The sequence below is a fragment of the Streptomyces sp. NPDC002306 genome, assembly GCF_053593435.1.
Map to the genome: position 1 here is coordinate 1 of NZ_JBSFCK010000013.1, position 114,485 is coordinate 114,485.

Below are 114,485 nucleotides of genomic sequence, written 5' to 3' on the forward strand. Positions count from 1 at the left end.
GCCAGGGGCGCGCGCCCCTGGCCACCCGACCGCGTCCCTGCCTCCGCCGCACTTACGGAGACTTACCCGATGGACGCGCCGAGCGGTCCACGACGATGCCGCGAACAGACCCGAGAGAGTATCCCCGCCCCGCAGAAGTTGTCCCTCGCCGACGACCTGAGCATCACTCGGATGGGATACGGCGCGATGCAGCTGACCGGTCCCGGTGTCTTCGGACCGCCCAAGGACCGCACTCGCGCGATCGCCGTGCTGCGCGCAGCGGTCGAGCTCGGCGTCACCCACATCGACACCAGCGACTTCTACGGGCCGGCTGTCGTCAACAAACTGATCAAGGATGCCCTGCACCCCTACCCGGCCGGTCTGCACATCGTCACCAAGGTCGGCGTCCGCCGCAGCGCCGACGGCGGCTGGATCACCTCCCTGGACCCCGCCGACCTCAAGGCCCAGGTCCACGAGAATCTCCGGCACCTCGGCCTGGAGACCCTGGACGTGGTCAACCTGCGTACGGCCGCGTTCGACGGTGACGGGTCCTCCATCGCCGAGCCGTTCGGCACCTTGGCCGGCCTGCGAGAGCAGGGCCTGATCCGTCACCTCGGCCTCAGCGGGATCACCGACGCCCAGCTCACCCAAGCCCAGGCCATCGCCCCCGTGGTCACCGTGCAGAACCGGTACAACCTGGCCGACCGCGCCGACGACGACCTCGTCGATCGCTGCGCCGAGGAGAACATCGCCTACGCCGCGTTCTTCCCCCTTGGCGGTGGATTCGACCCACTGCGGTCACGGACCCTGCGCGACGTCGCCCGCCGCCTCGGCGCCTCCGAGCAGCAGGTGGCGCTCGCCTGGCTGCTGCGGCGCTCGTCGTCGACGGTGCTGATCCCCGGAACCTCCAGCGTCGCTCACCTGCGGGAGAACATCGCCGCGGCTGACCTCCAACTGCCCGACGAGGCGATCGCCGAACTCAACACCATCGGGCAGTGACCCTGTGGCCCCAAAGACCTCAACGCCAAGAGAGAGAAGGCGGCAACCAATGAAAATTCGAGACCTCCACAACGAATTCACCGCGGACCGCGCCGCCGCCGAGCGTGCCTACTATGGAAAATTCCTCACTCTTGAGGGAATCTCCATACGAACGGGCGAAAGCCAATATGGTACGCCGGTGGTGGATGTGTCAGACGCCCCCGGAGGCCCCCACCTCGCCATCTTCGTGCTGCCGTTTGACCACCGCATCAAGGAGTCATTCCGGCTCGTGCGAAGCGTCCCGCTGGGCGTCACCGTCACCGTCAAGGGAGAATGTCGGGTTTTCAGCGAGGACGGAACGGTGCTGGTCATCAAGGAGTGCGAACTCCTCACCCCTTGAGCTCCTGCGGGCCATTTTCCAGAGCGGCGAACGTCCGGCACACGTGAGGTCGATCCAAGCTCGATCTTCAGCCTGTGCGGCAGGCACTGTCTCGCCGGGCAGGGCTTCGACAGAGTCGGCTGACGTCCGGGCGGTCCTGGCCGGGGCAACCTGCCTGCCGGCGGTGGGCGAGTGGATCGCCGAGGTGCCCTGCACCACGCCCGCAACCCGCACCGGCCTCGCGCACTCCTCGGCTTCGGATGATCACGAACCGGACGCATCCCGACCGCGCCGAACCCTCGGGGCGTTGAGGGTGCGCGTGAAAATCCACCACCTGGACGGTCTCCGGTGGAACGAGTCCGTCAATATTGCGTGATAAATACCGCTCGGATCACTGACTGCCTTTACTTACAGAGGCACAGCCGCTCGTTCCGGAACGATCGCCCTTTCGAAGCGCTCGAGAAGAACGCATCACCGCGGACACGGCCGACCCGCTCGCCACTATTGACAGTGAGGACGCACGCGGGTTCGCGTCCTAAACGAGAAATGGAACAATCAGTGACCACCAATCGCACCCTCGTCATTGTCGCCCACCCGAACCTCGCGGAATCCCGTGGCAACGCCACCTGGCTCGCCGGGATCAAGGACTTGGACGACGTCACCGTCCACGACCTCTACGAGACCTACCCCGATTTCAAGATCGATGCCGCACGCGAGCAGGAGCTGCTGCGCGAGCACGACACCGTCATCCTCCAGTTCCCGGTCTACTGGTACAGCGTCACCCCGCTGCTCAAGGCCTGGTTCGACGCGGTGCTGGTGCACGGTTTCGCCTTCACCTTCGACGGTTCCGCCTCCGCGCTGCAGGGCAAGAAGGCTTGGCTGGCCGTCACGGTCGGCAGCACCCTGGAGACCTACGCCGCGGACGGCCTCGCCCGACGGACCCTCGAGGAGTACCTCGCCCCGGTCGCTCAAACGCTGGAGTTCTGCCAGCTCGACTATCAGGGTTTCCACTCCGTCTACGGCATGATCTTCGACCCGCTGGACGAGGACCTCCTCCTGAACGCCAAGGAATACCGCAGGCTCATCGCGGCCAATGAGACGCCGGTCGGCTGACCTCGATTATTCGTGAATTCTTCGAGTCTTCACGACTGATCACGATGATTACTCCGGGGCCCAGCCCCAGGCCGCCCGCTCCTGCACGTCACCGTCGCTTCCTTCGCCGAACTCGACCGGAGTTCGGCGAAGGAAGCTCGACTCGGGCTCGGTGAAGCGGCCTTGAAACCCCACGGGCGGCGGCCGAACCAACTGAGGATGCTCCGCACCAAGCACGGCGGCCCACCCCAGTGAGCGCGCCGAAGGGGCAGCAGATGGACCTGGGGGACCTCCGCATCGTCCACGGCGATCCCACTCCCGAGGAACTCGCCGCGCTGATCGCGGTTCTGGCGGCCCGCACCGCCGCGCAGTGCGTCGCCACTCCGCCGTTCGCCCATGGCAACCGCCGCCCGCAGGCCCGTTGGCGACGCCTCGAGCGCATGGCCGGCTACCGCAGCCCCGTCTCCTGGCGCTGATGCCGCCCGCCTGCCGTGGCGACGACCATCGCGGCCGTCGCCGGCGTCGCCACCGAGTTCAGCGCGAGCAGCGCCAGCAGCGCGAGCAACGTGGTCAGTGAGGCCGACAGCGCGGAAGGACAGGAACGCGCTGGTCAGGGCCCGCCCCCCTCAGCACTCGATGATGTTCACCGCGAGCCCGCCCCGGGCCGTCTCCTTGTACTTGACCGACATGTCGGCGCCGGTCTCCTTCATGGTCTTGATGACCTTGTCGAGGGAGACCTTGTGGGAGCCGTCGCCGCGCATGGCCATGCGGGCGGCCGTGACAGCCTTCACCGCCGCCATGCCGTTGCGTTCGATGCAGGGGATCTGTACGAGGCCGCCGACGGGGTCGCAGGTCAGGCCGAGGTTGTGCTCCATGCCGATCTCGGCGGCGTTCTCCACCTGCTCGGGGCTGCCGCCCAGCACCTCGGCGAGGGCGCCGGCGGCCATGGAGCAGGCGGAGCCGACCTCGCCCTGGCAGCCGACCTCGGCGCCGGAGATGGAGGCGTTCTCCTTGAAGAGCATGCCGATGGCTCCGGCCGCGAGGAGGAAGCGGACCACGCCGTCCTCGTCCGCGCCGGGGATGAAGTTGATGTAGTAGTGCAGGACCGCCGGGATGATGCCCGCGGCGCCGTTCGTGGGGGCGGTCACCACCCGGCCGCCGGCCGCGTTCTCCTCGTTCACCGCCATCGCGTAGAGCGTGATCCACTCCATGGAGTGGGCCAACGGGTCGCCGTCGGCGCGCAGTTGACGGGCCGTCACCGCGGCGCGGCGGCGCACCCGCAGGCCGCCCGGCAGGATGCCCTCACGGGACATGCCGCGCGCCACGCACGCCTGCATCACCCGCCAGATGTCCAGCAGGCCGGAGCGGATCTCCTCCTCCGTGCGCCAGGCGCGCTCGTTCTCCAGCATCAGCGCGGAGATCGACAGGCCCGTCTCCTTCGTCAGGCGCAGCAGTTCGTCGCCCGTGCGGAAGGGGTACTTCAGGACCGTGTCGTCCAGCTTGATGCGGTCCGCGCCCACCGCGTCCTCGTCGACGACGAAGCCGCCGCCGACGGAGTAGTACGTCTTCGACAGCAGTTCCTTCCCCGCGGCGTCGTACGCCCACAGCGTCATGCCGTTCGCGTGGTAGGGGAGCGTCTCGCGGCGGTGCAGTATCAGGTCGTCGTCGAAGGAGAACGGGATCTCGTGCTCGCCGAGCAGCCGGAGCCGGCCCTCCGCCTTGATCTCCTCCACCCGTTCGTCGGCCCGCTCCACGTTCACCTCGCGCGGCGAGTCGCCCTCCAGGCCGAGGAGCACCGCCTTGGGGGTGCCGTGGCCGTGGCCGGTGGCGCCGAGGGAGCCGTACAGCTCCGTGCGGACGGACGCGACGGCGTCCAGCAGGCTTTCGTTGCGCAGCCGGTGCGCGAACATGCGTGCCGCGCGCATCGGGCCGACCGTGTGGGAGCTGGACGGGCCGATACCGATCGAGAACAGGTCGAAGACCGAGATGGCCACGGTGACTCCTCAGAACGGGGGTGGAACAAGGGGTGGGGCACCGCGCTCACCTCTCAGTGTGCGCGCGGTGCCCCGTACGGCGGTACTACTTGCGGCCCAGCGTGGGGTACAGCGGGTGCTTGTCGGCCAGCGCCCGCACCCGGGACTTCAGCGACTCGACGTCGTACGACGGCTTGAGCGCCTGCGCGATCACGTCCGCGACCTCGGCGAAGTCCTCGGCCGTGAAGCCGCGGGTGGCCAGGGCGGGCGTGCCGATCCGCAGGCCCGACGTCACCATCGGGGGGCGCGGGTCGTTCGGGACGGCGTTGCGGTTGACCGTGATGCCGACCTCGTGGAGGCGGTCCTCGGCCTGCTGGCCGTCCAGCTCGGAGGCGCGCAGGTCGACCAGGATCAGGTGCACGTCCGTGCCGCCCGACAGCACGTTCACCCCGGCCTCGCGGGCGTCCGGCGCGGTCAGCCGCTCGGCGAGGATCCGCGCGCCGTCCACCGTACGGCGCTGGCGCTCCTTGAAGTCCTCACCGGCGGCGATCTTGAAGGAGACCGCCTTGGCTGCGATCACGTGCTCCAGGGGGCCGCCCTGGAAGCCCGGGAAGACCGAGGAGTTCAGCTTCTTCGCGAACTCCTTCTTCGCCAGGATGATGCCGCCGCGGGGACCGCCCAGCGTCTTGTGGGTCGTGGAGGTGACCACGTCCGCGTGCTCCACCGGGTTCGGGTGGAGGCCCGCCGCGACCAGACCCGCGAAGTGCGCCATGTCGACCCACAGGTACGCCTCGACCTCGTCGGCGATCCGGCGGAACTCCGCGAAGTCCAGCTGACGCGGGTACGCCGACCAGCCCGCGATGATCACCTTGGGGCGGTGCTCCTTGGCGAGCCGCTCCACCTCGGCCATGTCGACCAGGCCGGAGTCGTCCACGTGGTAGGCGACCACGTCGAACTGCTTGCCCGAGAAGTTCAGCCGCATCCCGTGGGTCAGGTGGCCGCCGTGCGCCAGGTCCAGGCCGAGGATCGTGTCGCCGGGCTGGGCCAGCGCGAACAGCGCGGCCTGGTTGGCGGAGGCGCCCGAGTGGGGCTGCACGTTGGCGTACTCGGCGCCGAACAGCTCCTTGACCCGGTCGATGGCGATCTGCTCGGCGACGTCGACGTGCTCGCAGCCGCCGTAGTAGCGGCGGCCCGGGTAGCCCTCGGCGTACTTGTTGGTCAGGACCGAGCCCTGCGCCTCCATGACCGCGACCGGCGCGAAGTTCTCGGAGGCGATCATCTCCAGGGTGGACTGCTGGCGGTGCAGCTCGGCGTCGACGGCGGCGGCGACGTCCGGGTCGAGCTCGTGCAGGGGGGTGTTCAGAAGCGACATGGGTGGGTGACTCCTCAGCCGGCGGAAAAGGCGGTGTACTCGTCGGCGGAGAGCAGGTCGGCCGGCTCGTCCGTCACGCGCACCTTGAACAGCCAGCCGCCCTCGAAGGGGGCCGAGTTCACCAGCGACGGGTCGTTCACCACGTCCTCGTTGACCTCGGTGATCTCGCCGTCGACGGGGGAGTACAGGTCGCTGACCGACTTGGTCGACTCCAGCTCGCCGCAGGTCTCGCCCGCGGTCACCGTGTCACCGACCTCCGGGAGCTGGACGAACACGACATCGCCGAGCGCGTTGGCCGCGTGCTCCGTGATGCCGACCGTCGAGACGCCGTCCTCGGCGCCCGACAGCCACTCGTGCTCCTTGCTGTAGCGCAGCTGCTGGGGGTTGCTCATGGCCTGAATTCTCCTGTACGCGGGGGAGTGCTGGTGGATGGGGGATGGTCGCGACCGCTGGTGAGCGGCGGAAAGGTGCGCGGCGTCACGCGAGGACCGCGCTCAGTGTCTACTTCTGGCGCTTGTAGAACGGGAGCGCCACGACCTCGTACGGCTCGTGGGTACCTCGGATGTCCACGCCGACGCCCGTGGTGCCCGGCGCCGCGTGCGCCGCGTCGACGTACGCCATGGCGATCGGCTTGCCCAGCGTGGGCGAGGGGGCACCGGAGGTGACCTCGCCGATCACCTCACCGCCGGCCACGACGGCGTACCCGGCGCGCGGGACCCGGCGGCCCTCGGCGACCAGGCCGACCAGGACGCGCGGGGGGTTCGCCTCCGCGCGGGAAGCGGCCTCGGTCAGCGCGTCCCGGCCCACGAAGTCACCCTCCTTCTCGAACTTCACGACCCGCCCGAGCCCGGCGTCGAAGGGCGTCAGGGAGGTGGTCAGCTCGTGCCCGTACAGCGGCATGCCCGCCTCCAGGCGCAGCGTGTCCCGGCAGGACAGACCGCACGCGATCAGTCCGACGGGCGCGCCGGCCTCGGTGAGCGCCTGCCACACCTGCTCCGCGTCGGCCGGGGCCACGAACAGCTCGAAGCCGTCCTCACCGGTGTAGCCGGTGCGCGCGATGAGGGCGGGGACGCCCGCGACGGTGCCGGGCAGGCCCGCGTAGTACTTCAGGCCGTCCAGGTCGGCGTCGGTGAGGGACTTCAGGATGCCGGGGGACTCGGGGCCCTGGACGGCGATCAGGGCGTAGGCGTCGCGGTCGTCGCGGACCTCGGCGTCGAAGCCGGCGGACCGCTCCACGAGCGCGTCGAGCACGGTCTGCGCGTTGGAGGCGTTGGCGACGACCATGTACTCCGTCTCGCCCAGCCGGTAGACGATCAGGTCGTCGAGGATGCCGCCGTCCGCCTGGCAGATCATGGTGTAGCGGGCGCGGCCGACGCCGACGGAGCCGATGTTGCCGACCAGGGCGTGGTTCAGCAGGGCCGCGGCCTGCGCTCCGGTGACCGTGATCTCGCCCATGTGGGACAGGTCGAAGAGACCGGCCCTGGTGCGCACCGCGTTGTGCTCGTCCCGCTCGGAGCCGTAGCGCAGGGGCATGTCCCAGCCGGCGAAGTCGGTCATCGTCGCTCCGAGCGAGCGGTGCACGGCATCCAGCGCGGTGTGACGGAGTGGGGTACTGCTCATCGGACGGTCGTCTCCCAGGGCGATGGGGTCCCCTGCGCGGCGGAACCGGGCACGGGGGAGGGCGAGGTCGTTCCTCCCCATCTGTCATCGGAACCTGAGAGGTTCGTCGTGACCACGCGTGGTCAGGACTTGCACCTTGGGTGGAGCCGCTGTCGCAGCGGCCCGCTTTTCAGATGTGCCTCGCCCGCGCGGTAACTGGGGCCTGAGAGATTCAAGGGAGGGACTTGCTCCTTCGGCGCCCCGGCGCAGCAGTGCTGCTGGGGACTCTCCCGCGCGGATTCAAGCGGCCGGTATGCAGTTGGCGCGGACATCATCGCACGCCGCGTCCGCCGAGGGGCAGGCCGCATCTGTAACCGGCTTGTGGCGCTACGCGCACGAAAACACCGGACATCACGCATTACCGTCTCTTTACGCTTGGCGGGGAAAGGACTTACCTGACCCCAGGGGGAGGACGATGACGGTGAACAGGATCACGGCGTACGCCACTACGGCCGCCGCACTGCCCAAGCAGCCCGCGGCCGCGGCCGCTGAGGTGCGCGCGCCACTGCCCGCGCCGGTCGTCCGCGACCTGCGCGAGCGCTCCGGGCACAGCCCGCACGGCCTGGTCTTCGGCCCGCGCGACCTGGTCGTGATCACCGGCCTGCCCGGCAGCGGCAAGTCCACGCTGATGCGGCGCGCGGCCCGGGGCATCCGCGTCGACTCCCAGGACACCCGCGACCGCTGGGACGCCCGCGCGCCCCGTTTCCTGCCGTACGCCGTCTACCGCCCGCTCGTCCGCCTGGCCCACTACGCCGGACTGCGCCGCGCCGTGCGCACCGGCCGGGGTGTCGTGGTGCACGACTGCGGCACCCAGGCCTGGGTGCGTGACTGGCTGGCCCGCGAGGCCCGCCGCCGGGGCGGCACCCTGCATCTGCTGCTGCTCGACGTCACCCCGGGCGCGGCGCTGGAGGGCCAGCGCGACCGGGGCCGCGGCGTCTCGCGGTACGCCTTCCTGCGCCACCGCCGCGCCGCCGCCCGTCTGCTGCGCGCCGTCGAGAAGGGTGAGCTGCCCCCGGGCTGCGGCTCGGCGGTCCTGCTGGACCGTGAGGCGGCGGACGTACTGGGCCGGATCGACTTCGCGTCCTGAGGGGGGCGATGGCGCGGACGGGCGGAGGGGTGCGTGCGCGGGCGGGCCGACGTTCGGACGGGCACTCGTTCAAGCCGCCCGACGTTTCGATGGTCGAATCCCCAACAGGGGCGATGAATTGACGGTGGAATAGACGGACGGGTCGATGAATGGGCAATCAGATGCCGGATGTATCGACGAATCGACGGGTCAGGGGTCGGTCCGGGCGAGCGCCAGGCGGCGTGGTCCGCGGGCATGGCGTGACGGAGCGGCCTCCGGGGACCGTCGCGTATCGGTCTGCGGGACGATTGCGCGGGGGCCCGCACCGGTTAGCCTTTTGAGCCACAGCAGCGGTTCCCAGCAGGCGGTAGAGAGATGGACTTCCCGGCGGATCTTCCCGCGGACTTTTCCGCGGGCTTCCCCGCACAGACGCACCCCCATCCGCACGGCGGATGGCCCGGCAACGAGCTGGAGGAGGTGCTTTCCGCGGCCCTCGGCGTGCCGTCGGCCGGCGGACGGATCGTCGAGGTGCTCGGCCGCAGCTTCGTCTGGGTGCCGCTGCCCAACGGCGGAGGCCCGCACAGCGGCCCGCTCGACCTGCCCACCCTGGAGATCGAAGGCCAGGTGTACGTGCCGGTCTTCAGCTCCGAGCAACAGTTCCGGCAGGTCGTCGGCCCGCACATGCCGTACACCGTCGCGCCGGCGGTGGAGTTCGCCCGCGGCCTGCCGCCGCAGGTCGGCATCGCGGTGAACCCGGACGGCGTGGTGGGCATCCCGCTGCCGCCGACCGCGGTGGCGGAGCTGTGCCGCGGCGGACGCACCCCGCTGGACGGCTTCGCCAGCGGCGGCCGGGTGCGGCTGTTCGAACCGGACTGGCAGGACGACCCGGTGGACTTCCTCGCCGCGGCCTCGGCCGAGTTCGCCGACACCGGCGTCGTGCTCACCGCCCGCCGCTGCCTGGCCGCCATCGAGACCGGGGACCCCGTCCTGTTCGTCGGCGTCGAACTGGCCCAGTGGGAGGGCGACCTGCGCGTCCTGCCGATGGACGCGCTCGGCCGGGCGCTCGCCGGGGTCGCCGTGCGATGGCCGGTGAACCTCGTCCTGCTGGACGTGGTGGAGGACCCGGTGACCGCCTGGATGCGGGAGCGGGTCCGCCCGTTCTACCAGCGGGGTCACTGACCGCCCGCCCGACCGCGGGCCGACCGTTTCCGCCGACGCGGAACAACCCCCGAACTCCTGGGCGGCTGTTGTCGGCTGAGACGCCTAAGGTGGTTTCATATCCAAGGCGACGTTTCTCGAAGGGGCGGTACAGGGTGAGCGCGAGCGGCACTGCCGCGACCGGGCAGGTCGAGCACATGCTGCGCCAGGTCACGCCCGGGCGCTACGACGCCTACGAGGCGCTCCTGCGTGCGCTCGCGACCCCGTCCTCCGGCCAGGTCTGGATGCTGCTGTGGCACGGCCAGGCCGGTTCCCCGGACGCCCAGTACGGGAACATGCAAGTCGACGAGTTCGGCTACGCCCCCTGCGTGACCTCCGCCCAGGAGCTCTCGGCCAGCGGCTGGAACCGTTCCTACGAGGTGGTGGACGGCCTCGACGTGGCCCGCACCCTCTACCCCGACCACTTCGGCCTCTGGCTGAATCCGCACGCCCCCGGCGGCGGGCTCGGCATCCCCTGGCTCGACCTGCGCCGGATCGCCACCGGCCTGGAGCGCCAGCCGGCCGGCCCGCTGCGGCTGTCCGAACCGGGGATCGAGATCCCCCAGTTCTACGCCCTGCTCGCGCAGAACGCCCATCGCACCCCGGCGATCCGCACGCTGCGCCGCGCCTGGGTGCACCCCGCGCTCGGGGCGCCGTACCTCGTCATCGGCCTCGACGTCTACGACACCTCACCGTCCGCCGTCGACTCCGTACGCGGGATGATGCAGCAGTCCATCGGCGCGGTGCCGGACGGGCTGCCCGTGTCCACGGTGGCGATGTCGGACGAGCACGACCCGGTCGTGATGTGGATGCGCGCCAACGGCCGCCCGTTCTACGACCGCGAGGCCCACGCGGCGGCCCCGCCGGCCCAGGCTCCCGCAGGCGGCTACGGCTACCCGGGCTCCCGCCCCTACTGACCGCCCCCACCACGGCGCCGAGCAACACCGTTGCTCCTGCTACCGCTTGCGCATTCCCCAGTTCCTTTTCTCCTTTTATGTTTTCTTCGGTCCGTTCGGGCAGTGGGTGGTCCATTCCATTGCTCGAACGGTGATTCCCTCAGGGATTGTGCGGCGACAGCCGGCCGGGCGTCGCGGCTCGGGCGTGCGGTCGTTCGTGCTCTTGGTCCGGCCATTCCGCCGAGCGCCGTACCGAGGTGATCGCCGTCAGGGTGCCCATGGTCTTCACGGCGCACTGCCGGCAGTCGCCGCTCCCTCGACCTGCCCGATCCCCCAGCTCAGGCCGCGGCCGGGGTCGAGGTGGCCGGGATGACGGCGAAGCCGCCGGCCGCGAGAACCGTGCTCGTCGCGACCGAACAGAGCGCCCGCTTCATTGCCTTGTTCATTTGTTCCCCGTTTCGCCGGTCGGCGCTTCCGATGGAGTTCCTGAGTCGGCGATGGAAAAGCCGGTCATGCCATTCGGGCCCGGCGAACACTTCTCGAGGAATGACGGTTCGCCCTCTCAGGGGATCCTTGAATTCACATGCGTGAAGAGTTGTGAAGATCGCCGCAAACTGGTCGATTACCCCGTTTGCTGGGGGCGTTGAAAGGGCGCGCGAGGGTGAATCGGGCATGGTCACGATCCGATGTGACGCCTGCCACACCTGATGCGCAGAGTTGCGACTGGGACAAGTCGCCCACCGTGGGTCGGTATTGGGGCACGGAGGCCCGACGCTGGGGAGATCGAGTGAGCATCTGGTGACGGGGGGTGTAAAACCAGTGATCCCCGGAGGGCGAAGTGTGGTGTCCGGATAACGGAACGCTCAGAAGGGCATCACGGTTGCGCATACATTCTCTGTCAGGCCTGGCGTGTGATCGCGACCGCGTTGAACACTCGCCTTCTCAGACGCGAGGCCGTCGTTCCCGTGAACGGGTACCCATCGGTGCCAATCCGGGATCGACCGGACAGCTGAGCCGTACTCTTCGGCGCAGGCCGCGCAGCAGGCAGCAGCAGGTAAGTGAACCAAGTCGCGCACAGCGGCGGATGAAAGCCGGTCACCACCGGCGAGAGGGGTCGGGTCACCGTGACCGCACCGATCGAGACCACTGGATCGGCAACCGAGGCGCAGCCGGAGGCTGTGCTCATCGGTGTCGAGAAGGGGCGGATCGAGGGCCGTTCCCTGGGACAGATCGCCTGGTCCCGCTTCAAGAAGGACAAGGTCGCCGTCGTCGGCGGGGTCATCGTGATCCTGCTGATCGTGATCGCGGTCCTCTCGCGGCCCATCCAGGCCCTCCTCGGCCTGGACCCGAACGCCTTCCACCAGGAACTGATCGACCCGAACACCTCGCTGCCCAAGGGTGACTGGGGTGGCATGAGCTGGGACCACCCGCTCGGCGTGGAGCCGAAGTTCGGCCGCGACATCGCCACCCGCATCCTCGAGGGCTCCTGGGTCTCGCTGGTCGTCGCCTTCGGCGCCACGATCCTCTCCAACACGATCGGCGCGGTCCTCGGCGTCGTGGCCGGCTACTACGGCGGCCGGGTCGACACGATCATCAGCCGGCTGATGGACACGTTCCTCGCCTTCCCGCTGCTGCTGTTCGCGATCGCCATCTCGGCCACGCTCCAGGGCGGCGCCTTCGGTCTGGAAGGCCTGCCGCTCCACATCAGCGTGCTGATCTTCGTCATCGGCTTCTTCAACTGGCCGTACCTGGGCCGCATCGTCCGGGGCCAGACGCTCGCCCTGCGCGAGCGCGAGTTCGTGGACGCCTCCCGGGGGATGGGGGCCAAGGGGCCGTACATCCTCTTCCGGGAGCTGCTGCCCAACCTGGTCGGACCGATCATCGTCTACTCGACGCTGCTGATCCCGACCAACATCCTCTTCGAGGCGAGCCTGAGCTTCCTCGGCGTCGGCATCCAGCCCCCGCAGGCTTCGTGGGGCGGAATGCTGAACCAGGCGGTGGACTACTACCAGGTCGATCCGGAGTACATGATCGTGCCCGGTCTCGCCATCTTCGTGACCGTCCTTGCGTTCAACCTGCTCGGTGACGGTCTCCGTGACGCCCTCGACCCGCGCAGCCGCTGACACGCAGCAGCAGCGGCGAGTGCCCGACAGATTTACGACTATGAAGGGGAAGCAGACCATCATGCGAAGGTCAGCGCTGGCCGCGGTTGCGGCCATCAGCGGAGCGAGCCTGCTGATTGCAGGCTGCAGCAAGGCCGATGACACGAAGGACGGCAACAACACGAAGGCCGCTGGGGCGAACGCAGCGACCAAGGATGTTGTCAACGCCTCCACGAAGAAGGGGGGCACGGTCACTTACGAGTACTCCGATGTCCCGGACTCCTTCGACCCCGGCAACACGTACTACGCGTTCATGTACAACCTCAGCCGCCTCTACGCGCGTCCGCTGATGACCTTCAAGCCCGCCGCGGGCGACAAGGGCAACGAGCTGGTCCCGGACCTCGCCGCGAGCGCGGGTGTGCCCAGCGACGGCGGTAAGACCTGGACGTACAAGCTGCGTACGGGTCTGAAGTACCAGGACGGCGCCGCCATCACGTCCAAGGACGTGAAGTACGCGGTCGAGCGTTCCAACTTCGCCCGTGACGTACTGTCCCTCGGCCCGAACTACTTCCAGCAGTTCCTCGCGGGCGGCGACAAGTACACGGGTCCGTACAAGGACAAGAAGGGTCTGTCGTCCATCGAGACGCCGGACGACAGCACGATCGTCTTCCACCTGAAGACGGCGTTCCAGGAGTTCGACTACCTCGTCGCCTCGCCCCAGACGGCCCCCGTGCCCGAGGCGAAGGACAAGGGCATCGACTACGTCAAGAGCATCGTGTCCTCGGGCTCGTACCAGTTCGAGAGCTACTCCGAGGGCAAGCAGGCCGTCCTCGTGCGTAACAAGAACTGGGACGCGAGCACCGACCCGCTGCGCAAGCAGTACCCGGACAAGATCGTGGTCAACCTGAAGGTCAGCGCGGAGACCATCGACCAGGACGTCCAGGCGGGCACCGCCATCGACCTCGGTGGCACCGGTGTCCAGGCCGCGACCCAGGCGCAGGTCGTCAGCAACGCGGACAAGAAGGCCAACACCGACAACACCTACGGTGGCCGTCTCGTCTACATGGCGATCAACACCAAGGTGAAGCCGTTCGACAACGTCGCGTGCCGCAAGGCCGTACAGTTCGCGCTCGACAAGGTCTCGGTGCAGACCGCCGAGGGCGGCCCGATCCGCGGTGACATCGCCTCCACGGTGCTGCCCCCGGACATCCCGGGCTACGCCAAGGCGAACGTCTACGCCACCGATGGTGACAAGGGCGACGCGGCCAAGGCCAAGGAGCAGCTGAAGGCCTGCGGCAAGGCGTCGATCGACACCAACATCACCGCGCGCAGCGACCGTCCGCAGGAGATCGACGCGGCCACCGCGATCATCGCCTCGCTCAAGAAGGCCGGCATCAACGCCACCCTCAAGCAGTACCCGTCGGGCAAGTACTTCACCGACTACGCGGGTGTCCCGAAGTTCACCGAGAAGGAGAACGTCGGCCTCATCATGATGCAGTGGGGTGCCGACTGGCCGTCCGGCTACGGCTTCCTCCAGCAGATTCTGAACGGCAAGGCGATCAGCCAGTCCGGTAACACGAACCTGTCGCAGTACGACAACAAGGACGTCAACGCGCTGCTGGAGAAGGCGATCGGCACGCAGGACAAGGCCGAGCGCGACAGCCTGTACACGGAGATCGACAAGAAGACCATGGACGACGCGGTGATCGTGCCGCTCACCTACTTCAAGGTCCTCCTGTACCGTCCCGCGACCTTCACCAACCTGGTCTCGACGGCGGCTTTCAGCGGTCAGTACGACTACCTCAACATCGGCTCGACCAAGTAGTAGCCCCGGAAGGCAGGTGAAGGCATTGGTGCCCGCGGGCCGAGAGGCCCGCGGGCACCAGCGCCGATCCCCGTGATCTCGTACATCCTCCGTCGGACGGTCGCAGCAGTGATCCTGCTGCTCGTCGTCTCCGCGGTCACCTTCGCCATTTTCTTCTTGCTGCCTCGGCTCGCCGGCCAGTCCGCCGACCAGCTGGCGCAGCAGTACATCGGCAAGAGCCCGTCGAAGGCAGACATCGCCGCGGTCAAGCAGAACCTCGGTCTGGACCAGCCCCTTTACGTCCAGTACTGGCACTTCATCAAGGGGATCGTGGGCGGTGCCACCTACAACCTGGGCCCCACCACGGCGCACTGCAACGCGCCGTGCTTCGGCTACTCCTTCAAGACGCACGTCGAGGTCTGGCCGCAGCTCACGTCCCGCCTTCCGGTGACGCTCTCGCTGGCCAGTGGTGCCGCGGTGCTGTGGCTGGTGTCCGGCGTGGCGGCCGGTGTCGTCTCGGCGCTGAAGCCGCGGTCGTTCTTCGACCGCACCTTCATGGGTATCGCGCTCGCCGGTGTCTCCCTGCCCATGTTCTTCACGGGCAACCTGGCGCTGCTGCTCTTCACCTACCAGTGGCCGATCTTCGGCCGCACCTACGTCCCGCTCACCGAGAACCCCGCGCAGTGGGCCAACACGCTCTTCCCGGCGTGGTGTTCTCTGGCGCTGTTGTACTCCGCCATCTACGCGCGGCTCACGCGCTCCGGGATGATGGAGACGATGAACGAGGACTTCATCCGCACGGCCCGCGCCAAGGGCCTGCGGGAGAGCAAGGTGGTCGCCCGGCACGGTCTGCGGGCCGCGCTGACCCCGATCATCACCGTCTTCGGTATGGACGTCGGACTGCTGCTGGGCGGCGCGCTGATCACCGAGTCGGTGTTCTCGCTGCACGGCATCGGTGAGTACGCGGTCAAGTCCATCCAGGACAACGACCTCCCGCCGATCCTCGGCGTCACCTTGCTCGCCGCCTTCTTCGTCGTGATCGCAAATCTTCTGGTGGACCTGCTGTACGCGGCCGCCGACCCGCGGGTGAGGCTCTCGTGACCGAACTGTCCAAGACCGGCGCCGCCGTGGGCGAGCCCGTCGACGCGTCCTCGGCCGCACCGACTTCCTTCCTCGAAGTGCGCGACCTCAAGGTGCACTTCCCGACCGACGACGGCCTGGTCAAGTCCGTCGACGGGCTCAGCTTCAAGGTGGAGAAGGGCAAGACCCTCAGCATCGTGGGCGAGTCGGGCTCCGGGAAGTCCGTCACCTCGCTGGCGATCATGGGCCTGCACCGGCTCGGAGCGCGTGGCAAGAACGTCCAGATGTCGGGCGAGATCTGGCTCGACGGCAAGGAACTGGTCGGCGCCGACCCGGACGAGGTGCGCAAGCTCCGCGGCCGCGAGATGGCGATGATCTTCCAGGACCCGCTGTCCGCGATGCACCCGTACTACACGATCGGCAACCAGATCGTGGAGGCCTACCGGGTCCACCACGACGTGAGCAAGAAGGTCGCCCGCAAGCGGGCGATCGAGATGCTCGACCGGGTCGGCATCCCCGAGCCGGCCAAGCGTGTGGACGGCTACCCGCACGAGTTCTCCGGCGGTATGCGCCAGCGCGCGATGATCGCGATGGCGCTGGTCAACAACCCCGAACTGCTCATCGCGGACGAGCCGACGACCGCCCTCGACGTGACGGTCCAGGCGCAGATCCTCGACCTCATCCGGGATCTCCAGAAGGAGTTCGGCTCCGCGGTCGTCCTCATCACCCACGACCTCGGTGTGGTCGCCGAGATCGCCGACGACGTCCTGGTGATGTACGGCGGCCGGTGTGTGGAGCGCGGTCCCGTGGACGAGATCTTCGAGCAGCCGCAGCACCCCTACACCTGGGGTCTGCTCGGTTCGATGCCCCGCATCGACCGTGAGACCTCCGACCGGCTCATCCCGGTCAAGGGCCAGCCGCCGAGCCTCATCAACGTCCCGTCGGGCTGCGCCTTCCACCCCCGTTGCCCGTACGCGGACGTCCCCAAGGGGGATGTCACCCGTACCGTGCGCCCGGAACTCCAGCAGGCGGGCGGCGGCCACTGGTCCGCCTGCCACCTCTCGCCGGAGGACCGTACGCGGATCTGGACCGAAGAGATTGCGCCGAAGCTGTGAGTGAGACGAAGAAGACGGACGCGGCCGCCTCGGTTCCGCACCAGGCGTCCGCTCCCGAGGAGCGCGAGGTGCTGCTCAAGGTCGAGGGCCTGCAGAAGCACTTCCCCATCCGCAAGGGCGTGCTCCAGCGCCAGGTCGGCGCGGTCAAGGCGGTCGACGGCATCGACTTCGAGGTGCGCAAGGGCGAGACCCTGGGCGTGGTCGGCGAGTCGGGCTGCGGCAAGTCGACCATGGGCCGGGTCATCACCCGGCTCCAGGACCCGACCGGTGGCAGCATCCACTTCGAGGGCAAGGACATCACCCGGCTGAACGCCGGCGGGATGCGTCCGCTGCGGCGGGACATCCAGATGATCTTCCAGGACCCCTACGGTTCGCTGAACCCGCGGCACACCATCGGCGGGATCGTCTCGGCGCCGTTCCGGCTCCAGGGCGTCGAGCCTGAGGGCGGGGTCAAGAAGGAGGTCCAGCGGCTCCTGGAGCTGGTGGGCCTGAGCCCCGAGCACTACAACCGCTACCCGCACGAGTTCTCCGGCGGTCAGCGTCAGCGCATCGGCATCGCCCGCGCGCTCGCCCTGAAGCCGAAGCTGGTCGTCGCCGACGAGCCGGTCTCCGCGCTCGACGTGTCGATCCAGGCGCAGGTCGTCAACCTGATGGACGACCTCCAGCAGGAGCTCGGCCTGACCTACGTGATCATCGCGCACGACCTCTCCGTCGTGCGGCACGTCTCGGACCGCATCGCGGTGATGTACCTCGGCAAGATCGTGGAACTCGCCGACCGCACCTCGCTGTACGAGGCGCCGATGCACCCGTACACCAAGGCGCTCATGTCGGCGGTGCCGGTCCCGGACCCCAAGCGCCGGGGCGCCAAGAGCGAGCGCATCCTGCTCAAGGGCGACGTGCCCTCGCCGATCTCGCCGCCGAGCGGCTGCCGGTTCCACACCCGGTGCTGGAAGGCGACGGAGATCTGCAAGACCACCGAGCCCCTGCTCGTCGAGTTGCGGCCCGGCCAGCAGGTCGCCTGCCACCACCCGGAGAACTTCGCGGACCAGGCCCCGCAGGACGTCGTGCTGCTGACCGCCGCCAAGGACGCCGCGGAACTGGTGCCGGACGAGGTCCTCGCCGAGTCGGCGGAGACGTCGGCGGCGGTGGCCGCGGAGCTCACGGCCGAGGCCGAGGCCGCACCCGCGGTGGAGCCCGAGTCCGCGTCCGAGGCGAAGTCCGAGCCGAAGTCCGACGTGAAGGCCGACGTGAAGTCCGAGTCCGCGACCGGTGGGTCCACCGCCGCGGAGACGGGCGATCAGGAGTCAACGGACAAGTAACGCATGACGAGTTGGCAAAGTCATGCTCATGCCTAAACGGGAGAGCGCAGAGTCGGTCATGTCCGTCTGATCGGAACATGACCCGAAGGGACGACTCATGGCACTCTCCCGTTCGGCACGTCTGGGGGCCCTCGCGACCGCGGCGGCCTCCTTTCTCGTCATCGCCGCCTCCGCCGCGCCCACCGCCGGCGCGGACGGCATCGGCGACTCCTACTTCCCGCAGCTCGGCAACGGCGGCTTCGACGCCCGTCATTACACCCTCGACGTGGCCTACGACCCGGACACCGACCGCCTGGACGGCCGTACCACCCTCACGGCCCGCGCCACCCAGAACCTCTCCTCCTTCGACCTGGACCTCCAGAAGCTGGAGGTCACCAAGGTCGAGGTGAACGGCAGACGCGCCGCCTTCACGCGCGCCGCGGACGAGATCCGGATCACCCCGCGCAGCCCGCTGCGCAAAGGCAGCACGTTCAGCGTGACCGTGACCTACGGCGGTGTCCCCGAGGCGCTGAGCGGTCCCATCGTGTTCGGTTCGGACTACGGCTGGATGAAGACCACGGACGGTGTCTTCGTGGCCTGTGAGCCCAACGCCGCCTCCACCTGGTTCCCGTCCAGCGACCACCCTTCGGACAAGGCCACCTACGACATCCGGATCAAGACCCCCAAGGGCCTGACCGCCGTCTCCAACGGCCGGCTCGTCTCGACGTACGCCAAGGGCGGCTCCACCTACACCCACTGGCGTGAGACCAGGCCGATGGCCACCTACCTCGCGACCGCCACGATCGGCAAGTTCGACGTGCGGACCGGGCGGACCCCGGGCGGCACCCCGATCTACGTCGCGATCGACCCGGTCCTGGTGAACAGCAACAACGTCGACGTGTACGCCGTCACCGCGGAGGCCACCGACTACTGGTCCCAGGTCTTCGGCCCGTACCCCTTCGAGGAGACCGGCGCCATCGTCGACGACATGCCGCAGGCGGGCTTCTCCCTGGAGGTGCAGTCGAAGCCGGTCTACTCGGCCGTGCGCAGCGAGTCGACGATCGTGCACGAACTGGCCCACCAGTGGTTCGGCGACTCGGTGTCGGTGGACCGGTGGAAGGACATCTGGCTCAACGAGGGCTTCGCCACCTACGCCCAGTGGCTGTGGGCCGAGCACCGGGGGACCGCGTCCGCGCACGACTCCTTCCTGGCCGGCTACAACTCCCGCCCCGCCACCTCCGCGTTCTGGCAGACCACCGTCGGCGACCCGCAACGCGACACCATGTTCGCCTCGGCCGTCTACCAGCGCGGCGCGATGACGCTCCAGGTGCTGCGCGAGCGCATCGGCGACACCGCGTTCTTCAAGCTGCTGCCCGCCTGGACGAAACTGCACCGCTACGGCAACGCGAACACGGCCGACTTCGTCCGGCTGGCGGAGCGGATCTCCGGACAGCAGCTCGACGATCTCTTCCAGACCTGGCTGTTCACCACCGGGAAACCGGCTCTTTAGGTATCAAGGCCGAGCTGATGCCTGGCTTTGTAAGGTCCACGCCCTCAGACAGGTAAGAATGTCAGGGTGCTCCCTCAACTGTTCAGCCCCTCCGTCCAGCACACGCTCGACCTGATCGGCATCTTCGTGTTCGCCATCTCGGGTGCGCTGCTGGCCGTCCGCAAGAACTTCGACGTCTTCGGCATCGCCGTCCTCGCCGAGGTGACCGCGCTGGGCGGAGGGCTGTTCCGGGACCTGATCATCGGCGCGGTCCCGCCCGCCGCCTTCACGGACCTGGGCTACTTCGTCACCCCGCTGCTCGCCGCCCTCCTGGTCGTCTTCCTGCATCCCCACGTGGAGCGCATCCAGACCGGCGTGAACGTCTTCGACGCGGCAGGCCTCGGTCTGTTCTGCGTCGCCGGCACGACCAAGGCGTACGACTACGGGCTCGGCCTCACGCAGTCGGTCACCCTTGGCCTCGCCACCGCCGTCGGCGGCGGTGTGCTGCGGGACGTGCTGGCCAACGAGGTGCCGTCACTGCTGCGCTGGGACCGCGACCTGTACGCGGTGCCGGCCATCGTGGGCGCCACCATGGTCGCGCTGTGCCTCCACTATGACGCTCTCACCCCGCTGACCAGCGGATTCGCGGCACTCACCGCTTTCGTCCTGCGTCTGCTCGCCATGCGATACCACTGGCGAGCGCCGCGTGCGTGGAACCGGCGGTCGACGGTGCGAGAGGAGTAGCGCCCCGCACGGCGGGGTGCCGGCTGCCCAGCTGTTCGCTCAGCCAGCGGAACGCCGGTATCACCTGGGGCCGCCACAGCTTCATGGTGTGGCCGCCGGCGCTCCTCGGGACGTGGACCACGTGGACGTTCGTTGGCGCCGCCGCGGCCCACCGTATCGCCGTGGCGGCCTCGTACCCGTCGTGGGGCTGGCCGGAGAGGTAGAGCGAGACGGGCGGCGGGGTCGTCGCCCGGCGCAGTATCAGCAGGGGGTTGTTCGCGGCGCGCAGGGCCGGGTCCCGGGCGGTGAGCGAGTCGCGTTCGCCGATGGGGTCGTTGTAGCCGGACAGGCTCACCGCGGCCCGGTAGCGGTCGGGGTGGGCGACGGCCAGCTTGAGCGCGCAGTGCGCGCCGGCCGAGTAGCCCGCGACCGCCCAGCCGCCGGGCGCGGGCTCGGCCCGGAAGTTGTCCCTGACCATCTTCGGCACGTCGACGCTGAGCCAGGTGTCGGCGTTGACCGTGCCCGGGAGGTTGGCGCAGCCGGTGTCCACCCCGGGCAGCAGCGAGGTGCGGGGCGCGACCAGGATGAACGGCGCGATCCGGCCGGACCGCATCAGCGGCAGCAGCTGCTCGTGCGCGTGCAGCGCGCCGAACCACGCCTTCGCCGATCCGGGGTAGCCGGGCAGCACCTCGACGACGGGGAACCTGTGGTGCCGGTAGGCGGGCTGGTCGTACTGCGGTGGCAGCCAGACGTAGACCTCGGCGTTGACGCCGGAGACCCGGCCCCTGAGCTGGGTGACGCGGACGCCGCCGGCCGCGTGCATGGCCGGGCCGCCGGCGGCGGTGAAGCGCTGTTCGACTCTGGGCAGCTGTTCCAGGGCTATCCCGCCGGTGCCGTCCGAGCCGAGGTCGGCGGCCTGCTGGACATGGTCGGCGGTGCCGAGGAGGTCGGACCAGCCGTCGTAGAGGTTGTTGGAGTTGTTGACCATGGTGAAGACCAGGGCGACGGCCGTGCCCTGGGCGAACAGCAGCATCAGCATCCGGGCGGCCACGCGCACGACCCGCGGTCCGCGCAGCCGTGACCACAGCAGCAGCGGCAGCGCGACGGCCACGACGGACAGCACGATCAGGGTGATGAGGAACGCAGTCCCGGTGAGGCTCATGCCCCGATAGAGGGAAATGGCGGGCCCGAGGTTACGGACGAGTACGGACACTTACCGAGAAATTGCCGGAGCCCCACCCGAGTGCCCGTTCGGATGGCATGTGAGGGTCCTTACCAAAGCTACCGCTTAGTAGCGAGTTCTTGTACGGTTCAGGTATGCCAGAAGCAGCTACCGCGCCGGCCGCGCGGGCCACGATCGGCGACAGCGAGTTCGACCGGGACACCGCGCTCACCCGCCGCGGACCCGGTGTCTACGACATCGATCTCTCGGCCGGCTGGACCATCATCAGCGCCGTCAACGGCGGCTATCTGCTGGCCGTCCTGGGCCGCGCGCTCGCCGACGCACTGCCGCACCCGGACCCCTTCACGATCTCGGCGCACTATCTGACCGCGTCGCAGCCCGGCCCGGCGGTCGTGCGTACGGAACTCGTGCGCACCGGCCGCACGCTCTCCACCGGCCAGGCCTCGCTGCTGCAGTACGACGACGAGGGCAACGAGGTCGAGCGGATCCGCGTCCTCGCCTCCTACGGCGACCTCGACTCCCTCCCCGACGACGTCCGCACATCGGCGAAGCCGCCCGCGATCCCGCCGATGGAGCAGTGCTTCGGCCCCCAGGACGGCCCGAGTCCCGTTCCGGGGAGCTCGGCGATCACGGACCGGCTGTTCCTCAAGCTCGACCCGTCGACCCTCGGCTGGGCGCTCGGACAGCCGTCCGGCAAGGGGGAGATGCGGGCCTGGTTCGGCCTCGCCGACGGCCGCGACGCCGACCCGCTCTCCCTGCTGCTCGCGGTGGACGCCCTGCCGCCCACGGCCTTCGAGATCGGCCTGTCCGGCTGGGTCCCGACGGTCGAGCTCACCGTGCACGTCCGGTGCCGTCCCGCACCGGGCCCGCTGCGGGTGTCCATCACCACCCGCAACCTCGCCGGCGGCTTCCTGGAGGAGGACGCCGAGGTGTGGGACAGCGCCGACCGGCTGGTCGCGCAGTCCCGCCAGCTGGCCCGGGTCAGGCTCGGCTGAGGGCGTCCGCCCCGGCGGACCCGAAGTGAAGTACTCGGTCGGCGCGGTGACTTGAGCCGTCGCGGTGGCTTCGCCGACGCTCTCGCCGCTGGTTCCGGCGGCGGTCAGGGTCGGCAGGCCCGGCAGGGCTGACCGCGACGCCGTACGGCGCAGGGCGCCGCGCTCGTTCACCGGGCGCGGCGCCCTTTTCCGTACGGCGCCCCGGCGCGCGCGTCCGGCCGGAGTGGGCGGCGCCCCGGTGGGCGGCGCGGCCCGCCCGTCATCCGGGCCAGTGGTGGCGGCCGATGCTGATGAGCCGCATCTGCCGGGTCGCGAGCTGTGCGACGCGCTCCCGTTCCTCTTCCGGGGCCTCCAGCGCCTCCAGGAAGAGCGAGGCGGTGATGAGCATCTGGTCGACGTAGAGGTGGGCCAGCATCAGCAGGTCGTCGTCGTTCCACCCCTCGGACTCGGGGTCCTTGGCCAGCTCGTCCCGTACTTCCTCGGCGAACCGCACCAGTTGGTCCCGGATGGCCTCCCGCACCGGCTGCACCCCGCCGTGCCGCTCGCGGGCGATGAAGCGGACGTGGGCGGGGTGCGTGTCCACGTGGTGGGCGATCAGCTCCACGGCGCGCGCGATGCGTTCCTCGCTGGTGTCGGCGGTGGTGACGGTCGTGCGGATCATCGGGTGCAGGCTGCCGAGCGCCTCCTCGACCAGGGCCACACCGAGGTCGGCCGTGGAGCGGAAGTGCCGGTAGAAGGCGGTCGGCGCGACACCGACGGCCCGGGTGACCTCGCGCAGGCCGAGACTGCTCAGGCTCTGCTCCTCCAGCAGGACCAGCGCCGCCTCCAGGAGCGACTGCCGGGTCTTCTGCTTCTGGGCCTGGCGGATGCCGAGGGTGTGACTCATGACACCAGTTAACAACTGTTCTCCGGAATACGAAAGCCGTCCCGCGCGCTAGACTCTCTAGTCAGTGAACAACTGTAACTACACTCGTTCACCGAAATATCACGAGAGGTATCCGCGAGCGGTATCTCGAAGGGGGATCCGATCCCATGCTGTTCCTCGTCGCCGCACTTCTTCTGCTGGGCGTCGTCATGGGCACCGTGGCCCATGCGCCGCTGACGTTCACCGTCGTCGCCGCCGCCGTCATCGCGACCTGGCTCGGCGTCTTCGCGCTGCGCGAGTACTACGGCCGCCGGCGCGGCACGTCGGCGAACTGACCTTCCCGCGGCCGTCCGGGGACCTTCCCGCGGCCATCCGGCCATCTATCCGTCCGGCCATCTATCCGTCCGGCCATCGATCCGTCCGTCCGTCCGTCCGTCGGGAGCTGACCCTCATGCAACTCACCGCACCGGCCACGCGCCGCACCACTACGCGCGACGCCGACGGCATGGCCGTCGCGTCCTTCATCCTCGGCCTGCTCGGCCTCCTCGTCCTCAACCTCTTCCTCGGCCCGATCGCCATCACCCTCGCGGCGGTGGCCCTGTGGCGCGGCACGGACCGTCGCGGCCGCGCGTTCCTGGGCCTGGGCCTGGGGGTCGCCGACCTGGTGCTGCTGGTGGCGTTCATGCAGGCGGACAGCACGGTGTCCTGGAGCTTCTGAAGCCGGGGAGCCGCTGACACCGAAGGCCGGCCGCGGGTGGGGCGCCCGCAGCTCCGGCCCGGTCACGCAGGCCCGTAGAATCGGGCTCACCATGGCATACCTCGACCACGCCGCGACCACCCCCATGCTTCCCGAGGCGGCAGAGGCCCTGACCGCCCAGATGGGCGTCACCGGCAACGCGTCCTCCCTTCACGCATCCGGCCGCAAGGCCCGCCGTACGGTCGAGGAGTCCCGCGAAACCCTCGCGGAGGCGCTCGGCGCCCGTCCCAGCGAGGTCGTCTTCACCGCCGGCGGCACCGAGGCCGACAACCTCGCCGTCAAGGGCCTGTACTGGGCCAGGCGAGCCGCCGACCCGCGCCGCACCCGGGTGCTGGCCAGCCCCGTGGAACACCACGCGGTCCTCGACGCCGTCCACTGGCTGGGCGAACACGAGGGCGCCACCGTCGAGTACCTCCCGGTCGACTCCTACGGACGGGTCCACCCCGAGGTCCTGCGCGAGGCCGTCGCCCGTGACCCCGACGATGTCGCCCTGATCACCGTGATGTGGGCCAACAACGAGATCGGCACGATCCTGCCGATCCGTGAACTCGCCGACGTGGCCGCCGAGTTCGGCATCCCGCTGCACGCCGACGCGGTCCAGGCCTTCGGCCAGGTCCCCCTCGACTTCGCCTCCTCCGGCCTCGCCGCGATGACGGTCTCGGCCCACAAGGTCGGCGGCCCGTACGGCATCGGCGCCCTTCTCCTCGGCCGCGAGTACACCCCCGTGCCCGTGCTGCACGGGGGCGGCCAGGAACGTCACGTCCGCTCCGGCACGCTGGACATCCCGGCGATCGCGTCCTTCGGTGTCGCCGGCCGGCTGGCGGCCGAACAGCGCGAGTGGTTCGCCCGAGAGATCGGCGCCCTGCGCGACGACCTGATCACCCGGGTCCGTACGGCGGTGCCCGACGCGATCCTCGGAGGCGACCCCTCCACGGCCGGCCGCCTCCCGGCCAACGCCCACTTCACCTTCCCGGGCTGCGAGGGCGACTCCCTGCTCCTGCTGCTGGACGCCCAGGGCGTCGAGTGCTCCACGGGCTCCGCCTGCACGGCCGGAGTCGCCCAGCCCAGCCATGTCCTGCTCGCCACCGGCACCGACCCGGACCTGGCCCGCGGCACCCTGCGCTTCTCCCTCGGCCACACCTCCACCGAGGCCGACGTCGACGCGGTCGCCAAGGTGATCGGCCCGGCCGTGGAACGGGCCCGCGCGGCGGGGCTGACGTGACGACACCACCGACGTGGACACCACCAGGCGCGCCCTCACCTCGGTGACGTCGTCCACGTGGGTCGCACCGGTGCGCGCCCTGCCGGAGGGCCGGCCGGGATCACCCGCACCGCGGCTACGCGCGCGTCGCGCGCTGGGTGCCCGCCGCCCGCACCAGCCGTAGGTAGCGGTCCCAGTCCCAGTGCCTGCCGGGATCCGTGTGGTCCGTCCCCGGCACCTCGACGTGCCCGATGATGTGCTCGCGGTCGACGGGTATGCCGTACCGCGCGCATATCCCCGCCGTCAGCCGGGCCGAGGCGGCGTACATCGCGTCGGTGAACGACGAGGCGCGCTCCACGAAACCCTCGTGCTCGATGCCGACGCTCCGCTCGTTGTACTGCCGGTTGCCCGCGTGGAACGCCACATCCAGCTCGCGGATCATCTGGGTGACGTGCCCGTCCTTGCGGACGATGTAGTGGGCCGCGGCCTTGTGCCCCGGATCCTGGAAGACCCGCACCGCGCTGTCGAAACCGCCCTGTGTGACATGGATGACCACCCGGTCGATCGAGTAGTCGTCCGGTCGGTCCGCCCGCCGGTAGTTCGCCGTCGAGGCCGCCACCCACTGCGCGCCCCGGAAGTCGACCGCCCCGGCGACCCGCGGTTTCTCCACCCCCGGCAGCCGCCACCACAGGTGCGCCAGTTCGTCGCGCGCCAGCGCGGCGGTGCCCACGGCGGCCGCCAGGCCGCCGACCAGCAGGGCCCGCCGCCCGATCCGCCGGTCCGAGTCGCTCTTGCCGGCTCGCGCCTTCATCTCCCCCATGTGATCGAGAACGGATACTCGCGAGCTCCGGTTCCCGCGCCCCCTTACTCTTGAAGGGCTATGACTGACATTCCGCAGCGCTCCCGCCCCCTCCGCGTCCTCGCCGCCATGTCGGGCGGGGTCGACTCCGCCGTCGCCGCCGCCCGCGCGGCCGAGGCGGGCCACGACGTCACCGGCGTCCACCTCGCGCTCTCCGCGAACCCGCAGTCGTTCCGCACGGGCGCGCGCGGCTGTTGCACCATCGAGGACTCGCGTGACGCGCGCCGCGCCGCGGACGTCATCGGGATCCCGTTCTACGTCTGGGACCTCGCCGACCGATTCCGCGAGGACGTGGTCGAGGACTTCGTCGCCGAGTACGAGGCCGGACGCACCCCGAACCCGTGCCTGCGCTGCAACGAGAAGATCAAGTTCGCCGCTCTGCTGGACAAGGCGCTGGCGCTGGGCTTCGACGCGGTGTGCACGGGCCACTACGCGAAGGTGCTGGTCGGCCAGGACGGCGCCCGCGAGCTGCACCGCGCCTCCGACATGGCCAAGGACCAGTCGTACGTCCTCGGCGTCCTGGACGACCGGCAGTTGGCGCACGCCCTGTTCCCGCTCGGTGACACGCTCACCACGAAGGACGAGATCCGCGCCGAGGCCGAGCGCAGGGGCCTGGCCGTGGCCAAGAAGCCGGACTCGCACGACATCTGCTTCATCGCCGACGGCGACACCCAGGGCTTCCTGGCGAAGCGGCTGGGCAGGGCCGAGGGCGACATCGTCGACGAGTCCGGCGCCAAGCTGGGCACGCACGAGGGCGCGTACGGCTTCACCATCGGCCAGCGCAAGGGACTGCGCATCGGTACCCCGGCCGCCGACGGCAAGCCGCGCTACGTGCTCGACATCTCGCCGGTCGACAACACGGTGACGGTGGGCCCGGCCGACGCCCTGGACGTCACGGCCCTCAGCGCCGTCAAGCCCCGCTGGTGCGGCGCCGCCCCGAGCGGGCCCGGCACCTACACCGCCCAACTGCGCGCCCACGGCGGCGAGACCGAGGTGAGCGCCGCACTGGTCGACGGCCGCCTGGAGGTCACGTTCACGGAGCCGGTCCGCGGGGTCGCCCCGGGCCAGGCGATCGTGCTGTACGACGGCACGCGCGTGGTGGGGTCGGCGACGATCGCGGCCACGGTACGGGCGACGGCCGGGGTGGCCTGAGCCGTACCGTGCCCACGCCGGGCGCCCGTCAGGGCCGGAGCACCGGCGTCCAGGAAGCAGGGCGCCCGGGCCCGCCCACGCGCGCGTGGGCCTACGCCCCGGCGGTGAAGAACTCGGCCAGCACCGGTGCGAGGGCGTCCGGGTCCACCATGTGGGTCTGGCCCTCCAGGACGCGGTACGCGCCCCGCGGCGCCGACTCCGCGACGGCCCTGGTCGCCGCGCGCAGCCACCGCGGGCTCGCCCCGCCCGCGACCGCCAGGACCGGGACGGTGAGCGAGGCCAGCCGGTCCCGGGGGACGAGACCGTCGCCCATGACGGCGTCGTCGTGGGCGAGACTCGGGGCGATGGCCTCCATCCCGGGCCACATGGGGGACCGGCGGGCGCCCTGGATCATCTCCTCGGCCATGCCGGTCAGGCGCAGGAACAGTTCCACCGCGTCCCCGCGCCGTCCCTCGGCCAGCGCCCGGCCCAGGCTCCCGGTGTACTCGGCGCGCTCCTGCACGCCGCCCCCGTGGTCGGCGAACGGCGTCTCGTACACGGCGACCTGTCGCACCGGCAGCCCGGCGGCGGCCGCCGCCAGCACCAGCGCGCCGCCCGACGAGACGCCGTACAGCGCCGCGTCCCCGCCCGCCGCCTCGATCAGCGCGGCGATGTCCTCCACCTCACGGGCCACCGCGTACGGCGCGGTGTCGCCGCTCTCGCCGCGGCCCCGGCGGTCGTGGACGACCACGCCGAAGCGGTCCGCGAGCCGCGCGGCCAGCGGCGCCATCGTGCCGCCCGTGGACATCGCCCCGCTCACCAGGACGACCGTCGGCCCCCGCCCGGTGTGCTCGTAGGCGATGGAAGTGCCGTCACGCGAGATGGTCCGTTTGTCCATACCGGTGAAGACTGCCGTCCGGCCCCGGACTCATCGGGTCACGACACCTCCGTTTCGTAGAAACACAGGTGGTCCTTGATCGCGGCGACGTCCGGCTTGGGATCGGGATAGGACCAGACGAGGTCCGCCGCGTCGGGCAGCGACCAGTACGCGGCCGTGCCCTTGAACGGACAGTACGTCTGGGTGTCGGAGGGCGTCAGCAGGTCGAGCCGTACGTCCTCGGCGGGGATGTAGTACCGCACGGGACTTCCCGTCTCGCGCAGTACGAGGGGGCGGTCGCTCTCCGCCAGAGTCCGGTCGCCGTGCACGACCCGGACCCGCTGGGTGCCCTGCTCGATGGTGATCGTGTGTCCTTCAGCCATGTAGGGAGAGCACCTGGGGGCCGCCGGTTCTTCCCGCGTACGGTGACGGTATGCGTATCTGTGTCTTCCTCTCCGCCGCCGACCTCGACGACCGCTACACCCGGCCCGCGCGCGAGTTCGCGGAACTGCTGGGCAAGGGCGGTCACACCCTGGTGTGGGGAGGGTCGGACACGGGCCTGATGAAGGTGGTCGCCGACGGCGTGCAGGAGACCGGCGGACGGCTCTGCGGGGTCTCCGTGGACTTCCTGGCCGCCAAGGCCCGCCCGGGCGTCGACGAGATGGTCGTCGCGCGCGACCTCGCCGAACGCAAGCGGCTGCTCCTGGAGAAGGCCGACGCCGTCGTCGTCATGGTGGGCGGTATCGGCACCCTCGACGAGGCCACGGAGATCCTCGAACTGAAGAAGCACGGGATCACCGGAAAGCCGGTCGTGCTCCTCAACACCGCGGGCTTCTACGACGGCCTCAAGGAGCAGCTCCGCCGCATGGAGGACGAGGGCTTCCTGCCCCGTCCCGTCACCGACCTGGTGTTCTTCGCACAGGAGCCGGTCGGGGCACTGGCTTACCTCGAGACCGGGACATCAGCCGCTCCCGCGGCGGGCCAGGGCACCGAGTGATGCGAGCATGGCCGTCATGGCTACTCATGTGATCACCGGGGCCGGCTCCGGCATCGGCGCGGCCGTCGCCCGCCGTCTGCACGCACGCGGGGACGAACTCGTGCTGCACGCGCGCGACGCGGGCCGCGCGAAGGAACTGGCGGCCGAGTTCCCCGGGGCGCGCACGCTCGTCGGCGACCTGGCCGACCCGGACAAACTGAGCTGGGCGTTCTCCCACCAGACGCTCCCCGACCGGGTGGACTGCCTGCTGCACATCGCCGGGGTGGTCGACCTCGGCCCGGTCGGCGACCTGACCCCCCGGTCCTGGCACCACCAGCTCAACGTCAACCTGATCGCCCCCGCCGAGCTGACCCGCCACTTCCTGCCCCAGCTGCGGGCCGCCCATGGCCACGTGGTGTTCGTGAACTCCGGTGCCGGACTGAACGCCCACGCCGACTGGTCGGCGTACGCCGCCTCGAAGCACGGCCTGAAGGCGCTCGCCGACTCCCTCCGCCACGAGGAGCACGCGAACGGCGTCCGCGTCACCTCCGTCTACCCCGGCCGCACGGCCAGTCCGATGCAGGTCAAGGTCCACCAGCAGGAGGGCAAGGAGTACGACCCCACGCGGTGGATCGACCCCGAGTCGGTCGCCACGGCGATCCTGACGGCCGTCGATCTGCCGCGGGACGCGGAGGTCAACGACCTGACGGTGCGACCGGGTCGGTGAGCGGGCCGGTGAGCGAGGGGCGGTGACCGGCCGGTGAGCGGGCCGGTGAGTGAGGCGCGGCCGCAGGTCGGCCGTCCCGTCCCGTCCGGCGTCTGACGGCGGGCCCGTTCGGGCCGGAGCGAGGGTCCGTTCGGGCCGAAGCGCGGGTCCGCGGGCGCCGGCCCCGGCACCCCGGACCCGGCCCGCCCGCGGAGCCGTACGCTTCCGGGGTGAGTGAAGACAAGCAGTTCAGCTTCGGCCCCGCGACCGGTGTCGGCTCCATGCCCGGCGGCGACGCCCGGGAGGCCGCCAGGACCGTCACCGGGTCCTTCGAGGACTTCCCGTACCTGCCCGAGCTGCCGGCCCGCGGCCCCGGCGCGGACATGATCGGCCGGACCGCCGGGATGCTCGTCGAGCTGTACGCGCGCGTGGAGCCCAGCGGATGGCGGCTCGGCGACCGGCCGGGGCGGGACACCAAGCGGGCCAGGTCCTGGCTGGGCCAGGACCTGGACGCGCTGGAGGAGTTCACCCAGGACTACGAGGGGCCGCTGAAGGTGCAGGCGGTGGGCCCCTGGACGCTGGCCACCGCGCTGGAGCTGCGCAACGGCGAGGCCGTCCTGTCCGATCCCGGTGCCTGCCGCGACCTCGCCGCCTCCCTCGCCGAGGGCCTGCGTCTCCATCTCGCCGAGGTACAGCGCCGTATCCCCGGCGCCCGGCTCGTCGTCCAGCTCGACGAACCCTCCCTCACCGCCGTTCTGCGCGGCCAGGTGAAGTCCGCGAGCGGCTACCGCACCCACCGCGCCGTCGACCGGCAGGTCGTCGAGGCCACGCTCCGCGACGTCATCGGCGTGCACGACCGCGGCCCGGCCGTGGTGCACTCCTGCGCCCCCGACGTCCCGTTCGCCCTGCTGCGCCGGGCGGGCGCGGCGGCGGTCTCCTTCGACCTCGCGCTTCTCACCGAGCGTGACGACGACACGATCGGCGAGGCGGTGGAGGGCGGGACGCGGCTCTTCGCGGGTGTCGTCCCCGGCACGGACGGCCCGTTGTCCGACCCTGCCGGTAGCGTCATGGGTGTCAGAACGCTGTGGCGCAGGCTGGGACTGCGACCGGGGCTGCTCGCGGAGGCGGTCACGGTCACCCCGTCGTGCGGACTCGCGGGAGCTTCCCCCGAGTACGCGCGCAGGGCGCTCGCCCATTGTGTCCTGGCGGCGAGATCCCTCGCGGACAACCCAGAGTGACGGGAGGACGACACGGTGGCCGGCGACAAGCAAGCGGAGACGACGGTGCCCGCCGAGGCACGCGAGAAGCACGCGCGGCTCGCTGAGCAGATCGAGGAGCACCGCTTCCGGTACTACGTGAAGGACGCCCCCGTCGTCAGCGACGCGGAGTTCGACACCCTCCTGCGCTCCCTGGAGGCGCTGGAGGAGGAGTACGCCGAACTGCGCACGCCCGACTCGCCGACCCAGAAGGTCGCGGGGGCGTACGCCACGGAGTTCACGTCGGTCGAGCACCGCTCGCGCATGCTCTCCCTCGACAACGCCTTCACCGACGAGGAACTGGCCGCCTGGGCGGAGCGCGTCGCCAAGGACGTGGGCACCTCGGGCCACCACTACCTGTGCGAGCTGAAGGTCGACGGCCTCGCCGTGAACCTCACCTACGAGCACGGCCGCCTCACCCGCGCGGCGACCCGCGGTGACGGACGCACCGGCGAGGACATCACGCCCAACGTCCGCACGATCGCGGAGATCCCGGACCGGCTGACCGGCGACCGCGTCCCGGACCTCGTGGAGATCCGCGGCGAGGTCTACTTCCCGATGGAGAAGTTCGAGGAGCTCAACGCCCGCCTGGTCGAGGCGGGCGACAAGCCCTTCGCCAACCCCCGCAACGCGGCGGCGGGTTCGCTGCGCCAGAAGGACCCGCGGGTCACCGCGAGCAGGCCGCTGCACATGGTGGTCCACGGCATCGGCGCCCTGGAGGGCTACGAGGGCCTGAACCGCCTCTCCGAGGCGTACGACCTCCTCAAGACCTGGGGCCTGCCCACGTCCCCGCACAACAAGGTCGTCGACGACCTCGACGGCGTACGGGAGTTCATCGCGTACTTCGGCGAGAACCGGCACTCCGTGGAGCACGAGATCGACGGGGTCGTCGTCAAGCTCGACGAGATCCGCCTCCAGGGCCGGCTGGGTTCCACGGCCCGGGCGCCGCGGTGGGCGATCGCCTACAAGTACGCGCCGGAGGAGGTCAACACCAAACTCCTCAACATCCGTGTGGGAGTGGGTCGTACGGGCCGGGTGACGCCGTACGCCCAGGTCGAGCCGGTCACGGTGGCCGGTTCCGAGGTCGAGTTCGCGACCCTGCACAACCAGGACGTGGTCAAGGCCAAGGGCGTCCTGATCGGGGACACCGTCGTGCTGCGCAAAGCCGGTGACGTCATCCCGGAGATCCTCGGCCCGGTCGTCGACCTGCGCGACGGCAGCGAGCGCGAGTTCGTGATGCCGGACGAATGCCCCGAGTGCGGTACGCCGCTCAGGCCGATGAAGGAAGCCGACGTCGACCTGCGCTGCCCGAACGCCCGCGGCTGCCCCGCCCAGCTGCGCGAGCGGCTGTTCTACCTCGCGGGTCGCAAGGCGCTGGACATCGAGCACTTCGGCTACGTCGCCGCGGCCGCGTTGACCAAGCCGCTGGAGCCCGCCGACCCACCGCTCAGGGACGAGGGCGACCTGTTCGACCTGACCATCGAGCAGTTGCTGCCCATCAAGGCGTACGTGCTCGACCAGGACAGCGGTCTGCCCAAGCGCGACCCGAAGACCGGCGAGGAGAAGGTCGCCACCGTCTTCGCCAACCAGCAGGGCGAGCCCAGGAAGAACGCGCTGGCGATGCTGGAGAACATCGCAGCCGCCAAGGAGCGCCCGCTCGCCCGCGTCCTCACCGGCCTGTCGATCCGTCATGTGGGCCCGGTGGCGGCCGAGGCGCTGGCGCGCGAGTTCCGCTCCATCGACAGGATCGAGCAGGCCACCGAGGAGGAGCTGGCGAACACCGACGGTGTCGGGTCGATCATCGCCGCCTCCCTGAAGGAGTGGTTCGCCGAGGCCTGGCACCAGGAGATGCTGCGCAAGTGGAAGGCCGCCGGCGTGCGGACGGAGGACGAGGGCTCCGGCGAGGACGAGGGCCCGCGCCCGCTCGAAGGGCTGACGGTCGTGGTCACCGGCACGCTCGAACACTTCACGCGCGACGGCGCCAAGGACGCGCTCCAGAGCCGCGGGGCGAAGGTGACGGGTTCGGTGTCGAAGAAGACGTCCTTCGTCGTTGTGGGGGACAACCCGGGATCGAAGTACGACAAGGCGATGCAGCTCAAGGTGCCGGTCCTGAACGAGGACGGCTTCACCGTGCTGCTGGAACAGGGGCCGCAGGCGGCGGCCGAAGTCGCCCTGCCGGTCGAGGAGTAGCGGTGGAAGGCCACCCGATCGGCGCATACCAGATGCATACGGGTGGCCGGGGCTCAATCGGGCAACCGTCGGCGACCGCTGCCCGTGAAAGCCTTCAGCGGCCTACTGTTGACATGTGCGCCTGCCGTGCCCGGCCGCGGTCGGCGCATCCCCGTGCTCCTGGTGAGCCAGGGGAAGGCTTTTTCGACGCGCCGCCGTTGCCGGTTGTCGGGCATCGAATCGCGTGGCGTGGGTACCGCCGGCTGTGAGAGGGACGGGAATGGAACCGACCGAGAGGGCCGCTGCGGACTCACGGCTGCGCCTGTGCCGGGTCACCGGCGCCTGGCGGGACAGCCGACGCAGGTCGAGGTCCGCGGCGCACGCCGACGCGCAGGAGCGTGCCGACGGCCGGCGCACCACCGTGAACGGCCACGGCCCCGCCCGCAACCTCGTCGTCGACAGCCTCGGCCAGGCCGGCCGAGGCGTCGAGCACCCGTCCGGCCTGCCCGGCACCGGGTCCGAACGGCACCTGTCCTGGCCCGCGCTGCCCGCGGGCGTCATCGCGGCCGCCGGGTTCGTCCTGGGCGCCGGCTTCTACCGCGCGTTCACCGGCAGCCACGCGCTCTTCCCGTCCGGCGCCGTCGGCTGGTCGCTGGCCGTGCTGACCGGCATCATCGTCGGCCACCTCGTCATGCTGGGCCGCGCCCGCTGGTGGGGCGGCACCGGCTCCGGCGCCGCCCTCACCCTCGCCGTACTGCTGCTGTACGGCTGGGTGCCCGCCGGGATGGTCAGCCTCACCGTCGTCGTCCTGGTCGGCGTGGCCCGGCGCCACCGCTGGCGGCAGGGCGCCCTGCACGGCGCGGTGGACATCCTCGGCATCGGCGCCGGGGCCCTGGTGCTCGCCGCCTTCGGGCGCGTGCCGTCCGTCGAGAGCCCCTGGGACCCCGGCACCTGGACCTTCTACACGGCCCCCGAGGTGGTGCTGGTCGCGGCCGCGTACCTCGCGGTGACCCGTGTCCTGCTGTGGTACCTGCACGCGCCGCGCGACGGCGGGCTGCCCACCGTCGCCCGCACCGCCCTGGTCCGACAGGGCCTGGTCGCGATCGCGCTGCTCGGCATCGCGCCGCTGGTCTGCGTGGTCGCCGTCGCCGAACCGATCCTGCTGCCCCTGTTCTCGATCCCGCTCGTCGCCCTCGACTCCACCCTGTGGATCGCCCGGGCCCGCGCCGAGGAGCAACTGCGCGACCCGCTGACCGGCCTGCCCAACCGTCAGTGGCTGCTGGAACGCATCTGGACGGCCCTCGACGACGCCGAGCGCATCGGCGCCCGCTCCGCCCTGATGCTGATCGACCTGGACCGTTTCCGCTCGGTCAACGACACGCTGGGCCATCTCGCCGGCGACCGGCTGCTCCTGCAGATCGCCGACCGGCTGCGGGCGGCCCTGCCGCGCGGGGCGGAGGCCGCGCGGCTCGGCGGCGACGAGTTCGCGGTGTTACTGCCGGTCGCCGACTCGACCACGTCCGCGACCCGCATCGCCCGCGGCCTGGTGACCGTCCTCAGCTCCCCGCTCGACCTCGACGGACTCACCCTGGTCCTGGAGGCGAGCGCGGGCGTCGCCGTCTTCCCGGACCACGCCCTGGACGCCGAGGGGTTGCTGCGCCGGGCGGACGTCGCCATGTACCAGGCGAAGCGGGACCGTACGGGCGTGGAGGTCTACGAGTCCAAGCGGGACTCGAACACCCCGGACCGGCTCGGGCTGCTCGGCGATCTGCGCCGGGCCCTGGACGCCCACGAGGTGCAGCTGCACTACCAGCCCAAGGTCCGCTTCGACGGACAGGTGGCCGGCCTGGAAGCCCTGGTCCGCTGGGTGCATCCGGAGCGCGGGAAGGTCCCGCCGGACGAGTTCATAGCGATCGCCGAGTCCTCGGGGCTGATGCCGCATCTGACGGAGTACGTCCTGGAGACGGCGCTGGCGCAGGTCGCCCGGTGGCGCGCCCAGGGGCTGTACGTGCCGGTCGCGGTCAACGTCTCCCCGCGTGACGTCCACACACCCGGCTTCGCGGGCTCCGTCGCCGCCCGGCTCGCCCGGCACGGTGTCCCGGCGGGGGCGCTCCAGCTGGAGATCACGGAACACGTCCTGCTCGAAGACCCGCAGCGCGCCGCCGACACCCTCGCCGGGCTGACCGGGCACGGCGTGAAGATGTCCCTCGACGACTTCGGCACCGGCTACTCCTCGCTGGTGCATCTGCGCCGGCTGCCGGTCAGCGAGCTGAAGATCGACCGCTCGTTCGTGGCCCGGCTGGCCGTGGACACGGAGGACGCGGAGATCGTCCGCTGCACGGTCGACCTCGCGCATTCCCTGGGCCTGCTGGTGGTCGCCGAGGGCGTCGAGGACGACGAGACCTGGGAACGCCTGCGCGACCTCGGCTGCGACGCCGTACAGGGCTGGCTGGTCGCCGCCGCGATGCCTCCCGAGGAGACGACGGCGTGGCTGCGGGCGCGCGGATCGCGCGGCTGGCAGCGCCCGGCGGCGGCACTGCCCGCGGCGGCTTCCGACGACTGACCGCCCCCGTCCCCCGTACGCCGTCCTGCGTCCCCTGTCCGCCGGGCCGATCCGCCGACGGTGAGCGCGGTCCGCGGCGGGCCCGGCTGCGGCCGCGCCCCGTTCGTTGCCGCGCTCAGTCCGTCCCCGCGCCCAGTCCGCCCCCGTGCTCAGTCCTTCCCCGCCGTGAAGTGACCGATCAGCAGGGCCAGTCGGCGGTCGTGCGCGTCCGCGGGCAGGCGCCCGCTGCGCATGAGGGTCACCAGTCCGTGCAGGCCCGCCCAGTACGTCTCGGTGAGCAGCCCCGGGTCGTCGCCGTCGGCGGCGACCGGCAGCACGGCGGCGCGCAGTTCGCCGAACGCCTCGAGGAGCGCCGCCGGTGCCTGCTCCGTGGCGAACGGCAGGTCCACCGTGTGCGTGAACATCGCGTCGTACAGGGCGGGTCGGCGCCGCGCGAAGGCCGTGTACGCCTCACCCACCGCCGCCAGTGCCCGCCGGTCGCCCTCGGCCGCCGTACGCACGCCGCGCAGCTCGGTGGCCAGCTCGGCGAAGCCCTGTACCGCCACCGCGGCCATGATGGCGTCCTTGCCCTTGAAGTGGCTGTACAGGACGGGCTGGCTGTACTCGATCTCGGCGGCCAGCCGCCGTGTGGTGACCGCGTCCCAGCCTTCGGCCTCGGCCAGTTCCCGCGCGGCCGTGACGATCAGCCGCTCGCGTTCCGCTCGTTCGCGCTCCCGGCGCGTCTGGATCGACATGACCGGAATTCTAGCACCGCTAGAATTCTTGTCGATGCTCTGCTAGCTTCGCTCTCGTCCCTAGCGCTGCTAGCAAGGAGATCCGGCGTGACCATCACCGCGTACACCCTGGCTGTCGTGCTCGACCTGTTCGTGCTGTTCATCGGGGCCCGGTTCCTGTTCCGGCCCGGCCCCGCCGCCGTCGGCTACGGCGTGCCCGCCGAGCCGGGCGGGGACGCCGCCGCCTACCTCACGGTCAAGGGCCTGCGTGACGGCACCTTCGGCGTGATGGGACTGGCTCTCCTCGCGTTCGCCGGTGCCACCGCCGAGGCGTGGTTCATGCTCGCCGTGGCGATCGTGCCGCTCGGCGACACGCTGATAGTCCTGCGGGGCGGCGGCACGAAGGCCGTGGCCTTCGGGATCCACTTCGCGACGGCGGTGGTGGTGCTGATCAGCGCCGGCCTGCTCTTCGCGGTCTGAACGCCCCTGGACCCCTGACCGTCTCCGGCCGTCTCCGACCGCCTCCGACCGTCTCCGCCGGAGGTCCAGGACCTCCGCGACAGCCACTTCCCGCACGGCGAGGCGTGGTCCGGGCGCCGCTGACGAGGGCCTCCCGGGCCGGTCCGGGGGAAACCGTTTCACGTGCACACGGCCCGGCCCCCTAGGATTGGGCCCAAACCACTCTCACTCACCCCAGAGGAACGCTGCATGCCTGGCATCACGCGCGAGGAGGTCGCCCACCTCGCTCGGCTGGCGCGTCTGGAGCTGAAGGACGAAGAGCTCGACCACTTCGCCGGCCAGCTGGACGACATCATCGGCGCGGTGGCCCGCGTCAGTGAGGTCGCCGACCAAGACGTACCGCCGACCTCGCACCCGCTCCCGCTGACCAACGTCATGCGGGCGGACGAGGTTCGTCCGTCGCTCACCCCCGAGCAGGCGCTCTCCGGCGCCCCGGCCCAGGAGCAGCAGCGTTTCAAGGTGCCGCAGATCCTGGGGGAGGACTAAGACCATCATGACGGCCAATAAGTTCGAATACTGCATCAAGCTCACCGCCGCCGAGACCGCCGCGAAGATCGCTTCCGGCGAACTCACGGCCGTCGAGGTCACCGAGGCCCACCTGGCCCGCATCGAGGCCGTCGACGAGAAGGTGCACGCCTTCCTGTACGTCGACCGCGAGGGCGCCCTCGCGCAGGCCCGCGCCGTCGACGCCAAGCGCGAGCGCGGCGAGAAGCTCGGCCCGCTGGCCGGCGTCCCGCTCGCCCTCAAGGACATCTTCACCACCGAGGGCGTCCCGACGACCGTCGGTTCGAAGATCCTCGAAGGCTGGATCCCGCCGTACGACGCGACCCTCACGAAGCGGCTGAAGGCCGCCGACGTGGTCATCCTCGGCAAGACCAACATGGACGAGTTCGCCATGGGGTCCTCGACGGAGAACAGCGCCTACGGCCCGACCGGCAACCCGTGGGACCTGACCAAGATCCCCGGCGGCTCCGGCGGCGGTTCCAGCGCCGCCCTGGCCTCCTTCCAGGCCCCGCTCGCCATCGGCACCGACACCGGCGGTTCCATCCGCCAGCCGGCCGCCGTCACCGGCACGGTCGGCGTGAAGCCGACGTACGGCGCGGTCTCCCGCTACGGCATGGTCGCCTTCTCGTCGTCCCTGGACCAGGGCGGCCCCTGCGCCCGTACGGTCCTGGACGCCGCGCTGCTGCACGAGGTCATCGCCGGGCACGACCCGCTCGACTCCACCTCCATCGACGTCCCGGTCCCGCCGGTCGTCGAGGCCGCCCGCAACGGCAGCGTCGCCGGGATGCGCGTCGGCGTCGTCAAGCAGTTCCGCGGCGAGGGCTACCAGGCCGGCGTCATCCAGCGCTTCGACGAGTCCGTCGCCCTGCTCAAGGAGCTGGGCGCCGAGATCGTCGAGCTGGACTGCCCGTCCTTCGACCTGGCCCTTTCGGCGTACTACCTGATCGCGCCGTCCGAGTGCTCCTCCAACCTCGCCCGCTTCGACGGCCTGCGCTACGGCCGGCGGGTCGGCGACGACGGCACGCACTCCGCGGAGGAGGTCACCTCCCTCACCCGTGAGGCGGGCTTCGGAGCCGAGGTCAAGCGCCGCATCATGCTCGGCACGTACGCCCTCAGCTCCGGCTACTACGACGCGTACTACGGCTCCGCCCAGAAGGTCCGCACGCTCATCACGCGCGACTTCGAGAAGGCCTTCGAGCAGGTGGACGTGATCGTCTCCCCGACGACCCCGACCACCGCCTTCGCGATCGGCGAGCGCGCCGACGACCCGATGGCGATGTACCTCGCGGACCTGTGCACCATCCCGACCAACCTGGCGGGCAACGCGGCCATGTCACTGCCCTGCGGTCTCGCCCCCGAGGACAACCTCCCCGTCGGGCTCCAGATCATCGCCCCGGCGCTGAAGGACGACCGCCTTTACAAGGTCGGCGCCGCCGTCGAGGCCGCCTTCGTGGAAAAGTGGGGTCACCCGCTGATCGAGGAGGCTCCGTCGCTGTGAGCAAGGCACTGTCCAAGGCCAAGGGCTTCAAGAAGTCCAAGTCCGGCACATACCTGTCCATGGCCACCACGGCCTTCGGCGCGATGGGTGTCGCCAAGCAGATCAAGAAGGCCCGCGCCGAGCACGACACACTGCGCCTGGTCGACGCCACGGTGTCCGCCGTCGCGATCGTCACCGGCCTCGCCATCCTTTACCGCGAGCTGAAGCGGCTGGGCGACGATGACGTCCTGCTGGGCTGAGAGGGAAGTTTCACCGTGACCACCACGACCGACCTGGTGTCGTACGAGGACGCGCTGGCGACCTACGACCCCGTCATGGGCCTTGAGGTCCATGTCGAACTCGGCACCAAGACGAAGATGTTCTGCGGGTGCGCGACCGAGCTGGGCGCCGAGCCTAACTCGCAGACCTGCCCCACCTGCCTCGGCATGCCCGGCGCGCTCCCGGTCGTCAACGCGATCGGCATCGAGTCGGCGATCAAGATCGGTCTCGCGCTGAACTGCGAGATCGCCGAGTGGTGCCGCTTCGCCCGGAAGAACTACTTCTATCCGGACATGCCGAAGAACTTCCAGACCTCCCAGTACGACGAGCCGATCGCCTTCAACGGCTACCTCGACGTCCAGCTGGAGGACGGCGAGACCTTCCGGGTGGAGATCGAGCGCGCCCACATGGAGGAGGACACCGGCAAGTCCACCCATGTGGGGGGTGCCACCGGCCGTATCCACGGCGCCTCGCACTCCCTGCTCGACTACAACCGCGCGGGCATCCCGCTCATCGAGATCGTCACCAAGCCGATCGAGGGAGCCGGCGAGCGCGCCCCCGAGGTCGCGCGGGCGTACGTCCGTGAGCTGCGCGAGGTCATCAAGGCGCTCGGCGTCTCCGAGGCCCGCATGGAGATGGGCCAGATGCGCTGCGACGTGAACCTGTCGCTGCGCCCGCACGGCCGGGAGAAGTTCGGCACCCGCAGCGAGACGAAGAACGTCAACTCGCTGCGGTCCGTCGAGCGCGCGGCCCGCTTCGAGATCCAGCGGCACGCGGCCGTGCTCAACGGCGGCGGCACGATCATCCAGGAGACCCGCCACTTCCACGAGGACACAGGGTCGACGACCTCGGGCCGGGTGAAGGAGGAGGCCGAGGACTACCGGTACTTCCCCGAGCCGGACCTGGTGCCGGTGGCGCCGTCCCGGGAGTGGGTCGAGGAGATCCGGGCCGGTCTGCCCGAGCTTCCGCTGGTACGCCGCAACCGGCTCCGCGAGGAGTGGGCGATCTCGGCGACCGACATGCAGTCGATCCTCAACGCCGGTGCCCTGGACCTGATCGTCGCCACCATCGACGCCGGTGCCGACGCGGGCTCCGCCCGCAAGTGGTGGATGGGCGAGCTCGCCCGCAGCGCCAACGAGTCGGGCCGCACGCTCGACGAGCTGGCCATCACGCCGCAGCAGGTCGCCCGGGTCACCGAGCTGGTCGCGAAGGGTGACCTGAACGACAAGCTGGCCCGCCAGGTCATCGAGGGCGTCCTCGCGGGCGAGGGCACCCCGGACGAGGTCGTCGACAAGCGCGGTCTGAAGGTCGTCTCCGACGAGGGCGCGCTCACCACGGCCGTCGAGGAGGCCATCGCCGGCAACCCGGGCGTCGCGGACAAGATCCGCGGCGGCAAGGTGGCCGCCGTCGGCGCCTTGGTCGGCGCGGTCATGAAGGCCACGCGGGGCCAGGCCGACGCGGCCCGTGTCAAGGAACTGATCCTGGAGAAGCTGGGCGTCAGCGAAGGCTGAGTCCCGCTCCGGTGCACCCTGGGGGACGTGTCGACACCGACGCGTCCCCCAGGTGCGTGGATCAGCGGCGGCGACCGACCGCCCGTACGAAGCCGAGCGAGCGGCCTTCGTCGGCCCGCAGCATCGCGACCGACTCACGGGCCATCCGGGCCATGAACGCGCTCTGGCTCTCCTCGGCGCACACCTCGCTCCACAGCAGCCAGTCCTTCCAGCCGTCGGGCTGCCAGTCGACGGTCTCGACCTCGACGGCCCCGCTGCGGCTCCAGTGGCGCCGCCACCAGGCGGCGGAGTGGAAGGACCAGTAGGCGGGTTCCCAGAACGGCTTGAGGTGCTCCGGCGGCTCGGTGCCCGCCGGTTCCTCCCGCAGCGCGGGAACGACCACACCGATCCGCCCGCCCGGCTTCAGCAGCCGGGTCAGCGTGGGCAGGTACAGATCGTCGGTGCCGAAGTAGTGGTACGCGTCGACGGAGACGATCGCGTCGAACGTGCCCTCGCCGAACGGCAGGTCGTGCGCCTCGACGAGCACCGGCAGGACGCGGTCGGCGACGCCCGCCTCGGCGACGCGCGCCGCGTTGTCGTCGGGCTTCACCCACAGATCGGCCGCGACGACCTGGACGCCGTACTCCTTCGCGAGGAAGACGGACGTCATCGCGCGGCCGCAGCCCAGGTCGAGGACGCGTGCGCCGGGACTCAGGCTGTCCAGTCCGAGGGCGGGGGCCAGCCACTCCAGCAGCCACAGCGCGTACGGGCCCATCTGGTTCTCGATGCCCCAGCGGACGTCGTAGCGGTTGCCACGCGGATAGCGGGCCTGGGCCAGCCGCTCGGCGAGACCGTCGGCCGAGGCCGTCGAGGCCGTCGAGGTGGGGGAGGCGGGTGCGGTGTCAGTCGCGGTGTCGGGTGTGAGGTCGGGTGTGAGGTCGGACATCGGTGAACGGGCTCCTTGGGTTCACGGTGGTGGAACGGGAGGCGTAGGAGCTCGGTCGGACCGTCAAACAATGCACCTGCTCGGGTCGGTGGCGCTGGGCCGGGAACTGCGGACGGCGGGACGCTAGCAGCGGACGGCACTCCCCGCAGCCGGGTTTCCCGGCCGGAGGGACTACGCTCGCCCGCCATGAGCGGTCGTACTGATTACGAGACGCACGCCGAGAGGGATGCCGACATAGCCACGGTGCACGACGCAGGGGACCGGCCCGAGGCCGAGGACTCCGAGGCCCGGCCCGAGGGGGCCGGCCCGGGAGACAGGCCCGAGGGCGCCCTCCCGGGGGACCGGGCCCCGGACGAGAACCCGGGAGACCGGTCCGGGGACGATGGTCCGGAGGACCGGCCCGAGGGTGAGGACCCGGAAAGCGCCTCCGGGGATACGGACGCGGAAAGCGTCTCCGAGGACGCCGACCCGGAACGCCAATCCGAAGACACGGACCTGGACGGCCGGGACGACGACGAGCACCCGGACGGCCAGGACGACGACGAGGACGTGCGCCGGGCCCGCTGGACGGCGACCGGCACCGGCGGCCTGCTGACGCTGGCGGGTCTCGCCGCGGCACTGCTGCGCTGGACCGGCTCCGCTCCGGTGCTCGCCCCGGCGGCCTACGCTCTCGGCGCCGTTGTCTGCGCGCTCGCCGCGGTCCTGGGGCACAGGGGACGCACCCGGCGCGCGCTGTGGCTGCTGATCGCCGGAGTGATGGTGATGGCGGTCGGCGACCAGTTCGACTGACGTGCCGGGGACCAGGGGGCCCTGCGCGGGCCCGCGCGCGTACCGCTCACAGCGATCATTAAGAAAGCTCTCAGACTCCGTCCGTACGGTGCGGTCCATGGGAACGAAGACTGTTGACGAGACCGGTGCCACGACGGGCGCCGAGGCCACGACCGACGAGGAGAAGCTGGACGTCACCCAGACCGACGACACCTCTGCCGAGGTGACGGAGACCGAGGGCGAGGACCTCGTCGAGGACGGACACGACGACGGGCGGGAGGGCCCCTCCGGAGTCGGTCAGGGCGCCGCCGCCGTGGTCTCCGCCGGACTGGGTCTCGTCTCGCTGACCGGTGGCTGGATCTCCACCGTGGCCGCCGCCCGCGAGACCCTGGTCGGCCAGCTCAAGACCTCGCAGAGCGCGACCGTCGCCACCCAGATAAAGGAGATCTACGGCGACGCCTGGCACACCACCGCCCTGTGGGCCGGTCTGTTCGCGCTGGCCGCCCTGGTCGTCGGCGTCGTGGTGCTCGTACGGCCCGCGTTCGGCGCTCCCGGCAGGCCGCAGGCCGCGTGGATCAAGTCCGTCGCCTGGGGCGGTGTCGCGTTGGGCGTCATCGGCCTGCTCCTGGCCGTCCTGAAGTACACGGACGTCCTGCTCGGACTGCCCTCCGCGAGCTGACCGCCGGCCACATCTCCGCAGGTCCCCCAGGGGTCTTAGGGCGTCCGTAACGCACTTACGGACGCACTGAGACCCCTTACGTCTGTCTAAGGCCCCCCAGCCCACGGAAGATGCGGAACTCTCCCGATGTGGCGGACACCCCTGGGAGACGAGGGTGGAGTCATCGCAGCGAGCGATGGCACCACTCCGATTCTCACCACACAGGGGACACCATGTTCGAGTACGAGCTTCAGCGGATCCGTTCCGCCGAGCTGATCCGTCACGCCGAGCGGGAGCGGCTGGCCCGCGCGGTCCTCCGGGGCCGTCGCGCCGCCCGCCGTGCCGCCGCCGAGCAGGCCAAGGAGAGCGAGTCGCATACCCACCGCCCCCGCCGGTACCGGCTCACCCGCGCCGCGTGAGCCGTGGTGCGCCGCCGGGGCACGACGGCCCGCGGCAGCCCCTCGCGCCCGGCGAGGGCCCGCGGCAGGCCCTCGCCCTCGTCGGTGGCGTCGGATCGCAGGGGGACGGCCGCACGGGGGTCGGCCGTCCACTGCGATCCGGTCATGGAGCGGCGGCGGCCGGGCCCCTCCTCGCCCTCCCCATAACGGCTGGGGCACGGCCCGGTCGTTGTGCGATGCTCGGGCCCGTGGAGAACAGGTCCGTCAGCCCCGTGTTCGTGGGCCGCGCCGAGGAACTGGGCGTTCTGGACGACGCGCTCGCCCGTGCCGCCGCGGGCGAGCCGCAGGCGTTGCTGCTCGGCGGCGAGGCCGGGGTCGGCAAGACCCGGCTCGTCGAGGAGTTCGCCACCGCCGCCTGCCGCCGGGGCGCGGTCTTCGCGCTCGGCGGCTGTGTCGAGATCGGCGCCGACGGGCTGCCCTTCGCCGCGTTCTCCACCGCACTGCGCGCCCTGCGCCGGGAACTGCCCGACGAACTGGCCGCGGCGGCCGCCGGCCAGGAGGAGGAACTGGCCAGGCTCCTGCCCGAGCTCGGCGAGAGCGGCTCCGGACGGCACGACGAGGAGGGCATGGCCCGCCTCTTCGAACTCACCGCACGACTGCTGGAGCGGGTCGCGGCCGACCGCACCGTGGTCGTCGCCCTGGAGGACCTGCACTGGGCCGACGCCTCGACCCGCCACCTCCTCGCCTACCTCCTGCGCACCCTGCGCACCGGCCGTCTCGTCGTCCTCGCCACCTACCGCGCCGACGACATCCACCGCCGCCACCCGTTCAGACCCCTGCTCGCCGAACTCGATCGGCTGCGCACCGTCCGCCGCCTCGAACTCGCCCGCTTCAACCGGGCCGAGGTGGGCCGCCAGATCGCCGGCATCCTCGCCGCCGAACCGGACCCCGCCCAGGTCGACGACATCTTCGAACGCTCCGACGGCAACGCCTTCTTCGTCGAGGAACTCGCCGTCGCCGCGGGCGAGGGGTGCTCCACCGGACTCACCGACTCTCTGCGCGACCTGCTCCTGGTCCGGGTCGAGAGCCTGCCCGAGAGCACCCAGTACATCGCCCGGATCGTCGCCGAAGGCGGCTCCACCCTCGAATACCGGCTGCTCGCCGCCGTCGCCCGGCTGACCGAGGACGACCTCATCGAGGCGCTGCGCGCCGCCGTGAACGCCAACATCCTGCTCGCCACCCCGGCCGGCGACGGCTACCGCTTCCGGCACTCCCTGGTCCGCGAGGCCGTCAGCGACGACCTGCTCCCCGGTGAACGCTCCCGCCTCAACCGCCGCTACGCCGAGGCCCTGGAGAGCGACCCCACGCTGGTCCCCGCCGACGAGCGCGTCATGCGCCTGGCCAGCTACTGGTACCACGCCCACGACCCGGCCAAGGCCCTGCCCGCCGTCCTCGACGCCTCCGCCACGGCCCGCCGCCGGCACGCCTACAGCGAGCAACTGCGGCTGCTGGAACGCGCGATGGAACTGTGGGACACCGCCCCCGAGCCCGTACGGGCCGGGCTGCGCACCCTCGACTACGCGCAGGCCTACCCTCCCCACGACCGCGACCCCGCCACCACCCCGCTGTGCTTCCTCGACCTGATGGCCGAGGCGGCCGTCGCGGGCCGCTTCTGCGGCGAACGCGAACGCGCCCTGAAGATCACCAAACGGGCGCTGCATCTGCTGGACGACGAGGACGACCCGCTGCGCACCGCCTGGTTCTGGGTCCAGCGTTCCCGGCTGGTGCAGGCCCAGGCCCGCGGTGACGGCTGGGAGGAACTGGCCACCGCCCAGGAACTCGTGCGCGGTCTGCCGCCGTCGGCCGTGCACGCCGAGGTGCTGGGCAGCGTGGCCGCCTGGCTGATGACGCACGAGCCGGGCCCCGAGGCACTCTCGGCCGCCGAGCGGGCCGTGGAGTACGCCCACATGGTCGACGCGGGCGAGATCGAACTGAACGCCCGCCTCACCCTCGGCGGCCTCATGGTCGACGCCGGCGACATCGACGCCGGACTCGCCCAGATGCACGAGGTCCGGCAGCGGGCGCTGGACCTCGGCATCGCCTATGTCGGCGGCCGCGCCTATGTGAACCTGCCCGCGCAACTCGAAGCCGTCGGCCGCTCCCGGGAAGCGGTCTCGCTGCTCGAGGAGGCGGCCCGCTACACCCGCAGCTTCGGCCTCGTGGACTCCGAGGGATGGGTCTGGGGCAACCTCTCGGTGTCGCTGTACTCGCTCGGCCGCTGGGACGCCGCCGCCGACGCGGCGCGGACCGCGATCCGGTGCGCACAGGACGCCCGGCCCCTGGGCGAGGCCGCCCTCTGTCTGGCCCAGCTCGCCCTGTCCGGGGGTGACCTGCCCGAGGCCCGACGCCACCTCGCGGAGGCCACGGCGCACTTCGGATCCCGCGACCTCGCGCCCCAGCAGACGATTCCGCTGGCCTGGGTCACCCTCGGCGTCTGCGCGGCCGAGGGGCGCATCCTCGACGCCCGCGCCGCACTCGATCCCATCCTCGACGCCGGCTTCTCACCCGGCAGCCAGCGGTCCGCCTGGCCCCTGCTGCGGGCCGCGGCCACCGCCGAGGCGGACGCCCGCGCCCTGCCCGCCGCGGGGCCGGGCCGCCCGCGGACCCTGGAGCGCATCCGGGAGGCCGTCAAGAGCCTCACCACGGACGCACCCGTCTGGCTCGCCCACGAGAAGTGGGTCCGCGCCGAACTGCACCGGGCCGAGGGCCGGGCCACCGCCGACATCTGGGCGGAGGTGGTCACCGCCTTCGAGCAACTGGAGCGCCCCTACGACCTCGCCCGCATCCGGCACCGCCTCGCCGAGGCCCTCCTCGCCGGTGGCGACGAGGACGAGCGCGCCGCCGCCACCGAACTTCTGCGCCTGGCCCACGCCGTCGCCGAGCACCTCGGCGCCCGCCCGCTGGCCGACGCCGTCACCCTCCTCGCCCAGCGGGCCCGCCTCTCCCTGACCCGCGCTCCCGCGCGGACCACCGACCCCGCCGAGGCGCTGGGTCTGACCGGCCGGGAGCGCGACGTCCTGCGCCTGGTATCCGCCGGCCGCACCAACCGGCAGATAGCCGAGGAGCTCTTCATCTCCCCGAAGACGGCGAGCGTGCACGTCTCCAACATCCTGGGCAAGCTCGGGGTCTCGGGACGGGGGGAGGCGGCGGCGGTGGCGCATCGGATGGGGTTGTTCCCCGCCGACCCGCTCCCCGCCGAGCCCGGCGGCTGAGCCGTACGCTGGAGGGGACCGGCAGGAGGAGGACCAGTGTTCGACGCCTTCGCGGAACTCTTCGCACCGGGCCGCAAGCACACCCGCGACGAGCAGAACCGGCTGGAGCTGACCCGTGAGGACACCGGGGACAGCGACCCCGGACGCGGGCCGATAGACCTCGCGTCCGGAAAGGTCGTCGTCCACCCGCCCCGCAGGCCGGCCGAGTCGGACCGAGCCGACAGGGACCGACCCGCCTCGGACCGACCCGACTCGGAAGACTCCGACGCGAGCGATCCCGACCCCGACCCCGCCCCGAGCCCGGCGCCACCGACTCGGACGGCTTCGGCCCCGGCGGGGGATGAAGGAAGCCAGGAGCGCGGGCTCAGCTCACCTCCAGCTCCAGGATCCGGTCGTCCCCCTGCTTCGGGTCCCCGCGGCCGTCGGTGTTGCTGGTGACCAGCCACAGCTTGTCGCCGCCCGCCGACACCACCGTGCGCAGGCGGCCGTACTCGCCGTCGAGGAAGGCCTGCGGGGTCGCGGACGACTCCGTGCCGTTCAGCGGGATGCGCCACAGGCGCCGGCCCTTCAGACCCGCCATCCACAGGGAGCCCTCGGCGTAGGCGAGACCGCTCGGGGAGGCATCGTCCGTGCGCCACTGCGCTATCGGGTTGTGGTACTTCGGGTCGGACGCCTTGCCCTCGGCATCCGGCCAGCCGTAGTCGTCGCCCGGCTTGATCGCGTTCAGCTCGTCCCAGGTGTCCTGCCCGAACTCCGAGGCGAACAGGCGCTGCTTGGAGTCCCAGGCCAGCCCCTGCACGTTCCGGTGGCCGTACGAGTACACGGGGGAGTCGGGGAACGGGTTCCCCGGTGCCGGTTCACCCTCCGGGGTCATCCGCAGGATCTTGCCGCCCAGGGACTTCTTGTCCTGGGACAGGCCCCGGTCGCCGTTCTCGCCGGTGCCGGCGTAGAGCATCCCGTCCGGGCCGAAGGCGATCCGGCCGCCGTTGTGGATCACACCCTTCGGGATGCCCTTGAAGACCGTGTCGGGAGCGCCCAGTTGTTCGCCGGCCGGTTTCTCGGCGTCGTAGAGCATGCGGACGATGCGGTTGTCCGAGGCCGAGGAGAAGTACGCGTAGATCATGTGGTCCGAGGCGTAGTCCGGTGAGAGCGCGATGCCCAGGAGGCCGCCCTCACCCGCGGGAGACACCCCCGCCACCTCGCCCAGCTCCGTCTTCTTGCCGGTCTCCTCGTCGACCAGGGTGATCGTCCCCTCGTCCCGGGAGGAGACGAGCAGGCCGCCGCCCGGGAGCGGGGCCAGGCCCCAGGGACTCTTCAGGTCCTCGGTGACCGTGCGCAGCACCTTCACCGAGCCCTTCGCGGGCGGGGTCTTCTCGGCGGCCGGATCCGAGGGGGACGCCTGCGCGCTCGTACGGCCCGGGGACGTGCCCGCGGCCCGGCTCGGTCCTCCTCCGCCGTCGGAGGAGCAGCCGGCCGTCAAAAGGAGCGCTCCCGCGGCCAACACGGCCGACACAGCTCGACGTTGCACGATCATGGTCCCTTCGACGCGGCGGGTTCTACTTGTCTTACACCGCTCGAGCCTCACGGGTTCCCGATCAGGGCCACCCGATGCGGGAACGAGTCCCCGGCACCGGCCGCGCCACCCCCGTCCGGGGCCCCCGACCCCGGAACCTCAGTCCCAGGAACCTCAGTCCCAGGACCCCAGCGCCCCCGGCAGTCCCGCCACCTCCGACAGGTCCTCGGCCGTCAGGCGCAGTCCCGCCGCCGCCGCGTTCTCCGTCACCCAGCGCTCCTGTTTGGCACCCGGCACCGGAACGACGTGCCGGCCCTGGGCCAGGACCCAGGCCAGGGCCACCTGGGCCGCCGTGACGTGTTCGCCGTGCCGACGGGCCACCCGGCGCAGGCCGACGACGATCGGCTGGTTCGCGGCCATCATCTCGGCGGTGAAACGGGGGTGGCGGGCGCGCATGTCGTCCGGCTCGAAGCCCTCACCGGGAGTGAGCGTGCCGGTCAGGAAGCCGTTGCCGAGGGGCATGGCCGCCAGGAACCCGATGCCGCGCGCCTCGCACCACGGCAGCAGCGCGTCCAGCGACTCCGGCGACCACACGGACAGTTCGGCCTCCACCGCGCTCACGGGGAAGACCTGCTGCACCCGGTGCAGCTGGCGGATCGTCGCGTCGTGCAGCCGTGCCCCGGACCGGCGGCCGCCCCGCGCGCCCACCGCGCACAGCCCGAGCGCCCGCACCTTCCCGGCCCGCACCAGCTCCGCCATCGCGCCCCAGGTCTCCTCGACGGGAACCTCGGGGTCGGCACGGTGCAGTTGATAGAGGTCGATGACGTCCGTCTGCAGCCGCCGCAGCGAGGCGTCGCAGGCCCGCTTCACATACCCGGGGCGCCCGTTGGCGACCACGTGCTGCTCGCCCACCAGCAGGCCGACCTTCGTCGACACGAACGCGTCCGCGCGCCGTTCCTTCAACGCCCGCCCCACCAGCAGCTCGTTGGTGAACGGGCCGTACATGTCGGCCGTGTCCAGGAGCGTCGAGCCGGCGTCCAGGGCCCGGTGCACCGCTCTGAGCGATTCGTCGCCCCGCTGCCGGGACCCGCTGTAGGCCCAGCTCATCGGCATGCACCCGAGTCCGACGGCCCCCATCGCGAGCGCCCCCGCACCGATCGTCCTGCGCTCCACGTGCCGTGAACCTCCCTCTTCCGCCCCCCAACCTAACCTCTGCCTCCCGGACGGCCTGACATAGCCTCCTGGCCATGAGTGCTGACGTATGGCTTCCCATCCCGCCGGACGAGATCGAGGGACTCCCGCAGGGACCCAGGTACCTCTTCTGGAACGGTGCCCCGGACTTCCCCGCGGACCCCGCCGACTGCGCCTTCTACGTCGTGCCGTACATGAAATCCGCCGAGACCGGCGTCCGCCCCCTGGCGGAGATGAGCTCCGTCCAGGTGATCCAGACGCTGTCGGCCGGCACCGACAGCATCGAGCCCGCGCTCGCCGGGCTGCGCCCCGGGGTGCTGCTGTGCAACGCGCGCGGGGTGCACGACGCGAGCACCGCCGAACTCGCGCTGACGCTGATCCTCGCCTCGCTGCGCGGTGTCCCCGACTTCGTGCGGGCCCAGGACGAGGGCCGGTGGGCCGGCGGATTCCGGCCGGCGCTCGCCGACAAGAACGTCCTCATCGTCGGCTACGGGGCCATCGGCGAGGCCATCGAGGACCGGCTCGTGCCGTTCGAGGTGGCGCGGGTGGCGCGCGTCGCGCGCTCTGAGCGCACCACGGCGCGCGGTCCGGTGCATCCGCTCACCGAACTGCCCTCCCTGCTCCCGGAGGCGGACGTCGTCGTCCTCTCCACCCCCTTGACGGAGAGTACGCGCGGTCTGGTCGACGGCGCCTTCCTGGGCCGCATGAAGAACGGCGCGCTCCTGGTCAACGTCGCCCGCGGCCCGGTGGTCGACACCAAGGCGCTGCTCGCCGAGCTGGAGGGCGGCCGCATCACCGCCGCCCTGGACGTGGTCGATCCCGAACCGCTGCCCCCGGGGCACCCGTTGTGGCACGCGCCGGGCGTGCTGATCAGTCCGCACGTGGGAGGCCCGACATCCGCGTTCCTGCCGCGCGCGAAGCGGCTGCTGGTGGACCAGTTGGGACGTTTCGTGAACCGGCGGCCGCTGCGCCACGTGATCCGTACGACGGGCGCGGTCGACATGTGACCCGACTCGGGCACCCTCCGCAGTCCCGCGGACGCGGTGTGTGCCCGTGTCGTCGTGGACCGTCACGGAGCGTAGAGGAACTATGTCCCTGAGTGACGAGACTGGTGTATCGTCCCGACAGGGGCTGCGCCGCGCACCGTTCGGCGCTGGGGACGGACATTTCAGACTGGTGAGGGGGGCGACGGGCGATGCACGGCCTATGGACGAACGACCCGACGCGTCGGGGCCGCCGGCGGCGGCCCTGGCGCACGGCGGCACGCAGGCGACGCGGTCATCACACCGATCACAGCGGCCACCACAACCGGCACCACCGCAGGCAGAGCTGCCGCAGGAGGCACCCGCACCCAGCGCACCGGGACCCGAGGGACCCGGGAGTCGCGCGGACCGGGAGGGCCCGGTGAGCTCGCCCCCGCCTTCCGTGACCACCCTCGACGGAGCGCTGCGGGCACAGCCTCCCTCGAAGGCGCCGCTGTTGCGCCCGCCGCTCTCCGGCGGCGGCACGAACCTGGTCCACCAACTCGTACTGGCCCTGGTGTGCGCGGGATACGCCGTCGGTTCCGCGCTCGGCTGGGGTTCGAGCGAAGTCGCCCTGTTCATGGGTGACTTCGGACTGAGCGCCGCGGCGGGCACCGCCGCCGTGTCGTGCTTCCTCTACGCGCGGGCCCGCCGCGTCCGCTTCCGACCCGCCTGGCTGCTGTTCGCCCTCTCCTCGGCAATGGCGTCTTTGGGCAACGGTGTCTGGGGGTGGTACGAGGTCGTCCTGCGGCGGCCCGTCCCCAGCCCCAGCTCCGCCGACCTGTTCTTCCTCTGCTTCGCGCCACCCGCGATCGTGGGACTGCTGGTGCTCGCCAAGCGGCCGGTGACAAAAGCGGGCTGGGTCTGTCTCGCGCTGGACGCCTGGCTGATCGGCGGCTCGCTGCTCACCCTGTCCTGGAGCCTGGCGCTCGCCCAGGCCGCGAAGTTCGACGGGCCGAGCGTGGCCCACACCGCGCTGTCGCTGGCCTACCCGCTGCTCGACATCGCCCTGGTCAGCATGGTGCTCGCGCTGCACTTCCGGCGCTCGGCGGTCAACCGCACCGCGGTCAACACCGCGATCGGCGCGCTCGCGCTGACAGTGATGTGCGACGCCCTGTTCACCTCGCCCCTGCTGCACAACAACTACCACTCGGGTCAGCTGCTCGACGCGGGCTGGTTCGCCGGTTCGCTGCTCCTGGCGTACGCCCCCTGGGCCGCGCCCCGGCCGCAGGGGACGGCGGCCGACGAAGGACACACGCGCGTGGTGCGCGAACACGTGCCCGGACAGCGCCCGGGCGGTCCGCACGCCGCGTCGGCGCAGGGATCCCCACCCGGGTCCCCGCAGGGCGGTGATCACAGCCGGTATCCGGCCACCCGGCCCATCACCGGCTCCCTGGCCGCCCTGACGCCCTACCTCGCCGCCGCCGTCTGCACCCTGGGCATCCTCTACAACGTCCTCGACGGGCACAGCGTCGACCGCGTGGTGCTCCTGACCGGTGGCACGGTCGTGCTCGCCCTCGTGGTGCGCCAGGGCATCATGCTCCTCGACAACATCACCCTCACCCAGGAGCTGGCCCAGCAGGAGAACCACTTCCGCTCCCTGGTGCAGGGCTCCAGCGACGTCATCATGATCGCCGCCCCCAACGGCATCCTCCGGTACGTCTCCCCGGCCGCCGCCGGGGTCTACGGACGGCCCGCGGAGGATCTCGTCGGCACCGAACTGGCCGGTCTCATCCACCCCGCCGATCTGGGCTGTGTGGTGCACGAGGTGCGCCGTTTCCTGGCCGCCCGCCCCAGCGAGGAACCCACCACCCGCATCGAGTGCCGCTTCCGGTCCGGCGACGGCGGCTGGCTGAACGTCGAATCCACCGTCAACCGTCACCACGGCGGCCTGATCTTCAACAGCCGGGACGTCACCGAAAGGGTGCGGCTCCAGGCACAGCTCCAGCACAACGCCGAGCACGATCCGCTCACCGACCTCCCCAACCGCGCGCTGTTCACCCAGCGCGTACAGCAGGCGCTGTCCGGCCGCCGCGCCTCCGACCGCGCCGCCCTGCGGGGCACGGCGGTGCTCTTCATCGACCTGGACGGCTTCAAGGCCGTCAACGACACGATCGGGCACCAGGCCGGGGACGAGCTGCTCGTCCAGGCCGGCCGCAGACTCCAGGACGCGGTCCGGCACGGGGACACGGCGTCCCGGCTGGGCGGCGACGAGTTCGCGGCCCTGATCGTCGGCGACGGCACCCGTGACCGCACCGCCCGCGAACGCCACATCCTGGAGCTCGCCGACCGCCTCAGGCTCACGCTTTCGCAGCCCTACCTGATCGACGGCAACGACGTCCGGGTCGCCGCGTCCATCGGCGTCTCCTTCGCCGAACCGGGCCTCGGCGCGGGCGAACTGCTGCGCAACGCCGACCTCGCCATGTACCGCGCCAAGGCGGCCGGCAAGGGCCGGGTCGAGCTGTACAAGCCACAGATGCAGCAGGACGTCGTACGCAAGGCGGAGCTGGCCACGCGGCTGCGTGCCGCGCTGCACGACGGCGAGTTCGCCCTGCTGCACCAGCCCGTGGTCTGTCTGGAGGACGGCCGGGTCACCTCGGTCACCGCCCAGGCCCGCTGGCGCTCCTCCCAAGGAGTGCTCTTCACTCCCGCCGAGTTCCTGCGGGTGGCGGAGGACAGCGACAAGACCGCCGAACTGGGCCGCTGGGTCCTGGAGGAGGCGGTCGAACAGGCCGCCGAACGCACCGCGACCGGCCTCGGCGTGCCGGTGGTCGTGCGGGTGAGCGCCCGTCGGCTGCTCGACCGGTCGATGCCGCTCGGCTCCGTCGAGGCCTTGCTCACCCGGCACGGGCTGCCGTCGGGGTCCCTGGTGATAGAGCTGGCCGACACCGAGCCCAGGGTGCCGCTGGACGAACTGGAGCGCCGGCTGTGCGCCCTGCGGCGCCTCGGTGTCCGGATCGCCCTGGACGGGTTCGGCAGTGGGTACGCGGCGATCACGGCACTCAGAAGGCTGCCCGTCGACGTACTGAAACTCGACCGTTCGCTGGTCGAGGGGGTCGTGGAGTCCGCGCGGCTGCACAAGATCACCAGTGGGCTGCTGCGGATCGCCAACGACCTCGGGCTGCAGTCCGTGGCCGACGGCGTGGACCTGCCGGAGCAGGTCGTCGCCCTGCGCGCGATGGGCTGCACCCATGGCCAGGGCGTGGCGTTCTCCGGTCCGCTGGACGAGTACCGGCTGCGCCGGGCGCTCGCCTCCGGCTGTTATCCGGTGCCGCACGGCCCCGCCGAACCCGCGTTCGCGGGCGGTGGCGCGGGGGTGTACACCGGTGGTGTGCCCGCCGTCCTCGGCGGTGGAACGGCCCTGCGCTCACATAATGAGACTCCCGTCCCACCCACTTGACAGTGGGTGTGTGCCGGGGGGAGGGTCAGATGCATGCGCACCCGAATTCTCGTACTTGGACAGCGCGTCGGCTGAGCTGGGAACGACCGGAGGACGATCCGGAATCCCCAGCGACCTCACCGGCGCGCTCCCCTCGCTTGCCTTTTGGCACGAGGGGTTTTTTGTTGCACAGATGCCTGGCGTGCGGCAGTCGCACATCGTACAAACTTCGCAAAAACCCTCAGCATCGAGAAGAGAAGCCGATGACCGAGCAGGCCACCGGGGCCCACCATCCGCAGCCGCGGCCCCGATCCGGTGGACAGCAGTCCGCGTCCGTCGAGCACGTCACGGGCGCGAAGTCCCTCGTCCGTTCTCTCGAGGAGGTCGGGGCCGACACGGTGTTCGGCATTCCGGGCGGTGCGATCCTTCCCGCCTACGACCCGTTGATGGACTCGACGCGGGTGCGTCACGTCCTGGTCCGTCACGAGCAGGGCGCCGGCCACGCGGCGACGGGGTACGCGCAGGCCACGGGCAAGGTCGGGGTGTGCATGGCGACCTCGGGGCCGGGCGCGACGAACCTGGTGACGCCGATCGCCGACGCGCACATGGACTCGGTGCCGCTGGTCGCGATCACCGGCCAGGTCGCGTCGAAGGCGATCGGCACGGACGCCTTCCAGGAAGCCGACATCGTCGGCATCACGATGCCGATCACCAAGCACAACTTCCTGGTGACGAAGGCCGAGGACATCCCGCGGGTCATCGCGGAGGCGTTCCACATCGCCTCCACGGGCCGGCCGGGTCCGGTGCTGGTCGACATCGCCAAGGACGCGCTGCAGGCGCAGACCACGTTCTCGTGGCCGCCGGTGATGGACCTGCCGGGCTACCGTCCGGTCACCAAGCCGCACGCGAAGCAGATCCGGGAGGCCGCGAAGCTCATCACCTCCGCGAGGCGGCCCGTCCTCTACGTCGGCGGCGGCGTGCTGAAGGCGCAGGCCACCGCCGAGCTGAGGGTGCTGGCCGAGCTCACCGGGGCGCCGGTCACCACCACCCTGATGGCGCTGGGCGCGTTCCCCGACAGCCACCCGCTGCACGTGGGGATGCCGGGCATGCACGGTGCGGTCACCGCCGTCACCGCGCTGCAGAAGGCCGACCTGATCGTCGCCCTCGGCGCCCGTTTCGACGACCGGGTCACCGGCAAGCTGGACAGCTTCGCGCCGCACGCGAAGATCGTCCACGCGGACGTCGACCCGGCGGAGATCGGCAAGAACCGCGCCGCGGACGTGCCGATCGTCGGTGACGCCCGCGAGGTCATCGCGGACCTGGTCCAGGCGGTGCAGCGCGAGCACAGCGAGGGCCAGCGGGGCGACTACACCGCCTGGTGGAAGGACCTCAACCGCTGGCGGGAGACCTACCCGCTGGGCTTCGAGCAGCCCGAGAACGGCTCGCTCGCCCCGCAGCAGGTCATTCAGCGCATCGGCCGGCTCGCCCCCGAGGGCACGATCTTCGCGGCGGGCGTGGGCCAGCACCAGATGTGGGCGGCGCACTACATCGAGTACGAGGAGCCCGCGACCTGGCTGAACTCCGGTGGCGCGGGCACGATGGGGTACGCGGTGCCGGCCGCCATGGGCGCCAAGGCGGGGGCGCCCGACCGGACGGTGTGGGCGATCGACGGTGACGGCTGCTTCCAGATGACCAATCAGGAGCTCACCACCTGTGCCCTGAACAACATCCCGATCAAGGTCGCCATCATCAACAACGGCGCCCTGGGGATGGTCCGGCAGTGGCAGACCCTCTTCTACAACCAGCGCTACTCCAACACGGTGCTGCACTCCGGTCCCGGCGCGAGCGGCAAGGAGCCGAGCGCGGGGACGCGCGTGCCGGACTTCGTGAAGCTGTCGGAGGCGATGGGCTGCTACGCGATCCGGTGCGAGTCCCCGGACGACCTCGACAAGGTCATCGAGGAGGCGAACTCCGTCAACGACCGTCCGGTGGTCGTGGACTTCATCGTCCACGAGGACGCGATGGTGTGGCCGATGGTCGCCGCCGGAACGTCCAACGACGAGATCATGGCCGCCCGGGACGTCCGCCCCGACTTCGGCGACAACGAAGACGACTGAGCGAGAGAGACCCCACAGATCATGTCCAAGCACACGCTCTCCGTCCTGGTCGAGAACACGCCCGGCATCCTCGCCCGGATCGCCGCCCTGTTCTCCCGCCGCGGCTTCAACATCGACTCGCTCGCGGTCGGTGTCACGGAGCACCCCGACATCTCCCGCATCACCATCGTGGTGCAGGTCGACGAGCTGCCACTCGAACAGGTGACGAAGCAGCTCAACAAACTCGTGAACGTGCTCAAGATCGTCGAGCTGGAGGCGGGTTCGGCCGTTCAGCGCGAACTCGTTCTGGTGAAGGTGCGCGCCGACAACGAGACGCGCTCCCAGATCGTCGAGATCGTCCAGCTCTTCCGGGCCAAGACCGTCGACGTCTCCCCGGAGGCCGTGACCATCGAGGCCACCGGCAGCAGCGACAAGCTGTCGGCGATGCTCAAGATGCTGGAGCCGTACGGCATCAAGGAGCTCGTCCAGTCCGGCACGATCGCCATCGGCCGCGGCGCCCGTTCGATCACGGACCGGTCGCTGCGCGCGCTGGACCGATCTGCGTAAGTCTTGGTAGGGCGGCGGGCCCCGGCCGGCCGCCCGTATGGCGAGACCCGGAGACTTCCCTTCCTCTCACCGTCATACGGTGGGACGTATCACCCGCACACCAAGGAGAGAACCCAAAGTGGCCGAGCTGTTCTACGACGCCGACGCCGACCTGTCCATCATCCAGGGCCGCAAGGTCGCGGTCATCGGTTACGGCAGCCAGGGTCACGCGCATGCCCTGTCGCTGCGTGACTCGGGTGTCGACGTGCGGGTGGGTCTGCACGAGGGCTCCAAGTCCAAGGCGAAGGCCGAGGAGCAGGGCCTGCGTGTGGTGTCCCCGGCCGAGGCCGCCGCCGAGGCCGACGTCATCATGATCCTGATCCCGGACCCGATCCAGGCCCAGGTCTACGAGGAGTCCATCGCGCCGAACCTCAAGGACGGCGACGCCCTGTTCTTCGCGCACGGTTTCAACATCCGCTTCGGCTTCATCAAGCCCCCGGCCGGTGTGGACGTGGCCCTGGTCGCCCCGAAGGGCCCGGGTCACCTGGTGCGCCGTCAGTACGAGGAGGGCCGTGGCGTCCCGGCGATCGCCGCGGTGGAGCAGGACGCCACCGGTGACGCCTTCCCGCTGGCCCTCTCCTACGCCAAGGCCATCGGCGGCACGCGCGCGGGTGTCATCAAGACGACGTTCACCGAGGAGACCGAGACCGACCTGTTCGGTGAGCAGGCGGTGCTCTGCGGTGGTACGTCGGCGCTGGTGAAGGCCGGTTTCGAGACGCTGGTCGAGGCGGGTTACCAGCCGGAGATCGCGTACTTCGAGTGCCTGCACGAGCTCAAGCTGATCGTGGACCTCATGTACGAGGGCGGCCTGGAGAAGATGCGCTGGTCGGTCTCCGAGACCGCCGAGTGGGGCGACTACGTCACCGGCCCCCGCATCATCACCGACGCCACCAAGGCGGAGATGAAGCAGGTCCTGGCCGAGATCCAGGACGGCACGTTCGCCCGTAACTGGATGGACGAGTACCACGGCGGTCTGAAGAAGTACAACGAGTACAAGGCGCAGGACTCCGAGCACCTGCTGGAGACCACCGGCAAGCAGCTGCGCAAGCTGATGAGCTGGGTCGACGAGGAGGCGTAAGCCTCCACGCCGGGGGTCGGGGCGGCAGTCCCCGGCCCCTTCGGCGCACCACGGGTGATGCCGGGGAACAGGGCGTTGTCCACCCCGTCCAGCCACGGACGGGTGATCCTTCCGCAGAGGCGCAAGAGGGCGTTTGCCACGCCACTACACTTCTGCCCTACATACGCGTCAGGCCCACAGCGTCGTGCGTCTTCCACGCGGCTAGCACCCCTCCTCCGCCTGCGGCCGTCGGGACGGCCGTCCGCACGCGCCCCCATGGCCTGGAGGCATGGGAGGTGCCCCAGATTTGCGAGGACTCACGTGAGCTCGAAACCTGTCGTACTCATCGCTGAAGAGCTGTCGCCCGCGACCGTGGAGGCGCTCGGCCCGGACTTCGAGATCCGGCACTGCAACGGAGCGGACCGAGCCGAACTGCTCCCGGCCATCGCCGACGTCGACGCGATCCTGATCCGCTCGGCCACCAAGGTGGACGCCGAGGCGATCGCCGCCGCCAAGAAGCTGAAGGTCGTCGCACGAGCCGGCGTCGGCCTGGACAACGTCGACGTCTCCGCCGCCACCAAGGCCGGCGTGATGGTCGTCAACGCGCCCACCTCGAACATCGTGACCGCCGCCGAGCTGGCCTGCGGTCTCATCCTCGCCAGCGCGCGCCACATCCCGCAGGCCAACACCGCCCTGAAGAACGGCGAGTGGAAGCGGAGCAAGTACACCGGTGTCGAGCTGGCCGAGAAGACCCTCGGCGTGGTGGGCCTCGGCCGGATCGGCGCGCTCGTCGCGCAGCGCATGTCCGCGTTCGGCATGAAGGTCGTCGCCTACGACCCCTACGTGCAGCCCGCGCGCGCCGCCCAGATGGGCGTCAAGGTCCTGTCGCTGGACGAGCTGCTCGAGGTCTCCGACTTCATCACCGTCCACCTGCCCAAGACCCCCGAGACGGTCGGTCTGATCGGCGACGAGGCGCTGCGCAAGGTCAAGCCGAGCGTGCGGGTCGTCAACGCCGCGCGCGGCGGCATCGTCGACGAGGAGGCGCTGTACTCCGCCCTCAAGGAGGGCCGGGTCGCCGGTGCCGGCCTGGACGTGTACACGAAGGAACCGTGCACGGACTCCCCGCTGTTCGAGTTCGACCAGGTCGTGGCCACCCCGCACCTCGGGGCGTCGACCGACGAGGCGCAGGAGAAGGCGGGCATCGCGGTCGCCAGGTCCGTGCGGCTCGCCCTCGCCGGTGAGCTCGTGCCGGACGCGGTGAACGTCCAGGGCGGTGTCATCGCCGAGGACGTCAAGCCGGGCCTGCCGCTCGCCGAGCGCCTCGGCCGCATCTTCACCGCGCTCGCCGGTGAGGTCGCGGTCCGCCTCGACGTCGAGGTGTACGGCGAGATCACCCAGCACGACGTGAAGGTGCTGGAACTGTCGGCGCTCAAGGGCGTCTTCGAGGACGTCGTCGCCGAGACGGTCTCCTACGTGAACGCCCCGCTGTTCGCGCAGGAGCGCGGTGTCGAGGTGCGGCTGACCACCAGCTCCGAGTCGCCCGACCACCGCAACGTCGTCACCGTGCGCGGCACGCTCTCCAGTGGCGAGGAGGTGTCGGTCTCCGGCACGCTGGCCGGCCCCAAGCACCTCCAGAAGCTCGTCGCGGTCGGTGACTACGACGTCGACCTCGCGCTCGCCGACCACATGGCGGTGCTGCGCTACGAGGACCGTCCCGGTGTCGTCGGCACGGTGGGCCGCATCCTCGGTGAGGCCGGGATCAACATCGCCGGGATGCAGGTGTCGCGTGCGGTCGCCGGTGGCGAGGCGCTGGCGGTGCTGACCGTGGACGACACGGTGTCGCCCGGGGTGCTGGGTGAGCTCGCGGCGGAGATCGGGGCGACGTCGGCTCGATCGGTCAACCTCGTCTGAGGTGGCCGTCGTGACGGGGGGCTGCCGCCCCCAGACCCCCGCGTCGGCCTGAACGGCCTCGTCCTCAAACGCCGGACGGGCTGAATGGACCTGAGGTCGGCCGGTCGGCTCGGACGCTGGACCGGCCGAGGTCGGCACGTCGGCTCGGCTGGGACGCCGGACGGGCTGAATGGACCTGAGGTCGGCCTGAACAGGCCGAGGTCGGGTGGCAGACGTGAGTGAAGTGAAGGCGCCGGGTGGGCTGAGGGTTCTCAGTCCACCCGGCGCCTTTTCGCGTATCCGTCACCCGGCCTCGACGTGGATCTTCCGGAGCGTCGCCGTGGCCAGTATCGCCGCGCCGGCCAGCAGGACCGCCCCCGCGATCCCGGCCGCGTGCATTCCGTCGGTGAAGGCCTCCCGGGCCGCGGTGGCCAGGGCGTCACCCGTGTGTCCCGGCAACCGGACGGCGACGGCGAGCGCGCCGCCCAGCGTCTCGTGGGCCTCGGCCGGTGCCGTCGCCGGGATCTCGTGGCGGTAGACCGCGGTGCCGATGGAGCCGAGGACCGCCATGCCCAGGGCGCCGCCGAACTCGGCGCCGGTCTCCAGGAGTGAGGAGGCGGAACCCGCGCGCTCGGCCGGGGCCGCGCCCAGCGCCAGGTCCGTCATCTGGGAGATGACCATGACGATGCCGGAGGCGAGCACCCCGCAGGCGGCCAGGACCAGCCAGAGGGAGTCGGTGCCGGCGAGGGCGAGCATGCCGTAGCCCACCGCGCCGATCACGAAGCCCGCGGTGACGACGTAGGCGCGGTCGACGCCCCTCTGGACCAGGGCGGTGGCCGCCGGGGCGGCCATACCGATCGGCACCGAGGGGAGCAGCGCCCACAGGGCCGCCTCCAGCGCGCTCCGGCCGAGCACCGACTGGAGGTACTGGGTGGTGAAGAGCGCCGAACCCATCATGGCGAAGGACGAGAGGAGGTTCAGGACGACGGCCGGGGCGAAGCCGCGGCCGCGGAACAGGGCGGGGGAGATCATCGGGGAGGCCGCGGTGCGCTGGCGGTGGACGAAGACGACCGCGAAGAACAGGCCGACGGTGATCGCGGCGACGTACTGGAGGTGCCAGCCGTCGGTGGGGATCTCCTTCAGGCCGTAGACGACGGGGAGCACCGCGGCCATCGACAGCGGGACGCTCGGCCAGTCGAAGCGGCCCGGCCGGGGGTCCTTGGACTCGGGAAGCAGAACCGGGCCGAGGGCCAGCAGCAGCACCATCGCGGGCAGGTTGACCAGGAACACCGAGCCCCACCAGAAGAACTGCACCAGCACGCCGCTCATCACCGAGCCGAGCGCGATCCCGGCCGTCATCACACCGGACCACAGGGCGATCGCCTTGGCGCGCTGGCCGGCGTCGGTGAACATCGTGCGGACCAGCGCCATCGTGGACGGCATGAGCGTCGCGCCGGCGACGCCGAGGACCGCGCGGGCCGCGATCAGGGTCTCGGCGCTGTCGGCGTAGGCGGCCACCACCGAGGCGGTGCCGAAGGCGGCGGCGCCGATCAGCAGCAGCTTGCGGCGGCCCACGCGGTCGCCGACCGAGCCCATCGTCATGAGCAGGCCGGCCAGGACGAACGCGTAGATGTCGAAGATCCACAGCTGCTGGGTGCCGGTCGGCTCCAGGTCCGCGCCGATCGACGGGATCGCGAAGTAGAGGACCGAGACGTCCATGGAGACCAGCAGCAGCGGCAGCATCAGCACGCCGAGGGCGGTCCATTCACGGCGGCCGGCGAGGGCGGCCGGGGCCGGGGTGGTGCGCAACGGGTTCGTCGGGTTCGTCATGTCAGCGAATGTACGCACGTCTTAAACGCTTGTCTAGAACGCTTGTATAAGTCACTTGTCTAGGACGGTTGTATGGATCGCGGGTAGGCTGTCGGGCATGGGACATCGTGAGGATCTGCTCGAAGGCGCCAAGCGCTGCCTGCTGGAGAAGGGCTTCCTGCGCACGACGGCGCGCGACATCGTGAAGGAGTCCGGGACGAACCTGGCCTCGATCGGCTACCACTACGGATCCAAGGACGCGCTGCTCGTGCAGGCGTACGTCGCCCTGATCGAGGAGATGGGGGACAGCTTCGATCCCGGACGGGAGGCGGACGAGACGACACAGGCGCCCGCCGGCTCGCTGGAGCGCTTCCGGGACGTGTGGGCGAACGTCATCCGGTCCCTGCCCGAGTCACGGGCCGTCTGGCTGCTGAGCTTCGAGCTCATCCTTCAGGGCGACCGGCTTCCCGAGGTGCGCAAGCTGCTGATCGAGGCGCAGGAGCAAGGCCGTTCGGGGATGCTGCCCCTGTTCAACGGCATCCCGGAGGCGGACCTCGACAAGGAGACCGTCGAGACCGAGGGCCGCTTCTACCAGACGCTTCTCCAGGGCCTCATGGTGCAGTGGATCTTCGACCCGGGCTCGGCCACCGACGCCGATCACCTCACCGAGGGGCTGCGCCGCGTGATCGACGCGGCGACGAAGGCCTGACCGTCATGCCCTAGAGGCGCGCCCCCTTCAACGTCATGTGCAGCAGCAGGCGGTCCTCCCCGTCGTCGAGGTCCAGTCCCGTCAGCTGTTCGACCCGGGACAGCCGGTAGTACAGGGTCTGGCGGTGGATGCCCAACTCCGCCGCCGTCCGGCCGGCCTGGCCCGCGCAGTCGAGATAGACCTCGGCGGTGCGGGCCAGTTCCCGCTGGGCCGGGTTCAACAGGGCCTGTACGGCCGGGTCGTGGGCGGACGCCGGCGGCAGCGCGGTCAGCAGGCGGTACGGGCCGATCCGGGACCACTCGGCGACCGGACCGAGCCGGGGTTCCGCCAGGGCGGTCCGGGCCGCCGCCGAGGCCTCGCGCCAGGCGGCGGCCAGCTCCGCGAGGCCGGTGCGCGCTTCCGCCACGCCCGCCGCACCCTCCGACGCCTCCCGCAGCAGCCGCGTGGCCGTGGCCAGCGCGGGCCCGCGCACATCCGCCGACCGCAGCCGCACCAGCACCGCGAGGCTCTGCCCGGTGGCGCCCCACGGAACCGTGCACAGCGCCGTCGCGTGGGGCACCGCCCGCGCCGACGGGGCGCCCTCCGGATCGGCCGACCGCCAGGGAGCCACGCACACCACCGTGTGCGGGCCGTCCGCGCGGGCGCCGAGCGCCGTGCGCAACTCCGCCACCGCCATGTCCTGCTGCCAGCCGCGCTCGGCGGTCAGCACCGCCCGCAGTTCCCGCGAGAGGTCGGCGCCGTGCTGCGCCTCGTCCGCCAGCAGCGCCCCGATCCGGGCGGCCACCTGCATGGCGGCGGCCAGTTGCGGGTCGGAGGGGCCCGGGTCGTCGTCCAGCAGCCACACGTAGCCGAGAACGACACCCCGATGGCGTACGGGCAGACAGATGCGCCCCCGGTACACGCCCGCCTCCGGTGTCGGCGGGATCCGGACCGGTCCGGCCGCCCGCGTGATGCCGAAGCCCTCGAACCAGGTCCGCACGGCCGCGGTCGAGCGGCGGGTCAGGATCGAGCGGGTGCGGACCGGGTCCAGCGCCGCGGCGTCCAGATCGTCCTCACTGGCGTACGCGCCGAAGGCGATCAGCTCGAAGTCGCGGTTCTCCAGCGTCGCCGGGGCGCCCAGGAGCTCCGAGATCTCGTCGACCAGCTCCTGGTAGTCACCCCGGTTGAATGGCCCGGTATCCGACGTCACCCGGGCATTCTCCCGCATTTCCCGGGCGCCTTCATACATCTGTCTGAGATCAGGGGCGCGGATGCGTGACAGCTGTCGATGGCCGACGATCAAAGAGATCCCTAGGTTTCACGGTGGTTCTCCGTGCCGTACCCGAATCGTCGGGCAGCGGCCGTTCTGGTGCTTGTCTGTGGAGGTGCCCCGTGCTGGGTCCCGTGATTCTCGCCGCGTCGCGCAGCGACCGGATGCGACGCCTGATCTCGGCGGCCCCGGTCACCAAACAGGTCGTCGACCGCTTCATCCCCGGCGAGACCGTCGGCGACGTCGTCCCGATCATCGAGGACCTGACCGCCAAGGGTCTCGAACTGACCATGGACGTGGTCGGCGAGGACATCACCACCCCCGAGCAGGCCGCGGCCGCGCGTGACGCCTACCTGGAACTGGTCGGCCGGCTCGCGGAGCTCGGACTCGGCGAGCGGGTCGAGATGTCCGTGAAGCTGTCGATGTTCGGGCAGGCGCTCGACGGCGGCCACGAGCTGGCCCTCGCCAACGTCCGGCCGGTCGTCGAGGCCGCCGCCGCGATCGGCACGACGGTCACGCTGGACGCCGAGGACCACACCACCCTCGACTCGATGTTCGCCATCCACGAGGAGCTGCGGAAGGACTTCCCGCAGACCGGCTGCGTCATCCAGGCCTACCTCTTCCGCACCGAGGCCGACGCCCGCCGCCTCGCCGCGGCCGGCAGCCGAGTCCGTCTCGTCAAGGGCGCCTACAAGGAGCCCGCCGAGGTCGCGTACCAGCAGAAGCACGAGATCGACAAGGCGTACGTGCGGATCCTGAAGACGCTGATGGAGGGCGACGGCTACCCGATGATCGGGTCCCACGACCCGCGGCTCATCAGCATCGCCCAGGAGTTGGCGCGCAAGGCGGGCCGCAAGCTGGACGAGTACGAGTTCCAGATGCTGTACGGGATCCGGAGCGAGGAGCACCTGCGGCTCGCCGCCGAAGGACACCGCATGCGCGTCTACACCGCCTACGGCACCGACTGGTACGGCTACTTCATGCGCCGCCTCGCGGAGAAGCCGGCCAACCTCCTCTTCTTCGCCCGTTCGACCCTCACCAAGGGCTGAGCCCGAAACACCGCTCACTAAGGAGTTACGGAACCCATGGACGCTGTGACCCAGGTCCCCACCCCCGTCAACGAGCCGGTGCACGGCTATGCCCCCGGCTCGCCCGAGCGCGCCCGCCTGGAGGCCAAGCTCAAGGAGCTCGCCGAGAACCCGCTCGACCTGACGATGACCATCGGCGGCGAGCGGCGGATGGGCGGCGGTGAGGCCTTCCAGGTCGTCCAGCCGCACGACCACAAGGCCGTCATCGGCACCTACCGCAACGCCACCCAGCAGGACGCGCAGGACGCCGTCGACGCGGCCCTCGCCGCCGCGCCCGCCTGGCGCGCGATGTCCTTCGACGACCGCGCGGCGATCATCCTGCGCGCCGCCGAACTGCTGGCCGGCCCCTGGCGCGAGACGCTGGCCGCCTCCACGATGCTCGGCCAGTCGAAGACCGCCCAGCAGGCCGAGATCGACTGCCCCTGCGAACTGGTCGACTTCTGGCGCTTCAACGTCCACTACGCCCGCCAGCTCCTCGCCGAGCAGCCGCCGGCGAACTCCCCGGGCGTGTGGAACCGCATGGACCACCGCCCGCTGGAGGGCTTCGTCTACGCGATCACCCCCTTCAACTTCACCGCGATCGCGGGCAACCTGCCCACCGCCCCCGCGCTCATGGGCAACGTGGTCGTGTGGAAGCCGTCCCCGACCCAGACCCACGCCGCCGTGCTGCTGATGCGGCTGCTGGAGGAGGCCGGTCTGCCCAAGGGCGTCATCAACCTCGTCACCGGCGACGGCATCGAGGTCTCCAAGGTCGCCCTGGAGCACCGGGACCTGGCGGCCATCCACTTCACCGGCTCGACCAAGACCTTCCAGTACCTGTGGAAGACGGTCGGCACCAACATCGAGAAGTACCGCACCTACCCGCGCCTGGTCGGCGAGACCGGCGGCAAGGACTTCGTGGTCGCCCACCCGAGCGCCGACCGCGCCGTGCTCAAGACCGCGCTGACCCGCGGCGCCTTCGAGTACCAGGGCCAGAAGTGCAGCGCGACGTCCCGGGCGTACATCCCGGCGTCGATCTGGAACTCGGGTTTCAAGGAGGAGTTCGCCGCCGAGGTCGACCACCTCACCATGGGTGCCGTCACCGACTTCTCGAACTTCATCGGCGCGGTCATCGACGAGCGTGCCTTCGCCAAGAACAAGGCGGCGATCGACCGGGCGCAGGACGACCCGTCCTGCACGATCGTCGCGGGCGGCTCGTACGACGACTCGGTCGGCTACTTCGTGCGCCCGACCGTCATCGAGTGCACCGACCCGGCCAACGAGGTCTTCACGACCGAGTACTTCGGCCCGGTCCTCGCCGTGCACGTCTACGAGGACGACGCGTATGACGAGATGCTCACCCAAATGGAGTCCGTCTCCGACTACGCCCTCACCGGCTCGGTCATCTCGGGCGACCGCGCGGCGACCGCGTACACGATGGAGAAGCTGCGCTACGCGGCCGGCAACTTCTACATCAACGACAAGTCGACCGGCGCCGTGGTCGGCCAGCAGCCCTTCGGCGGCGGCCGTGCCTCCGGCACCAACGACAAGGCCGGCGCCCCGCAGAACCTCACGCGCTGGACGCTGACCCGCGCCATCAAGGAGACGCTGGTCCCGCCGACCGACTACACGTACCCGCACATGGGCTGACACCCCGCCGTCGGGTGACGGGCCGGGCCGATCTTCTTCGGCCCGGCCCGTTCGCGTGCCCGCGCGGGTTCCGCGGAGCGGGCAGGGGGCGTCGCCGTCTCAGATAGTAGGAAGTCCGAGTAATTGTAGAGACAGGCGCGCGCTCCTCGCTTAGCGTGGAAGAAGCCGAACGTCTCGCTCGATCAAGCGAATGGCGGTCGTGAGCCGGGCCCCACGCAGGCAACCCCTGCGGCCCTCGCTCCCCGCCCCTTCCGGCGTCTCGTAAACCGTTCCGCACTCCCGGACCTCGAAGGAGTCGATTTCCCATGGCCGAGACGACCGTCCGCCGCCGAGTCCGTCACGTCTCCCGCACGAGCGAGTCCGACCGCAAGAACGCCGCGGCCGCGCTCCAGCGCGCCCTCGACCGCCGTGACAACGGCGGCGAGACCGGCCACTGAGCCGAACCCGCCGCCCCCGACGCACCGAGCCGAACCCACCGAGCCGAACGCGCTGAGCCGAACCCTGGTACCGGGAGCCGCGCCCGCCGGGGTGTGGCGCGGGGTCATGCCCCGCGCCGCACCTCGAAATGGTCGATGCGCCTGCCGTTCTCGTCGAGCGCCGACACCGTCAGCCGCGGCGACGGGCCGCCGGCCGCCTCCACGGACAGCAGCGAGAAGCCGCGGTAGCGCACCCGCGACCAGGCCACGGTCTCGGCCTGCTGCTGCCGTGACGTCGTCCAGTGGAAGGTCTCGACCGACTCGCGGTCGGCGACCCGGCCCTCGTAGCTCTCGTCGGCGCCCGCCGGGAAGCCGTAGAGGTCCTTGCCGCCGCCGCCCGCGGTGACGTACACGATGCCGTCCCGGGTCGGATCCGTGGACCCGCCGACCGGCACCGGTCTGCCCACCGCGCCGTTCTTCACGGCGTCGGTCCGCTCGTAGACGTGGTTGTGCCCGTTGATCACCAGGTCCACCTGGTGACGGGCGAACAGCGGCAGCCACTCGGCGCGCACCCCGCCGTCGGAGGCGTGCGCGGAGGTCGAGTAGGCGCAGTGGTGGAAGAAGACCACGACGAAGTCGACGTCCGGCGCCGCCCGCAGCTCGCGCAGCCTGCGGTCCAGCCAGGCCGTCTGCCGGCCGTCGGTGTACCCGCGGTTGGCGGGGATCTCGTACGACACGTCGTTCGCGTCCAGCGCCACCACGCCCACGTTGCCGTAGACGAAGGAGTACACACCCGGCGCGGTGCGCGGGTCGAAGCCGGTGTCCGGGAGCGAGAAGCGGGCCGACTGCCCGCCGTAGCCGTTCGGGGAGTACCAGGCCTCCATGTCGTGGTTGCCGGTGGTCACCATCCACGGCACGGACCGGGCGACCGGCTCGGTCTGCCGCAGGAACAGGTCCCAGTAGGTGGGGTCGTACCCGTCCGACGTCTTGCCCTGCCCGTTCGCGTCCGCGTAGCAGATGTCGCCGGCGTGCAGGTGGAAGGCCGGGTTCCGGGCCAGCAGCACCCGGTCGGTGGCGGTGGCGGCCCGCGAGACGCCCTGGTCGCCGAACGCGGTGAACACGAACGTCTCCGGGTTCGCCGGTGCCGTGCGGAACGAGGCGATCGTGGCGCGGTGCCGGGCCGCGGCCGGGTCGAAGCCGTCGTGGCCGACGCCGTAGTAGTACGTCGTGCCGGGCAGCAGTCCGTCCAGGGCCGCGTGCACGTAGTACTGCTCCACGGCCGGGCGCACTCCGGGCACCCCCGGGGTGCGCAGGGCGCGCACCTCGGCCCCGATCCGCCGGCCCAGGTCGTCCGGCCGCGCCCCGAGACGCAGATACGGCCCGCGCACCGCGGCCGGCACCTGCCAGGAGACCCGCATCCCGGTCCGCGGGTCGGCGCCGAAGGCGAGATGCCGGCCGAAGGGGGCGACGGCGGAGCCGGGGACGCGGGAGGTCACCGCGGACGGAGCGGCGGCCGTGGCGGACGGACCGGGGACGGCGGTGCCGGTGTCCGTCCCGGAACAGCCGGTCAGCAGCCCGCCCGCCACCGCGCCCGCGCTCACCAGGGCGCGGCGCCGGGACAGTTTCGTGCGCAGGTACTCGTACTGCTCCGCCATGCTCATCCGGCGGGCGAGCCGCGGCGGGATACCGACGTCGGGGAGGTCCATGTCCGTGAACTTCCCAGCGAACGCCGACAGCCGCCCCACGCGGGGGTGAACACAACCCGACGGAATGACTCCGTCCGCCATCGGGGTGTCCGGATGGCGGACACCCCGTGTCATCCCATGGGACGCGGAGTAGGGTGCCCGCATGTCTCGCAGCATCAATCTCGCAGTGATCCCCGGTGACGGCATCGGCCAGGAGGTCGTGACCGAGGGTCTCAAGGTCCTCTCCGCCGTCCTGCCGCAGGATGTGAAGCTGGAGACCAAGGAGTACGACTTCGGCGCCCGGCGCTACCACGCCAGCGGTGAGACCCTCACCGACGCCGACCTCGAAGCGCTCAAGCGGCACGACGTCATCCTGCTCGGCGCGATCGGCGACCCGTCGGTGCCGTCCGGCGTCCTGGAGCGCGGCTTCCTGCTCAAGCTGCGCTTCGCCTTCGACCACCACGTCAACCTGCGTCCGTCGAAGCTGCTGCCGGGCGTCGCCACCCCGCTGGCCGGCCAGCCCGAGATCGACTTCGTCGTGGTCCGCGAGGGTACCGAGGGTCCGTACACCGGCAACGGCGGCACCATCCGCAAGGGCACCCCGCACGAGGTCGCCACCGAGGTCTCCGTGAACACGGCCTTCGGTGTCGAGCGCGTGGTGCGCGACGCCTTCGCCCGGGCCCAGGCCCGCCCGCGCAAGAAGCTCACGCTGGTCCACAAGAACAACGTGCTGACCTTCGCGGGTCACCTGTGGACGAACGTCTTCAACCAGGTGGCCGAGGAGTTCCCCGAGGTCACCACCGAGTACGTCCACGTCGACGCGGCGACCATCTACCTGGTCACCCAGCCCGAGCGTTTCGACGTGATCGTCACCGACAACCTCTTCGGCGACATCATCACGGACCTCGCCGCGGCCGTCTCCGGCGGCATCGGCGTCGCCGCCTCCGGCAACATCAACCCGAGCGGCGACTTCCCGTCCATGTTCGAGCCGGTGCACGGCTCGGCCCCGGACATCGCGGGCCAGGGCAAGGCCGACCCCACCGCCACGGTCCTGTCCGTCGCGCTCCTGCTGCGTCACCTCGGCTACGACGCCGAAGCGACCCGGATCGAGGACGCGGTCTCCGCCGACCTCGCGGAGCGGGTCGCGCTGCCCGCCCGCAGCACCACCGAGATCGGTGACGCCCTCTCCGTACGAGTAGCCGGCTGACCTTTCCCCAGAGCCTGAAAGTCCTGGGGGGGACCCCCAGGCACTCGAATCACTCGAAGCCGTCGGGTCGCATCCGCACCCGGCGGCTTTTCGTACGCGGCGCCGGGTGCCACCATCAACCCTGGGCCGCATTCACCCCGTTTTCTTCCGCCGCGGGCCTCGCGCGATAATCGAACGCGGAGCCGCGGTATGAGGGAATGCTCGGACGTCCTATCACTGGCCACCGGCCGTGCGGGCGTGAGCGCGGCCCGTCACTACAACCGGTGAAGGACACCTACTCATGACGACGCCCACGATCGAGCTGAAGCCCTCCGCCAACCCGCTCTCCGCCACCGAGCGCGAGGCGATCCTGACGAACCCCGGGTTCGGCCGCCACTTCACCGATCACATGGTGACGATCAAGTGGACCGAGGGCCGCGGCTGGCACGACGGTCAGCTCGTCCCCTATGCGGCGATCCCGCTCGACCCGGCCACCAACGTGCTGCACTACGCCCAGGAGATCTTCGAGGGACTGAAGGCCTACCGGCGCCCCGACGGCTCGGTCGCCACCTTCCGCCCGGACCAGAACGCCAAGCGTTTCCAGCGCTCCGCCCGGCGCCTGGCGATGCCGGAGCTGCCGGTCGAGACGTTCATCGAGGCGTGTGACCTGCTCGTCCAGCAGGACAAGGGCTGGGTGCCCGCGCACGGCGGCGAGGAGTCCCTCTACCTCCGTCCGTTCATGATCGCGACCGAGGTCGGCCTGGGGGTGAAGCCCGCCAACGAGTACCTGTTCATCGTCATCGCCTCCCCGGCCGGCGCGTACTTCCCCGGCGGGGTGCGGCCGGTCTCCATCTGGGTCTCCGAGGACCGCGTCCGCGCCGTCCCCGGCGGCATGGGCGACGCCAAGACCGGCGGCAACTACGCGGCCTCCCTGCTCGCCCAGGCCGAGGCCGCCGCCAAGGGCTGCGACCAGGTCTGCTACCTGGACGCGGTCGAGCACCGGTGGGTCGAGGAACTCGGCGGCATGAACCTGTACTTCGTGTACGGCGACCGGATCGTCACCCCGGCCCTGTCCGGTTCGATCCTGGAGGGCGTCACGCGCGACTCCCTCCTGGCCGTCGCCCGCGACCTCGGCTACGAGGCCGAGGAGGGCCGCGTCTCCGTCGACCAGTGGCAGCACGACGCCGAGAACGGGACCCTCACCGAGGTCTTCGCCTGCGGCACCGCCGCCGTGATCACCCCGGTCGGCACCGTCAAGCGGGACGGCACCGAGTGGCGGCAGTCGGGCGGTGAGCCCGGCGAGGTCACCATGACGCTGCGCCGGGCCCTGCTGGACATCCAGCGCGGCACGGCCGAGGACAAGCACGGCTGGATGCACGAGCTCGGCTAGGACCGGTACGAGCGCAGGTCCTGGACCGCGCCGTCCGTCAGGGCCGCCCCGGACTCCGTGTCCGCGGCGGCCCTGTCGCGTCCCACCCCGCCCGTCCCCAGCAGGTAGGCCGCCCCGCCGACCAGTCCCGACAGCAGGAAGCTGCAGTCCACCCCGCCCGTCAGCGACAGCAGCGGGCCCTCGTACGACGGCAGGGACACCGCCAGCAGGCCGACGGCCGCGCCGAGCGCCCAGGAGGCGGTGGCCGGCAGGTTCCAGCCGCCCCGGTACCAGTAGATCCCGCCCCGCGCCCGGCGGTTGAAGACCTGGAGGGCGTCCGCGTCGTACCGTCCGCCGCCGCGGACGAAGCCGATGAGGGTGATGACCGCCCAGGGCGTGCCGATCGCCGTCAGCAGCAGCACGAAGGACGTCATCGCGGACTGCGCGTTCCACGCGTAATGGCCGACGAAGACACAGGCCGTGGCCACGACCGCCACCGTGACCGTGGCGCGGGCCCGGGAGGCGCGGGGCAGGATGGCGTCCAGGTCGAGGCCCATGGAGTACAGCATCAGACCGGCGTTGCCGACCGAGCCCGCGGAGGCGGCGAGCAGGAGCGGCACCAGGTACCAGCCGGGGGAGGCGGAGACGAGCGGGCCCGCGTAGTCCAGGGCTGCGCCCGCCGCGTACGCCGTGAAGGTGCCGAACAGTTGCGGGACCAGCAGGCCCAGGGCCAGGCCGAGCCAGGTCGCGTGCAGGACCCGGCGCGAGGAGTGGCGGGCGGGTGAGATGTAGCGGGTGTAGTCGCCGAGCAGGGTGATGAAGGCGATCGGGCCGGACAGGCCGGCGGCCACCGTCGCCAGGAACCAGGTCGGCCAGAACCCGCCCAGCAGATAGCCGCCGGTCTCCGGCAGCGCGGCGGTCGTGAAGTGCGGGGCGTAGGCGATCACGCCCAGCACGAGCAGGGCCGTCATGCCGATCGCGAGGACACGGGACATGGCGAGCAGCACCCGGTAGCCGTAGACGGCGCCGGCCACGGTGGCCGCCGCGAGCAGCGCGTACACCAGGGCGTACGAGGCTCCCGAGGCCGTCAGCCCGAACAGCCGGTGCAGGACGTCGACCATGACGTCACCGCCGATCCACACCGTCAGCGCGGTGTAGCCGAGGGCGAGCAGCAGGCCGACCACCGAGCCGACCAGCCGGCCGCGCACCCCGAACTGGGCGCCGGAGGAGGTGGAGAGGTTGGTCGCCGTACGCAGGGAGACCAGCGCCAGCGGGGCCGTCAGGGCCGTGCCGACCGCCGTGCCCGCCACGATCGAGCTCACCGACGCCCACCAGCCGAGTCCGAAGGACGGCGGCAGCCAGCCGAAGATGATCACGCCGAGGCAGAGGTTGGAGCCGAGCAGGATCGAGACGAGGTCGCGCGGGCCGCTGGTCCGCTCCTCGTCGGGGATGGTGTCGACCCCGCGCTGTTCTATCGGCATGGCTGGTCTCCTTCGACGAACCTCGGAATGTCGGAACGGCCGGGCGACGTCCGTGCGACGACGGCCGGGTACCGCCCCGTCGGAACGGCCGTCTCGGCATGACCGTGCCTGAACGACCGTGTGTGAGCGAGAATGTTTGAGCGACGTTCAATGTGACGTGTACAAAGCTCGACCGTCAATGTTTCGGTTCCATGAATCCGCCGTTTAGAGTGATGCTCTAAACGTCAGGAAGGCAAGGAGGTGCCGCGTCGTGAGACTCACCCCCACCGAACGTGACCGGCTGCTGCTCTTCGGGGCCGCCGAACTGGCCCGCGCCCGCCGCGCCCGTGGCCTGCGGCTGAACGTGCCGGAGGCGACCGCGCTCATCGCGGACACCGTCTGCGAGGCCGCCCGGGACGGGAAACGGCTCGCGGAGGCCATCGAGGCCGCCCGGTCGGTGCTGGGCCCGCACGACGTACTGCCGGGCGTCGCCGACGTGGTCACCGAGGTGCACGTGGAGGCCGTCTTCGACGACGGCTCACGGCTCGCGGTCGTCGGCGACCCGATCGGCGGCGGCGGACTGGGCGAGCGGGGACCGGGCGCGCTGCTGCCGGGACCGGAGCACGCCGATCCCGAGGCGGTCGTACGGCTGACGGTCACCAACACCGCGACCGTCCCGGTCTCCATCACGTCCCACTTCCACTTCTTCGAGGCCAACCCGCGCCTCGACTTCGCCCGCGAGCGGGCCTACGGGATGCGGCTGGCGGTCCCGGCCGGCTCCTCGGTGCGCTTCGGCCCGGGGGAGAGCGCCGAGGTCGGACTCGTGCCGATCGGCGGCGAGCGGATCGCGATCGGCTTCGCCGGTCTGGTCGACGGGGCGCTGGACGCGCCGGGAGCCCGGGAAGAGGCCCTGCGCAGGGCCGCCGCCTGCGGATATCTGGGAGCTGAGGCATGAATCCCTACGAGTACGCCGCCACCCACGGCCCTCGCGCCGGCGACCGCGTCCGGCTCGGCGACTCGGGGCTGACCATCCGCGTCGAGTCCGACGCCCAGCGGTACGGCGACGAGTTCCTGGCCGGCTTCGGCAAGACCGCCCGTGACGGCCTGCACCTGAAGGCGGCCGCCGTCCGCGACACCTGTGACGTCGTGATCAGCAACGTCGTCGTGATCGACGCCGTGCAGGGGATCCGCAAGGTCTCGATCGGCATCCGGGAGGGCCGGATCCACTCGATCGGTCGGGCCGGCAACCCCGACACCCTCGACGGGGTCGACGTCGTGGTCGGTACGGGCACGTCCATCGTGTCCGGCGAGGGGCTCATCGCCACCGCCGGGGCCGTCGACACCCATGTCCACCTGCTGTCACCGCGGATCATGGAGGCCTCGCTCGCCTCCGGCGTGACGACGATCATCGGGCAGGAGTTCGGACCGGTGTGGGGGGTCGGCGTCAACTCGCCGTGGGCGCTGCGTCACGCCTTCAACGCGTTCGACGCCTGGCCGGTCAACATCGGCTTCCTGGGCCGGGGTTCGTCCTCCGACCCGGCCCCGCTGATCGAGGCCCTCGCCGAGGGCGGCGCGTCCGGCTTCAAGGTGCACGAGGACATGGGCGCTCACACCCGCGCGCTGGACACGGCGCTGCGGGTGGCCGAGGAGCACGACGTCCAGGTCGCCCTGCACAGCGACGGGCTGAACGAGTGCCTGTCGGTCGAGGACACCCTCCGGGTCCTGGAGGGCCGCACCATCCACGCCTTCCACATCGAGGGCTGCGGCGGCGGACACGTGCCGAACGTGCTGAAGATGGCGGGCGTGCCGAACGTCATCGGCTCCTCCACCAACCCCACCCTGCCCTTCGGCCGGGACGCGGTCGCCGAGCACTACGGCATGATCGTCTCCGTCCACGACCTCAAGCCCGACCTGCCCGGCGACGCCGCCATGGCCCGCGACCGCATCCGCGCCGGGACGATGGGCGCCGAGGACGTGCTGCACGACCTGGGCGCGATCGGCATCACCTCGTCGGACGCGCAGGGCATGGGGCGGGCGGGGGAGACCGTACGCCGTACGTTCGCGATGGCCGGGAAGATGAAGGCCGAGTTCGGCGCCCCCGAGGACCACGACAACGAACGGGTCCTGCGCTACATCGCCAAGCTGACCATCAACCCCGCCCTCGCCCACGGCCTCGCGCACGAGGTCGGCTCGATCGAGACCGGCAAGCTCGCCGACATCGTGCTGTGGCGGCCGGAGTACTTCGGCGCCAAGCCGCAGCTGGTGCTCAAGGCCGGCTTCCCGGCGTACGGCGTGGTCGGCGACCCCAACGCGGCCACCGACACCTGCGAACCGCTGGTGCTGGGACCGCAGTTCGGCGCGTACGGCGCGACACCGGCCGATCTCTCCGTCGCCTTCGTCGCCCGCGCCGCCCTCGACCAGGGCGACGACCGGATGCCGACCCGCCGTCGCCGGGTCGCGGTGCGCGGCACCCGCGGCATCGGCCCGGCCGATCTGCGCCTGAACTCCCGTACCGGAGCGGTCGACGTCGACCAGCGCACCGGACTGGTCACCCTCGACGGTGAGCCGGTCCGGTCCGAGCCCGCCGACTCGGTCTCCCTCAACCGCCTGTACTTCCTCTGAAAAGGACTCCTTCCATGTCCGCAGCCGCCGACGGCTTCCGCATGCCCGCCGAGTGGACCCCGCACGAGCGCACCTGGATGGCGTGGCCGGGCCCCAACCCGACCTTCGACGACCCCGAGGACCTCGCCGCCTCGCGCGAGGCCTGGGCGTCCGTCGCCCGCGCCGTCCGCCGCTTCGAACCGGTCACGGTGGTGTGCGGAGCGGGCCAGGCCGCGGAGGCCGCCGCGCTGCTGGGACCCGGCGTCGAGTGCGTCGAACGCGAACTCGACGACGCCTGGATGCGGGACATCGGCCCCACCTTCCTCACCGACGGCAAGGGCGGGCTGGCCGCCGTGGACTGGACGTTCAACGGCTGGGGCGCCCAGCCCTGGGCCCGCTGGGAGCACGACGCGAAGATCGCCGGGCAGGTCGCGGATCTCGCGGGGGCACGGACGTACGCCTCGAAGCTCGTCAACGAGGGCGGTGCGATCCATGTCGACGGCGAGGGGTCCGTCCTGCTGACCGAGACGGTGCAGCTCGGCCCCGAGCGCAACCCGGACTGGACGAAGGAGCGGGTCGAGGCGGAGATCCACGCCCAGCTCGGCACCCGCAAGGCGATCTGGCTGCCGCGCGGCCTCACGGGCGACTATCCTCCGCACGGCTTCGGCACCCTCGGCCATGTCGACATCGTCGCCGCCTTCGCCGGGCCGGGCGTGGTGGTCGCCCACCACCAGCCCGACCCGGCGCACCCCGACCACGAGGTCACGAAGGAGGTCGTCGGCCTGCTGAAGGCGCAGACCGACGCGCGAGGCCGCCCGCTGGAGGTCGTCGAGGTGCCCGCGCCGACCGTCCTGGAGGCCGACGGGCACTGGGCCGACTACTCCTACATCAACCACTACCTCTGCAACGGGGGAGTGGTGCTGTGCGGCTTCGACGACCCGCGCGACGAGATCGCGGCCGGCATCTTCCGCCGGCTGTTCCCGCGGCGAGCGGTGACGCTGGTGGACGCCCGTACGATCTTCTCCGGTGGCGGTGGCATCCACTGTGTCACCCAGCAGCAGCCGAGGGTCCAGGAGTAGGGGGAGCGGGGATGGCCGGTGCGGCCCGGGCGCGCAGGAACGCGCCGCCGCGCGAGGAGGTCCTCGCCGCGGCCATGGACATGATCGCCGAGCGCGGTCTCGAGAAGCTCACCATGGCGGCGCTCGGCCGCGAGGTCGGCATGAGCAGCGGCCATCTCCTGTACTACTTCCGCTCCAAGGACGAACTGCTGCTCCAGGCCCTGGAGTGGAGCGAGGGCCGGCTGGGCGCGGAGCGCGGGCGGCTGCTCGCCGGGCGCGGCTCGGTCCGCGAGCGCCTCGACGCCTATGTCGACCTGTACGTCCCCGACGGTCACCGCGACCCGCACTGGACCCTCTGGCTGGAGGTCTGGAACCGCTCGCAGAACGCCGACGACGACGCCCGCGACCGCCAGGCCGCCATCGAGGGGGCCTGGCACCGCGACCTGGTGGCGCTGATCGCGGAGGGCATGTCCCGGGGGGAGTTCCGAACCGTAGACCCGGATCGCTGCGCGGCCCGGCTGCGGGCGCTGCTCGACGGCTTCTCCATCCACGTGGCGATCGGGCTGCGGGGCACGGACCGGGACCGCATTCTCGGCCACGTACGGGAGTTCCTGGACGAGAGCCTCCTCGCGGACACCTGAGCGGACGCCCTGGTTGTACGCAATACAGCGGATTGACCCGCCGGCTCCCGGTGCGTTTGCCTCGGGGAGAGCCCTCGGCGCGGGGCCGGGGGACCGGGGGATCCGGGAGTGAGTCACCGATGAGACGAACACTGTGCGGCGCGGCCCTGGGCGCCGCTCTCGCCCTCACCACCGCCCTGCCGGCCGCGTCCGTCCCCGGACGGGCCCCGCGCTACGAGCGCGTGGACACCGGCGGCGACGGCGGCCAGTTCAGCACGTACGTGTACGGCGGCCAGGTCAGCGCGAACGGCCGGTACGCCGCGTTCACGGCCGTGGACCCGGCACCGGACTGCCCGGCCTCCGGATTCACCTGCGCCTACCTCAAGGACCTGCGGACCGGCGAGCTGATCCGGGTGCCCGGCACGGCGTACTACACGAGCGGGGTGTTCGTCAGCGCGGACGCCCGTACGGTCGCGTACTCCTCCGGCGACCGCTTCACGATGCCGTACGTGTACGACCGGGTGACCGGACTGACCCGGCAGTTGTGGCCGGATCCGCCGCCGGAGGGCCCCCGCTACGACATCGGCACCGCCCAGGCGGTCAGCGCCGACGGCCGGTACGTGGCGTACAGCCTGGCCGGCCGGACGCCGACGCAGGGGAGCGTGCTGTACGTCCGGGACCTCGTCACGGGCACCGACGAACAGGTCACCCCGTCCCCGGCCGCGGGCACGGTCACCGACGTGCTGCTCGGCGCCCACGGCCGTACCGTCGCCTACGGGCTGCTCGTGGCGGGCGCCGGCGGCCGGACCGAGCAGGTCCACGTCCGGGACCTGGACTCGGGCGAGACGCGCCGGGCGGACGCCGACGCCTACGGCTCGACCGGCCTCGCGGGGCTGTCCGGCGACGGACGGTGGCTGGTCCTCGACTCCACGTCCCCGGACGGCGCGCACACCGCGCGCCTGGTCGATTCGAGCGGCGGCCGGGCCCGGCGGATCGGCCCCGACGGCGCCGTCGCGGTCGCCGCCGACGGCTCGGCCCGGCACGTCCTGCTGGCGCGGGGCGACGCCCTGTCGCTGCTCGACGTGCGCACCAGCCGGCGGACACCGGTGGCGTCGAGCGGTCTCGCCCTGCCCGGCGCGGTCTCCCGCGGCGGCCGGGAGGTGGTCTTCCGCTCCGAGGCCGACGACCTGGTCCCCGGCGACACCAACGCGCTCGCGGACGTCTTCGTGCGCCGCACGCGCTGACCGGCCCGGCGCCGCCGGTGCCCGCCGGCGGCGCCACCCGTCCCCTCCACCCCGTCCACCCAGGCGACCGCATTTTGAGACGCCCGGCGGACCCGGGGGTGTTTTGTGCCAGACTTCCCCCGTGCTCTCGTTCGCCATGATTATTGGCAGCAGGCGCGCCGGTCCGCAGTGACCGCCACGTACGACCAGGTACGGGCGGCCATCGTGTCCTCGACCCGCGCGCAGACCTCTCGCACCCGCGAGAGGTTTTTCGTTTTCCTGGCCCACCTTCAGCCGGGAGGCAAGCGCGAGGGACCATGGGGGGGACGGTGGAGCCGGTCATTCCGGTAGACCGAGATCCAAAACAGGAGCCTTCACACCATGACGGAAACCAGCGAGCTCGACGACTCGTTCCACGTCTTCGACACAACCCTGCGCGACGGCGCCCAGCGGGAGGGCATCAACCTCACCGTCGCCGACAAGCTGGCCATCGCACGGCACCTGGACGACTTCGGCGTCGGCTTCATCGAGGGCGGCTGGCCCGGCGCCAACCCGCGGGACACGGAGTTCTTCGCCCGCGCCCAGCAGGAGATCGAATTCCGGCACGCCACGCTGGTCGCCTTCGGCTCCACCCGCCGGCCGAACGCCGAGGCTTCGCAGGACGCGCAGGTCAAGGCCCTGCTGGAGTCCGGCGCCCAGGTGATCACCCTGGTCGCGAAGTCCCACGACCGGCACGTGGAGCTGGCGCTGCGCACCACCCTGGAGGAGAACCTGGAGATGGTGCGGGACACGGTCTCCTTCCTGCGCTCCCAGGGCCGCCGGGTCTTCGTCGACTGCGAGCACTTCTTCGACGGCTACCGCGCCAACCCCGAGTACGCGAAGGCCGTCGTCCGTACGGCCGACGAGGCCGGCGCCGACGTGGTGGTCCTGTGCGACACCAACGGCGGCATGCTCCCGGCCCAGGTCCAGGCGGTCGTCGCCACCGTCCTCGCCGACACCGGCGCCCGGCTCGGCATCCACGCCCAGGACGACACGGGATGCGCGGTCGCCAACACGCTGGCCGCCGTCGACGCGGGCGCGACCCACGTCCAGTGCACGGCGAACGGCTACGGCGAGCGCGTCGGCAACTCCAACCTCTTCCCGGTGGTCGCGGCGCTGGAGCTGAAGTACGGCATGAAGGTCCTGCCCGAGGGGGCACTGCGCGAGATGACCCGCATCTCGCACGCGATCGCCGAGGTGGTCAACCTGACCCCGGCCACCCACCAGCCCTACGTGGGAGTGTCGGCCTTCGCGCACAAGGGCGGCCTGCACGCCTCCGCGATCAAGGTCGACCCGGCCCTCTACCAGCACATCGAGCCCGAGCAGGTCGGCAACACCATGCGGATGCTGGTGTCGGACATGGCGGGCCGCGCGTCGGTCGAGCTCAAAGGCAAGGAACTCGGCATCGACATCAGCGGCGACCGCGCCCTGGTCGGCCGGGTCGTCGAGCGCGTGAAGGAACGCGAACTCAAGGGCTACACGTTCGAGGCCGCCGACGCGAGCTTCGAACTGCTGCTGCGCGCGGAGGCCGAGGGCCGGGCCCGCAGCTACTTCGAGGTCGAGTCCTGGCGCGCGATCGTCGAGGACCGCCCCGACGGCTCGCACGCCAACGAGGCCACGGTCAAACTCTTCGCCAAGGGCGAGCGGATCGTCTCCACCGCCGAGGGGAACGGCCCGGTCAACGCGCTGGACCGGGCGCTGCGGCTGGCCCTGGAGAAGATCTACCCGCAGCTCGCCAGGCTGGAGCTGGTCGACTACAAGGTCCGCATCCTGGAGGGCAAGCACGGCACCCAGTCCACGACCAGGGTCCTGATCTCGACGTCGGACGGCGCGGGCGAGTGGTCCACGGTGGGCGTGGCGGAGAACGTCATCGCCGCCTCGTGGCAGGCGCTGGAGGACGCGTACACGTACGGGCTGCTGCGGGCCGGGGTGGAGCCCGCGCGGTAGCGGTGCCTCAGCAGGAGTCCTCGGCGAGCCGCTCGAACTCGCCGAGGCTCATGGCCCGGTCCTCGGCCCACACCCGGCCGGGTCCGAGCCCCCGCAGGTCGGCGGCGCGGAACGTGACGGAGCCGGTGTACTCGTAGTTGTACTCGGCCTTCCCGAAGACCAGTTCGTACGAGTACCCCGGCAGCAGCCGCTGCTCTCCGGCCGGGCGGGCCCGCCAGGCGGCCGGGGGCGAGAACAGCGGGAACGCGGCGTCGGCGATGTGCCGCTCACCGGGGACACGCCAGCCGGACAGGCCGGGCGCGGAGTCCGCGTCGGCCTCCGCGGCGGCGGCCGGCGTGCCGTGCAGCCCGAGCCCCTGTACGAGGTCGTCACCGCACGGCCGCACCAGCGCCCACGGGTTCCCCGAGGCGTCCAGGTGGACGGCCGCCAGGGGGCGCGTCTCGGCCCCGCATCCGCTCAGCAGGGCCAGCGCGCCGAGCGTGCCCGCCAGCGAGGCCGCCCGCCGTCGCACCCGAGCTCCCGCCCGTCGTACGGCGGGCGGCGCCCCGGCCGGGCCGCACCCGCTCAGCGGGTCCGGCCCCGCCCCCGTAGCCGTCGTATCCGCCTGCCGACGCCGCATGACCGCCCCCTTCGCCCCCGTGGGACGCGGGGGCCTATTGCAGACGCCACTTCTGGTTGGCGGCCCCGGTGCACGACCAGATCTGCGCCCGCGCCCCGTTGGCGGACGAATTGCCCGTCACATCGAGGCACTTGCCCGCCGCCGTGTTCACCACATCACCGGACGAGGCGTTGTACGACCACCGTTGCGCACCGGTTCCGTTGCAGTCGTACAACTGGACCTTCGCCCCGTCCGCGGTCGACGCCGAGGTCACGTCCAGGCACTTGCCGAGCGCCCGCACCGAGCCGTCGGCCTGCACCGTCCACCGCTGCGCCGTGGACCCGTTGCAGTCGTAGAGCTGCACCGCGGTGCCGTTCGCCGACGAACCGCCCGCCACGTCCAGGCACTTGCCCGCCAGCCCGACGAACGCGCCCGACTGTTCCCCGCCCCCGGACTGCGTCCCCGACCAGGTGAAGGTCGCGGACGTCCTGCCCGGCAGCGAGTAGGTCGCGTGCTGCGCACCCCAGTTGACGGTCACGGTCTTCGCGGCCGACCCGTCGTTGTACGCGATCAGGGCCTTGCTGCCGTCGGGATTGCGCCACGCCACGTTCGGCACCGCCGCCGACGCCGTCGACGCGATCCGCTGCGCCCCCGGCCGTACGAACTTCGTCAGATGGCCCATCGTGTAGTACTCGACGGTGTAGTCGACCGTGCCGCTCGCGCCGTCGCCGTTGTGCACCGTGATCAGCCCGGTGCAGGTCCCGCAACCGCCGTTGTGCGGGCCCATGTTCTGGTCCACCGCCAGCGACCACTTGGTCACCGACTTCGCCCAGTTGCGGGTGTAGTCGACGATGTTGAGCATGTCCTCGCGCTGCTGGTTGGCGATCCACGTCCCGCCCGAGTGCTCGGTGCCGAACGCGTCCAGCTGCGCGTACTGGTTGTGCACGGACGTCTGTTTCGCCACGTCACCGCCGTAGCCGTGCCACGCGATGCCCCCGAAGTTGGGATGCGACCGCACCGCCGCGTCGTCCACCGTCTGCGCCGCGTACGCGTCGTACACGTCCCAGTTCCAGTCGTGCGCCAGCACCTTCGTCGACAGCCCGGCCGCCGCGAGCTTCGGCAGCAGCTCGCTCTTGGTGAAGTAGGCGAGACCCGAGGCGTTCCAGCTCATCGAGGGATACCCGGAACAGCAGGTCGGCTCGTTCTGCGCCGTCACGTAGGAGACCGGCACCCCCTGGTCCCGGTACGCCTGGAGGTACTTCACGAAGTACGACGCGTAGGCCCCGTAGTGCTCGGATTTCAGCCAGCCCCCGTTGAGCTGGCCGCTGTCCTTCATCCAGGCCGGCGCGGTCCACGGTGAGGCCGTCACCGTCAGCGAGGGGTTCAGCTGGAGCGCCTGCTTCGTCAGCGGCACGACGTCCGCGAGGTCGTGCGCGATCGAGAACTTGGCCAGCGAGGCGTCCGTCTGCCCGGCGGGCACGTCGTCGTAGGTGTACCCGAACCGCGCCAGGTCCGAGGCGCCCATGGGGTTGCGCAGGAACGACAGCCCGATCCCGTCCGTCGGCGAGAACAGCTTCCGCATGGTCGCGTCCCGGGTCGCCTGCGACAGCGCCCCGCTGCTGTTCATCAGCCAGGCCGCGGTGTCCGTGAAGGACGCGCCGCCGCCGGTGAAGGTCTGGTACCGGGTGTTCTCGTCGACGGTGATGTTCTCACCGCTGCCGCCGGCACCCGACTGGAAGGCGAACGGGGCCTGCGCCTGGAGTCCGCGGACCACATGCCGTCCGCCGCTGTCGTCGGTGGTGGTCAGCCACGGCGTGACCTGCTCGCCGGCCGCGTGGGCCGGCACGGCCGCGGTGAACCCGGCCGTGGTGAGCAGTCCTGCGATCAGCAGCCGGACCGCCCTGGTGGATCTCCTCATGGAGCGCCGCCCTTCTGGAGGTGGGGGTGGGGAGGCGTTGCGAGCCGTGAGTAAATGACGGCTTCGTATACCCGTCAAGGGGTCGCGCGTTCACATTCCGAAGAGACAACGCCCCTGTTCTGGCCGGGCGTTGCGTCTGTACCGGTTCCGACGTGAAGTCTTGACGTCCGCAAGGCGCCCCAGTTAACTCACGCCGTGATCTAAGTCATGAGAGCACTATGAGAGCCGAGGGAAGGTCCATGCGAAGAACCGCCCTGCTCGCCTCCGCCACCCTGCTCACCGCGCTGCTGCCGCTGACGGTCGTCGGCACCGCGGCCGGCGCCGACGACCCGCCCCCGGTCTCCGTCGACCGCTTCGAGGGCGAGGTCCCGTTCGCCGGGCAGCCCGCCGAGGGCATCTTCACCTGGGGCAGCGACGCCGACGACCCGCCCGCCCTCCAGTTCGCCGACCGCGCGGACGCCCCCGAGGGCGCCAAGGTCCTCGCCGGGACCTACGGCATCAGCGGCTACGGCGGCTTCAGCCACGACTACGCCGCGACCGAGCCCGCCCACGACTGGTCCGCCCGCAAGGGCATCCGCTTCTGGTGGGACGGTCAGGCCAACGGCAAGAAGATCGCCTTCGAGATCAAGGACGGCGGCGCCCACGGCGAGGCCTCGGAGCTCTGGACGACCTCCTTCACCGACGACTTCAGCGGCTGGAAACTGATCGAGATCCCGTTCGCCGACTTCACGTATCGCACGGACTACCAGCCCGTCGGCGGCATCGACCACGTCCTCGGCCTCACCGCCATGTGGGGGTACGCGCTCACGCTCCCCGTCGGTGTCCAGGGGCGGTTCGCCATGGACGGCGTCGAACTGTACGGCCGCGCCGACCAGTCCCTGCGCGCCTCCGTCAGCACCGACTCCGCCGTCCGCCCGGTGAAGGAGGGCGGCACCGCCACCGTCGCGGTCACCGTCGCCACCACCGGCTCGGCGCCGATCGACGAACCCGTCACGGTCACCTACGAGACGGCCGCCACCGGCACCGCCACCCCGGGCAAGGACTACACCCCGGTCAGCGGCACGCTCACCTTCCCGGCCGGCACCGCCTCCGGGACCTCCCGCACGATCCGGGTCTCCACCCTGAAGGACAAGAGCGCCGAATCCGCCGAGACGATCCCCCTCAAGCTCACGGTCGCCGGGGCCAAGCCCCCGGCCGAGACGCCCCAGGTCGTCGTCGACGCGCACGGACTGCCCTATCTGGACCCGAAGCTCCCGGTCAAGAAGCGTGTCGCCGACCTCGTCTCGCGCATGTCCCCGGCGGAGAAGGCCGGCCAGATGACCCAGGCCGAGCGCGGCGGCCTCACCACGCCCGGTGACATCGCCGCCTACGACCTCGGCTCGCTCCTGTCCGGCGGCGGCTCGACCCCGACGCCCAACACGCCCGAGGCCTGGGCGAAGATGATCGACGGCTTCCAGCTCCGGGCCCAGGCGACCCGCTTCCAGATCCCGCTGGTCTACGGCGTCGACGCGGTCCACGGCCACAACAACCTGGCCGGCGCCACGCTCATGCCGCACAACATCGGCATCGGCGCCACCCGCGATCCCGGGCTCGCCGAGAAGACCGGCGCGGTGACCGCCGCCGAGGTCCGGGCCACCGGCATCCCCTGGGACTTCGCGCCCTGCGTCTGCGTCACCCGCGACGAACGCTGGGGCCGCTCCTACGAGTCCTTCGGAGAGGACCCGGCCCTCGTCGAGTCCATGGAGACCGTGATCCAGGGCCTCCAGGGGCGGGCGAACGGCAAGGATCTGAGCCGCGACGACAAGGTCCTCGCCACCGCCAAGCACTTCGTCGGCGACGGCGGCACCGAGTTCGGCTCCTCCACCACCGGCAGCTACACCATCGACCAGGGCGTCACCAAGGTCACCCGGCAGCAACTGGAGGCCGTCCACCTCGCCCCGTACCAGACCGCCGTCGACCGGGGCATCGGCACGGTCATGCCGTCGTACTCCTCGCTCGACATCGCCGGTGACGGCCTGGGCCCGGTCAAGATGCACGCCCGCGCCGACATGATCAACGGCGTGCTCAAGGACCGGATGGGCTTCGACGGCTTCGTCATCAGCGACTGGAACGCCATCGACCAGCTGCCCGGCGACTACGCCTCCCATGTCCGCACGGCGGTCAACGCGGGCCTCGACATGATGATGGTGCCGTACTCCTACAAGGACTTCAGCGCCACTCTGGCCGCCGAGGCCGCGGCGGGCCGGATCAGCGAGGAGCGGATCGACGACGCCGTCTCCCGCATCCTCACCCAGAAGTTCAGGCTGGGCCTCTTCGAGCACCCCTACGCCGACACCAGCGGCGCCGCGCGGATCGGTTCGACGGCCCACCGCGCCGTCGCCCGGCAGGCGGCCGCCGAGTCGCAGGTGCTGCTGAAGAACGCGGGCGGGGTCCTGCCGCTGAAGAAGTCGCAGAAGGTCTACGTCGCCGGCTCCAACGCCGACGACATCGGCAACCAGACCGGCGGCTGGACGATCACCTGGCAGGGCTCGTCCGGCGACATCACCCAGGGCACGACGATCCTGGAGGGGATGCGCGAGGCCGGCGGTGACGTCACGTACTCCAAGGACGCCTCCGCGCCCACCGGCGGCTACGACGTCGGCGTGGTCGTGGTCGGCGAGACCCCCTACGCGGAGGGCGTCGGCGACGTCGGCAACGGCAACGACCTGGAGCTGACCGCCGCCGACCAGGCCGCCGTGGACAAGGTGTGCGCGGCCATGAAGTGCGCGGTGCTGATCGTCTCCGGCCGCCCGCAGCTCGTCGGCGACCGGCTCGGCGACATCGACGCGCTGGTGGCCTCCTGGCTGCCGGGCACCGAGGGCTCGGGCGTGGCGGACGTGCTGTACGGCAAGCGCCCGTTCACCGGACAGCTCCCCGTCACCTGGCCCAGGTCCGAGGCACAGCTGCCGATCAACGTCGGCGACACGGCGTACGACCCGCAGTTCCCGTACGGCTGGGGCCTGACGACGCTCGGCCGGACGCCGGAGGGCGGCCTGACGACGCTGAAGGCGCTGGGGGTCGCGGCGGCCGTCGCCGACCGGGCCCACGCGCGGGAGGCGGGACGCGAGCTCGTCACCCGGGCACGGCTGATCGTCCAGCAGAAGGCGGGGCAGAACATCACCGCGGCGGTGGCGAAGCCCTTCGCCGACGCCGACCACCTGCTCCTGACCGGACGGTACGGCGCGGCCGTGCAGAAACTGCTGGAGGCGTATCGAGCAGCGGCCTGACCCACGGGCGGCGCCTGCCCCGGGCTTGGATGTCCGGTTCTGGGAGGCTTCGGGTAGCTTCGAACCATGAAGGCCGTCGTACGGACCCGAAGCCTCCCCGGACTGGTGCTGGCCCTCCTGCTCGCCGCTCTGGCCGGGGTGTGGGTGCACGCGGCCCCCGCCTCGGCCGACACCCGCGTCTCGGCCGTCGCGCGAGCCCTCCGCGAGAGTCCCGTCTACGTCGACCCGGCAGCCGCCTCCCAGCTGTCGGCCGCCGACACCGCCGCGCTGACCCGGCAGATCGAGCGCGCCGACAAACCCCTGTTCATCGCGGTGCTCCCGGCCGGCTTCCCGACCCGGAACCTCTTCACCGACCTGCGCACCGCCACCGGCGTCACCGGCCTGTACGCGATCCGTCTCGGCGACCGGTTCGACGCCCGCGCCGACTCCTCCGTCCTGTCACGCGCCGCGGTGACCAACCTCGTCACCAGCGTCGGGGACGAGCGCGACACCAAGACCCAGCTGGACGACTTCACCAGCCGCGCACTGACCAACATGGGCGGCTCGGCACCCTCGACCTGGGATTCCTCCGGCGGCGGTGACGTCCCCACCACCGGGCTGATCGTCGTGGGCGCCGTCCTGGTGGCGGGCGGCGCCGGTGCCTACGGGCTGGTCCGCCGCAACCGCCGGCGCCACGCGGAGGAGCAGCGGGCCGCCCTCGACAAGCTGCGGGTCGTGGTGGACGAGGACATCACCGCTTTCGGCGAGGAGCTGGACCGCCTCGACTTCCACCCGGCGGAGGCCGGGGCCGACGACGCCATGCGCGCGGACTACGAACGCGCGCTGGACGCCTACGAGCAGGCGAAGACGGCCATGGCCGAAGCGCGCCGGCCCGAGGACGTCCGCGCGGTCACCCAGTCCCTGGACGACGGCCGCTACTCCCTGGCCCAGCTCGCCGCCCGCCGCGAGGGCCGCCCGCTGCCCGAACGCCGGCCGCCCTGCTTCTTCGATCCGCGGCACGGCCCTTCGGTCGCCGACGTCGCCTGGACGCCGGCCGACGGCGCGCCCCGCGAGGTCCCCGTCTGCGCGGCCGACCGGACCCGGCTGGCCGACGGCCGCGACCCGGTGGTCCGCCAGGTCGACACCGAGTACGGCCGCCGCCCGTACTGGGACGCGGGCCCCGCCTACGGCCCCTGGGCCGGCGGCTACTTCGGCGGCGGCATCCTCCCCGGCCTCCTCCTGGGCACCGCGCTCGGCGGCATGATGGCCACCCCGTCCTACGCGGCCGACTACGGCGCCGGTTACGGCGACTTCGGCGCCGGCGGTTACCAGGGCGGCGACCTCTCGGGCGCTGACTTCGACCCGGGTGACTTCGGCGGCGGGTTCGGGGGCGGCGGGTTCGGCGACGGCGGGGGAGGGGACTTCGGAGGTGGGGGCGGCGGGGACTTCTGACGCACGGGGGCACGACGGGGCACGGGCCCGGCGCGTGACGGCGCCGGGCCCGTGCCCTGTGGGGGGTCCGCACGGTGTACGGGACGGTGTGCTGTGCGTCAGAGCGTGGCCGCCGCCGCGGCGATCGCGGAGGCGAAGGTCGAGACCTCGGAGTAGACGCCGGGGGCGTTGGCCCGGGCGCAGCCGATGCCCCAGCTGACGATGCCGACCTGGATCCAGGCGCCCGCGTTGTCCCGGCGGAACATCGGGCCGCCGGAGTCGCCCTGGCAGGTGTCGACACCGCCCGCCGTGTACCCGGCGCAGATCTCGTCGCTCGCGACCAGTCCGCTGTAGCCGCTGTAGGAGCGGCAGGTGGCGTCGCTGACGAACGGCACGGTCGCCTTGAGCAGGTAGCGCTGCTGGGCACCGCCCTCGGAGGCCGAGCCCCAGCCCGCGATGTTGAAGGTGCCGGTGTTGTACGTGGTGGTCGTCGCGGTGGGCAGCGTCGGCAGGTTGATGGGCGAGGCGAGCTTGATCAGCGCCCAGTCCTTGCCGTTGCCGTTGTAGCCGGGCGCCCGGTAGACGTAGGTGGACCTGACCTGCACCCGGCCGGTGGTCGACTGGAGGTCCACGACACCGGCGGTGGCCGTGATGCTGGTGTTGGCGCCGGTGCGGCTCACACAGTGCGCGGCGGTGAGCACGATCTGCTGGGTGTAGAGCGCGCCGCCACAGCCCATCGAGAGCCGGACCATGAACGGGAACTCGCCCTGCGCGGCCCGGGTTCCGCCGACCACGGGCGCCGGGGCGGCCTGTGCGGGGGAGGCGGGCTGGAGGCTGACGACCGCGAGGACGGCCGCGCCGGCGACCGCGCATCTTCTCAGGGCCTTGAGGAGCTTCTTCACGTGATGCCTTCCGTGGGGGGTGGAATGACATGCGCATGCCAAGAAGGTGGTCCGTGAGGGCCGTAAAGGAATGCCCATGTGCTGGCATGAGCTCGTCAAATTCTGTTGCTGGATTATGGGAACGCTGTGACCGCTCACACAAGGGGTGCAATCCGGCCACGCCCGGCCCCGACGGCGATCACCCTCACGGACCGACTTGGGCCCCCGCGCCGGTCGCTCTCACGGCGCGCCCTCAGTCCTCACGCCGGTCACTCTCACGGCACGTCCTCGGCCCCCGCGCCGGTCACTCTCACGGCACCCCCTCGGCCCCCACGCCGGAGACGCTCACGGCGCGCCCCCGATCACCGTGCCGGCGCGTACGCCGACGCCCCGAGCGCCCGCCCTCCGCCCGGTGGGGGCGTGAGGGGAGGGCGTGCTCGGGGCCGCGTGCCGGCGCGCGCCGACGGGGTGCCGGTATCAGGCGTCAGGCGCTCTTGATCGCCGAGATGTCGAAGTTCAGCTTGATCTTGTCGGAGACCAGCACGCCGCCCGTCTCCAGCGCCGCGTTCCAGGTCAGGCCCCACTCGGAGCGCAGGATCTGGGCCGTGCCCTCGAAGCCGACGCGCTCGTTGCCGAAGGGGTCCGTGGCGGAGCCGTTGAACTCCAGGTCGATGGTGAGCGGCTTGGTGACACCGAGGATGGTCAGGTCGCCGGTGATGCGGTAGTCGTCGCCGCCCACGGCTTCCGCCTTGGTGGAGCGGAAGGTCATCTTCGGGAACTCGTCGGACTTGAAGAAGTCCGCGCTCTTCAGGTGGCCGTCACGGTCGGCGGAACCGGTGTCGACGCTGTCCATCGTGATGTCGATGGTCGCGGTGGACTTGGCCGGGTCGCTGCCGTCCAGGTGCAGGGAGCCGCTGACGTCGTTGAACTTGCCCTTGACGTTCGTGACCATCGCGTGGCGCGCCACGAAGCCGAACGTGGAGTGCGACGCGTCGATGGAGTAGTCACCGGTCAGGGCGGCGAGTGCCGGGTTCACGGCCGCGGCGGCCTGGGGGGTCGTGTCGTCGGTGTTCTTGCGGCCGAAGATGCCCATGATGTGCTCCTTGGGGACGGGGTCGCGGATTCGTGATCGAAGCCGCGGACGAGGTCGTACAGATCTGTTGAATGTTCAACCAGGTAACGAGAACGACAGTAAACCTATTCCGTCCGGGTTTCAACATCATCCGCAACGTGTTTCACACATTACGGGGCGTGACCATCACGACGCCCTCTGGCGGACGCGCGTAGACCTCGGGCACCATCTCCCTGCGCCACCTGCACAGCCGCCCCAGCAAGCACGGCCATCCGCAGGAAGGGTTTCCCATGGTCCCCACGACGCTCGCGAAACTGGCCCCCACGAAGACCGCGAGGCCGCTTCGGCTCCGCTCCGCGCTCACCGCCCTGGCCCTCCTCGTCGCCCCCGGCGTCGCCGTCCTCGGCACCGCGGGGGACGCCTTCGCCGCGACCAAGATCAGTCACGCCACGGCCACCTCGATGTTCCGCTCGGCCGGCATCACCTGGTCGTCCTCCGGCAACTGCTCGAACCGCAACAACTCCACCTGTACGTCCTTCGATCAGCTCAACCTGGCCACCGCCCAGGGCGCCCAGACCCTCAAGAGCGCCGCCGGCTGTGCCCTCAACATCACCGGCGGTACGGAGACCGGCCACGCCTCCGGCACCTACTCCCACTGGAACGGCTACAAGCTCGACTACGGCAAGAACACCTGCGTGACGAACTACATCAAGAACTCCTTCACGTACATCGGACTGCGCGGCGACGGCGCCCCGCAGTACCGGTCGGGCGCCGGCAACATCTACGCCGACGAGGGCAACCACTGGGACGTCCTGTACTACAACTGCGGCGGCTGCTGAGCGAGTCCGCCGCACCCCGTCGCTTCCTCGGCGCGGCGGCCCTCGCGGCGGGTCTCCCCGCGAGGGCCGGTCCCGCCCGTCGTGCCGGCCGGGGGGCCGGGCTCCGTGTGAGAGAGTCGCCGGGGGGATCGTCCGGGACCGGTCCGCGTGCCGGGTGGTCCGGAGCGTCGAGGCGGTCGAAGCCGGAGTCGGCAGACCGCCGTATGCGCCCCCGTGTCACTCCAGGGATGGCATGCGCGACTCACCAATGTGAGCCGCCTCTCAGCCTCTGAGTTTGTCCGACCTCTACAAGGCGCACGCCCTCTGAGCAGTCGGAACGCCTGCACAGGGTTGTGGTTCTGTTCAGTGCTACCAGGAAAACGGTCTGGAGACTGTACGGAGTCGACGGCTCGCTTTCCTTGGCAGGCTTCGTAAGGTCGCTACATGACCGTTTTGGAAGAGACGACCGGTGAGCCGGCGGACGCGCGGGGTCGGGTGGCCGAGCTGCACGAGATCCGTGTGCAGGCGCTGGCGGGTCCCAGCGAGAGGGCGACCGAGGCGCAGCATGCCAAGGGCAAGCTGACCGCCCGGGAGCGGATCGAGCTGCTCCTGGACCCGGGGTCCTTCCGGGAGGTCGAGCAGTTGCGCCGGCACCGCGCGACGGGCTTCGGCCTGGAGTCCAAGAAGCCGTACACGGACGGTGTCATCACCGGCTGGGGCACGGTGGACGGGCGCACGGTCTTCGTCTACGCGCACGACTTCCGGATCTTCGGCGGCGCGCTGGGCGAGGCCCACGCGACGAAGATCCACAAGATCATGGACATGGCCATCGCGGCCGGTGCCCCGCTGGTGTCGCTGAACGACGGCGCCGGCGCCCGGATCCAGGAGGGCGTCAGCGCCCTCGCCGGATACGGCGGCATCTTCCAGCGCAACACCAAGGCGTCCGGTGTCATCCCGCAGATCAGCGTGATGCTCGGCCCGTGCGCGGGCGGCGCGGCCTACAGCCCCGCCCTCACCGACTTCGTGTTCATGGTCCGTGAGACCTCGCAGATGTTCATCACCGGCCCGGACGTCGTCAAGGCGGTCACCGGCGAGGAGATCACCCAGAACGGGCTCGGCGGGGCGGATGTGCACGCCGAGACGAGCGGCGTCTGCCACTTCGCGTACGACGACGAGGAGACCTGCATCGCCGAGGTGCGCTACCTCCTGTCGATGCTCCCGCAGAACAACCGTGAGAACCCGCCGCGGGCGGAGTCCACGGACGACGCGGACCGCCGCGGCGACGTCCTGCTGGACCTGGTCCCGGCGGACGGCAACCGGCCCTACGACATGGCCAAGGTCATCGAGGAGATCGTCGACGACGGCGACTACCTGGAGGTCCACGAGCGCTGGGCGCGCAACATCATCTGCGCGCTGGCCCGGCTCGACGGCCAGGTCGTGGGCATCGTCGCCAACCAGCCGCAGACCCTCGCGGGCGTCCTGGACATCGAGGCGAGCGAAAAAGCTGCGCGCTTTGTCCAGATGTGTGACGCTTTCAATATCCCGATCGTCACGTTCCTGGACGTGCCGGGGTTCCTCCCCGGGGTGGACCAGGAGCACGGCGGAATCATCCGCCACGGAGCGAAGCTGCTGTACGCGTACTGCAACGCGACCGTGCCGAGGATTTCGCTGATCCTGCGCAAGGCGTACGGCGGGGCGTACATCGTCATGGACAGCCAGTCCATCGGTGCCGACCTCACCTACGCGTGGCCCACGAACGAGATCGCCGTGATGGGCGCCGAAGGCGCCGCCAACGTCATCTTCCGGCGTCAGATCGCCGAAGCCGAGGACCCCGAGGCCATGCGCAAGCGGATGGTCAAGGAGTACAAGTCCGAGCTCATGCACCCCTACTACGCCGCCGAACGCGGCCTGGTGGACGACGTCATCGACCCGGCTGAGACCCGCGAGGTCCTCATCAGGTCCCTCGCGATGCTGCACAGCAAGCACGCCGACCTGCCTTCCCGCAAGCACGGCAACCCCCCGCAGTAACCCCGCGGATCCTCCGCGGTACCCCTGCGGAAACCTCTCTCACGGAGACTGACATCCATGAACTCCACTGACATTCGCGTCGAGAAGGGCCACGCAGAGCCCGAGGAGGTCGCCGCCATCACGGCGATCCTGCTCGCGCGTGCCGCGGCCCGTGCGTCCACGGAAGCCCCGGCGCACCCCGGCCGCGCGAAGGCCGGCTGGCGCCGGCTGGAGCGCGAGCCCGGCTTCCGTGCCCCGCACAGCTGGCACGGCTAGTCCGCGACACCCCGGCACGCAGTCACCCCGGCACGACAGAAAGGCCCCTCTCCGCGCGAGAGGGGCCTTTCCGCCGCCCAGGGGCCCTCTCGCCGTCCGCGGGCACGGAGAGACGGTACGAAGACCGGCGGGAACACACGCGGGGACGGCCCGACGGACGGCCCCGGAGCCGGACGGCCTGCCGGTGGGCAGAAAAACGGGCGGCCCCTCCCGAGCCGGGAGGGGCCGCCCATCTGTCGTCCGTGGGCCGGATCAGCGCAGGCGCGCCATCAGCGCGTGCTCCACCAGGGTGATCAGCCCCGACTTGGCGTCCGCGCGGTGGCGGGCGTCCGTGGTGATGATCGGGGTGTCCGGGCCGATCTGGAGCGCCTCGCGCACCTCGTCCGGCTGGTAGGGCTGGTTGCCGTCGAAGCCGTTGAGGGCGATGACGAACGGCAGGCCGCTGTTCTCGAAGTAGTCGACCGCCGGGAAGCAGTCCGCGAGACGACGGGTGTCCACCAGCACGATCGCGCCGATCGCGCCGCGCACGAGGTCGTCCCACATGAACCAGAAGCGGTCCTGGCCGGGTGTACCGAAGAGGTACAGGATCAGGTCCTGGTCCAGGGTGATACGTCCGAAGTCCATGGCGACCGTCGTGGTCGTCTTGTCCCCGGTGTGGGTGAGGTCGTCGATGCCTGCCGAAGCAGACGTCATGACGGCCTCCGTGCGCAGCGGGTTGATCTCCGAGACGGCGCCGACGAACGTGGTCTTACCCACGCCGAAGCCGCCCGCCACCACGATCTTCGCGGAGGTGGTGGAGCGGGAAGGACCGCCGCTAGAGCTTGCGAAGTCCACTGAGCACCCTTTCGAGCAGTGTCACGTCTGGCTGGCCGCCGGCGTTCTCGTCGCCGCCGGGCTGATGAATGGCGACCAGTCCCGCCTCCGCCAAGTCGGCGACGAGGATCCTGGCCACGCCGAGGGGGATCGTGAGGAGGGCCGAGACCTCGGCCACCGACTTGATCTCTCGGCACAGGTTGCAGATCCGCTGATGCTCGGGCAGCTGGCCCTGCATCTGATGCGGAGATGCGGTGGTGTGCACCAGTGCCTCGATGGCGAGCTGGTACCGCGGCCTGGTGCGACCGCCCGTCATGGCGTACGGACGCACCAGTGGGTTGTTCGACGCCCCGGCGGGCGCGGGCTCGGGGGTACGGCGCTGCGGCTGCACCGGCTGGATGCGCGGAGCGTGCGGCTGGTCGTACGGCGACGGTCCGGGACCCTGTGGCCCCTGCGGCGCGTACGGCTGCTGACGCCGCTGGCTCGGCGAGGAGGGGAAGTTGTACGGGTTCGGGGAACCGTCGCCCTGGCCCTGGGCAGGACCGTACGACCAGTTGCCCGACGAACCGCCTGGGGGTGTTGCCACTTTCTCTCCTCCTCCGACTGTGCACTGGCACCCATCACTGTGGAGCCGCGTCCCGAAACCTTACGGCCCCGGGACGCCAATACGCACCGTCCGTCTGTTAGTTGAGAAGGCTTCCTTGGAGCTCCGCACGAAGGTCGGGAGTCAAAACCGTACCCGCGCGGTCCACCAGGAGGGCCATCTCGTACCCAATGAGGCCGATGTCCGCCTCTGGGTGGGCGAGCACGGCGAGTGACGAACCATCGGAAACGGACATGATGAACAGGAATCCCCGCTCCATCTCCACAACCGTCTGGTTCACGCTGCCGCCCTCGAAGATGCGCGAGGCGCCGGCAGTCAACGAGGTCAGACCCGACGCGACGGCCGCGAGCTGATCGGCGCGGTCACGCGGGAACCCTTCGGACATCGCCAGAAGGAGTCCGTCGGCGGAGACCACCACGGTGTGGGACACCCCCGGGGTGTTGTCCACGAAGTTGGTGATCAACCAGTTCAGGTTCTGTGCCGCCTGGCTCATCGGGCTCACACTAACGCTCCTGGTTGTAGGTGCTGTCAGGACCGAAGCCCTGGCCGTTCGTTTCACTGCCTGCGCTGCGTCCGCGCTGGACGCCTCGACGCAGGTTGCTCAGCCGGCCCCGGACGTCCTCCGGGGCGCGGGAGACCTGGGGGCCTCCCTGAGGGGTGGTCTCGGCGGCTCCCTCGACCAGATTGGCCTTGGGTACCCGCCGCGGCAGACCGGAGGAGGTGACCCCGCCCGCCTTGGGCTTGCGCAGCTGCGAGGCCTGCTGCCAGCGGTCGTCGTTCGCCGAACGCCAGTCGGTGCCGTTGCCCTCCGCGGCGGAAGCCTGCGGCTTCTGCTGCGCGCGTCCCACGCCGTTCGACCCGTTCGCGCCACTCGGGGTGGCACCTCGGCGGGGCAGCCCCGCGTCGGTCATCGAGCGAGGGGCGGAGGTGGTCGGTCCCGGACGGTCGAAGCCTACGTGGTCCCGCTCGTTCACGTCAGCGGCCTGCGACGATTCCGCTTCTGGAGCGTACTGGTCCGGGTAGCCGTTCTGGTAACCGGACTGCTGCGGCCAGTCGTCCTGGTAGGACTGCTCTTCGAAGCCCGAGAACGTCTCCGGCGCGGGGGGCTGGGCCGCCGCCGGCGTCTCCTGGGCCGCCTCCGTATAGGAGGGGTCCGGGTAGCCGCCGTTCGCCGCGAAACCGTTGTTCTGCGACGCGGCGCCGTTGCCGAAGTACTGGTCGTCGTACGTCGGCTGCCGGCGGCCCTCGTAGGCGCTCGGCTGGTCGTAACCGGCGGGCTGCTCCTGGTAGCCGGTCGGGTCGCCGTCGTAGGAGCCCTGACCGCTCTCGTAGGCCGCGTGCCGGGCGTCGAACTCGTCGCCGTAGGCGGCGGACGGGTCGGCGCTCTGCGTGCCGTCCTCGGGCTGTGCCTGGGTCTCCAGGGCGGCCCGGCGCTCCTCGCGCATCAGGGAGCGGCCGACGGGGTCCAGGTCGCGGATGTCGTCCGGGACCTCGTAGCGGCTGTCGTCGAATCCGAGCTCGGCCGCCGTGCGCAGCGGCTGCTGGTTGAAGTTCTCCGCCTGGTAGCCGAGTTGCGGCTGCTGCTGCTCAGGGATGATCTGCGAGACCGTGAACTCGTCGCGTTCCAGCTGCTGTTCGCCACCGCCACCGTGGGTGATCGCGTCGGGCAGCATGACCAGGGAAGTGGTACCGGCCTGCTCGCCCGAGGGGCGCAGCTGGACGCGGATACCGTGCCGGTCGGACAGCCGGCCGACCACGAACAGACCCATGCGCTGGGAGATCGCGGCGTCCACGGTCGGCGGGTTGGCCAGCTTGTGGTTGATGTCCGCGAAGTCCTCGGCGGTGAGGCCGATGCCCTTGTCGTGGATCTCGATCATGACGCGGCCGTCGGGGAGACGGGTCGCGGTGACCCGGACCTTGGTCTGCGGAGAGGAGAACGTGGTGGCGTTCTCCAGGAGCTCGGCGAGCAGGTGCACGAGGTCGGTCACGGCGCGGCCGTGGATCTCGGCCTCCGGGACGCCGGAGAGCTCGATGCGCTCGTACTGCTCCACCTCGGAGGAGGCGGCGCGCAGCACGTCGACCAGCGGGACCGGCTGGTCCCAGCGACGGCCGGGCTCCTCGCCGGCGAGGACCAGGAGGTTCTCGCCGTTGCGGCGCATACGGGTCGCGAGGTGGTCCAGGCGGAAGAGGCTCTCCAGCTGGTCCGGATCGGCCTCGTTGTTCTCCAGTTCGGTGATCAGGGACAGCTGGCCCTCGATCAGCGACTGGTTGCGGCGCGACAGGTTGGTGAAGATCGCGTTGATGTTGCCTCGCAGGAGCGCCTGCTCGGCGGCGAGCCGGACGGCCTCGCGGTGGACCTGGTCGAAGGCGCGGGCGACCTCGCCGATCTCGTCGGTGGTGGTGATCGGGATCGGGGCGACACGGGTGTCGACCCGGCCGGGGTCGGTGCGCGAGAGCTGGTCGACCAGCATCGGCAGGCGCTGCTCGGCGATGCCGAAGGCGGCGTTGCGCAGCTGGCGCATCGAGCGGCTCATCTGGCGGGCCACCATGCCGGCCAGGATGAACGCGGCGAGCAGGGCGACCACGACGGCGGCACCGGTGATGAACGCGGACGTCTTGGCGTCGTCGGCGATGGCCGACGCCTCGCTCACGGCCCTGTCGGCCATGTCCGTCTCGATCTTGCGGTACGCGTCGTACTTGAGAGTGTTGACCGCCCACCAGTTCTGCGCGGTGATGCCGCCCTGGGCCAGCACGGCGCGCGCGGCGGGATCCGTGGTCTGGAGCGTCGACAGGGCCGCGACCATGTCGGTCGGGTCGGCCGGCGGCGGCACGTAGTCCGGGTTCGCGGCCGCGGCCTCCTGGGCCAGCGCCGCGCCCTGGGTCTTGATCTTCGTCTTCGCCGCGTCGAGCGTGGCGGCGTCCTCCTCGGTGCCTCCTCCGAGGTACTCCTCGACGGCGATGCCCTCGAGGTAGGCGTACGAGGAGAGGGCGACGCGCTGCTTGGCGAAGCTCTCGACCTTGGGGCCGGGCTTGATCAGCAGGTGCATGCCGATCGAGCGCTCCAGCGACAGGGCCGCCTTGGTCAGCGAGATCGCGTAGACGGCACGGCCGTAGCTGGTGATGTTTCCGGTGCCCAGACCGAGCTCGTTGGCGAACTCCATCAGCGGGTGGGCGACCTTGGTGTAGCCCTCCTCCGTCTGCACGGCGGGGAGCTTGGAGGTGAACCCGGCGGCCCTGATCGCCTGGAGCTTGGGCTCCTCCTCACGGAAGAGCTTCAGACGGCGCTGGAGGCCGACCTTGTCCGGCATGCGCAGCGCGGCCTCGTCGAACACGTCGGCGGCCTGGTCCGTCGCCTTGCGGACGGCGGTGACGGTCTTGTCGTCCTGGCCCTTGCCTTCGAGCAGGGGCTCGACCGAGGCGTCACGCTCGTTGTAGAGGGCGTCCGCGTAGGCCAGGGAGGCCCGCACCAGACGCGCGGTGTTCTCCGCGTCCTGGGCTTCCTGCCAGGTGTTGATCGAACTCCGCACCTGGAAGCCGCCCATGACGAGGCCGACCACCACGGGTATGAGCAGAATGGCGTTCAGCCGGGTCGGCACCCGCCAGTTGCGCGGAGAGAGACGGCCGCCGCTCGCTGGGGGCGTCGCCGTCGGCTCCGGGCCTTGTACAGGGGCGGTCGCCGCTCCGCGCGGCGGCGGGGTGAAGTTGCCCCGCGCCGCCGGCTCGGGACTGTTCTTGCTTCGCCTCACTCGACCAACAACCTCTCGGCGGTCGGCACCTTCGTCGTGCCGCAGTGTCTCAGAGCCCAGTACGTCATCGACTAGTGAGTACGTCTTTGACTATTGGGCAGTTCAGGCATTCCAGCACGGCGACCAGTGCTCTTCCAAACAGTCGGAAGCGCCGGTTCCGAGCGATGTAAGTCCCAGATAAAACGGTCATAAAGCAGCGAGCCCCGTCAAAAGACGGGGCCTTCGTGCGCGCAGTGAGACCGGGCGACCGCGACGCGTTGCGATACCACCCGATTCCTCTGCCGAAACGTTATGAACCACGGAGCCGACCGTGTCAAAGGACACAGTCGGCTCCGTCGGCGCCTACGACAACTTCCGTACGGCACCACCGACTTGAGAACTACCTCAGCCGGGCCATGAGCGCGTGCTCCACCAGCGTGATCAGCGCCGACTTGGCGTCCGAGCGGTGGCGGGCGTCCGTGGTGATGATCGGGGTGTCCGGGCCGATCTGGAGAGCCTCGCGGACCTCCTCCGGCTGGTACGGCTGCTGACCGTCGAAGCCGTTGAGGGCCACGACGAACGGCAGGCCGCTGTTCTCGAAGTAGTCGACCGCGGGGAAGCAGTCGGCCAGACGGCGGGTGTCCACCAGGACCACCGCGCCGATCGCACCACGCACCAGGTCGTCCCACATGAACCAGAAGCGGTCCTGGCCCGGCGTGCCGAACAGGTACAGGATCAGGTCCTGGTCGAGCGTGATACGTCCGAAGTCCATGGCCACCGTGGTGGTGGTCTTGTCCCCGGTGTGGGTGAGGTCGTCGATGCCCGCGGACGCGGACGTCATGACGGCCTCGGTACGCAGGGGGTTGATCTCGGAGACGGCGCCCACGAACGTGGTCTTGCCGACGCCGAAGCCGCCGGCCACCACGATCTTGGCGGAAGTGGTCGCCCGTCCTCCGTCAGAGCTTGCGAAGTCCACTGAGCACCCTTTCGAGCAGTGTCACGTCCGGTGCGCCGGTGGACTCGTCGCCGCCCGGCTGGTGAATGGCGACCAGACCGGCCTCCGCGAGGTCCGCGACGAGGATCCGCGCCACGCCCAGGGGCATGGCGAGCAGTGCCGAGACCTCGGCGACCGACTTCACCTCACGGCACAGGTGGCAGATGCGCTGGTGCTCCGGGAGCAACCCCATGAGCGCTGCCGGGTCGGCCGTGGTGCTGATCAGCGCCTCGATGGCGAGCTGGTAACGCGGCCGGGTCCGGCCGCCGGTCATCGCGTAGGGACGAACCAGCGGCTGGTCGCCTTCATCCCCGTACGGCTCCGCGTACGGATCATGAGAGGCGTTGGGCGGGGTCATGAATCCTCCGGGCGGGACAGCAGATCGGTCAGTCGTGCCGTCTGACGGGGGCCGGTGGGGGGATTGTGGCGGCCGGACGGTGATTTGGTGAGACGGGTGGATCCGGGGCCGGTCAGTGGAGCAGACTTCCCTGGAGTTCGGCGCGCAGGTCGGGCGTGAGGACCGCGCCCGCGCGGTCTACCAGGAGTGTCATCTCGTAGCCGACGAGACCGATGTCGCACTCGGGGTGCGCGAGCACGGCCAAGGACGAGCCGTCGGAGACGGACATGAGGAAAAGGAACCCGCGCTCCATCTCCACGACCGTCTGCGCCACGCTGCCGCCCTCGAAGATCCGGGAGGCCCCGGCAGTCAGCGAGGTGAGCCCGGACGCGACGGCCGCGAGCTGGTCGGCGCGGTCGCGCGGGAAACCTTCGGACATTGCCAGCAGAAGGCCGTCGGCGGAGACCACCACTGTGTGGGACACCCCGGGGGTGTTGTCCACGAAGTTGGTGATCAACCAGTTCAGGTTCTGTGCCGCCTGGCTCATCGGACTCAACTAACGCTCCTGCTGGTGAGTGGGGCTCGGGAAGCTTCCGGTCTGGCCGTTGCCGGCCTGGCGACCCTGCGCGATACCCCGACGGAGATTGGTCAGCCGGCCGCGAACGTCGTCAGGCGCACGCGAGACCTGCGGACCGGTTTGGTGCTGTTGCTGCTGAGCCGTGCCCGGAACGAGGTTCGCCCGGGGTACCCGGCGCGGCAGGCCTGAGGTGGTGACGCCGCCTGCCGCGGGCTGACGCACCCGTTCGGCCTGGCGGACGATGTCGTCGTTCGGCGACGTGCGCCAGGAGTCGGACGCCGGACGCTGGGGAGCCGGCGCCTGCTGCTGCGCAGCCGGAGCCTGCTGCGGAGGAACCGGAGCCGAGCCGTTGGGCTGCGGCTGACCCTGCTGCTGTGCCTGCTGGGCCTGCTGTGCCGCCTGCTGACCGTGGAACCAGTTGGTCTCCAGCGTGTCGAACAGCGGGGTACGACCGTCACCGGGGCCCGTGGCCGGCGGCAGCGCCTCCGGCTCGGGGCGGACGGCCCGCTGCTGCGGGGCGGCCTGGCGCTGAGCCCCGTAGTCGGGGCCGCCGGTCTGCGGCCGCTCGAACTGACCGGTGTGCTGCGCGGCCGTGGGGGCCGGCCGGCTGCCCGGCAGGATGTGCTGGCCAGTGGAGCTGTTGTCGTAGCCCTGCGGAGCCGCGAACTGGCCCGTGGAGCTGTTGTCGTAGGCCTGCGGAGCCGCGAACTGCCCGGTGTTGGCCGGGTTGTTCTGTCCGGCCGACGAGCCGTAGACGTCCGGGCGGACGAACGAACCCGTGTTGTGCTGGCCGTTGGGGCTCTGCTGACCGTTCGGGTTGTACTGGCCGTTCTGGCTGTACTGGTTGTACTGGCCGTTCGGGTTGTGCGGGGCGCTCGTGCCGGGGCGGGCGAACTGGCCGGTGTTGTGGCCGTTGTTCGTGCCGGGGCGCGGGGCGTTGAAGTCCGGGCGGGCGAACTCGGAGGTGCTTGCCGGTCCCTGACGGTCGTCGACGCGGGGCATCGGGGCCGTCTGGGAGACGTCCGGCTCCTCGTGTCCGCGCGGGGCGTCCAGCGGAGTGCGGGGCACCGGCGGCTGCGCGTTCTCGTCGCTCCAGCTGGGCGTGCGCTGCTGCGAGTCGGTGCTCGGCAGCTCGGCGCGCGCTCCGCCGCGTCCGGGCAGCTGCGGCCGGCGCGCGCGGCGGCCCTGCGGCTCGGCGTCACCGTTCGCGCGCTGCGTCGGTACGGAACCACGGTTGCCGTTGCCGCCGAGGGTGTCCTGGCGCTGACCGTCCCCGAAGCCCTGCGGCGCACCCGCGCCGCTGGCCTGCGCGCCCTGCTGGGCGTTCGGCGCCTGACCGAAGAGACCGGCACCCGTACCCGCGGGAGCCGACCGGCCCTGCTGGGGCACGCCCGGACCCTGCGGTCCGCGCGCTGCGCCCGGCGCACCGGGACGGCCGCCCGCACCCGTGCCCGGAAGCGCGGCCCGCGGACCCTGTCCGGCAGCGATACCGCCACCGGCCGGGGCACCGCCGCCGAGGGCGCCACCGGGCGCACCCGGGGCACCGCCGCCGAGGGCACCGCCCTGGCGCCGGGCGGCGGCCATGCCCGCGGCCGCCTGCGCGGCGGCCGGACCGCCCACGCCGGCGTTCTGGCCGGGCTTGGGCTGGGGCTTCTTGCCACCCTGGGCGACGTCCACCGGCAGCATGACCAGGGCGGTCGTACCACCGGAGTCGGACGGACGCAGCTGGATGCGGATGCCGTGACGCTGTGACAGCCGGCCGACCACGAAGAGGCCCATGCGGCGGGAGACGGAGACGTCCACGGTGGGCGGCGAGGCGAGCCGCTCGTTGATCGCGGCGAGGTCCTCGGGAGAGAGACCGATGCCGGTGTCGTGGATCTCGATCAGCACCCGGCCGTCGGGCAGCGCGTGACCGGTGACCTTGACCTTGGTCTGCGGGGAGGAGAACGAGGTGGCGTTCTCCAGCAGCTCGGCGAGCAGGTGGACGAGGTCGTTGACGACCCGGCCGGCGACCTCGGTCGTCGGCACCGAGGCCAGTTCGATGCGCTCGTACTGCTCCACCTCGGACGCGGCGGCGCGGAGCACGTCGACCAGCGGGACCGGACGGGTCCAGCGGCGGCCGGGCTCTTCACCCGCGAGGACGAGGAGGTTCTCACCGTTACGGCGCATGCGGGTCGCGAGGTGGTCGAGCTTGAACAGCGAGGACAGCTGGTCCGGGTCGGCCTCGCGGGACTCCAGTTCGGAGATCAGCGACAGCTGGCGCTGGATAAGACCCTGGGAGCGGCGCGAGAGGTTCGTGAACATCGCGTTGACGTTGCCCCGCAGCAGGGCCTGCTCGGCGGCGAGGCGGACCGCCTCGCGGTGCACGTCGTCGAAGGCCGCGGCCACCTGGCCGATCTCGTCCCGGGAGTGCACACCGACCGACTCCACGGACGTGTCGACGTCCTGCGGGTCGGACTCGGACAGCTGCTTGACCAGCTCGGGCAGCCGGTCCTGGGCGACCTTGGTGGCGGTCTCCTGGAGGCGGCGCAGCGAGCGGATCATGGAGCGTGCCACGACGAAGGCGCCGACCAGCGAGACGCCGAGGACGAGCAGGATCAGCGCACCGGAGATGATCGCTTCCTGCTCGGACTCGCTGCGCAGCTCACGGGCCTTCTGCTCCATGTCCTCGAGCAGCGTGTGCTCGATGGCCTCCATGTTCTTGATCTTGGTCGAGCTGCCGTCGATCCAGTCGAGGTAGGACTGTTTGTCGAGCGACTCCAGACCCTTGGGCTTGCTGAACGCGCGGGTGGCGTAGATGTCGGTCGCCGCGATCGTCGGGTTGCCCTCTTCGATCGGCTGCAGGAGTTCCTCGGCGCCCTCGGTGCCGTAGACGCTGCGGAAGGTGCTCTCTTCGGAGGTCTGGCTCTTCTGCGCCGCGAAGGCGTACAGACGGTCGTTCTCCGAGAGCCTGCCGAACGACTTGTTGCTCGCCGGGAGGGCCGCGGCCAGGACCGCGCGCTGCTCGGAGGCGAACTCCTTGGCTGAGGAGAAGGCGGACAGGGCGCGGGTGCGCTGGATCATCTCCGGGTTGCTGGTCGCCTCGGCCATGTCCTGGGAGAGGTCGAGCAGGTGGGAGACGAGGCGGTGGTAGGCCTCGATGGTCTGCATCGAGTTGTCGTCGACCTCGTAGGCCGAGGCGCGGATCTCGCTGAGCGTGTCGAGGTCCCGCTGGAGGCCGACGAGGCTGTCCCGGACACCCTGGAGGTTGCCCTGCTTGCTGGCTTCGTCGATCCGGTCGGAGGCGTCCCGGAAGTTGCTCATGGCCCGGTCCGTCTTGTCCCGGTAGCCCTTGACCGTGAAGTCGGTCGCCGTGGCGTTGTTGGACAACGGGCCGGCCGACTGGTCGCGCTCGTCCTGCAGCCTGTTCGCAAGTTCGGTGGCTTGCTTGGTCATCTCGGTCAGCAGCTTCATGTTGTCGAGCTGCTGAATGTCGTCCATGGACTGGTTGATGCGGACCGCGCCCAGCGTGGTGGCCGCGACCACCGGCAGTGCCAGCAGTGACACCAGTCGGGTCGAGATGCGCCAGTTGCGCAGCGCGACCCGGGGGCCGGGGCCCGGGAGGGCCTTCGGCTTCACCGCAGACGCCGGGTCGGCCGTTCCGGACGCGCCGGGGCGCCCGGGGCGCTCACCGCCGTCGCCGGACGATGCCTGGCCCGGGATCTGGGCGTGCTGGGGCGAGGAACCGCGGTCGGTCCCGCCATGCGGCTCCGGCTCCGCCGAAGCACTGCCATTCCTCTTGAAACGTCCCTGCACTAGCGTCGCAACCTCTGGACCAGGCGCCCCTCCGCGCGAACGGAAGGACACGGTGTCGGCGTCATAGGAGCGCCCTGAATTACGCCCCCGTTGTGGTCGTGAGTGACCGGCGCTGGTTCCCCCATCTCACCGCCGCGCGGCGCTGTGTCGCGCCCTTGCGCCGGCTCGATCCCTTCGGCGGTCCGTGGAATTCCAGCACAGTGCCGGATCTCCAACAAGGCCCATGGGCCGAGCTGTGACCTCCGTGACACCACGTGAGTGACGCATTACCCGGCGTGGAATGTGTTCCGCCTTATACCGGACAAACCCTTGCGAGACAGTGAGTCGAATCGGGTGTCCCAGTCGCCATGATCAGGAGCGGAATGATGGCTTCAGGGGGTCAATGTCCGTTTCGCTAGGGTGGGTTGGGGGTCTGAATTGACCGGTTTGAGTCTTGGTTGGTGAGCAAACTCACACGGACATCATGGGCTCTTCACGTCTTCGGCGGGAATTTGCATGTTTAGCCTGGCGCTTTACATGGGGCACCGCTCTGACAACCAGCGCCCGCGTGGGGGGCCTTGAGGCCCTCCCGGCGCTCGACACGACAAGGTCTCGTAACAGCCGTGAAGACGACGATGATGTTCCGCACGATAGCCAACCCGCGGCGCACGACGCTGGCGCACCTCGACGACGCCGACGAACTGTGGACCCCGGACCAGCCGGAGCACTCCGTCGCCCTCCCCGCCCAGACCGCCAACCCCCGGCGCACCGTCCTGATGGAGGCCCCCGTCACGGCCTCCGTCGCCGAGTAGTACGCGCGCCGGCCGCCGCCCGTTCGGACGGCCCCGCCGCCGCCCGCTCGGACGGCCCCGTACGGATGCCGAAGGGCGCCCACCGACCGGTGGGCGCCCTTCGCCCGTCTCCCCCGTGTAATGCGCGAGGCGCGGGGCCCCTGCCGCGTTAGCCTGGAGCGTCAGACTCCCGCCAGCTCAGTCAAGGGGCCAAGCATCCCGTGCGCATCGCCAGGTTCTCCATCGACGGGAACGTCGCCTTCGGCGCGGTCGAGGGCGACAAGCAGGACGAGCTCGTCCTGGACATCATCAAGGGCATCCCGTTCACGGACTTCGAGCTCTCCGGCACGAAGGTGCCACTGAGCAAGGTCAGGCTGCTGCCGCCGGTGCTCCCCAGCAAGGTCGTGGCCTTCGGCCGCAACTACGCAGAACACGCGAAGGAGCTGGGCAACGAGGTGCCGGACGCTCCCTTCGCCTTCTTCAAGCCGTCCACCTCGGTGATCGGCTCCGGCGACGAGATCCAGTACCCGCCGTTCTCCGCCGAGGTCCACCACGAGGCCGAGCTGGCCGTGGTGATCGGCCGGCTGTGCCGCGAGGTCCCGCGGGACCGCGTCAAGGACGTGATCTTCGGCTACACCTGCGCCAACGACATCACCGCCCGCGACGTCCAGAAGCGCGAGAAGCAGTGGGCGCGGGCCAAGGGCTTCGACACCTCCTGCCCGCTCGGCCCCTGGGTGGAGACGGACCTGGACCTCGCCGCCGCGTCCGACCTGACCCTCCAGCTCACGGTCAACGGACAGCAGCGCCAGCTGGGCCGCACCAGCGAGATGATCCACTCGATCGAGGATCTGATCGTCAACATCACCGAGGCCATGACGCTGCTCCCCGGCGACGTGATCCTCACCGGCACCCCGGCAGGGGTCGGCCCCCTGCACGTCGGCGACGAGGTCGCCGTCACCATCGAAGGCATCGGCACTCTCACCAACAAGGTTGTCAAGCGTGGCTAGCGCATCCGGCTCCCCCGTCCGCGTCCGTTTCTGTCCCTCGCCCACCGGTAACCCCCATGTGGGCCTGGTCCGCACCGCCCTGTTCAACTGGGCGTTCGCCCGGCATCACCAGGGCACGCTGGTCTTCCGCATCGAGGACACCGACGCGGCCCGCGACTCCGAGGAGTCGTACGGCCAGCTGCTCGACGCGATGCGCTGGCTGGGCTTCGACTGGGACGAGGGCCCCGAGGTCGGCGGCCCGCACGCGCCGTACCGGCAGTCGCAGCGCATGGACATCTACCAGGACGTCGCCCAGAAGCTCCTGGACGCCGGTCACGCGTACCACTGCTACTGCTCCCAGGAGGAGCTGGACACCCGCCGCGACGCCGCCCGCGCCGCCGGCAAGCCGTCCGGCTACGACGGCCACTGCCGCGACCTGAGCGCCGAGCAGGTGGCGGAGTTCCAGGCCCAGGGCCGTACCCCGATCGTCCGGTTCCGCATGCCCGACGAGACGATCACCTTCACGGACCTGGTCCGCGGCGAGCTGACCTTCACGCCGGAGAACGTCCCGGACTACGGCATCGTCCGTGCCAACGGCGCTCCCCTCTACACGCTCGTCAACCCGGTCGACGACGCGCTGATGGAGATCACCCACGTCCTGCGCGGCGAGGACCTGCTCTCCTCCACCCCGCGCCAGGTGGCCCTGTACAAGGCGCTGGCGGAGCTGGGCATCGCCAAGCAGGTCCCGGCCTTCGGCCATCTGCCGTACGTGATGGGCGAGGGCAACAAGAAGCTCTCCAAGCGCGACCCGCAGTCCTCGCTCAACCTCTACCGGGAGCGCGGGTTCCTGCCGGAGGGCCTGCTCAACTACCTCTCCCTGCTCGGCTGGTCGCTCTCGGCCGACCAGGACATCTTCGGTATCGACGAGATGGTCGCGGCCTTCGACATCAAGGACGTGAACCCCAACCCGGCCCGCTTCGACCTCAAGAAGTGCGAGGCGATCAACGCCGACCACATCCGTCTGCTGGAGGTGAAGGACTTCACCGAGCGCTGCCGCCCGTGGCTGAGGGCCCCGTACGCCCCCTGGGCGCCGGAGGACTTCGACGAGGCCAGGTGGCAGGCCGCCGCGCCGCACGCGCAGACCCGCCTGAAGGTGCTGTCCGAGATCACGGACAACGTCGACTTCCTGTTCCTGCCGGAGCCGGTGTCCGACGAGGCGAGCTGGACGAAGGCGATGAAGGAGGGCTCGGACGCGTTGCTCCGCACGGCCCGCGAGCGGCTCGAGTCCGCCGACTGGACCTCCGCCGAGGCGCTGAAGGAGGCCGTCCTCGCCGCCGGTGAGGCCCATGGCCTCAAGCTCGGCAAGGCCCAGGCCCCGGTCCGGGTCGCCGTCACCGGCCGTACGGTCGGCCTGCCGCTCTTCGAGTCCCTGGAGATCCTGGGCAAGGAGAAGACGCTGGCCCGTATCGACGCGGCGCTGGCCAGGCTGGCCGCGTAGCCCGCGCACGCGTGAAGGGGCGGCACCCGGGAGCCCGGGTGCCGCCCCTTCGTCGTGGCACCCGACCGCCGCGATCACCCCGATCACCGCCAATACCGCGATGTTCCGGGGACAACCGCCGGACCGGGGCGCGCTCCGGCGGTACCGTCGTCCTCATGGTGATCAGAGCCGTCGTCTGGGACGTGGACGACACCCTTTTCGACTACACGACCGCGGACCGCGAGGGCATGCGCGCGCATCTGGCCGCCGAGGGCCTGCTCGCGGGCTACGCCACCCCGGAGCTCGCCCTGGCGCGGTGGCGTGAGGTCACCGACCGGCAGTGGGCCCGGTTCTCGGCGGGGGAGACGACCTTCCAGGGGCAGCGCCGGGACCGCGTCCGGGTCTTCCTGGACGCGGAGCTCAGCGACGCCGAGGCCGACCGCTGGTTCGAGCGGTACATCGGGCACTACGAGACCGTCTGGGCCCTCTTCCCGGACGTGCTGCCGGTCCTGGACGTGCTCGCCGCCAGCCACCGGCACGCCGTGCTCTCCAACTCCAGCCTCACCGTGCAGGAGCGCAAGCTGCGCGTGCTCGGCGTGCGCGACCGCTTCGAGAGCGTCCTGTGCGCGGTGGAGCTCGGCGTCTCCAAGCCGGAGGCGGGCGCCTTCCACGCGGCCTGCGAGGCGCTGGAACTCGCCCCCGGGCAGGTGGCGTACGTCGGGGACCATCCGGAGATCGACGGACGGGGCGCCGCCGAGGCCGGCCTGCTGTCGGTGTGGATCGACCGTCACGGCGCGTACACCGGGGACGACGCGCACGGCGGACCGCACCGGATCGGCTCCCTCGCCGAACTCCCGGCGCTCCTCGGCGCGGATACCCGTTTTGGAGCCCCGTCCACCTTCAGGTAATGTTCTTCCTGCGCCGCCGGGGAGCGGGCCGAAAGGCCGGAAACCGGGGGAGCGAACTAGAACAAGATCCCTTCAGGGGATTGCGTTCCAGTGGCCTATGGTGTAATTGGCAGCACGACTGATTCTGGTTCAGTTAGTCTTGGTTCGAGTCCAGGTAGGCCAGCTCGCAGAGCTCATCTGCAAAGCCCCCGTTGTGTAGCGGCCTAGCACGCTGCCCTCTCACGGCAGTAGCGCCGGTTCGAATCCGGTCGGGGGTACTGATCCTGATCTGTCGGGATCGCTAGGGCCCCCGTTGTGTAGCGGCCTAGCACGCCGCCCTCTCAAGGCGGTAGCGCCGGTTCGAATCCGGTCGGGGGTACGAACTGGTCTAAACCACATTGGTCTATGGTGTAATTGGCAGCACGGCTGATTCTGGTTCAGTTAGTCTTGGTTCGAGTCCAGGTAGACCAGCTGGGATCTGCGGAAACGTTAGATCCATGCCCCCGTTGTGTAGCGGCCTAGCACGCTGCCCTCTCACGGCAGTAGCGCCGGTTCGAATCCGGTCGGGGGTACGAGTTCACGAGTCCGATGGGCCTCCACCACGGTGGGGGCCCATCGGTGTGTCCGGGCCCGGTGCCTACGCGAAGCCGTACCGCCGCGCCGACTCCTCCTCCTGTGCCAGCCGGTGCAGGGCCCGCAGGACGGGCTCGGAGAGGATCGCCGCCGCGACCGCTGTCTCCACCTTCTCCGCCTCCGAGTGGTGGCTCTCCACGAAGTCCAGGTCGCGCGCGGCCGCCTGATGCATCAACTGGGCGTACGGCAGCATCAGTTCGGCGTCCCAGGCGTAACCGAGCCGGCGCAGCGTGGCCACCGCCACCACCAGGGAGCGGTGCGCGGGGGAGATGCTGCTCAGGGCCTGGGCGTTCGTCCAGCCGAGCCGCTCCAGCGCCCGGTCCACCTCATGGCGGGCCGCCCGCACCTCTTCGTCGTCATCGTCCGGCTCGGGCACCTGCGGCAGCGCCCACAGGGCCGCGCCCAGCCGGATCGTGCGGCCCAGGGAGTCGTCGTCGACATGGGCGAGCACCTCCCGGGCGGTCGCCACCGGCACCCGGCCCACCTGGATCAGCGCCCGCACCAGCCGCAGCCGACGCAGATGATCCTCGTCGTACTCGGCCGTGGTCGCGTTGATCTGGCGGCCCGGCGCCAACAGGCCCTCGCGCAGGTAGTACTTGATCGTCGCGGTGGACACCCCACTGCGCTTGCTCAGCTCGGCCAGCCGCATCCCTTGCACCCTCCATCGGATACCGGCACTATCCAAACATGCGGCGCTCGGATAGTGCCGCTCGCCAACCAGACAGCGAGGGGGAGCGTCATGTTCGGCAAGCCCGTCATCGCAGGCCGCACGACCGCCGACGCCGAGGGGGACGTGGTCGTCCTGCTGATCGGCATGCGGATCAACCACTTCTGGGCCGCGCACCACTGGGTCCCGGTGTTCCTGGCCATGCCGCGCATGCTGCGCGAGCTGGGGCGCGCCCCCGAGCGCGGACTCCTCGGCCATGTCCTGCTGACGGCCTCCCCGCGGACGTACTACGTCGTCCAGTACTGGGAGTCCAAGGAGAAGCTCTACGCCTACGCGTCGTCACCCGACATGTTCCACCACCGGGCCTGGGCGATCATCAACCGCAAGGAGAAGGCGGGGAAGGTCCGCGGGCATGTGGGCCTGTGGCACGAGACGTACGTCGTGCCCGAGGGGTCGTACGAGTCGATCTACGCGGACATGCCGGCGTTCGGACTCGCGGCCGCGCACGGGCAGGTGCCGGTGGAGCGGCGGGGACGGCGGGCGAAGGACCGGTTCGCCCACCGGGCGGGCGGGGAGGCTGCGGAAGGGGTGTCGTCGGCCTCGGCGTGAGGGCCGCGCGGTGCGCGCGGTGTTCCGGGACCCGGTGGGGGACGCTCCGGCAGGCGCGTTCCGGGGACCGTTCCGGGGGTGGGCCCGCCGCGGCGTTGAGGCGGGCCCGTTCCCGAAGATCCCGGTGGTGTCCCGGCGGTGGTGGTCAGCCGGTGCGGCGCAGGGCCTCGGAGAGGCGGCCGGCCGCGTCGATCACGGCCTGGGCGTGCATACGGCCCGGGTGGCGGGTCAGGCGCTCGATGGGGCCCGAGACGGACACGGCGGCCACCACGCGATTGGACGGGCCGCGCACGGGGGCGGAGACGGACGCGACGCCCGGCTCCCGCTCGCCGATGGACTGGGCCCAGCCCCGGCGGCGCACGCCGGACAGCGCCGTGGCCGTGAAGCGAGCGCCCTGGAGACCGCGGTGCAGACGCTCCGGCTCCTCCCAGGCCATGAGGATCTGCGCCGAGGAACCGGCCTTCATCGTGAGCGTGGAACCGACCGGGACCGTGTCCCGCAGTCCGGACAGGCGTTCCGCGGCGGCGACGCAGATACGCATGTCCCCCTGGCGACGGTAGAGCTGAGCGCTCTCGCCCGTGACGTCACGGAGGTGGGTGAGCACCGGGCCCGCCGTCGCCAGCAGGCGGTCCTCGCCGGCGGCCGCGGCCAGCTCGGACAGGCGCGGTCCGAGGATGAACCGGCCTTGCATGTCACGGGCCACCATGCGGTGGTGTTCCAGGGCCACGGCCAGTCGGTGAGCCGTGGGTCGTGCCAGTCCGGTGGCCGCCACCAGTCCCGCGAGGGTGGCCGGTCCGGACTCCAGAGCGCTCAGGACAAGGGCTGCCTTGTCCAGAACGCCGACGCCGCTACTGTTGTCCATGAAACGATACTTGCGTCTCACTCTGTGAAACGCAAGTTCAATTTTCCCTGGAACGCGCCACTCTTGAAGACACGACGGCCCGCAGACCGACGGGCCCGGAGGCGGACGTCCGGACACGGGGCGCGGGCACCGCCAACTCAAGATCTCTAGTTGGGCCGGCGCACCTGTGCACCGGCCGGAGGGAAAGCGATGGGTAGGACACTCGCGGAGAAGGTCTGGGACGACCACGTCGTCCGGCGCGCCGAGGGCGAGCCCGACCTCCTCTTCATCGATCTGCACCTGCTGCACGAGGTGACCAGCCCGCAGGCCTTCGACGGCCTCCGTCAGGCGGGCCGCCCGGTGCGGCGCCTCGACCTCACCATCGCGACCGAGGATCACAACACCCCGACCCTCGACATCGACAAGCCCATCGCCGACCCGGTCTCGCGCGCCCAGCTGGAGACGCTGCGCAAGAACTGCGCCGACTTCGGTGTCCGGCTGCACCCGCTGGGCGACATCGAGCAGGGCGTCGTGCACGTCGTCGGCCCGCAGCTGGGGCTGACCCAGCCCGGCACGACCGTCGTCTGCGGCGACTCGCACACCTCCACGCACGGCGCCTTCGGCGCGCTGGCGTTCGGTATCGGCACCTCCCAGGTGGAGCACGTGCTGGCCACCCAGACGCTGCCGCTGGCCCGCCCGAAGACCATGGCCATCACGGTCGACGGCGAGCTGCCCGACGGTGTCACCGCCAAGGACCTGATCCTCGCGATCATCGCCAGGATCGGTACCGGCGGCGGCCAGGGCTACATCCTGGAATACCGCGGCTCGGCCATCGAGAAGCTTTCGATGGAGGCCCGGATGACCATCTGCAACATGTCGATCGAGGCCGGCGCCCGCGCGGGCATGATCGCCCCCGACGAGACCACCTTCGCCTACCTCGAGGGCCGCGCCCACGCCCCCGCGGGCGCGGACTGGGACGCGGCCGTCGCGTACTGGAAGACCCTGAAGTCGGACGCGGACGCGGAATTCGACGCGGAGGTCGTCATCGACGCCGCCGCGCTCGCGCCGTTCGTCACCTGGGGCACCAACCCCGGGCAGGGCGCGCCGCTTTCGTCGGACGTCCCCGACCCGGCTTCGTACGAAGACGCTTCGGAGCGCCTCGCCGCCGAAAAGGCCCTGGAATACATGGGGTTGGAGGCCGGTCAGCCGCTGCGCTCCATCACGGTGGACACCGTCTTCGTAGGCTCCTGCACCAACGGCCGCATCGAGGACCTGCGCGCCGCCGCGGCCATCGTCGAGGGCCGCAAAGTCGCCGACGGCGTACGGATGCTGGTCGTCCCGGGTTCCGCGCGGGTCGGTCTCCAGGCCGTCTCCGAGGGTCTGGACGTCGTCTTCAAGGAGGCCGGCGCCGAGTGGCGGCACGCGGGCTGCTCCATGTGTCTGGGCATGAACCCCGACCAGCTGGCCCCCGGTGAGCGCTCCGCGTCCACCTCCAACCGCAACTTCGAGGGCCGACAGGGCAAGGGCGGCCGTACGCACCTGGTGTCACCGCAGGTCGCGGCCGCTACGGCGGTCCTGGGCCACCTGGCGTCCCCCGCCGACCTGTCCGACACCGACACCCGTACGCCCGCTGGAGTCTGAGAGCCATGGAAGCATTCACCACGCACACCGGCCGGGCCGTCCCGCTGCGCCGCAGCAACGTCGACACGGACCAGATCATCCCTGCTCACTGGCTCAAGAAGGTGACGCGGGACGGTTTCGAGGACGGGCTGTTCGAGGCCTGGCGCAAGGACCCGTCCTTCATCCTCAACCAGCCCGAGCGACAGGGCGCGACGGTGCTGGTCGCGGGCCCCGACTTCGGCACCGGCTCCTCCCGTGAGCACGCCGTCTGGGCACTGCAGAACTACGGCTTCAAAGCCGTCATCTCCTCCCGCTACGCCGACATCTTCCGGGGCAACTCGCTCAAGAACGGCCTGCTCACGGTGGTGCTGGAGCAGAAGATCGTGGAAGCGCTCCAGGAACTCACCGAGCGTGACCCGCAGGCCGAGATCACGGTCGACCTGGAGGCCCGCGAGGTGCGCGCCGAGGGCGTCACCGCCTCCTTCGAGCTGGACGAGAACTCCCGCTGGCGGCTGCTGAACGGGCTGGACGACATCTCCATCACCCTCCAGAACGAGGCCGACATCGCCGCGTACGAGACCAAGCGCCCGTCGTACAAGCCGAGCACGCTCCAGGTCTGACCCAGCGGCCCGAACAGGTCGAGTTTCGGCCACCGCAACACCCCACCTGTACCCCCGATCGCCACGATTGGGGGTACAGCCATGTCTGCACCCGAACGGCCCTGAGAGGCCGCGCCGGGCGCCTCAACTTCCCACGTTACGCAGGTCGTTGGTGGGGTAGGCGACGGTGGTCGCCGGGTGCCGCGCCGGTGTCCGAACAGCCGTCTACGGCGGCAGTTACACCCTGCGCAGGCGACAACTCGCCCCAGATGGCACAATCTGTGCATGGGACACGACGGCCAACTCCAGCTCTATACGGCGGTCGCGAACCAGCTCAAGGAAGCGCACGCAAGGGTGCGCTCACTGCAAGTCCCGGAGGGCGTACGGATGGCGCTGACCCGGAAGCTGCTGGTCATTACGGCCGTGGCCAAGCACGATCTCGCCGCTGCGACAAGGCGACTGGAGCGGTTCATGGAGGACCTCGACGAGGGCCGAATCCCCGAAGAGGAACGCTGAACACGTCCGGGACAGCCGAGTTCGTTGCGGCACAAGGGTGATTAGCCCGTTTCGTGTTTGATTTGCGGTATATATCTGCCTAACGTGCGAAAAAGGCTTGAACACTTTCGTTCTGGCAATGTCTCCGAAGGGGAAGACGTGAACAAGGCGCAGCTCGTAGAAGCGATTGCCGACAAGATGGGCGGCCGCCAGCAGGCCGCCGAGGCTGTCGACGCGGTCCTGGACGCCATCGTCCGCGCGGTTGTCGGAGGCGACCGGGTTTCGGTCACCGGGTTCGGTTCGTTCGAGAAGGTCGACCGCCCGGCCCGCTACGCCCGTAACCCCCAGACCGGAGAGCGGGTTCGGGTCAAGAAGACGTCCGTGCCGCGGTTCCGCGCGGGTCAGGGCTTCAAGGACCTGGTCAGCGGCTCGAAGAAGCTTCCGCGCGGTGGCGAGGTCGCCGTCAAGAAGGCGCCCAAGGGCAGCCTGACCGGCGCCGCTTCCGCCACGGTGAAGAAGGCCGCCGCGAAGAAGGCCACCACCAAGGCCGCCGCCGCGAAGAAGACCACGGCGAAGAAGACGACCGCCAAGAAGACCACGGCCGCCGTCAAGAAGACCACCGCGGCGAAGAAGACCACGGCCAAGACCACCGCGGCCGCCAAGACCTCCGCGGCGAAGAAGACCGCCACGGCCAAGAAGGCGACGGCGAAGAAGGCCCCGGCGAAGAAGGCCACCACCAAGGCGGCCCCCGCCAAGAAGTCCACGGCTCGCAAGACCACCGCCAAGAAGGCCACGGCTCGCAAGTAGGGCAGGCACAGGGCACTCACGCGCCGGGCCGGACTCCCTCTCGGAGTCCGGCCCGCGGCGTTGTCAGGAGCGTCGGCGCACGGCGTTCGTGACGAGCCTCGGGCGCGTGGGATCGACGCCGGGCTTGGTCGGGGAAGCGAGTCCGCGCCGGAGCGGTCGGTAGAGGCGCCGCTCAGAAGGTGTGCAGGGTGACCAGGGTGATCCGCCGGGCGTCCCCGTCGCCCTCGGTCTCCACCCGCACCCGCTGTCCCGGACGCAACAGCCGCAGCCCGCCCGCGTCGAACGCCGGCGCGTCGAAGGGCACGGGCGTGCCGTCGTCCAGCAGCACCTGCCCGCTGCGGGTCTCGGGGTCGTACGTGTATGCGGTCGCCTGCATGGCCGCAGCCTACTGCCCGGGGATCAGCAGCCGCGCGGCGACAGCGGCCGTCCGGGGCCCCACCCCGAGCGCCAGCGCCGCGCGCAGGTCCGCGCCGGTGTCCACGTCCTGCCGTACGGAATCCACCGCATCGAGACCGATTTCCCGCGCGCCGGACGCGCGATGACGGGCCCGGGAATCGTGTCCGAATGCCGGGAGCAATTCCCGGTCCGGTGCGGCGGTCAGCAGTGTCGTCCCGATTGCGGCCGCATCGGCGAGAAAAGCGCGCGGGAATTCCGCGGCCGCTTCCAGGACGCGGGCCAATTCCAGCGGACGCAGTGCCGGCAGGTCGGCGTTCAGGGCCGCCACGGGGCGGGCGGGGCACGCGGCGCGCACCACGGCCGCCGCGTGCGCCAGAGCGGCGTTGAGGCCGCCGCCCGGCTCGTCGGAGACGATGCGGGCGCCCAGCGCCGCCAGCTCGCGTCCGGCCAGGTCGTCGTCCGTGACTACCGCCACATCGCCGACCGCCGGGCTGGCCAGCGCGGCGGCCACGGTGTCCTGGGCGAAGGCGAGGGCGAGGCCCGGCCGCAGCCCGTCGGCAGCGGTGTCCGACAGCCTGCTCTTGGCCCGGGCCAAGGACTTCAGGGGGATGACCAAGGTCCACTGCACAAGCGTTCCGCCCCTCTCGTATAGCGGTCATTGTCACCCGGTCCATCCGGTCGCCGGGGTGGCGGGGCGTACGGTGTTCTCGACAGACCGGCGGCCCGGGGCGACACTTGTGCGGCCCCCAGCCCTGGAGGAAGCCCTAGAGGAAGGTGTCCGCGTGCCCCGCCGCAGAATCGGCTTCTGGTATCGCTTCGCCGCGGTGCTCTGCAAACCGCCGTTGGTGGCGCTGCTCAAGCGGGACTGGCGTGGAATGGAGCACATTCCGGCCGATGGTGGATTCATCACCGTGGTGAATCACAATTCGCATGTCGATCCCGTCGCATACGCGCACTATCAGTACAACACCGGACGGGTTCCGCGATTCCTCGCGAAGAGC

General features: G+C 70.8%; 100 protein-coding genes, 5 tRNA genes, 1 pseudogene and 2 riboswitches (1 of these 108 running past the window's edge). Of the genes and pseudogenes, 72 read left to right on the forward strand and 34 right to left on the reverse strand.

Annotated features, from left to right (window positions below; translation table 11 throughout):
• The first annotated feature begins 69 nt into the window (after positions 1 to 69).
• The 4 genes from ACWCQK_RS24435 (at position 70) to ACWCQK_RS24450 (ending at position 2,904) form a co-directional block, all read left to right on the forward strand.
• Positions 70 to 978, forward strand: coding sequence for an oxidoreductase (locus ACWCQK_RS24435; RefSeq protein ID WP_451158238.1), 909 nt, complete (start codon positions 70 to 72; stop codon positions 976 to 978).
• Between the two features lie 4 nt (positions 979 to 982).
• Complete coding sequence (locus ACWCQK_RS24440; protein WP_451158240.1) at positions 983 to 1,357, forward strand: OB-fold protein; 375 nt, start codon at positions 983 to 985, stop codon at positions 1,355 to 1,357.
• A gap of 537 nt (positions 1,358 to 1,894) precedes the next feature.
• Positions 1,895 to 2,449 (forward strand): NAD(P)H-dependent oxidoreductase, encoded by a 555-nt coding sequence (locus tag ACWCQK_RS24445; RefSeq protein ID WP_451158242.1) that lies wholly within the window; start codon positions 1,895 to 1,897, stop codon positions 2,447 to 2,449.
• Between the two features lie 254 nt (positions 2,450 to 2,703).
• Entirely contained in the window at positions 2,704 to 2,904 is a 201-nt protein-coding gene (locus ACWCQK_RS24450) for an acyl-CoA carboxylase epsilon subunit (protein ID WP_451158244.1), read from the forward strand.
• A 150-nt stretch (positions 2,905 to 3,054) separates the two neighbouring features.
• Here ACWCQK_RS24450 and ACWCQK_RS24455 read toward each other — a convergent pair whose 3' ends face one another.
• From ACWCQK_RS24455 to gcvT, 4 genes are all read right to left on the reverse strand, one after another.
• The gene (locus tag ACWCQK_RS24455) at positions 3,055 to 4,422 is read right to left on the reverse strand and encodes an L-serine ammonia-lyase (protein ID WP_451158246.1); all 1,368 of its coding nucleotides are present in this window, start codon (positions 4,420 to 4,422) and stop codon (positions 3,055 to 3,057) included.
• A gap of 85 nt (positions 4,423 to 4,507) precedes the next feature.
• A complete protein-coding gene (gene glyA, locus ACWCQK_RS24460) occupies positions 4,508 to 5,773 on the reverse strand; it encodes a serine hydroxymethyltransferase (RefSeq protein ID WP_451158248.1) in 1,266 nt (421 codons plus the stop codon).
• A gap of 14 nt (positions 5,774 to 5,787) precedes the next feature.
• Positions 5,788 to 6,165 carry a glycine cleavage system protein GcvH gene (gene gcvH / locus ACWCQK_RS24465; protein ID WP_385782305.1) on the reverse strand — a complete coding sequence of 126 codons (378 nt, stop codon included), beginning with the start codon at positions 6,163 to 6,165 and terminating at the stop codon, positions 5,788 to 5,790.
• A 109-nt stretch (positions 6,166 to 6,274) separates the two neighbouring features.
• Entirely contained in the window at positions 6,275 to 7,393 is a 1,119-nt protein-coding gene (gene gcvT, locus ACWCQK_RS24470; protein WP_451158250.1) for a glycine cleavage system aminomethyltransferase GcvT, read from the reverse strand.
• A gap of 71 nt (positions 7,394 to 7,464) precedes the next feature.
• Positions 7,465 to 7,572, reverse strand: a riboswitch (glycine riboswitch).
• Positions 7,573 to 7,675, reverse strand: a riboswitch (glycine riboswitch).
• Positions 7,676 to 7,847: 172 nt separating this feature from the next.
• Here gcvT and ACWCQK_RS24475 point away from each other — a divergent pair.
• The 3 genes from ACWCQK_RS24475 (at position 7,848) to ACWCQK_RS24485 (ending at position 10,612) form a co-directional block, all read left to right on the forward strand.
• Complete coding sequence (locus tag ACWCQK_RS24475) at positions 7,848 to 8,519, forward strand: AAA family ATPase (protein ID WP_451158252.1); 672 nt, start codon at positions 7,848 to 7,850, stop codon at positions 8,517 to 8,519.
• A 354-nt stretch (positions 8,520 to 8,873) separates the two neighbouring features.
• Entirely contained in the window at positions 8,874 to 9,677 is an 804-nt protein-coding gene (locus ACWCQK_RS24480; protein ID WP_451158254.1) for an enhanced serine sensitivity protein SseB, read from the forward strand.
• Positions 9,678 to 9,811: 134 nt separating this feature from the next.
• On the forward strand, positions 9,812 to 10,612 hold the full coding sequence (locus ACWCQK_RS24485) for an enhanced serine sensitivity protein SseB C-terminal domain-containing protein (protein WP_451158256.1): 801 nt from the start codon (positions 9,812 to 9,814) through the stop codon (positions 10,610 to 10,612).
• Positions 10,613 to 10,929: 317 nt separating this feature from the next.
• Here the strand turns inward: ACWCQK_RS24485 and ACWCQK_RS24490 are convergent, their stop codons facing one another.
• Positions 10,930 to 11,271, reverse strand: a complete 342-nt coding sequence (locus ACWCQK_RS24490) for a hypothetical protein (protein WP_451158258.1) — start codon at positions 11,269 to 11,271, stop codon at positions 10,930 to 10,932.
• Between the two features lie 444 nt (positions 11,272 to 11,715).
• On the opposite strand from ACWCQK_RS24490, the gene ACWCQK_RS24495 reads away from it, so the two are divergent.
• From ACWCQK_RS24495 to ACWCQK_RS24525, 7 genes are all read left to right on the forward strand, one after another.
• On the forward strand, positions 11,716 to 12,714 hold the full coding sequence (locus ACWCQK_RS24495; protein WP_451158260.1) for an ABC transporter permease: 999 nt from the start codon (positions 11,716 to 11,718) through the stop codon (positions 12,712 to 12,714).
• Between the two features lie 61 nt (positions 12,715 to 12,775).
• Positions 12,776 to 14,518, forward strand: a complete 1,743-nt coding sequence (locus ACWCQK_RS24500) for an ABC transporter substrate-binding protein (protein WP_451158262.1) — start codon at positions 12,776 to 12,778, stop codon at positions 14,516 to 14,518.
• A 72-nt stretch (positions 14,519 to 14,590) separates the two neighbouring features.
• Positions 14,591 to 15,598 carry an ABC transporter permease gene (locus ACWCQK_RS24505; RefSeq protein WP_451158264.1) on the forward strand — a complete coding sequence of 336 codons (1,008 nt, stop codon included), beginning with the start codon at positions 14,591 to 14,593 and terminating at the stop codon, positions 15,596 to 15,598.
• Positions 15,595 to 16,692, forward strand: a complete 1,098-nt coding sequence (locus ACWCQK_RS24510; RefSeq protein ID WP_451158266.1) for an ABC transporter ATP-binding protein — start codon at positions 15,595 to 15,597, stop codon at positions 16,690 to 16,692. Before ACWCQK_RS24505 ends, ACWCQK_RS24510 begins: the two co-directional genes overlap by 4 nt.
• Positions 16,689 to 18,011 (forward strand): ABC transporter ATP-binding protein, encoded by a 1,323-nt coding sequence (locus ACWCQK_RS24515; protein ID WP_451158268.1) that lies wholly within the window; start codon positions 16,689 to 16,691, stop codon positions 18,009 to 18,011. Before ACWCQK_RS24510 ends, ACWCQK_RS24515 begins: the two co-directional genes overlap by 4 nt.
• Positions 18,012 to 18,108: 97 nt before the next feature.
• On the forward strand, positions 18,109 to 19,500 hold the full coding sequence (locus ACWCQK_RS24520; RefSeq protein WP_451158270.1) for a M1 family metallopeptidase: 1,392 nt from the start codon (positions 18,109 to 18,111) through the stop codon (positions 19,498 to 19,500).
• 66 nt (positions 19,501 to 19,566) lie between these two features.
• On the forward strand, positions 19,567 to 20,223 hold the full coding sequence (locus tag ACWCQK_RS24525; protein WP_451158272.1) for a trimeric intracellular cation channel family protein: 657 nt from the start codon (positions 19,567 to 19,569) through the stop codon (positions 20,221 to 20,223).
• On the opposite strand, the gene ACWCQK_RS24530 is transcribed toward ACWCQK_RS24525, so the two are convergent.
• Positions 20,132 to 21,364, reverse strand: coding sequence for an alpha/beta hydrolase (locus tag ACWCQK_RS24530; protein WP_451158274.1), 1,233 nt, complete (start codon positions 21,362 to 21,364; stop codon positions 20,132 to 20,134). The genes ACWCQK_RS24525 and ACWCQK_RS24530 overlap by 92 nt on opposite strands.
• A gap of 155 nt (positions 21,365 to 21,519) precedes the next feature.
• Between ACWCQK_RS24530 and ACWCQK_RS24535 the strand changes: the two genes are divergently transcribed.
• The gene (locus ACWCQK_RS24535) at positions 21,520 to 22,380 is read left to right on the forward strand and encodes a thioesterase family protein (RefSeq protein WP_451158276.1); all 861 of its coding nucleotides are present in this window, start codon (positions 21,520 to 21,522) and stop codon (positions 22,378 to 22,380) included.
• 259 nt (positions 22,381 to 22,639) lie between these two features.
• Here ACWCQK_RS24535 and ACWCQK_RS24540 read toward each other — a convergent pair whose 3' ends face one another.
• The gene (locus tag ACWCQK_RS24540; RefSeq protein ID WP_451158278.1) at positions 22,640 to 23,266 is read right to left on the reverse strand and encodes a TetR family transcriptional regulator; all 627 of its coding nucleotides are present in this window, start codon (positions 23,264 to 23,266) and stop codon (positions 22,640 to 22,642) included.
• Between the two features lie 146 nt (positions 23,267 to 23,412).
• Between ACWCQK_RS24540 and ACWCQK_RS24545 the strand changes: the two genes are divergently transcribed.
• From ACWCQK_RS24545 to ACWCQK_RS24555, 3 genes are all read left to right on the forward strand, one after another.
• Positions 23,413 to 23,580, forward strand: a complete 168-nt coding sequence (locus tag ACWCQK_RS24545; RefSeq protein WP_451158280.1) for a hypothetical protein — start codon at positions 23,413 to 23,415, stop codon at positions 23,578 to 23,580.
• 116 nt (positions 23,581 to 23,696) lie between these two features.
• Positions 23,697 to 23,963: a DUF4190 domain-containing protein gene (locus tag ACWCQK_RS24550; protein WP_451158282.1), complete on the forward strand. Its 267-nt coding sequence runs from the start codon at positions 23,697 to 23,699 to the stop codon at positions 23,961 to 23,963.
• 91 nt (positions 23,964 to 24,054) lie between these two features.
• Positions 24,055 to 25,224 carry a cysteine desulfurase family protein gene (locus ACWCQK_RS24555; RefSeq protein ID WP_451158284.1) on the forward strand — a complete coding sequence of 390 codons (1,170 nt, stop codon included), beginning with the start codon at positions 24,055 to 24,057 and terminating at the stop codon, positions 25,222 to 25,224.
• Positions 25,225 to 25,339: 115 nt separating this feature from the next.
• Here ACWCQK_RS24555 and ACWCQK_RS24560 read toward each other — a convergent pair whose 3' ends face one another.
• On the reverse strand, positions 25,340 to 26,014 hold the full coding sequence (locus ACWCQK_RS24560) for an N-acetylmuramoyl-L-alanine amidase (protein WP_451158286.1): 675 nt from the start codon (positions 26,012 to 26,014) through the stop codon (positions 25,340 to 25,342).
• A 69-nt stretch (positions 26,015 to 26,083) separates the two neighbouring features.
• Here ACWCQK_RS24560 and mnmA point away from each other — a divergent pair, with 69 nt between their 5' ends.
• Positions 26,084 to 27,214: a tRNA 2-thiouridine(34) synthase MnmA gene (gene mnmA / locus ACWCQK_RS24565; protein ID WP_451158288.1), complete on the forward strand. Its 1,131-nt coding sequence runs from the start codon at positions 26,084 to 26,086 to the stop codon at positions 27,212 to 27,214.
• A 91-nt stretch (positions 27,215 to 27,305) separates the two neighbouring features.
• On the opposite strand, the gene ACWCQK_RS24570 is transcribed toward mnmA, so the two are convergent.
• Together ACWCQK_RS24570 and ACWCQK_RS24575 are read right to left on the reverse strand one after the other, a co-directional pair.
• The gene (locus ACWCQK_RS24570; protein WP_451158290.1) at positions 27,306 to 28,091 is read right to left on the reverse strand and encodes an alpha/beta fold hydrolase; all 786 of its coding nucleotides are present in this window, start codon (positions 28,089 to 28,091) and stop codon (positions 27,306 to 27,308) included.
• A 38-nt stretch (positions 28,092 to 28,129) separates the two neighbouring features.
• Entirely contained in the window at positions 28,130 to 28,453 is a 324-nt protein-coding gene (locus ACWCQK_RS24575; protein WP_451158292.1) for a DUF427 domain-containing protein, read from the reverse strand.
• 50 nt (positions 28,454 to 28,503) lie between these two features.
• Between ACWCQK_RS24575 and ACWCQK_RS24580 the strand changes: the two genes are divergently transcribed.
• From ACWCQK_RS24580 to ACWCQK_RS24600, 5 genes are all read left to right on the forward strand, one after another.
• A complete protein-coding gene (locus tag ACWCQK_RS24580; RefSeq protein WP_451158294.1) occupies positions 28,504 to 29,067 on the forward strand; it encodes an LOG family protein in 564 nt (187 codons plus the stop codon).
• A gap of 7 nt (positions 29,068 to 29,074) precedes the next feature.
• On the forward strand, positions 29,075 to 29,773 hold the full coding sequence (locus ACWCQK_RS24585; protein ID WP_451158296.1) for an SDR family oxidoreductase: 699 nt from the start codon (positions 29,075 to 29,077) through the stop codon (positions 29,771 to 29,773).
• A gap of 209 nt (positions 29,774 to 29,982) precedes the next feature.
• Positions 29,983 to 30,990 (forward strand): methionine synthase, encoded by a 1,008-nt coding sequence (locus ACWCQK_RS24590; protein ID WP_451158298.1) that lies wholly within the window; start codon positions 29,983 to 29,985, stop codon positions 30,988 to 30,990.
• Positions 30,991 to 31,005: 15 nt separating this feature from the next.
• Positions 31,006 to 33,198 (forward strand): NAD-dependent DNA ligase LigA, encoded by a 2,193-nt coding sequence (ligA, locus tag ACWCQK_RS24595; protein WP_451158300.1) that lies wholly within the window; start codon positions 31,006 to 31,008, stop codon positions 33,196 to 33,198.
• 259 nt (positions 33,199 to 33,457) lie between these two features.
• The gene (locus tag ACWCQK_RS24600; protein ID WP_451158302.1) at positions 33,458 to 35,740 is read left to right on the forward strand and encodes a putative bifunctional diguanylate cyclase/phosphodiesterase; all 2,283 of its coding nucleotides are present in this window, start codon (positions 33,458 to 33,460) and stop codon (positions 35,738 to 35,740) included.
• Positions 35,741 to 35,889: 149 nt separating this feature from the next.
• Here ACWCQK_RS24600 and ACWCQK_RS24605 read toward each other — a convergent pair whose 3' ends face one another.
• Positions 35,890 to 36,474: a TetR/AcrR family transcriptional regulator gene (locus ACWCQK_RS24605; protein ID WP_451158304.1), complete on the reverse strand. Its 585-nt coding sequence runs from the start codon at positions 36,472 to 36,474 to the stop codon at positions 35,890 to 35,892.
• A gap of 87 nt (positions 36,475 to 36,561) precedes the next feature.
• On the opposite strand from ACWCQK_RS24605, the gene ACWCQK_RS24610 reads away from it, so the two are divergent.
• The 5 genes from ACWCQK_RS24610 to gatB all read left to right on the forward strand — a co-directional run bounded on the left by ACWCQK_RS24610 (position 36,562) and on the right by gatB (position 40,743).
• Entirely contained in the window at positions 36,562 to 36,933 is a 372-nt protein-coding gene (locus ACWCQK_RS24610) for a DUF4267 domain-containing protein (RefSeq protein ID WP_451158306.1), read from the forward strand.
• A 228-nt stretch (positions 36,934 to 37,161) separates the two neighbouring features.
• Complete coding sequence (gene gatC / locus ACWCQK_RS24615) at positions 37,162 to 37,458, forward strand: Asp-tRNA(Asn)/Glu-tRNA(Gln) amidotransferase subunit GatC (protein ID WP_016642027.1); 297 nt, start codon at positions 37,162 to 37,164, stop codon at positions 37,456 to 37,458.
• A 7-nt stretch (positions 37,459 to 37,465) separates the two neighbouring features.
• Positions 37,466 to 38,974: an Asp-tRNA(Asn)/Glu-tRNA(Gln) amidotransferase subunit GatA gene (gene gatA, locus ACWCQK_RS24620; RefSeq protein WP_451158308.1), complete on the forward strand. Its 1,509-nt coding sequence runs from the start codon at positions 37,466 to 37,468 to the stop codon at positions 38,972 to 38,974.
• Positions 38,971 to 39,213, forward strand: a complete 243-nt coding sequence (locus ACWCQK_RS24625) for a hypothetical protein (RefSeq protein WP_385782403.1) — start codon at positions 38,971 to 38,973, stop codon at positions 39,211 to 39,213. Before gatA ends, ACWCQK_RS24625 begins: the two co-directional genes overlap by 4 nt.
• Before the next feature lie 15 nt (positions 39,214 to 39,228).
• Positions 39,229 to 40,743, forward strand: a complete 1,515-nt coding sequence (gene gatB, locus ACWCQK_RS24630) for an Asp-tRNA(Asn)/Glu-tRNA(Gln) amidotransferase subunit GatB (RefSeq protein ID WP_451158310.1) — start codon at positions 39,229 to 39,231, stop codon at positions 40,741 to 40,743.
• Positions 40,744 to 40,804: 61 nt separating this feature from the next.
• Here the strand turns inward: gatB and ACWCQK_RS24635 are convergent, their stop codons facing one another.
• On the reverse strand, positions 40,805 to 41,668 hold the full coding sequence (locus tag ACWCQK_RS24635) for an SAM-dependent methyltransferase (protein WP_451158312.1): 864 nt from the start codon (positions 41,666 to 41,668) through the stop codon (positions 40,805 to 40,807).
• Positions 41,669 to 41,854: 186 nt separating this feature from the next.
• Between ACWCQK_RS24635 and ACWCQK_RS24640 the strand changes: the two genes are divergently transcribed.
• The 5 genes and pseudogenes from ACWCQK_RS24640 to ACWCQK_RS24660 form a co-directional block, all read left to right on the forward strand.
• A complete protein-coding gene (locus ACWCQK_RS24640; protein WP_451158314.1) occupies positions 41,855 to 42,457 on the forward strand; it encodes a hypothetical protein in 603 nt (200 codons plus the stop codon).
• A 97-nt stretch (positions 42,458 to 42,554) separates the two neighbouring features.
• Positions 42,555 to 43,115, forward strand: a complete 561-nt coding sequence (locus ACWCQK_RS24645; protein ID WP_451158316.1) for a hypothetical protein — start codon at positions 42,555 to 42,557, stop codon at positions 43,113 to 43,115.
• Between the two features lie 212 nt (positions 43,116 to 43,327).
• On the forward strand, positions 43,328 to 43,513 hold the full coding sequence (locus ACWCQK_RS24650; protein WP_451158318.1) for a hypothetical protein: 186 nt from the start codon (positions 43,328 to 43,330) through the stop codon (positions 43,511 to 43,513).
• A gap of 215 nt (positions 43,514 to 43,728) precedes the next feature.
• Positions 43,729 to 46,764, forward strand: coding sequence for a helix-turn-helix transcriptional regulator (locus tag ACWCQK_RS24655; RefSeq protein ID WP_451158320.1), 3,036 nt, complete (start codon positions 43,729 to 43,731; stop codon positions 46,762 to 46,764).
• A 36-nt stretch (positions 46,765 to 46,800) separates the two neighbouring features.
• Positions 46,801 to 46,981 (forward strand): annotated as a pseudogene (locus tag ACWCQK_RS24660) (DUF6191 domain-containing protein); the annotation flags it as partial.
• 147 nt (positions 46,982 to 47,128) lie between these two features.
• Here ACWCQK_RS24660 and ACWCQK_RS24665 read toward each other — a convergent pair.
• Entirely contained in the window at positions 47,129 to 48,298 is a 1,170-nt protein-coding gene (locus tag ACWCQK_RS24665) for a PQQ-dependent sugar dehydrogenase (protein WP_451158322.1), read from the reverse strand.
• A 153-nt stretch (positions 48,299 to 48,451) separates the two neighbouring features.
• Positions 48,452 to 49,450, reverse strand: a complete 999-nt coding sequence (locus ACWCQK_RS24670) for an aldo/keto reductase (RefSeq protein WP_451158324.1) — start codon at positions 49,448 to 49,450, stop codon at positions 48,452 to 48,454.
• Positions 49,451 to 49,524: 74 nt separating this feature from the next.
• Between ACWCQK_RS24670 and ACWCQK_RS24675 the strand changes: the two genes are divergently transcribed.
• From ACWCQK_RS24675 to serA, 6 genes are all read left to right on the forward strand, one after another.
• Positions 49,525 to 50,475, forward strand: a complete 951-nt coding sequence (locus tag ACWCQK_RS24675) for a 2-hydroxyacid dehydrogenase (RefSeq protein WP_451158326.1) — start codon at positions 49,525 to 49,527, stop codon at positions 50,473 to 50,475.
• Between the two features lie 397 nt (positions 50,476 to 50,872).
• Positions 50,873 to 53,890 (forward strand): putative bifunctional diguanylate cyclase/phosphodiesterase, encoded by a 3,018-nt coding sequence (locus ACWCQK_RS24680; RefSeq protein ID WP_451158328.1) that lies wholly within the window; start codon positions 50,873 to 50,875, stop codon positions 53,888 to 53,890.
• 242 nt (positions 53,891 to 54,132) lie between these two features.
• Positions 54,133 to 55,986: an acetolactate synthase large subunit gene (locus ACWCQK_RS24685; RefSeq protein WP_451158329.1), complete on the forward strand. Its 1,854-nt coding sequence runs from the start codon at positions 54,133 to 54,135 to the stop codon at positions 55,984 to 55,986.
• A 21-nt stretch (positions 55,987 to 56,007) separates the two neighbouring features.
• Complete coding sequence (gene ilvN / locus ACWCQK_RS24690) at positions 56,008 to 56,532, forward strand: acetolactate synthase small subunit (protein ID WP_451158331.1); 525 nt, start codon at positions 56,008 to 56,010, stop codon at positions 56,530 to 56,532.
• 118 nt (positions 56,533 to 56,650) lie between these two features.
• Positions 56,651 to 57,649, forward strand: coding sequence for a ketol-acid reductoisomerase (gene ilvC / locus ACWCQK_RS24695; protein WP_385782443.1), 999 nt, complete (start codon positions 56,651 to 56,653; stop codon positions 57,647 to 57,649).
• A gap of 300 nt (positions 57,650 to 57,949) precedes the next feature.
• A complete protein-coding gene (serA, locus tag ACWCQK_RS24700; RefSeq protein WP_451158333.1) occupies positions 57,950 to 59,539 on the forward strand; it encodes a phosphoglycerate dehydrogenase in 1,590 nt (529 codons plus the stop codon).
• A gap of 282 nt (positions 59,540 to 59,821) precedes the next feature.
• Here the strand turns inward: serA and ACWCQK_RS24705 are convergent, their stop codons facing one another.
• Positions 59,822 to 61,348, reverse strand: coding sequence for an MFS transporter (locus tag ACWCQK_RS24705; RefSeq protein ID WP_451158335.1), 1,527 nt, complete (start codon positions 61,346 to 61,348; stop codon positions 59,822 to 59,824).
• Between the two features lie 97 nt (positions 61,349 to 61,445).
• On the opposite strand from ACWCQK_RS24705, the gene ACWCQK_RS24710 reads away from it, so the two are divergent.
• A complete protein-coding gene (locus tag ACWCQK_RS24710; protein WP_451158337.1) occupies positions 61,446 to 62,036 on the forward strand; it encodes a TetR/AcrR family transcriptional regulator in 591 nt (196 codons plus the stop codon).
• A 10-nt stretch (positions 62,037 to 62,046) separates the two neighbouring features.
• Here ACWCQK_RS24710 and ACWCQK_RS24715 read toward each other — a convergent pair whose 3' ends face one another.
• Positions 62,047 to 63,243: a PucR family transcriptional regulator gene (locus ACWCQK_RS24715; protein ID WP_451158339.1), complete on the reverse strand. Its 1,197-nt coding sequence runs from the start codon at positions 63,241 to 63,243 to the stop codon at positions 62,047 to 62,049.
• A gap of 164 nt (positions 63,244 to 63,407) precedes the next feature.
• Between ACWCQK_RS24715 and ACWCQK_RS24720 the strand changes: the two genes are divergently transcribed.
• The 3 genes from ACWCQK_RS24720 to ACWCQK_RS24730 all read left to right on the forward strand — a co-directional run bounded on the left by ACWCQK_RS24720 (position 63,408) and on the right by ACWCQK_RS24730 (position 66,439).
• The gene (locus ACWCQK_RS24720) at positions 63,408 to 64,334 is read left to right on the forward strand and encodes a proline dehydrogenase family protein (RefSeq protein ID WP_451158341.1); all 927 of its coding nucleotides are present in this window, start codon (positions 63,408 to 63,410) and stop codon (positions 64,332 to 64,334) included.
• Between the two features lie 36 nt (positions 64,335 to 64,370).
• A complete protein-coding gene (pruA, locus tag ACWCQK_RS24725) occupies positions 64,371 to 66,002 on the forward strand; it encodes an L-glutamate gamma-semialdehyde dehydrogenase (RefSeq protein WP_451158343.1) in 1,632 nt (543 codons plus the stop codon).
• A 305-nt stretch (positions 66,003 to 66,307) separates the two neighbouring features.
• Positions 66,308 to 66,439 carry a hypothetical protein gene (locus tag ACWCQK_RS24730; RefSeq protein WP_015493350.1) on the forward strand — a complete coding sequence of 44 codons (132 nt, stop codon included), beginning with the start codon at positions 66,308 to 66,310 and terminating at the stop codon, positions 66,437 to 66,439.
• Between the two features lie 104 nt (positions 66,440 to 66,543).
• Here ACWCQK_RS24730 and ACWCQK_RS24735 read toward each other — a convergent pair whose 3' ends face one another.
• Entirely contained in the window at positions 66,544 to 68,124 is a 1,581-nt protein-coding gene (locus ACWCQK_RS24735; RefSeq protein ID WP_451158345.1) for a purple acid phosphatase family protein, read from the reverse strand.
• Positions 68,125 to 68,266: 142 nt separating this feature from the next.
• Between ACWCQK_RS24735 and ACWCQK_RS24740 the strand changes: the two genes are divergently transcribed.
• Positions 68,267 to 69,310, forward strand: a complete 1,044-nt coding sequence (locus ACWCQK_RS24740) for a 3-isopropylmalate dehydrogenase (protein WP_451158347.1) — start codon at positions 68,267 to 68,269, stop codon at positions 69,308 to 69,310.
• 280 nt (positions 69,311 to 69,590) lie between these two features.
• The gene (locus tag ACWCQK_RS24745) at positions 69,591 to 70,679 is read left to right on the forward strand and encodes a branched-chain amino acid aminotransferase (RefSeq protein ID WP_451158349.1); all 1,089 of its coding nucleotides are present in this window, start codon (positions 69,591 to 69,593) and stop codon (positions 70,677 to 70,679) included.
• Here ACWCQK_RS24745 and ACWCQK_RS24750 read toward each other — a convergent pair.
• On the reverse strand, positions 70,676 to 72,139 hold the full coding sequence (locus ACWCQK_RS24750) for a cytosine permease (protein WP_451158351.1): 1,464 nt from the start codon (positions 72,137 to 72,139) through the stop codon (positions 70,676 to 70,678). The genes ACWCQK_RS24745 and ACWCQK_RS24750 overlap by 4 nt on opposite strands.
• A gap of 250 nt (positions 72,140 to 72,389) precedes the next feature.
• Between ACWCQK_RS24750 and ureA the strand changes: the two genes are divergently transcribed.
• The 6 genes from ureA to cimA all read left to right on the forward strand — a co-directional run bounded on the left by ureA (position 72,390) and on the right by cimA (position 79,606).
• The gene (gene ureA / locus ACWCQK_RS24755; protein ID WP_451158353.1) at positions 72,390 to 73,073 is read left to right on the forward strand and encodes an urease subunit gamma; all 684 of its coding nucleotides are present in this window, start codon (positions 72,390 to 72,392) and stop codon (positions 73,071 to 73,073) included.
• Positions 73,070 to 74,740, forward strand: a complete 1,671-nt coding sequence (locus tag ACWCQK_RS24760; protein WP_451158355.1) for an urease subunit alpha — start codon at positions 73,070 to 73,072, stop codon at positions 74,738 to 74,740. The genes ureA and ACWCQK_RS24760 overlap by 4 nt, the downstream gene beginning before the upstream one ends.
• Positions 74,741 to 74,754: 14 nt before the next feature.
• Positions 74,755 to 75,798, forward strand: a complete 1,044-nt coding sequence (locus ACWCQK_RS24765; protein WP_451158357.1) for an agmatine deiminase family protein — start codon at positions 74,755 to 74,757, stop codon at positions 75,796 to 75,798.
• A gap of 11 nt (positions 75,799 to 75,809) precedes the next feature.
• A complete protein-coding gene (locus ACWCQK_RS24770; protein WP_451158359.1) occupies positions 75,810 to 76,418 on the forward strand; it encodes a TetR/AcrR family transcriptional regulator in 609 nt (202 codons plus the stop codon).
• A 119-nt stretch (positions 76,419 to 76,537) separates the two neighbouring features.
• Complete coding sequence (locus ACWCQK_RS24775) at positions 76,538 to 77,641, forward strand: hypothetical protein (RefSeq protein ID WP_451158361.1); 1,104 nt, start codon at positions 76,538 to 76,540, stop codon at positions 77,639 to 77,641.
• 360 nt (positions 77,642 to 78,001) lie between these two features.
• Positions 78,002 to 79,606, forward strand: coding sequence for a citramalate synthase (gene cimA, locus ACWCQK_RS24780; RefSeq protein ID WP_451158363.1), 1,605 nt, complete (start codon positions 78,002 to 78,004; stop codon positions 79,604 to 79,606).
• Between the two features lie 7 nt (positions 79,607 to 79,613).
• Here cimA and ACWCQK_RS24785 read toward each other — a convergent pair whose 3' ends face one another.
• Positions 79,614 to 80,117: a hypothetical protein gene (locus ACWCQK_RS24785; RefSeq protein WP_451158365.1), complete on the reverse strand. Its 504-nt coding sequence runs from the start codon at positions 80,115 to 80,117 to the stop codon at positions 79,614 to 79,616.
• 142 nt (positions 80,118 to 80,259) lie between these two features.
• Entirely contained in the window at positions 80,260 to 82,122 is a 1,863-nt protein-coding gene (locus ACWCQK_RS24790; RefSeq protein ID WP_451158367.1) for a lectin, read from the reverse strand.
• Between the two features lie 239 nt (positions 82,123 to 82,361).
• Between ACWCQK_RS24790 and ACWCQK_RS24795 the strand changes: the two genes are divergently transcribed.
• Together ACWCQK_RS24795 and ACWCQK_RS24800 are read left to right on the forward strand one after the other, a co-directional pair.
• The gene (locus ACWCQK_RS24795) at positions 82,362 to 85,388 is read left to right on the forward strand and encodes a glycoside hydrolase family 3 protein (RefSeq protein ID WP_451158369.1); all 3,027 of its coding nucleotides are present in this window, start codon (positions 82,362 to 82,364) and stop codon (positions 85,386 to 85,388) included.
• Between the two features lie 66 nt (positions 85,389 to 85,454).
• A complete protein-coding gene (locus ACWCQK_RS24800; protein ID WP_451158371.1) occupies positions 85,455 to 86,819 on the forward strand; it encodes a hypothetical protein in 1,365 nt (454 codons plus the stop codon).
• 98 nt (positions 86,820 to 86,917) lie between these two features.
• Here ACWCQK_RS24800 and ACWCQK_RS24805 read toward each other — a convergent pair whose 3' ends face one another.
• Positions 86,918 to 87,700, reverse strand: coding sequence for a serine protease (locus ACWCQK_RS24805; protein WP_451158373.1), 783 nt, complete (start codon positions 87,698 to 87,700; stop codon positions 86,918 to 86,920).
• 463 nt (positions 87,701 to 88,163) lie between these two features.
• Positions 88,164 to 88,772 carry a YceI family protein gene (locus ACWCQK_RS24810; protein ID WP_451158375.1) on the reverse strand — a complete coding sequence of 203 codons (609 nt, stop codon included), beginning with the start codon at positions 88,770 to 88,772 and terminating at the stop codon, positions 88,164 to 88,166.
• Positions 88,773 to 89,041: 269 nt separating this feature from the next.
• On the opposite strand from ACWCQK_RS24810, the gene ACWCQK_RS24815 reads away from it, so the two are divergent.
• The 3 genes from ACWCQK_RS24815 to ACWCQK_RS24825 all read left to right on the forward strand — a co-directional run bounded on the left by ACWCQK_RS24815 (position 89,042) and on the right by ACWCQK_RS24825 (position 91,852).
• On the forward strand, positions 89,042 to 89,590 hold the full coding sequence (locus tag ACWCQK_RS24815) for a hypothetical protein (RefSeq protein ID WP_451158377.1): 549 nt from the start codon (positions 89,042 to 89,044) through the stop codon (positions 89,588 to 89,590).
• 423 nt (positions 89,591 to 90,013) lie between these two features.
• The gene (locus tag ACWCQK_RS24820) at positions 90,014 to 91,597 is read left to right on the forward strand and encodes an acyl-CoA carboxylase subunit beta (RefSeq protein WP_451158379.1); all 1,584 of its coding nucleotides are present in this window, start codon (positions 90,014 to 90,016) and stop codon (positions 91,595 to 91,597) included.
• A 57-nt stretch (positions 91,598 to 91,654) separates the two neighbouring features.
• Positions 91,655 to 91,852 (forward strand): acyl-CoA carboxylase subunit epsilon, encoded by a 198-nt coding sequence (locus tag ACWCQK_RS24825; RefSeq protein ID WP_385780477.1) that lies wholly within the window; start codon positions 91,655 to 91,657, stop codon positions 91,850 to 91,852.
• 252 nt (positions 91,853 to 92,104) lie between these two features.
• Here the strand turns inward: ACWCQK_RS24825 and ACWCQK_RS24830 are convergent, their stop codons facing one another.
• From ACWCQK_RS24830 to ACWCQK_RS24865, 8 genes are all read right to left on the reverse strand, one after another.
• Positions 92,105 to 92,686: a GTP-binding protein gene (locus ACWCQK_RS24830; RefSeq protein WP_451158381.1), complete on the reverse strand. Its 582-nt coding sequence runs from the start codon at positions 92,684 to 92,686 to the stop codon at positions 92,105 to 92,107.
• A complete protein-coding gene (locus ACWCQK_RS24835; protein WP_451158383.1) occupies positions 92,667 to 93,251 on the reverse strand; it encodes a DUF742 domain-containing protein in 585 nt (194 codons plus the stop codon). Before ACWCQK_RS24835 ends, ACWCQK_RS24830 begins: the two co-directional genes overlap by 20 nt.
• Before the next feature lie 97 nt (positions 93,252 to 93,348).
• Positions 93,349 to 93,762 (reverse strand): roadblock/LC7 domain-containing protein, encoded by a 414-nt coding sequence (locus ACWCQK_RS24840; RefSeq protein ID WP_005479603.1) that lies wholly within the window; start codon positions 93,760 to 93,762, stop codon positions 93,349 to 93,351.
• 10 nt (positions 93,763 to 93,772) lie between these two features.
• The gene (locus ACWCQK_RS24845) at positions 93,773 to 97,015 is read right to left on the reverse strand and encodes a nitrate- and nitrite sensing domain-containing protein (protein WP_451158385.1); all 3,243 of its coding nucleotides are present in this window, start codon (positions 97,013 to 97,015) and stop codon (positions 93,773 to 93,775) included.
• Positions 97,016 to 97,394: 379 nt separating this feature from the next.
• Positions 97,395 to 97,970 carry a GTP-binding protein gene (locus tag ACWCQK_RS24850; protein WP_030793795.1) on the reverse strand — a complete coding sequence of 192 codons (576 nt, stop codon included), beginning with the start codon at positions 97,968 to 97,970 and terminating at the stop codon, positions 97,395 to 97,397.
• A complete protein-coding gene (locus ACWCQK_RS24855) occupies positions 97,951 to 98,346 on the reverse strand; it encodes a DUF742 domain-containing protein (RefSeq protein ID WP_385780469.1) in 396 nt (131 codons plus the stop codon). The genes ACWCQK_RS24850 and ACWCQK_RS24855 overlap by 20 nt, the downstream gene beginning before the upstream one ends.
• Positions 98,347 to 98,458: 112 nt before the next feature.
• Positions 98,459 to 98,872 carry a roadblock/LC7 domain-containing protein gene (locus tag ACWCQK_RS24860; RefSeq protein ID WP_020128762.1) on the reverse strand — a complete coding sequence of 138 codons (414 nt, stop codon included), beginning with the start codon at positions 98,870 to 98,872 and terminating at the stop codon, positions 98,459 to 98,461.
• Between the two features lie 9 nt (positions 98,873 to 98,881).
• Positions 98,882 to 102,697 carry a nitrate- and nitrite sensing domain-containing protein gene (locus ACWCQK_RS24865; protein WP_451158388.1) on the reverse strand — a complete coding sequence of 1,272 codons (3,816 nt, stop codon included), beginning with the start codon at positions 102,695 to 102,697 and terminating at the stop codon, positions 98,882 to 98,884.
• 602 nt (positions 102,698 to 103,299) lie between these two features.
• Here ACWCQK_RS24865 and ACWCQK_RS24870 point away from each other — a divergent pair.
• The 9 genes from ACWCQK_RS24870 (at position 103,300) to ACWCQK_RS24910 (ending at position 107,389) form a co-directional block, all read left to right on the forward strand.
• Positions 103,300 to 103,488 carry a hypothetical protein gene (locus ACWCQK_RS24870; protein ID WP_451158390.1) on the forward strand — a complete coding sequence of 63 codons (189 nt, stop codon included), beginning with the start codon at positions 103,300 to 103,302 and terminating at the stop codon, positions 103,486 to 103,488.
• A gap of 200 nt (positions 103,489 to 103,688) precedes the next feature.
• Entirely contained in the window at positions 103,689 to 104,474 is a 786-nt protein-coding gene (locus ACWCQK_RS24875) for a fumarylacetoacetate hydrolase family protein (RefSeq protein WP_451158392.1), read from the forward strand.
• Positions 104,467 to 105,951: a glutamate--tRNA ligase gene (gene gltX / locus ACWCQK_RS24880; protein ID WP_451158393.1), complete on the forward strand. Its 1,485-nt coding sequence runs from the start codon at positions 104,467 to 104,469 to the stop codon at positions 105,949 to 105,951. Before ACWCQK_RS24875 ends, gltX begins: the two co-directional genes overlap by 8 nt.
• A gap of 155 nt (positions 105,952 to 106,106) precedes the next feature.
• Positions 106,107 to 106,838 (forward strand): HAD family hydrolase, encoded by a 732-nt coding sequence (locus ACWCQK_RS24885; RefSeq protein WP_451158394.1) that lies wholly within the window; start codon positions 106,107 to 106,109, stop codon positions 106,836 to 106,838.
• Positions 106,839 to 106,929: 91 nt separating this feature from the next.
• Positions 106,930 to 107,001, forward strand: a tRNA-Gln gene (locus tag ACWCQK_RS24890).
• Between the two features lie 21 nt (positions 107,002 to 107,022).
• Positions 107,023 to 107,095 (forward strand) — tRNA-Glu (locus ACWCQK_RS24895).
• A gap of 28 nt (positions 107,096 to 107,123) precedes the next feature.
• Positions 107,124 to 107,196: transfer RNA gene (locus tag ACWCQK_RS24900), tRNA-Glu, on the forward strand.
• A 20-nt stretch (positions 107,197 to 107,216) separates the two neighbouring features.
• Positions 107,217 to 107,288 (forward strand) — tRNA-Gln (locus tag ACWCQK_RS24905).
• A 28-nt stretch (positions 107,289 to 107,316) separates the two neighbouring features.
• Positions 107,317 to 107,389 (forward strand) — tRNA-Glu (locus ACWCQK_RS24910).
• Between the two features lie 65 nt (positions 107,390 to 107,454).
• Here ACWCQK_RS24910 and ACWCQK_RS24915 read toward each other — a convergent pair.
• Complete coding sequence (locus tag ACWCQK_RS24915; protein WP_451158396.1) at positions 107,455 to 108,099, reverse strand: MerR family transcriptional regulator; 645 nt, start codon at positions 108,097 to 108,099, stop codon at positions 107,455 to 107,457.
• 90 nt (positions 108,100 to 108,189) lie between these two features.
• Here ACWCQK_RS24915 and ACWCQK_RS24920 point away from each other — a divergent pair, with 90 nt between their 5' ends.
• Positions 108,190 to 108,726 (forward strand): DUF4188 domain-containing protein, encoded by a 537-nt coding sequence (locus ACWCQK_RS24920; protein WP_451158398.1) that lies wholly within the window; start codon positions 108,190 to 108,192, stop codon positions 108,724 to 108,726.
• Positions 108,727 to 108,871: 145 nt separating this feature from the next.
• On the opposite strand, the gene ndgR is transcribed toward ACWCQK_RS24920, so the two are convergent.
• On the reverse strand, positions 108,872 to 109,588 hold the full coding sequence (gene ndgR, locus ACWCQK_RS24925; protein ID WP_135330737.1) for an IclR family transcriptional regulator NdgR: 717 nt from the start codon (positions 109,586 to 109,588) through the stop codon (positions 108,872 to 108,874).
• Between the two features lie 189 nt (positions 109,589 to 109,777).
• Between ndgR and leuC the strand changes: the two genes are divergently transcribed.
• From leuC to ACWCQK_RS24945, 4 genes are all read left to right on the forward strand, one after another.
• Positions 109,778 to 111,208 (forward strand): 3-isopropylmalate dehydratase large subunit, encoded by a 1,431-nt coding sequence (gene leuC, locus ACWCQK_RS24930; RefSeq protein ID WP_451158400.1) that lies wholly within the window; start codon positions 109,778 to 109,780, stop codon positions 111,206 to 111,208.
• Positions 111,209 to 111,213: 5 nt separating this feature from the next.
• The gene (gene leuD / locus ACWCQK_RS24935; RefSeq protein ID WP_451158402.1) at positions 111,214 to 111,807 is read left to right on the forward strand and encodes a 3-isopropylmalate dehydratase small subunit; all 594 of its coding nucleotides are present in this window, start codon (positions 111,214 to 111,216) and stop codon (positions 111,805 to 111,807) included.
• 264 nt (positions 111,808 to 112,071) lie between these two features.
• On the forward strand, positions 112,072 to 112,302 hold the full coding sequence (locus tag ACWCQK_RS24940; protein WP_451158404.1) for an SCO5555 family protein: 231 nt from the start codon (positions 112,072 to 112,074) through the stop codon (positions 112,300 to 112,302).
• 138 nt (positions 112,303 to 112,440) lie between these two features.
• Positions 112,441 to 113,088 (forward strand): HU family DNA-binding protein, encoded by a 648-nt coding sequence (locus tag ACWCQK_RS24945; protein ID WP_451158406.1) that lies wholly within the window; start codon positions 112,441 to 112,443, stop codon positions 113,086 to 113,088.
• Between the two features lie 172 nt (positions 113,089 to 113,260).
• Here the strand turns inward: ACWCQK_RS24945 and ACWCQK_RS24950 are convergent, their stop codons facing one another.
• Entirely contained in the window at positions 113,261 to 113,464 is a 204-nt protein-coding gene (locus ACWCQK_RS24950; protein WP_451158408.1) for a hypothetical protein, read from the reverse strand.
• Between the two features lie 9 nt (positions 113,465 to 113,473).
• Positions 113,474 to 114,112: a 2-phospho-L-lactate guanylyltransferase gene (gene cofC / locus ACWCQK_RS24955; protein ID WP_451158410.1), complete on the reverse strand. Its 639-nt coding sequence runs from the start codon at positions 114,110 to 114,112 to the stop codon at positions 113,474 to 113,476.
• A gap of 154 nt (positions 114,113 to 114,266) precedes the next feature.
• On the opposite strand from cofC, the gene ACWCQK_RS24960 reads away from it, so the two are divergent.
• Positions 114,267 to 114,485: the 5' end (the start) of a lysophospholipid acyltransferase family protein gene (locus ACWCQK_RS24960; protein WP_451158412.1), read on the forward strand. It continues 606 nt past the right edge of the window; only the first 219 of its 825 coding nucleotides appear in the window; it begins with the start codon at positions 114,267 to 114,269; its stop codon lies off the right edge, out of view.

Coding starts and splice junctions, on each gene's coding strand:
- ACWCQK_RS24435 (WP_451158238.1), top strand. CDS start 70: ATGGACGCGCCGAGCGGTCCACGACGATGCCGCGAACAGACCCGAGAG.
- ACWCQK_RS24450 (WP_451158244.1), top strand. CDS start 2,704: ATGGACCTGGGGGACCTCCGCATCGTCCACGGCGATCCCACTCCCGAG.
- glyA (WP_451158248.1), bottom strand. CDS start 5,773: ATGTCGCTTCTGAACACCCCCCTGCACGAGCTCGACCCGGACGTCGCC.
- gcvH (WP_385782305.1), bottom strand. CDS start 6,165: ATGAGCAACCCCCAGCAGCTGCGCTACAGCAAGGAGCACGAGTGGCTG.
- gcvT (WP_451158250.1), bottom strand. CDS start 7,393: ATGAGCAGTACCCCACTCCGTCACACCGCGCTGGATGCCGTGCACCGC.
- ACWCQK_RS24475 (WP_451158252.1), top strand. CDS start 7,848: ATGACGGTGAACAGGATCACGGCGTACGCCACTACGGCCGCCGCACTG.
- ACWCQK_RS24480 (WP_451158254.1), top strand. CDS start 8,874: ATGGACTTCCCGGCGGATCTTCCCGCGGACTTTTCCGCGGGCTTCCCC.
- ACWCQK_RS24500 (WP_451158262.1), top strand. CDS start 12,776: ATGCGAAGGTCAGCGCTGGCCGCGGTTGCGGCCATCAGCGGAGCGAGC.
- ACWCQK_RS24520 (WP_451158270.1), top strand. CDS start 18,109: ATGGCACTCTCCCGTTCGGCACGTCTGGGGGCCCTCGCGACCGCGGCG.
- ACWCQK_RS24530 (WP_451158274.1), bottom strand. CDS start 21,364: ATGAGCCTCACCGGGACTGCGTTCCTCATCACCCTGATCGTGCTGTCC.
- ACWCQK_RS24535 (WP_451158276.1), top strand. CDS start 21,520: ATGCCAGAAGCAGCTACCGCGCCGGCCGCGCGGGCCACGATCGGCGAC.
- ACWCQK_RS24540 (WP_451158278.1), bottom strand. CDS start 23,266: ATGAGTCACACCCTCGGCATCCGCCAGGCCCAGAAGCAGAAGACCCGG.
- ACWCQK_RS24545 (WP_451158280.1), top strand. CDS start 23,413: ATGCTGTTCCTCGTCGCCGCACTTCTTCTGCTGGGCGTCGTCATGGGC.
- ACWCQK_RS24550 (WP_451158282.1), top strand. CDS start 23,697: ATGCAACTCACCGCACCGGCCACGCGCCGCACCACTACGCGCGACGCC.
- ACWCQK_RS24555 (WP_451158284.1), top strand. CDS start 24,055: ATGGCATACCTCGACCACGCCGCGACCACCCCCATGCTTCCCGAGGCG.
- ACWCQK_RS24560 (WP_451158286.1), bottom strand. CDS start 26,014: ATGAAGGCGCGAGCCGGCAAGAGCGACTCGGACCGGCGGATCGGGCGG.
- mnmA (WP_451158288.1), top strand. CDS start 26,084: ATGACTGACATTCCGCAGCGCTCCCGCCCCCTCCGCGTCCTCGCCGCC.
- ACWCQK_RS24570 (WP_451158290.1), bottom strand. CDS start 28,091: ATGGACAAACGGACCATCTCGCGTGACGGCACTTCCATCGCCTACGAG.
- ACWCQK_RS24575 (WP_451158292.1), bottom strand. CDS start 28,453: ATGGCTGAAGGACACACGATCACCATCGAGCAGGGCACCCAGCGGGTC.
- ACWCQK_RS24580 (WP_451158294.1), top strand. CDS start 28,504: ATGCGTATCTGTGTCTTCCTCTCCGCCGCCGACCTCGACGACCGCTAC.
- ACWCQK_RS24585 (WP_451158296.1), top strand. CDS start 29,075: ATGGCCGTCATGGCTACTCATGTGATCACCGGGGCCGGCTCCGGCATC.
- ACWCQK_RS24600 (WP_451158302.1), top strand. CDS start 33,458: ATGGAACCGACCGAGAGGGCCGCTGCGGACTCACGGCTGCGCCTGTGC.
- ACWCQK_RS24605 (WP_451158304.1), bottom strand. CDS start 36,474: ATGTCGATCCAGACGCGCCGGGAGCGCGAACGAGCGGAACGCGAGCGG.
- gatC (WP_016642027.1), top strand. CDS start 37,162: ATGCCTGGCATCACGCGCGAGGAGGTCGCCCACCTCGCTCGGCTGGCG.
- gatA (WP_451158308.1), top strand. CDS start 37,466: ATGACGGCCAATAAGTTCGAATACTGCATCAAGCTCACCGCCGCCGAG.
- ACWCQK_RS24635 (WP_451158312.1), bottom strand. CDS start 41,668: ATGTCCGACCTCACACCCGACCTCACACCCGACACCGCGACTGACACC.
- ACWCQK_RS24640 (WP_451158314.1), top strand. CDS start 41,855: ATGAGCGGTCGTACTGATTACGAGACGCACGCCGAGAGGGATGCCGAC.
- ACWCQK_RS24645 (WP_451158316.1), top strand. CDS start 42,555: ATGGGAACGAAGACTGTTGACGAGACCGGTGCCACGACGGGCGCCGAG.
- ACWCQK_RS24650 (WP_451158318.1), top strand. CDS start 43,328: ATGTTCGAGTACGAGCTTCAGCGGATCCGTTCCGCCGAGCTGATCCGT.
- ACWCQK_RS24655 (WP_451158320.1), top strand. CDS start 43,729: ATGCTCGGGCCCGTGGAGAACAGGTCCGTCAGCCCCGTGTTCGTGGGC.
- ACWCQK_RS24665 (WP_451158322.1), bottom strand. CDS start 48,298: ATGATCGTGCAACGTCGAGCTGTGTCGGCCGTGTTGGCCGCGGGAGCG.
- ACWCQK_RS24675 (WP_451158326.1), top strand. CDS start 49,525: ATGAGTGCTGACGTATGGCTTCCCATCCCGCCGGACGAGATCGAGGGA.
- ACWCQK_RS24685 (WP_451158329.1), top strand. CDS start 54,133: ATGACCGAGCAGGCCACCGGGGCCCACCATCCGCAGCCGCGGCCCCGA.
- ilvN (WP_451158331.1), top strand. CDS start 56,008: ATGTCCAAGCACACGCTCTCCGTCCTGGTCGAGAACACGCCCGGCATC.
- ACWCQK_RS24705 (WP_451158335.1), bottom strand. CDS start 61,348: ATGACGAACCCGACGAACCCGTTGCGCACCACCCCGGCCCCGGCCGCC.
- ACWCQK_RS24710 (WP_451158337.1), top strand. CDS start 61,446: ATGGGACATCGTGAGGATCTGCTCGAAGGCGCCAAGCGCTGCCTGCTG.
- ACWCQK_RS24715 (WP_451158339.1), bottom strand. CDS start 63,243: ATGCGGGAGAATGCCCGGGTGACGTCGGATACCGGGCCATTCAACCGG.
- pruA (WP_451158343.1), top strand. CDS start 64,371: ATGGACGCTGTGACCCAGGTCCCCACCCCCGTCAACGAGCCGGTGCAC.
- ACWCQK_RS24730 (WP_015493350.1), top strand. CDS start 66,308: ATGGCCGAGACGACCGTCCGCCGCCGAGTCCGTCACGTCTCCCGCACG.
- ACWCQK_RS24735 (WP_451158345.1), bottom strand. CDS start 68,124: ATGGACCTCCCCGACGTCGGTATCCCGCCGCGGCTCGCCCGCCGGATG.
- ACWCQK_RS24740 (WP_451158347.1), top strand. CDS start 68,267: ATGTCTCGCAGCATCAATCTCGCAGTGATCCCCGGTGACGGCATCGGC.
- ACWCQK_RS24745 (WP_451158349.1), top strand. CDS start 69,591: ATGACGACGCCCACGATCGAGCTGAAGCCCTCCGCCAACCCGCTCTCC.
- ACWCQK_RS24750 (WP_451158351.1), bottom strand. CDS start 72,139: ATGCCGATAGAACAGCGCGGGGTCGACACCATCCCCGACGAGGAGCGG.
- ACWCQK_RS24760 (WP_451158355.1), top strand. CDS start 73,070: ATGAATCCCTACGAGTACGCCGCCACCCACGGCCCTCGCGCCGGCGAC.
- ACWCQK_RS24765 (WP_451158357.1), top strand. CDS start 74,755: ATGTCCGCAGCCGCCGACGGCTTCCGCATGCCCGCCGAGTGGACCCCG.
- ACWCQK_RS24770 (WP_451158359.1), top strand. CDS start 75,810: ATGGCCGGTGCGGCCCGGGCGCGCAGGAACGCGCCGCCGCGCGAGGAG.
- ACWCQK_RS24775 (WP_451158361.1), top strand. CDS start 76,538: ATGAGACGAACACTGTGCGGCGCGGCCCTGGGCGCCGCTCTCGCCCTC.
- cimA (WP_451158363.1), top strand. CDS start 78,002: ATGACGGAAACCAGCGAGCTCGACGACTCGTTCCACGTCTTCGACACA.
- ACWCQK_RS24790 (WP_451158367.1), bottom strand. CDS start 82,122: ATGAGGAGATCCACCAGGGCGGTCCGGCTGCTGATCGCAGGACTGCTC.
- ACWCQK_RS24795 (WP_451158369.1), top strand. CDS start 82,362: ATGCGAAGAACCGCCCTGCTCGCCTCCGCCACCCTGCTCACCGCGCTG.
- ACWCQK_RS24800 (WP_451158371.1), top strand. CDS start 85,455: ATGAAGGCCGTCGTACGGACCCGAAGCCTCCCCGGACTGGTGCTGGCC.
- ACWCQK_RS24810 (WP_451158375.1), bottom strand. CDS start 88,772: ATGGGCATCTTCGGCCGCAAGAACACCGACGACACGACCCCCCAGGCC.
- ACWCQK_RS24815 (WP_451158377.1), top strand. CDS start 89,042: ATGGTCCCCACGACGCTCGCGAAACTGGCCCCCACGAAGACCGCGAGG.
- ACWCQK_RS24820 (WP_451158379.1), top strand. CDS start 90,014: ATGACCGTTTTGGAAGAGACGACCGGTGAGCCGGCGGACGCGCGGGGT.
- ACWCQK_RS24825 (WP_385780477.1), top strand. CDS start 91,655: ATGAACTCCACTGACATTCGCGTCGAGAAGGGCCACGCAGAGCCCGAG.
- ACWCQK_RS24840 (WP_005479603.1), bottom strand. CDS start 93,762: ATGAGCCAGGCGGCACAGAACCTGAACTGGTTGATCACCAACTTCGTG.
- ACWCQK_RS24855 (WP_385780469.1), bottom strand. CDS start 98,346: ATGACCCCGCCCAACGCCTCTCATGATCCGTACGCGGAGCCGTACGGG.
- ACWCQK_RS24860 (WP_020128762.1), bottom strand. CDS start 98,872: ATGAGCCAGGCGGCACAGAACCTGAACTGGTTGATCACCAACTTCGTG.
- ACWCQK_RS24885 (WP_451158394.1), top strand. CDS start 106,107: ATGGTGATCAGAGCCGTCGTCTGGGACGTGGACGACACCCTTTTCGAC.
- ACWCQK_RS24915 (WP_451158396.1), bottom strand. CDS start 108,099: ATGCGGCTGGCCGAGCTGAGCAAGCGCAGTGGGGTGTCCACCGCGACG.
- ACWCQK_RS24920 (WP_451158398.1), top strand. CDS start 108,190: ATGTTCGGCAAGCCCGTCATCGCAGGCCGCACGACCGCCGACGCCGAG.
- ndgR (WP_135330737.1), bottom strand. CDS start 109,588: ATGGACAACAGTAGCGGCGTCGGCGTTCTGGACAAGGCAGCCCTTGTC.
- leuC (WP_451158400.1), top strand. CDS start 109,778: ATGGGTAGGACACTCGCGGAGAAGGTCTGGGACGACCACGTCGTCCGG.
- leuD (WP_451158402.1), top strand. CDS start 111,214: ATGGAAGCATTCACCACGCACACCGGCCGGGCCGTCCCGCTGCGCCGC.
- ACWCQK_RS24940 (WP_451158404.1), top strand. CDS start 112,072: ATGGGACACGACGGCCAACTCCAGCTCTATACGGCGGTCGCGAACCAG.
- ACWCQK_RS24950 (WP_451158408.1), bottom strand. CDS start 113,464: ATGCAGGCGACCGCATACACGTACGACCCCGAGACCCGCAGCGGGCAG.